Raw genomic sequence first — 115343 nt, forward strand, 5'->3', positions numbered from 1 at the left:
GTGATTTACATTCAAGAAGCCATTGTGAAAGATTAGAAAAACTTCTTTATCCAGTCATTAAATATATCCATTTAGAAGCATATCGAGCAGAAAATTTGATTTATGCAGCATGTTACCATGATGTTGGTAAAATAAAAAATGGCCAAATGAATGAACTGATTGACCACCCATCCCATGGAGCACAGTTAGTGCTTCCTTATTTAGGTGAAGATGTTGCACAAATTATTTTACAGCATCATGAAAATGTGGATGGTAGTGGTTTCCCAAATGGGCTTCAAGGAGATGAAATCATATTAGAGGCTAAGATATTAGCGGTTGTTAATAAATATGATCATCTTATCCATGATCATCAATTATCACAAATAGAGGCTATTGATTATTTAAAAGTGAATGTAGATAAACAATTTGATAAGAATGCTGTTGATGTATTTATTCAAAGCTTAGGAGTTAGATAATATGGAAGCTTTAGAAATTATTAGGAAAAATGATGGAATTGATAAATTTGAAACTTTTATTCAAGAAAATGATTCAACTTTGGTTGTTAGTGAAAATGGAATGGAAGTCATTATTTATCATATGCCAAAAGGTTTAATAGGTTGTTTTGCTCCTATTAGTGAAGAGACTATTGAATCTTATTCAATATTAGATGGAAAAATAAAATTAGATGATCAAATAGAAGATCAAATCTTAGAAATAGGGGATAGTTTTATTTTAAAAGGAATCCCTTTTGGAATTCCTTTTACAGTTATAGAAGATTTGACACTTGTTGTAAGTACGAATTCAATTATTTATTTAAGTGATAAAGAAAAGAATCAGAAACTATGCGAAATTATGAATAAGGTTCAAGCAAGTGATGGGGATACAAAAGATCACTGTGAAAGAGTTAAGGAATTGTGCTTATCCATGATACGTTATTTACCTTTTGATTATAGAAGAACAGATGAACTTTTATTAGCTGCTCGTTTTCATGACTGTGGTAAAATTATGGTACCTAGAGAAATCTTGATTAAACCAGCAAAACTTGATAATGCAGAATATGAGATTATGAAAACACATCCTTATGAATCTTACAAAATTGTGAAAACATATTTTAAAAATGATATTGCTGATATTGTTTTACAGCATCATGAGCGTATTGATGGCAAGGGATATCCATATGGCCTAGCTGGTGATGATATTCTTTTTGAAGCTAAAATTATAGCTGTTGCTGATGCATATGATGCCATGGTTACACCACGTCCTTATAATCGAGGAAAAAGTATTGAAGAAGCCATTGCAGAATTAAAGAGAAATGCTGGTACGCAGTTTGATGAACAATGTGTTGAAGCGTTATTACAACATTTACAAATGAGTGTAAAGCTATAGAATCTTTTTAAATAATAGATTTTATAGCTTTTTTCTAACGAATGCTAATGTGTTTTCTTGATCATAATCTGAATTATAAATAAATCCATCAATATTTAATGCTTTTAAATCTTCTAATGTCTTGATTTCATGTAAAATAAGTTGATTTAACATTTGACCTCTGGCTTTTTTGATAATCATAGCATTGCGCTTACATTTTTCATTTTGAAGTTCAATAAAATCAATGAAATAAATATAAGGATGATGTAACATATCAGTAAATTCCTTAGAAGCTAATGAAATGATATAATCTTCTTTTTCAAAATATTGATAAATAGGAGTATACCAATAGCTATAAAGATTGATATTTTCTGGTTTCATGGTCATATCTAAACGATATGGTGTTATTGCTGTATTGTATTGAAGAATACCATAATAAGCAGACATGATTCTGACATACTGATTTAAATAATCAGTATGCCAATGAAACTGGTCTAATTGAAGTTGTTGAAAGACAGTTCCCTGATATAGTGTAATAGCTGGAGCAGTCTCATAAGTTTGATGATAATAATCATAGACTTGCGTTGCCTGTTTATAGGATATTTTCATAAGTTGGCATAATCCTTCATCATTATATTGGTTTAATAATGAATGAAGATATTGTGTCTCATTTGGAAAAATGAGATCAGTTGTTGTGAACTGATGTTTTTTATATTTCATAGTTTTACTAGGGGCAATAATAATTTTCATAGAATTCTCCTTGCTTTTTGATATTATTCTAGCATGCTTTGAAAAAGTTATCTATGCTGATGCTTGGAAATTGCTTATAATGTGTTTGAAAGTATGATATAATCTTGGCGGTAGGTGAAAAAAATGAATACAATAATTATAAATAAAATATTAATGCATATGCTGGATTTTGAACATCGTAAGATTTATCATTCTTCAACATTTGTAGATTTAAATGAAACTTCTATAGATTATTATCGTAAAAAGGTAGAAAAGGCATTGAGTTCTCCAGTTATGAAGGAATTAACTGTAGGGAGTTTACATGAAATGATGTTGAGATGTGACAAAATGGTTGAAAGTGATGAAGAGTTTATAAAACAGGCACAGGAGATTACTGATAAATTGTTTGCTTTAGGTTCAGTCATTGAAGAAATGCCTAATAGTAATGTCTTGTTTGTAGACTGTTATAAAAATGGTGAGAGATTTATGGCTGTGCTTAAACTCAATTATCGTACGATTCCAATGAGTGTAGTTGAAGAAGGAATAGTACGTATTACTAAGCAGCAAGTGTTACCAATGATGGGATCTGCTGTTGATGAAGCAATTATTATGAATGCTGATCAAAAACAATTATTTTTAATTGAAAAGAAATTTACCATTGATGGTAAACCTGATTTTTATTTAAATACACAATGGATTAAAGGTGAAGAAAAATTAACTGATAAACAGAAGTTTTCAACAATGAAAAAAGTTGTCAAGAAAATGGATGATATTTATAATGTGAATGATGGTAAGGCTTTACCATTGATGAAACAGGAAATTCAAGAAAAAATGGAGACAAATCAACCTGTTAAGCCATTAGAAATCGTTAAAAAAGTTTTAGAAAGAGATTATCAGGCTCAAGAAGAAAGTGAGTTAATGATGAAAGATTTGGGAATTAATGAGGAAGATCAAATTTCTGTTTTAGCAGGAGCTATGGATACTTGTAAACTGGTATTAGATGATGAAATTGAAGTGAAATTACCAATTGAAGAATATCTTTCGGGGAGTCATCTAGAAAAAATAAAACAGCCTGATGGAACATATTCTATTGTGCTTAAGGATATTAATGAAGTGATTGTGAAATAAACTGGAATAAAGGAATTCCAGTTTTTTTTGTGAAATTTCAACCCTATATGTATACATTTTTCAGTATATTCAATAATTGAATAAAAAGCGATAATGTTTCTAAAGGGTGTGGTTTTAAGTGATAAGTTATGAACCATTGTATAAAACAATGAAAAAACAAAATGTAACAACTTATACATTAATTTATAAGCATGATATTAATGCAAGAACTATTCATAATATAAAAAATAATAAAGGTATTTCTACATATACGATTGAACGTTTATGTAAAATATTAAAGTGCACACCAAATGATATTTTTGAATTTATCGATGATGATAGTGAGTAACATGTCTTTTCATAAGAAGATGTGTTCTTTTTTTAGATAATTTATATTTTTTGAAATGATGAATGTTAATGCTTTTTAAACCCATTTCATGTATAATGGAGATATATGAAAGGGGTTAAATTATGGCAAAATTAGATAATTTTTTGATTCAACTTTTCCATGAAGGAAATTGTTTAGAAATGTATAAAGTATTTGGAGCACATTTAGAAGAAGATGATGGGCAAAAAGGTGTTAGATTTACAGTTTATGCACCAAATGCAAGAAGTATTCAAGTTGTAGGTGATTTTAATCAGTGGAATGGTGAAAATCATTATATGGAAAGATATACAGATGGGGGTATTTTTACACTCTTTATTCCAAAATTAAAACAATATGATACATACAAATATCGTATTGAGACACCAAATGGTTCTTGGGTAGATCGTGCTGACCCTTATGCATTCTTTAGTGAATTACGACCAGCGACAGCCTCTAAAGTTTATAAGATTGATGGCTATAAATGGGCGGATAAACGCTGGATGAATAAACGTACAAAGAACTTTGATAAAGTATTAAATATTTATGAAGCTAATATTGGTTCATGGAAGATGAAAAAAGATTTCACTGATGAAGAAGATGGGGAATACTATAGTTATGAGGAAATGATTGATGAAATTATTCCTTATGTTGTTGAAAATGGTTTTTCACATATTGAATTGATGCCTTTGATTGAGTTTCCATTTGATGGTTCTTGGGGATATCAGGCAACAGGATATTTTAGTGCAACAAGTCGATATGGTAATCCTAAACAGTTGATGGCATTTATTAATGCATGTCATAAAAATAATATTGGTGTGATTATGGATTTTGTTCCTGCACATTTTGTGAAAGATGGTCATGGATTACATCAGTTTGATGGTGGATTTGTTTATGAATATCCTGATATTAATTTAAGATATACAGAATGGGATAGTTGTTATTTTGATTTGGGTCGAGAAGAAGTGAGAAGTTTCTTAATGTCTTCTGTACACTTTTGGGCAAATTATTTCCATGTTGATGGTATTCGTTTTGATGCTGTTAGTAATTTGATTTATTGGAAAGGGAATAAGGAAAGAGGCGTTAATGATGGCGCTATTGAATTTATGAAACGTATGAATTCACATATGAATGGATTATTCCCAGGTGTTATGTTAATTGCTGAAGATTCTACTGATTATCCTAATGTCACAAAAGCACCTCATGCTGGAGGACTTGGTTTTGATTATAAATGGGATCTTGGATGGATGAATGATACATTAGCGTATTTTAAAAAGGATCCTATTTATCGACAACATCCTGATAACCACAATAAATTGACTTTCTCTATGATGTATTTCTATCGTGAAAATTATATTTTACCATTGTCACATGATGAGGTTGTTCATAGCAAAGGAACTATCTTAGATAAGATGTGGGGTAATAATGATCAAAAATTTGCACAGTGTAAAGCTCTTTACCTATACATGATGACACATCCAGGTAAGAAATTAAACTTTATGGGAAATGAACTTGCAGAATATAAAGAATGGGATGAAAAGAAAGCTTTAGGATGGGTATTATTAAAATATCCACAACATGATTCATTCCACAAATATTTTAGTGATTTAAATCATCTTATTTTAAATCACCCAGCATTATATCAATATGATTATTATCCAGAAGGGTTTGAATGGCTTGTTGTGGATGATTGTCAACAGAGTGTATTTGCATATGCAAGATATGCACCTGATGGGGAAATATTGATTTGTATTATGAACTTTGTAGGGAATACACATAAGGGATATCATATTCCTGTACCAGTTGCAGGAACTTATAAAGAAATCATTAATACAGATACAGATTATTATACTGGTAGCAATTTTACGAACAAAAGAGCTATTAAATCTAAAAAAATACCTGCTGTAAACAAAGAAAATTCGATTTTGGTTGACATTGCGCCATTTTCGGGTATGATATTTGAATTGAAGAGAAAATAGTAGAGGGAGACATGATATGTTTAAAACAAAAGAAGAATTTAAGTATGAATTTTCAAGAAGAATTATTGAGTCTTATGGGAGAACTGTAGAAGAATCTCATATTACAGAGAAATTCATGGTTCTTGAAACAATGGTACGAGACTATGCTTCTGTCAATTGGGCCATGACAAAAATGGTCACAAAGACAAATTATCAAAAACAAATTCATTATTTCTCAATGGAGTTTTTGATTGGACGTTTGCTTGTCAATAACATGATGAACTTAGGAATATATGAAATCGCTAAGGATGGTTTAGAAGATTATGGAATTAATATTCATGATCTAGAAGAATTAGAGTCTGATGCAGGTCTTGGAAATGGTGGTTTAGGAAGATTAGCAGCTTGCTTTATGGATTCTTTAGCATCATTATCATATCCGGCTTTTGGAAATACAATTCGTTATGAATATGGTTTATTTAAACAAAAAATTGAAAATGGATACCAGGTAGAAGTGCCAGACCAATGGCTAAAATTGGGAAATATGTGGGAAGTTCGTAAACCAAAACACGCTGTAGATGTCAAATTCTGGGGTCGTGTTGTATGGAATGAAGAAACTGGTAAATGGGATCATGTTGATGCTGAGTGTGTTCGTGCAGTTCCTTATGATATGCCAATTGTAGGTAATGATACAACAGTTACCAATACACTACGTTTATGGCATGCTGAACCAAGTGATGAAATTCCATCTAACAAAGATTTTAGGCAATATGCTCAAGAAGTGAGAGATATTTGTCAAAACTTATATCCAGATGATTCTACTTTAGCAGGAAGAACACTTCGTTTGAAACAGCAATATTTCTTTGTTTCAGCAGGTATTCGTGCTATTGTCAAAAATCATTTAAGAGTATATCCATCATTAAGTAATTTCCATGAAAAGAATGTCATTCAGTTAAATGATACACATCCTGTTTTGGCAATTCCAGAATTGATGAGAATCTTTATTGATGAATATAACATGGAATGGGATGAAGCATGGCACATTACATCTCATACTTGTGCATATACAAACCATACAATTTTAGCTGAAGCATTAGAAAAATGGCCAGTTTCAACAATGGAATCTTTATTACCAAGAATTTATCAGATCATTGAAGAAATTAATAGAAGATTCATTGGATATGTGAAACAAGTGAGTGATCATGATGATGATTTATTAAATCGTGTTATGATTATTAAAGATGGTCAAGTGTTTATGGCTCATTTAGCAATTGCTGGAAGTTTTAGTGTTAATGGTGTTGCAAGATTGCATACTCAAATTTTAATGGAACAGGAAATGAAGGATTTCAATCTTTTATATCCAAATAAATTCAATAATAAAACAAATGGGATTACACATCGTAGATGGTTGGCTTATTCTAACCCAGAATTATCAACATTGTTGAATGAAACAATTGGAAATGATTGGATTAAACATCCTGAACAGTTAGAAAAACTAATGGAATATGCAAATGATTCTATTGTGCAAGGAAAATTCTTTAATGTAAAACAACAAAGAAAACAAGTTTTAGCAGATTATATTTATGAGCATAATGGTATTCACATTGATACAAATAGTATTTTTGATATTCAAGTGAAAAGATTACATGCTTATAAACGTCAATTATTAAATATTATGCATGTCATTTACTTATATCAGGAAATGAAAGCTAATCCAGAATTTAGAATTTATCCAAGAACATTTATTTTTGGAGCTAAGGCAGCCCCAGCATATTATTTTGCTAAAAAAGTTATTAAATTAATTAATAGTGTTGCAGATGTTGTGAATAATGATCCAGAAACAAATGAATATTTAAAAGTTGTCTTTATTGAAAACTATGGTGTTACAATTGCAGAAAAGATTATGCCTGCAGCTGATGTTTCAGAACAGATTTCAACTGCCGGTAAAGAAGCAAGTGGAACTGGAAATATGAAGTTTATGATGAACGGTGCAGTTACAATTGGAACATTGGATGGAGCTAATGTTGAAATTGCTGAACGTGTTGGAGATGACAATGTTATTATCTTTGGATTAAAAGATAATGAAGTCAATGCTCTTAGACAGCATGGCCAATATAATGCATGGGATTATTATAATAATGATCCACGTATTAAACGTGTTGTTGATTCATTAGTTGATGGAACTTTCCATGAATCAAGAGAAGAATTTAGAATGATTTTTGATGAATTAATGAATCGTAATGATGAATATTTCTTGTTTGCAGATTTTGAATCTTATATTGATGCACAGGCTAAGATTGATCAGTTATATCGTGATCGTGCTATTTGGTCTCAAATGTGCTTAATTAATATTGCACAATCTGGTTATTTCTCATCAGATCGTACAATTGAAGAATATGTATCTGATATCTGGAAATTAGATAGAGTGAAAAGATAACAAAAAACCACATTAAGTGGTTTTTTTGTTATCTTTATTGAGTGTTTGTAAAACTTCTTTGAAAACATTTTGACCATTCATTAAACCATAATCCCTAATAGAGACATCAATGACAGGAATAGGTGAGAATTGTTTTCTGATTTGTTTTTTAGCATATTGAACCTGTGGTGCCATTATGATAATATCAGCGTTATAAGCAATTTTTTCTATTTCTGTAAGTCCTGTCGCGTATACCTCAACAGGATAATTGATTTTGCTGGCAGCTTTCTTGATTTTTTCTACTAATAGACTGGTTGACATGGCAGCACTACAACATAAGACAATTTTTAACATAATGATCACCTCTTTATATATATTCTACCATATTTTTTTGTTTTCATAACATATTTACTCATATAGCAAGAATTATTGAAAGAGGGTAAATGGATTATGATAAAATGACATTCTTTGATAGTTTTTTAACAATGAGTATGTTATACTATGGTTAAAAGAGAAAAGCGTGCGCTTTATCTCACTTTTTTCATTTGCGAAAGGAAGAGACTATGGAGAAAACTGCAGTAAGAATGAAAGCCTATGCTGTTAATTTTAATGAAGTAAGAGTATATCTTTCAAAAAACTATTATAATGGGATAAGCAGTAAATTTTATTTAAAAAATTTAGAAACTGATGAATTGTTATTATTAAGTGGAGATGCTCTTGAAAGCACAAATTCAGATTTTCAAGAGTATGCTTTTCATGTAACTTTTAAAATGGGAAGGGTCTATAAAATTGTGGATGCATATGGATTAACATGTTTTTTAGATTTTTCGAAATTAGCTATGTGTAAAGAATTTGATGAATTGTATTTTTATGATGGAAATGATTTAGGAAGTCAGTATACAAAGGAAAAGACAACATTTAAAGTATGGGCGCCTTTATCAACAGGGGTTATTTTAAAGATTGTGAAAAATGGTCAAGATTATCTTTATCCAATGGAAAGAGGATTAAAAGGTGTTTATAGTGCAGAGGTTGAAGGTGATTTGGAATTAGCTCATTATTTTTATTTAGTGAAGCATGCTGGAAATTATGATATTGCAATGGATCCTTATGCTTATGCTTCTTCTTCAAATGGACGTACAAATATCATTGTTGATCTTCAAAAAGTGCCACTTAAAAAATATCCACTTCAGCCATTGGTTCATAAAACAGATGCAATTATTTATGAAACAAGTGTGCGTGATTTTTCAATGTCTTCAACAAGTGGTATGAAAAATAAGGGAAAATTTTTAGCTTTTACTGAACCTCATACATCTACTGATAGTGGAAATCCGACAGGACTAGATTATCTGTCATGTTTAGGTGTGACACATATTCAGTTAATGCCAATTAATGATTTTGCGACTGTTGATGAGAAAAATCCTTTAGAACTTTATAATTGGGGATATGATCCTGCTGCATATAATGTAACTGAGGGAAGTTATGTGAGTAATCCTGATGATGGCTATAAGCGTATTTTAGAGGCTCAGCAGATGATTGAAGCACTACATTCAAGAGGGTTAAGAGTTGTTTTGGATGTTGTTTATAATCATATGCATGATGTCAATATGAATGCTTTAGAGAAAACAGTTCCTCATTATTTCTTTAGAAGAAATAACGATGGGAGTTTATCAAATGGATCATGGTGTGGTAATGATTTAAATACAACTGCTAAGATGTGTCGAAAATATATTTTGGATATGTGTAAACGATGGCAAACTTTATATGGTATAGATGGTTATCGTTTTGATTTGATGGGCATTATTGATCAAGAGACAATGAAATTAATTGATGCTCAAGGGAAAGCATTAGATTCATCTTTTATGGTTTATGGTGAAGGATGGAATATGATGACAGCTTTAGCTGAAAACAAGAGAACAACAATTCAAAATAATCATCAAACACCACATATTGGATTCTTTAATGATTTCTTTAGAGATACATTAAGAGGAACAAATCAAATGGAATCAAAGGGATATTTTTCTGGTGATACCTATAAAACAAATGATGCGATGAAAGCTATTTGTAATTTAGATATGTTTGAAAATATTTCTCAATCTATTAATTATGTGGAATGCCATGATAATGCAACATGTTATGATAAATTACAGATATCTAACTATGATGAAGATGAAGAGACGAAGAAAAAAAGATTACGCTTGATGTTAGCGGCAGTTATTCTTTCACAAGGAATCCCATTTATTCATAGTGGACAGGAATTCTTTAGAACAAAGGGTGGACAATCAAACACTTATAATGCTGGTGATCAAGTCAATGCATTAGATTGGAATCGTAAGGATTGTGAAATTGATACAATTCAGTTTGTTCAGTTTTTAATTCATTTAAGAAAAAATAATCCTTGTTTTAGATATGATGATTATGATATGATACGTGAAAATATAAAGACAGAAAATATTGAACATCGTATGATTCAATATTCACTCCATCAAGATGAAGGTGAACATCAAGATTTTATTGTTTATTTTAATGCTTCATTAGATTCTATTGAGGTTGATGTTGAAGAAGGATATACAGTTCTTTGTCATAGTGAAAAAGGGAATATTGTTAATCATAAATTAACTGTGAATGGGATATGTTTTGTTGTACTTGCAAGATAGGAGTTTTTTATGAAATTGATTGTTGGTTTAGGAAATCCAGGAAAAGAATATGATAAGACGAGACATAATGTTGGTTTTATGGTTATGGATCGGTTGGCTGATGTTTTGAATGTTTCAATTGATATGAAAAAGTTTAAAGGCGAATACGCAAAGTTGAAGTATCAAGGTGAAGATGTTATTTTATTGAAGCCAATGACATATATGAATAATTCTGGTGAATCAGTTATTCAAGTGATGAATTATTTTAAAATAGATGTTGATGATTTATTGGTTATCTACGATGATATGGATATGCCAGTTGGTAAATTAAGATTAAGGGAAAGTGGAAGTGCTGGTGGGCATAATGGTGTTAAGAGCCTCATTGCGCATGTTGGAACACAGTCTTTTAAACGTATCCGTGTGGGAATTGATAAGCATCCTCATATTAAAGTTATTGATTATGTTTTAGGAAAATTCACAAAAGATGAACAGCCATTGATAGATGAAGGAATTGAAAATGCCGTCAAAGCAGTAGAAGTTTTTTTACAAAAAGATTTTGTTGCTGCTATGAATGGATTCAATTAAAAGGAGGCAAAGATGAAGAAGATTATTGAAATATTAAAGAATAATCCAGCTTATCTTGCTTTGATTAAAGAAAAAGGCGAGATTATTGTATCTCACGCTAGTGATGAGGCTATCCTCATTGCTAGTGCTTTTTTCAGTTCACCAAAGCAAATGCTGGTTGTAAAAGAAAATTTATATCAGGCTCAGCTTCTATATCAGGAGCTTTATCCAATTATGCAAAATAAAGTTTCTTTTTTTCCTTGTGATGAATCTTTAAGAGTAGAAGCTTTGGCTTCATCTCAGGAAATCATGGGAGAAAGAATTAATACATTAGCATCATTGTGTCGTAATGAACCACAAGTTGTGATTTGTCATATGCATAGTTATATTCGTTATATTCCTCATCAAAAGTTATTTATTGATCATACAATGGAATTACAAGTAGGAATGGTTATTGAACCATCTTTGCTTCGAGAAAAATTAATTCAAAGTGGTTACCAAATGATTCAACGTGTTGATGAACCATTCTATTATTCTAAGCGTGGTGGTGTTATTGATGTTTATTCTATTCAATATGATCATCCTATTCGTATAGAATTTTTTGATGATGAAATTGAAAGTTTAAGATTTTTTGATCAAAATACCCAAAGATCATTAGAGAAGGTTCAAGAAGTTACAATTTTGCCTGCAACTGATTTATTATATCCTGTTGATGAACTTAATGATGTCATTGGACAAATTGAGAATTTAAAAGATGAAACACCATGTGATGAACATATGGATAATCTTGAAGAAGAAATATCAATTGATATTGAATCATTAAAAGGGTATGGTTATTCAACACGTCTTTATCAATATATGGGATTATTTTCAACATCAACAACATTATTATCTTATTGTCCTGATGCTTTGTTTATATCTTCAAATATGGAAAGAATTCAGCAAGCATACAATCAATATGTTGATGAAACTTTCTTTTATACACATGAATTACAAGAAATTGGGAAAATGGTGAAAGGTCTTTCTTTATATCATGAATTAGATTCACTTTTTAAAAGAAAACAAATTCAGTTTTATGATTTTAGAACAAAAGATTCACAAATATCATTTGTAACAAGAGAAATTCAATTATCAATGTTGAATGAAAAACAATTAATTCAACAAATCAAGGATTATTTAATTCAAAATAAGATTTTAATGTGTTTAGATAATAGTCATCAAATTCAAATGATGATTGAATTATTAGAACAAAATTCTATAACTTATACAATGGTTGGAAATGATGAACATATTTATGATGGAGTTAATATTTATTTAGGAAATCTTAAAACAGGTATAGATTTTTATGAAGAACATGTTATTCTTTTGACAGAAACAGAGTTATTTAAAATCAATTCACAAAAGAAAAAAGGATATATTAAATATAAAGATGCAAAAGTTATTAATGATTATACAGAATTAAATATTGGTGACTATGTTGTTCATGATACACATGGGATAGGACAATACATGGGTATTAAAACTTTAGAGATGAAAGGAACAAAAAAAGATTATTTATATATTGCTTATAAAGGCAATGATACTTTATATATTCCAGTAGAAAACTTTAAATTAGTTAGAAAATATGCTTCTCGTGATGGCAAAGCACCAAAGATTCATGCTTTAAATAGTACTGAATGGCAAAAGACAAAACAGAGAGTTAAAAATAAAGTCAATGATTTAGCAGATCAGCTCATTGCTTTGTATGCAGCAAGAATGAAACAACCAGGTTTTGCTTTTCCTAAAGATGATGCTATGCAAATTCAATTTGAAGAATGTTTTGGTTATGATTTAACGCCTGATCAGGCAATGGCTGTTAAAGAAATTAAAGCAGATATGGAATTGCCAAGACCGATGGACAGACTGTTGTGCGGAGATGTTGGATTTGGGAAAACGGAAGTTGCTTTAAGAGCATGCTTTAAAGCAATATTAGCCAATAAGCAAGTTGCTTTTCTTTGCCCAACAACAATCCTTTCTTCTCAACATTATCATACAATGGTGAAACGTTTTGAAAATTTTCCTGTCAATGTTGCTTTATTAAATCGTTTTACAACAATCAAACAAAGAAAACAAATCTTATCTGATTTAAAGGAAGGAAAGATTGATTTGTTAGTTGGAACACATCGAATCTTATCCAAAGATGTTCTTTTTAAAGATTTAGGTTTATTATGTATTGATGAAGAACAACGTTTTGGAGTTAAACAAAAAGAAAAAATTAAAGAAATTCGTGAAACAATAGATGTCCTTACTTTAACAGCAACACCTATTCCAAGAACATTACAAATGTCATTAATGGGTATTAGAGGTTTATCACAAATTGAAACACCTCCACTTAATCGTTTGCCAGTACAAACATATGTAATGGAAAAAAGTGAACAATTAATTAAACAAGTGATTGAAAGAGAATTAGGGAGAAAAGGTCAAGTTTTTTATCTTTATAATAGAACATCACAAATTGAATCAGTTGCGAATCAAATTGCAAGAATGGTTCCTACTGCAAGAGTAGCAATTGGTCATGGTAAAATGTCAAAAGACCAGTTAGAAGATGTGATGCAGGCTTTTACGGATAAAGAATATGATATTTTAGTATGTACTACGATTATTGAAACAGGAATAGATATTCCTAATGCTAATACAATCATTATTGAGGATGCTGATAAATTTGGTTTATCTCAATTGTATCAAATTAAAGGAAGAGTAGGGAGAAGCGAAAGGATGGCTTATGCATATTTATTATATGCTAAGCATAAACAGATGAATGAAGAAGCGTCTAAACGTTTAAAAGCAATTAAAGAATTTGCTCAATTAGGAAGTGGTTATAAAATTGCTATGCGTGATTTATCAATTCGTGGATCTGGTGATATTTTAGGTGGAGAACAAGCTGGATTTATTGATAGTGTTGGATTTGATATGTATATGAAAATATTACAAGAGACAATTGATGAAAAAACAGGTGAAAGCAATAATGATCAAGAAGTACCGGTTCAAAATATTAATGTTGAAGGATATATTCCTGAAAATTATGTAGAAAGTGATATTGAAAAGTTGAATCTATATCAACGTATTTATAAAGCTCAACACCTTTCTCAGATGACTTCTTTAGAAAAAGAACTTAAAGATTTATATGGAACATTACCAAGAGAAGTAAGTAATATTGTTTTAAAACGTAAGTATGAAATATTATGCACAGAACCATTTATTGATTCAGTTAAAGAAGTTGGTGCAGCCGTTCAAATTATGCTTACACAAGAGTTTACGGAACATATTCAAGGAGATATCTTATTTGAACTTGTTAATCGTTTATTTGATAAACCACAATTAAAATATATGAAAAATGAAATTGTGATTTTAATTCCAACACAAGGTAATTGGCTTCCTTTAGCGATTGAATTATTAAATGAACTAAAAAAGATGTCAATATAAAAAGATGACCAATTATTAAAAAATAATGGCTCTGTGTCAAGAGTGGAGGATAAAGGAATAACTATTGAAAAATAGGGATTCCTTTTTTTCTGTCTTTATAAGTAAAAGTATAACTATATCCAAGATGTAAAAATATGCGTTTTCTTAAATTGTAGAAATATCTGAAACCATATGCATTCCTTTTGACAAGTTTGATTTTATTATTCATTCCTTCAATGAATCCATTATTAAAGCTCGTTCTATATGATCTGTTTCTTCTTTTGTATATGGTTGTATAGGATAATGAACATAAAAGAGGAATAAACCATCTCTTTCTAAAGTTTTTAGCAGTTATCTGATAATAACTATTTTGAGTATCAAAGATATAATCAAGCCATCTGTTTAATTCTTTTTTGTAGTCATTATGTTTTTCATGTATAAGTTTCAATAGATTCTGATAAATTTCATAGTTATCAAGCATTTCTAAAATGACAAGAGAATCGAACATAGTATTATCATCACAGTCTTTATCATTTCTTCTTTCACTAAGATCATAAAGATAATCAATATAGGAAGCACAGGTAAAGTATCTTTTCAGATGAAAATCATACCATGTCTTTTCATTATCCAGATCTTTTCTGAATTTATAGAATAATCGAAGCTGTCTTTTGATAGATTTAGCTAATGGCTGATAGTGAAGAGAAGAACAGGCATCGAGTCTTGACTGGATAAAATTCTGACCAGCAAGTCTGACGTAATGAAACCTGTCACATATAATCTGGGCATGAGGGAAAAGAGAATGCATAATACAGTAAAAAGGACCAGAAAGATCCATAATGATAAACTTAACCTTCTTTCTTTCAGAGAAGGGAAACCTAAGGAAATAGTTTTTCAGGAAGGAAGCTTTTCTATCTTCGATAATATCAAGAGTTTTACCAGTGATAGGATTGACTATATTAAAAGCATAAGTTCCCTTATCGCTGGTAGCCTTAAATTCATCAATAGAGATAACAGAGGAAAGATGATAGAATCTATCAGGAATATGGATATTTTCACTGAAGATGCGATACATAGTATTTTTACCAAGGCCATGCATTCTGGAGATGGAAGCCATAGAATGATTTTCATTCAATTCAAAAAGAGCGGACTGAACATTAGGAATAGTAGCCTTTCTATTGTAAAACTGAAAAGGAATATCTTCAACGAAATAGGAAGAACAGTCATGACAAATATATCTGTGATAGGAAACCACAAGAACGACAGGGAGAGAGCCAAAGGAGAAATGCTTAAGATTGATAGATCTTGTTCCTTTAGATATGTGATGATTATATGAACCGCAGTGAGGACAGACAAGAGGAGAGACTTGAGATTTAAGATGGATGAATAAAGTGAGAACACCGTTAGAATCAGGAACTTTTTTAAGACATGAAGAAGAATCATCAAAGGGAGCAGGAATAAAAAGATGAGAAAAATGATTAATTTGTAGAATTTCAAGAATAAGATTGATATAATCAGAAGTGGACATAATATATAACCTCCAAAGAATTTTAGTTAGCACATAAATTTTACAGTAAGGTTATAGTTATGTCTATTTTTATATAAAAAATAAAACTGAAAGATTTATTTAAATCCTCCAGTTAAATTATAGAGCCAAAATAATTGGTTCTTTTTAATATTTGACAATTGCTTTATGCAATTATATAATAAAGTTGTAAAATGTTTCCATTAAAAAAAGAAATTCCTCCTTTTTTTGCGTATATATATAATAGGAGGGTAAATAATGGAAGCAGATAAATTAGCACTTGATTATAAGGAAGACCTGTTTTTTAAGTACTACTGTGGCAGTGAGCATCATAATGCCTTTATATTCAGAAAGTTTCTGATAGAGAATATCACTCATCTGGATATGACGGATGCAAGAATCAGCAATACCGAACTGACAACTCTGTCCAAGACTGACAAGAGAATCATCATGGATACCTTAATCACTAAGGATGGCTATCAGGTAGATATGGAGATGCAGAATACAATATTGAATTCCTTTCTCAGCAAAAGGTTTCAGTATTATGCATGCAAGAGCATTGTGATACAGCTGGCTGACGGAGAGAAGGATTATGGTAAGCTCAAGGAGTTCTATCTGATTATCTTCATCAATGAGGATAATGTTCATCTCATCAATCATGGAACCCTGAGATATGAGGATGGAAAGCAGATGAGAGACTGTGTGATACATATCTATTATGTGAATCTTAAAGCGATAAACAAAATAGCGAGACAAAGGAAGCTAAGCGAGTTTGAAGCAGTGATCTATCTTATGGCAAACAATACAGTAGAAAACATTGAATATGAAGAAAAGGAAAGGATGGTCCAATATATGGAAAGAAGTTATGAAATGTTTAAAGCAGATGGTGCGTTAATCAAAGAGTTGCTGGAGGAAAGAGAAAAGGAGTTCTTTCATGCGATGGAGCTAAATGAAACAAGACAAGAAGGTAAAATAGAAGGAATTAAAGAAGGTGAAGAAAAAGGGAAAAAAGAAGGAATAATTTATAATGTACCCCTAAATGTGGACACAATAAGAAGAAGGCATCCTATAAGATGGACGAATAAAAAAGGGACAGATTCCTTAATTGTAGACACAGAAAAAAGGGTATTTTAATTTATTGACAACTTCCTAAGGTGTTAATATAGTTATGATACCAGAGGAGGAGTTATGAAAAAATATACTAAAAAACAGATTAAAGAATTAAAAGATAATCCATATACTTTTCAGGTTGATGAAAAAAGAATATTTTTTACTGCCGAGTTCAAGAAAGTATTCTGGCTTAAATATCAGGCTGGTATGAGTCCAAGAATGATTTTTAAAGATCTGGAATATAATCTTGAATATTTTGGTCAAAAACAAATAGACAGCATTGTGCAAAGAATAAAAAAAGAGGGTATGGCGGGTGAATTTACAGAAGGATATACTCGTCAAAAAAGAGTGGCTATCAAACAGCCTGAAGCAGAAGCATCACCACAGACAATCAAACAAATTCAGAACGAATTACAATATCTAAGACAGGAAGTAGATTTTTTAAAAAAAGTATCCAAACAGAAAGAGGATCCTTAAAAATAATAGAAGATACAGGCTATAAATTTGAAATAATTCATGGAATGATAAGCAAAGAAGAAAATGTATTGACAGTCACAGAACTGTGTAAAATAGCTAAGGTGTCACGATCGGGATACTATCGATGGATTCAGGCAGAAGGAAAAAGAGAGGAACGAGAGCAGCAGGATCGTGAAGATTTTGAAATCATTTTAGAGGCATATCAGTATCGGGGATACAGTAAAGGTGCAAGAAGCATCTATATGCGACTGCTGCACCTGAAAGAGCCAGTCATAATGAATGTAAAGAAAATACGAAGATTAATGAAGAAATATAATCTGTACTGTCCAATACGGCAAGCTAATCCATATAGAAGAATGGCAAAGGCATTAAAAACGAATAATGTAGCAGATAATTTATTAAAGAGGGAGTTTAAGAAATATGGAGCAAGAAAAGTTCTTCTAACAGATATAACATATATACCATATAATGGGGAGAGATGTTACCTTTCAACAATATTAGACGCCTTTACCAAAGAAATACTAGCATATGTGTTAAGTGAAACAATGGAGGTAGATTTTGTTTTAGAAACAGTAAATAAATTAATAGATAGACATGGAATATCACTAAGTGAAGAAACATTGGTGCATTCAGATCAGGGATGTCATTATACAAGTTATAGTTTTATTCAGATATTAAGGGATAGAAAATTAAGACAATCAATGTCGAGGAAAGGGAACTGTTGGGATAATGCACCACAGGAAAGTTTTTTTGGACATATGAAAGATGAAATAGACATAAGTGAGTGTAGAGAATATAAAGAAGTTAAATCAATTATTGATGACTGGATGGAATATTATAATAATGATAGATATCAATGGGGATTAGCAAAACTTTCCCCATGTGAATACTATAAGTATATAATGAGTGGTGAATATCCCTTAAAAATAGGGAAAAGTAACAATACATAAATCCCTTCTTCTTTACTTAAAAATGTCCTTGACAAAGGGTACAATTTAAATAATTTGATTATGATCAAGTATCATCAAGATGCTTCAAAGTGGTTGAGTCAATGTCAGGAAAATAGACTGATGAAAATTTTATCATTAATTAGTAATAATGCATCCTATGAAAGTTTAGTTGAACAGTTTAAGCAAGATAATTAAGCGATATGCTAAAGTTTAAATGAAAGGATAGGTGTATGGAAATAAGCTATGAGATGTTTAAGACAGATGTAACATTAATTAGAGAGTTGCTGGAAGAAAGAGAAAAGGAGTTCTTTCATGCGATGGAACTAAATGAAACTGAACAAAACGGTAAAAGAAAAGGCATGGTTAATTTACTAAATACACTTATTAAGATGAAATATCATGAAGATGCTGAAAAGTGGCTAAATAAATGTAATGAACAAGAATTCATACAGATACTAGCATTAGTTAATGATAATATACCTTATGAAAGGTTAGCTAAACAATATATGAAAGATTAAAAATGAAAAAACGATTAAATTCTTATATAAGAGTTTAATCGTTTTGATAATTATCAATGATTTCGTCAATATTAATATTCAATTGGAAACCTAGTGTGAAATAATCATCTATTGTATTTTGATATTCATCACTGGAATAATGACTTTGTACTTTTAAGATAGATTGATAAATTTTAAAGAATAAAGCATATATATCTGATGTATCAGGTATTTCTGTATAATTTTTAATGCTATCAATGCTGAGTTCATAACCTATGGACATTAACATTGTTAATCCTTCGATATAATGTTCTAATAGTTGTTGATGATCAATAGGTTCATCTTTTTCCCAAAATAAATAACATCTAGAATCTTGTGCAACTTCACTTAAATCATGTAAGAAAGAAAGGATCTTCTGATTGAGTCTTTCACTATTAAGGACTTCGTTTTTTGCAGTTTGTAGTTCTCTATTGATATAGACTTGATATAATTTAGAAACATCATTCATATTATTCACCTCTATTTCTATTATTGACTTTTAATGTGAATTGAATTTGAATTATAGAATGAAAATACCTAAATGTTCTAATAAAATTTTTAATCCCATTAAAATGAGAATAACGCCACCAGCTATCTCAGCTTTAGATTTATAACGTGAACCAAAGACATGTCCAATTTTAACGCCTGCCATGGATATAATGAGGGTTGTTATTGCAATAATAAGAACAGCAAAAAAGATATTGACGTTTAAAAAAGCAAATGTTACACCAATGGCTAAAGCATCAATAGATGTAGCAACAGCAAGTGGTAGCATAGCTTTAAAAGAAAAATCTGGATCACAGCATTCTTCATCACCAAATGCTTCCTTGATCATATTCAGACCAATAAGTGATAATAATATAAAAGCAATCCAATGATCAATACTTTCTATCTTGCTTTTAAACTGAATACCTAAAAAATAACCAATTAAAGGCATCAACCCTTGAAAAAGACCAAAATATCCTCCACATATAAAAGCATGTTTCAATTGCAATTTTCGAGTTGATAAACCTTTGCAAATACTCACTGCAAATGCATCCATCGCAAGACCAATACCAATAATAACAATTTCAATAAATCCCATTTTGCTTCCTCCTTACATAAAAAAAGACATGGCTGTGGTATCCACAGACAAGTCTCATTATTTAAAATCGTGCCAGATAGTTATATCGATGCGTTGACATGATTACACAAAACTGTGCTAACTACTCCCTTATCATGAGCCAATTATACCAATAGTGCCAAATAATGTCAAACATCTTTTTCTATGTAATCACAACCGATTTTTTTATATTGGAATTGATTATTTGTGAGTTCCTGAATCTGATCTAAGAAAGTATGATCTCTCAAATAACATAGATATGAGACTTGTTCATTATATTCTTGAGATATACATTTTATGTTTTGTTGTTTTAATAAATGTTCAAACTTTCTTGTATAAGTATAATCAATTGTTATTTTGTACAAGTCAACAAGTTCAGTCTCAACAATTTCTGCATTTTTTAAGGTCTCAGATACACTTTGACTATAGGCACGGGTTAAACCACCAGCACCTAATTTAATTCCACCAAAATATCTTGTAACCACAGCAATCACATGATTAAGTCCTTGCATTTTTAAAACATTTAACATTGGCATACCAGCTGTTCCAGAAGGTTCACCATCATCATATCCTCGTTCATGATTGTCAATAATATAAGCAACACAGTTATGATTGGCTTGGGGATCACTATATTGTTGAATCAATTGATTTGCTTTCGTGATATCACTACAAGGAATTAAATGACATATAAATTCAGATTTTTTAATAATAAGTGTATGAGTTGTGTATTCTTTAATGGAAAGCATATTGTCATTCCTTTCTTTTTCTTTATTATATCTGATTTCATGTTATTGTCAAAAGGTCTTGAATGATTTATAATATGACCATAAGTGAGAGTTTAAGAAAAGAGGGGTTATAATGAATAAGATAGCTATTTTATCAGACAGTGGATGTCAGATTGAATTAGGTCAATATGAGGAACAAGGCATTTTTATTGTTCCATTATGTATTACAATGAAAAATAAAACATATTTAGATCAAAAAGATATTTCTAGTGTTGAAGTTTTTGAAACAATGGAGAGAGAAAATATTATGGTTATGACTTCTCAGCCACCAACAGGAGAAATGGTTACAATTTTACAAAGAATCAAAGATGCAGGATACGATGAAGTCATTGGTTTACCAATTGCAACTGGTTTATCATCAACATTAAATGGGATGAAAGTTGCTGCTGATATGGTTGATATTCCTATAACTTTGGTTGATACAAAAGGAACAGCAGGAAATCATAAATATCTAACATTCACTGCATCAAAACTTGTAAAAGAGGGAAAAACAGTTAATGAAATACAGGCTATTTTAACAGAGATGGTTGAACATTCTGGAACAATTATTATGGCTCCAAATCTTGAGCATTTAAAGAAAGGTGGTCGTATTACACCCGCTGTAGCACTTTTAGCAGGTATGCTAAAAATTGTTCCTGTAATGGAATTAAATTATGATTTAGGCGGTAAAATAGATACTTTAGCTAAGGTCAGAACTTTATCTAAAGCAAGAGCGACTTTAGTCAATCGTATGATTGAATTAGGTGTGAATGATAAAGATTATAAAGTCACAATTGAACATGTTTTATGTGAAGAAAGTGCGCTTGAAGTTAAACAAATGGTTTTAGATAAAATCGGTAATATTGAAATTGAATTAAGAGAATTGCCTTCTGTTGTAGGTGCACATATGGGCGTTGGAGGTATTGGAGTTCAATATATCAAAAAATATGAAGGATAGGAGATGACAAGATGGCTTTATTTGACGATTTTACAAAAAAGGCTGCTAAGTTTACTGAGGAAGCGATTGACAAAACACAGGAATTAGCAGGGACTGCAAAGATTAAACTGAAGATTAAGAACTTAGAATCTGATCGTGATGATGTTTATCGTGATTTAGGAAAATATTATTTTCAATTGTTAGAAGATCAAAACTCTATTGATGAAGAAGTATCTGAAATGCGTAGACGCATCTATGATTATGATGCTGAAATAGATGAACTCAAAAAAGAAATAGATGAATAATAGAAAAGGTAGGCTTGGACCTACCTTTTTGTGTTTTCTATTGGAAAAATAAACTCATTAACGCTATACCATATTTTAAGAGGTATACCTTTTTCTTGAATAATAAATTCAATATTTTCAATTTCATCAATATGAACATCATGAAGCAAAAGACGACAGGCAAATTCATTTGCTTCTCTTTCTAAAGCATTTTTACGTGTCTTTAAAATAAAAGAAAAAGATATATTATCATCATAGTGAATAAGAAAATGACCAAATTCATGAGCAAGTAAAAAATTTTCATATAAAGGATTTAAATCAGTTTTTAAAGTTATATAAGCTTGCTTATTAATAACGATTAAACTAGAATCACAATTCTGATTAAGCGTATCGCAATATTGAATAGAAATATCATAGTAATCAATGAGTTCTCTAACATTATTGGTATGATATAAATGAATGACTTGCTCAACATAATCTGCAACCTTCATTTTATTTTCGCCTCTTTGCAATCATCTTAATAAATTGAGCAATATCATTGGCCATATCAACAATCTCTTCATCATTCATTGTTTCTAAATCATAACCACCAAATTTTGCAAACATCTCTTGTTTTAAAATAAATTGTAAAGCTTCTTCAGGTGATGTAAAAAAGTCACTATCTTTTTCACCAATCAATTGTGATTGAGAACAATTCAATATTTTTGCTAGTTTTTCAATCATATCCATTTTTGGTTCACTTCTTGCTTTTTCCCATGAAGAAATTGTTTTTCCACTCACATTCAATAGCTCACCTAATTCATCTTGTGTTAAATGTTTCATTTCCCGATATTTTTTTATATTAAAACTGAGCGTTGCCATAGACTCACCTCTTCAACTCCGATTTTATACCTTTCAATTTAAAAAATCAATCAAAACTCTAAGAAACTTAGAAATTGACTTGAATTTCTACAAATCGTAGAGTAATATTGGCTTATCAAAGGAAATATTTACCATAACTTAGAGAAAGGATGAGAATATGAAATATACCCCCCAACAACAAACAATCATTAAAGAGATGAAAGAATATCTAAAATCTATGCGTTCACTAAAAAGAGAAAGATTTCACTTATTAGAAGAATATAAGGAAGAGCCTGCCCCTCATTCTCCACGTTTTGATGAACCAAAAGGTCAAAGTATATCACAAATTACCCGTTTTAATGACTATATGCAAAAAAGAGAACTCTTACAAATGAGAATTCAATTATTTGATCAAATTCTTGATCAATTTATGCTGATTACTTTTTTATTGCCAGCACGTCAAAGATGCATTTTAGAAGTCTATATGGAAGCCATGACTTATGAAGAAATGTTAACTTTATTGAATGAAAAATATTTTATAAGTACAAGTACATATAAACGTGAATTACCTGAAATCTGTTTAGGATTATCTCAATATATTGATTATCATAAGAAACCATCTCTTGAGGAAATCAATAAGCAATATTTAAAAAATATTCAATCATTGAAAGATGATCGTTAATGAACCGATATTGAACCTAGTTATTCACCTTATACCAGTGGTAAGATGATAGTGTCAAGAAAAGGCAGAGAGATGCCTTACTTGATACGAATCAAATTGGCCAATAAGATTCAATGTCATATACACAAGAGGTAAGAACATTACAATATTCATCTCATACAGAGACATACATATGACATGACAATTGAATAAAGGAGGTGTCTAATCAATGATTAATCATGAAAGTCAAAATTATACATTGATAACACAAACATTAAAACAAGTCTTTGAAGAGATTCAATTGACTGATCAGAAATTAAGATTTTATCAAGGAACTTATCCTGTTGTATCTTTTGTTCAAACAAATAACTATGTTTTAAAAGATAGTTTAGGTTTTGATGATATTGAAACAATGAATTATGAAGAATATGAAATTGAAATTCAATCTGATAAAGATATGGATGAAATCAGAAATATTTTCAATCATATAGATAATGCAATGCATCAATTAGGATATATCAGAACATATTGTGGATTAGATACACAAGATAAAGAAACAAAATTAAAAAGATTAATGCAGTATCAAACTGCATTATAAGGAGGAAAACATTATGTCAAATATTGCTATGAGTACAGCTGGAGTTACAGTGAATTATGCAGTTGAAGCAACTGCTGGAACAAGACCAACAATGGGATATATTCAAATTCCTAATATTAAAAGTGTTCCAGAGATGAATCCATCTCCAGAAACATTAGAAACAACAGATTTAAGTCAAACAGAATTCAAAACATATGTTGAAGGTTTAAAAGATTTAGGTGGAGCATTGGCTTTCTTAGCAAACTTTACAACAGATTTAGAAACAGCATGGAATACTTTAGTAGACGCTTATAAAGCAGCGAAGGAAGAAGGAAAATCAGTTTGGTTTGAAATTAAACATCCAGGTTTAGATAAATCAGTTTATTTTACAGGACAACCAAGTGCAATGGGATTACCTGCAATGGCAGTGAATGCTGTGCTTGAAACAAACTTATATATTACACCAACAAATGCACCTGCATGGGAAGCAAAATCTACAGCAGCACCTGCTGAATAATTTATAGGAGGAATCAATCAATGTCTAAAACAATTCAATTTACATATAATGATGTAGATTACACATTAGAATACACAAGAAAAACATTAGAAAAGATGGAAGCTGATGGTATCGTATTAGCAGATATGAATAAAAAGCCTGTAACGATTTTACCAAAACTTTTCGAATATGCATTCTATGCTCATCATAAACGCATAAAAAAAGCGGAAGTTGAAGAAATCTTCCACTTATTCACAAACAAAAATGATATGTATAACAAGTTATCAGAAATGGCAACAGATACATTAAATACATTATTTGAAGAGGATAACTCAAAAAACGCAATAAGTTGGAAGGCGAGTTTTTAGACACTGAGGATTCTCTTTCCAACAAAACTTATACCGAAATATTTAAAGAAGTTCTTCCCTTTTATTTATCGATTGGTATGACTTATGATGAATTCTATCTCCAAGATGTAGAACTGGCTAAGTTCTATAGACAAGCTTATGAAATCAAAGAAGATCGACATAATTCACATATGTGGTTACAAGGTATGTATATCTATGATGCTATTTCTACATCACTATATAATGTATTTTGTCGAAAATCTGGGCAACAGGCATCGTCATATCCATCAAAGCCATATCCTATGACTAATGAACAAAAAGAGGAAGATAAACAATTAACAATTCAAGAGGAACAAGCCAAAGCGAAAGTTTGGATGAGTACTTTAGTCAATTGTTATCAATAAGTAAAACACCACATTTTGTGGTGTTTTCATTATAAATTTAACAACTCTTTCTTTTTCTTATCAAACTCTTCTTGAGATAAGATTCCCATATCTAGAAGTTCTTTTAGCTTTTTTACTTCTTCAATAGGATCGCTAGCATTGTTTTCCTGTTTAACAGATTCACTCTCTTTCTTGAGAATGATTTCTAGTTTCGCTAAATCCTCATCACACATTTTAATTAAATCTTTAGCCATTTGACTGTTAGATTTGATTTTACGTGTGATATAGTTAATATAAACGCAAGGTTTATCAAAATTATTAACATTTAATTTAATCTGTAGGTTAGTAATATATTCACCAGAGTTCATTGAAGAAAGAGCACCTATTAAAGCACCAACACCATCAGCAACATATTTACCTGAAGCAGTATTTTTAAGCATGTCATTATTAATAACTTGTTTATCACAAATAACTTCATAACTGTTAATGTCATCAAATGATAGGTAAGTATAAGGGTTTGAAACATTAACTTTATTAATTGGTTTTTCTACTGGATCGTCATTTCCTTTATTATAAATAGTAAGTTTTCTTTCCTCTTGATTAAATAATATTCTTTTTGTATATAAATGGAGGGTATTATACAATTCTTTAATTTTGTCATACTGATTACGTTTATAAACAATATGAAGTGGGGATTGAGCATCTGTAAAAATGGTCATTGTTCCTCTACCTTGAAAATTTACTTGGCCTAAATCAATCCACTCAATATGAGGTAAATAACAGTTTTCTTTACAAATATTTGATTTGATAAAAAAGGTATTGTTTGATTCATCTACAATAGCTTTATAACCGCTCACTCCAATATATTCTTTTTCCATAAATTCAGTCCTTTCTATATATATAAATTATAGTTAAATAAAATAGAAATAACGATAAAATTCATAAAGTACTATGTTTTAAGAGTCTAAGAAGATCATGTTTTTAGCTACCTTGGTTAGCATTTCTAAGATGTGAATCTTATGATGATACGCAGGCTTATAAATTTAACAACTCTTTCTTTTTCTTATCAAACTCTTCTTGAGATAAGATTCCCATATCTAGAAGTTCTTTTAGTTTTTTTACTTCTTCAATAGGATCGCTAGCATTGTTTTCCTGTTTAACAGATTCACTCTCTTTCTTGAGAATGATTTCTAGTTTCGCTAAATCCTCATCACACATTTTAATTAAATCTTTAGCCATTTGGCTATTAGATTTGATTTTACGTGTGATATAGTTAATATAAACGCAAGGGTTATCAAAATTATTAACATTTAATTTAATCTGTAGGTTAGTAATATATTCACCAGAGTTCATTGAAGAAAGAGCACCTATTAGAGCACCAACACCATCAGCAACATATTTACCTGAAGCAGTATTTTTAAGCATGTCATTATTGATAACTTGTTTATCGCAAATAACTTCATAACTGTTAATATCATCAAATGATAGGTAAGTATAAGGGTTTGAGACATTAACATTATTGATGGGTTTTTGTAAAGGATCATCGTTACCTTTATTGAGTATAGTTATTTTTTTTTCTGATTGATCAATAATCAATCTACTCATATATGGTAATAATATATTGTATAATTCTTTCATCTCGTCATATTGATCACGCTTAAAAACAATATCCATAGTTCCTTTTTTTAAGTCGGTAATTATATGCAAAATGCCACGACCTTGAAAATTAACTTCACCTAAACTGACCCATTCAATATGAGGTAAAAAACACTTTTCTTTAATTAATGCAGACTTTAAAAAGAGATTTTCTCCATTAATTATTGCTTTATCGCCACCAACACCTACAAATTTTTTTTCCATAAAATCAGTCCTTTCTTTATATATAAATTATAGCTAAATAAAATAGAAATAACAATAAAATTCATAAAATAGGAGGTGTTATCTTATGAATGAAATATTTTTAAGTAATACAAATATTGATAAATTAACAAGTAGTGTCAATGAATTAAATAATGCATTATCTAAAATAGCCAGATTTTCTAATTTAAAATTGGATTTAGATGTAAGTTCTATTGATGGAATTATGAATTCTGTATCATCTTTAGATGGAGTTTTAACAGGTGTTGTGAAAGGTTTTCAAGGATTGGGATCATTTAATGAAAATATAAATCAATTGGCAGATAGTGGATCTGTTTTAGCGAATGCATATAACTTTGTAAATAATGCATTGTTGGGTAATGTTGCAAATTTAAATTTGCAAACGATAGCAACAAATATAGCGACAGCCGCTTCTAGTGCCTTTGGGACAGTGTTACATTTTCTGGAAGCTAATCCTCTCATGGCGGTCATAGGTGGACTGGGGCTAGTAGTTGGAGCATTAGTTTTATTTGGTGATAGTGAAAGTGAAGCTGAAAAGGAAACACGATTGTTTATTGAAGCGCAGGAAGCTAAAAGAAATAAGCTTATTGAGACTTCAAAAGCTATTAATGAAAGTACTACTGCTTCAATACAAAAAGCTAAGGATGCTGAAGTACAATCAGATGTCCTAAAAAGTTTTGTCAGTAATTTAAAAGGTTTAGCTGATGAGAACGGATATGTTAAAAATTTTGAAGAAGCCCAATATTATATAGATAAACTTAATTCAGCTATGCCTGGAACTGTAGAATTAACAAAAGATGGACAATTGGCATGGTTAGGAAGTACAGAAGCAGTTGATGAGAATATCAAAAAAGTAGAAGAAAATATAAAGCAATTAGAACGTAAAGCAAAAGTGGAAGCATATTATGATGGTTATGTCGAAAGTTTAAAAAATGAAACCAAATTGCGAAGTGAATTAACATTAGCACAAAATAATTATAATGCTGAATTAGAAAAACAACAAAATTATCAGTCAAAAATAGATGAATTTATTGCAAAGTATAAAAAACAAGGTTATTTGAGCCCTGAGGACTGTGATTTAATGGCTTTATATAGTGAAAAATTGGGTGAATCTAAAGAACAGTTGTCTCAATATTCAGAAACGTTGGATAAAGCTAGGGGAACTTATGAAGCTAATGAAAAAGGTATTACTTTATATAAAGATGCTATTGGTGCATTAGATGGAAGTATAGAATCATCAGCACAATTACAATTAGAGGAATATACGGCTCTTGATGAAAATGGAAAAGTGGCATGGGATAGTTTGGCTGCAGCATCGGAAGATTGTAAAAATCGTATAACAACGGCTCAGGGAGATGAACTAGAAGTTGTGAAAATGACGTCTGGATTATTGCAAGAAGAAATGTTAAAGAAAGCCTATGAACAAGGGGCTTCTTATGATGAAATGGTTGCTAAACTCAAGGAAAGTGGAGCAATTATGAATGAAGAAGAGGAAAAGCAACTTAAAAAGAGTTATGGACTCTGGCAATTGAATAGTATAGAGATTCAATCGGCACAAGCTGTAGGATTAGATGCTTTAAAATTATCAAAAATGACTGCATTGAGTCAAATGAATGATAATGATAGAGAAAAATTATCAGAAAATGTTAAGTTATTTGCTGAAAAAGGTGATGCGAGTGGTATTGAATTATGTAATAAACTAGCAGCGAGTTTGGAAGCTAACAATGGAGAAATCACTGATGAAACAAAAGCTATTATGGCTGATATAGAAGCACAGGCAGAGGCAGCTGATCCAACAGCACAGGTTGATGTTAATGGACCAAGTGATAAAAATCTCGATGATGTGAAGAAAAAAGTAGATAAAGCAGCAGTAGATAGAAAGGCAAAAATGATACTTGAAGCTGAAGCAGATAAAAAATCCTTTACTTTATGGGGTATTAAATTACCATGGTTTGCAGAAGGTGGTTTCCCAGAAACAGGACAATTATTTGTTGCGCGTGAAGCTGGTCCGGAGTTAGTTGGTCGTATTAATGGGAAAACAGCTGTTGCTAATAATGATCAGATTGTGACTGGTATTAGTAGTGGGGTTTATAATGCTGTTAGAAGTGCAATGCAAGGAAATGGTGGTAATGGGAATATGAACATTCATGCAACATTTGTAATGGATGGAGAAGTTGTTGGAAAACAAGTGATTAAATATCATAATGGTGTTGTTAAACGTACTGGAACAACACCATTGATGATTTAGGAGGAGAATTATGGATATTTTAAAAATTAATGGTCAAGCTATTCAAAATCCTGTTGCATTGCAATGGGAAGAATCAGATTTAGATTCAAGTGAAGGAACTGGTCGAAATCAATTGGGTGATATGTTTAGAGATCGTATTACAATGAAAAGAAAAGTGTCTGTATCATTTCCACCAATGAAGGATGCAGAAATGTCTTCATTATTAGAAGCTATTTCTCCAATGTTTTTTGCATTGGAGTATCCAGATCCTAAACTTGGGAGACGTCATACGATGACTGTTTATGTGAGTGATAGAAGTGTTCCGGTATATATGTTTGATAAAACAATGAATCAATGGATATGGCAAGGGATGTCTATTGATTTTATTGAGAAGTAGGTGAGTTTATGATAACAACAACACAAGCATATAAAGATAAGATTTTAAGTGACCATCGAGAGATGAAAATGAAAGTAATATTAAATGGTCATCAAGAAATTGACGGCCATTATTTAAAGAATGTCACTATTCATGAAGTGAGTAATGGATTGGATACATTAACAATTGGAGGAATATGTTCAAATAGTATTAAGATTGATATGTTTGATCCTGGAAATATTCCTTTTGAAAATGGATTGATTGAAGCTTTTATTGGTGTTCAATTATCTACTGATATAGAATGGATTCCAATGGGGTCTTTTTTTATAAGTGAAATAACAAGACAAAATGAATATGAAGTGAGTCTTGAAGGATATGATGGCATTTCATTATTAAGTGAAGAATATAAGCCACATATTGAGTATCCAGCAACACTTCAAGATGTTGTCTTGGATGTGATAAATCAATGTGGTTTAACGCTTAAACAACAGGAGTTAGAGGATATCATTATTGAAGTGCCAATGGAAGTGACTTGTAAAGAAATGCTTGGGTATATGGCTTCTTTAATGGGGAAAAATGCAAGAATGAATCGCTTTGGTGAGTTAGAATTTTATTGGTATGAAAGTGGGCAATATACGATTCCATTAGAATTACAATATCAATTAGGATTTAAAAAGACGAATTCTGTTTTGACGATTTCTTCATTGACAAGTGGTGATGAAGAACATGTTCTAACTGTTGGAAGTGGGTATGGAATCACATTTGCGAATCCTTATATGACTCAAGAAAGATTAGAATCTCTTTTTAAAAAAATCAATGGTTTTACATATACACCAGCGACATTAAAATGGCGTGGTGATCCATGTCTTGAAGTCTGTGATATTGTTCATGTTCAAGAAAGTACAAAGGATATGTCACAAATTCTTATTATGGATCATACGATTTCTTTTGATGGTGGTATGAGCAGTGTTATAGAAAGTCATGGTCAAAATGAAAAAGAAGTTGTGATGAGTAAAAGTCCAACTGAAATAAAATTAAATAAATTTTATAATACTTTGATTGAATCTTATAAACAAACAACTGAAAAGATTCTTGGACAAAAAGGTGGTTATTATGTTATTGATGTAGATGAAAATGGTTATCCTAATGGATGGACAATTATGAATACACCAACATTAAGAGATGATACCCATTTATGGAGAATGTCTATGGGTGGTTTTGGTTATAGTCAAGATGGTGGTAAGACTTTTGAAAACATTGCCTTTGATTTAGATGGAAATTTTAGTGCAAATGCATTGACTTCAGGGCAATTGAGTGGAGATATGTTTGAATTAGACTTGGAAAATGGTACAGTTCAATTTGGTATGAGAGATCAAGAAGGACATATTATTGATCCTTTTTTAATATTAGATCAAAATGGATTAGAGATTAAACATATAACTGAAATTGAAGATAATGTTTCTCAAATCATGAGAAATTTCAATATTTATCTTGAAACCAATATTCTTGCTAGTCAGGTTTTTGATAGTAATGCAAATACTTATATTCCTGATTTCATGACAGATCATTTAACAATTACAGCTCATGCCTATGATTTAGAAGGCAAAGAAATATCTGATATGACATATACATGGAAGCGTAAGAGCGAAAATGGTGTTGAAGCATTGACTGTAGGTGAACATGCTGATGGGAATGTACTTACCATTAGTCATAATCTTGATCATTCCATCACATATGTTTGTACTGCCACTGCTGATCTTATTTCCAAAAAAGAAGAATTTACAGTTATTTCTACAAAGACAGGATTAAATGGTAACGATGGACAAACAGGTCCTCAAGGACCTCAAGGGTTACAAGGACCACAGGGACCTCAGGGGGTGCAAGGCCCTAAGGGAAACGATGGCAAGCAGTATTATACATGGTTAAAATATGCTGATACGCCAACGAGTGGTATGTCAGATACTCCAGAAGGAAAGGCTTATATTGGATTGGCATATAATAAGTCCTCATCTAGTGAAAGTAACAATTACAGTGATTATACTTGGTCACTGATTAAAGGCGAAAAAGGAGATCAAGGCGTTGCAGGCGGAAAAGGGGCAGATGGAAAGACCTTCTACACTTGGGTAAAATATGCAACATCTTCCTCTGGAGCAAACATGAGTGATGATCCTGCAGGTAAAACATATATTGGACTAGCCTATAACAAGACAACACAAACAGAATCAACAAATGCTGCTGATTATACATGGTCACTGATTAAAGGTGAGAAAGGTGATACAGGTCCAGCAGGGAAAGGGATAAAGTCCACAACCATAACATATCAGGCTGGAACATCAGGAACAGCAGCACCAACTGGAAGCTGGGCAACAAGCATTCCAAGTGTTACACAGGGACAGTATTTGTGGAGCAGAACAGTCATCACATATACAGATAGTACAACTTCCACAACATATAGTGTTGCCTATATTCCTAAAAACGGAACGACTGGTGCAACAGGAACAGGGGTTGGAAGTATTGCTCAGCAATATTATTTAAGTACATCTAAAACATCTCAAACAGGTGGAAATTGGGTTTCTGTTATGCCTACATGGTCTACAGGTAAATATCTATGGACAAGATATGCAATTACATATACAAATCCAGCAAGTACATCATATACAAGTCCAATTTGTGACAGTTCCTGGGAAGCTGTTAATGAAATAACTATTGGTGGAAGAAATCTTTTGCTTGATAGTGATGTAGAAGTAACAAATACAAGTTATCCTATACAGACATATAAGATGAGTGAAAAAATGATTGCCAATGAAACATATACATGTCGTTTATGGGGAACTTTAGGAACTGGCAAGAGTTACTTTGGATTATGGCTTGATGGTGGATCCATTTCGCTTGGAAACCTTGTTAATAAAGGTGATGGTACATTTGAATTGACATTTAAAGGCAAGACAGGAACTCTTGATACAAGTGTACTGCATGTTTATCCAGTTGCGTCCAGTGTAAGTGCTACAAGTACCATAACAAAAATAAAACTTGAAAAAGGGAATAAGGCAACCGACTGGAGTCCAGCACCAGAGGATGTAGATAATCGTTTCGACGAATCGGCAAAGGATTTTGCAGATCAGATTAATAATGCGAAGACAGAATTCACTTCACAAATTGATACGAGGGCCAACAGCATAATAGAGACAATATCAAAAACATATCTTTCTAAAGAGACAGGTGAAACATTGGCTGAAAGGACAGCTGAACTTGAAAAAAGTGCAGAGGGATGGGCATTTAATTTTAAAACTCTTACTAAGCAATATGATGAATTAAGTTCTGAACAGAAGGAAAATTATGCAAGAATACTTAAATATATCCGATTTATTGATGGAAATATTATACTTGGTGAAGAAAATAATGCTTTAACCTTAACTATCCAAAACGATAAGATTGTATTTAAGCAATCAAATAAAGAACTCGCTTATTTTACAAATGGAAAACTGTATGTTACGGATGGCGAGTTTACACAAAGCTTAAGAATTGGAAAATTTGCTTTTGTGCCAAGAAGCAATGGCAGTTTAGATTTTAAGAAAGTAGGTAATTAGATATGGCAAGTATTAGAAGTGGAACGTATAAAAGTCATTTATGGCTGACATTTGATTATTCCTATTCACAAAATGTTGCAAACAATAACAGTTCCGTCTCATGGAGCTTAGTTCTTCACTGGGATGCAAGTTTAAATTTTAGTGCCAGCAAGAGTTATTCAGTAACAGTCAATGGGACCAATTATTCAGGATCTTATACTGGTGGAGCAAGTGGAGGAAGTGGCTCAAAGACAATTCGTAGTGGAACAACGTCTGTTGGGCATAATGCCGATGGTACAAAATCAGTGAGTGTCAGTGCGAGTTTTGGAATTGAGGTTACTTATTCAGGAACAAAGATCAGTACTATGACACTGTCAGGAAGCTTTACACTTCCAACAATTCCTCGTGCAAGTTCGTTTGGTGCTATTAGTGGTAATACAATCGGTAGTGCTATGACAATTAATATCAATCGTGCAAGTACGGCTTTTACACATTCTCTTTGGTATAGTTTTGGAAATATTAGTTGGGCAGGAATAGGAAGTGGAATAGGGACTTCTACAACATGGACTGTGCCAATGGAACTATGTAATCAGATTGGCAATGCAACAAGTGGAACAGGAACACTTATTTTAAGAACATACAATGGTTCTACACAAATCGGTGAAGATAAGTATATCAATTTTACAGTTAATGTGCCTGCAAGTGTTGTTCCGTGGGTGTCAGCACCAACAGTTAGTGAAGCTATATCAGGATTAGCAGCGAAGTTTGGAGGATATGTCAAAGGCAAGTCACAGCTAGCAGTATCAATTAGTGCTGGTGGATCATATTCAAGCTGGATAACACAATATTCAACAAGTGTTAGTGGTATTGGAACATATGGTAGTGCTAGCTTTACAAGTGGAGTTTTATGGAATGCAGGAAATGTCACTATTACAACGACTGTCACAGATAGTCGTGGAAGAACGGCAAGTGCCAGTAAGACAGTTACTGTCCTAGATTACTATTCACCAAGTATTTCTAAATTTGCTGTTGTTCGTTGCAATAATGCTGGAACAGTTGATGAGAATGCAGGGGCCTACGCAAGGATAACCTATGCCTTTGCAATCGCTTCTGTTAGCTCTAAAAACACAAATAGCTTTGCTTTACAATACTTGAATGATAGTGGGAATTGGACAAATCTAATGACAGGAAGTGGTTATTCTAAAGATACGTACTATGTCTCAACAGTGACATTTGATGTTAATAAGGAACGACAGTTCAGGATAGCGGTTACAGATTATTTTGGAACATGGTATGCCTATGCAACAATGGCACCAACATTTACGCTTGTAAACTTTTCTAGTGGAGGTAATGGAATTGCAATTGGAACAACGGCAGAAGATAACAAGTTTAAAATAGCAATACCAGTATATTATAAAAATAATCTCATTGATTTAGGTAAGGTGATGATTTTTGATGGATATGAAAATGGAAAAATAAAATTCCACACAATTGATTAGGAGAAGAGAAATGAAAAGAAATAAAAATACTCCCAAAATAGTCGGAGCAAGGGTTACAAATATCTATTATTACAGGAAAGGAGAACGCTATCGTTTAGGATTAGTAAGTCCTATAGAAAGAGAGGTGAAAGCTTAATAGCTTTTGATTATGATAGACTTGACTAGTTTTTCTACAGTAAATGGTGATCAGTTTAACTACGTTAAACAAGAATCATACACTCATTTACACATAGTAATTAGAGTATGGAAAATGATATACGATAAAGGAGCTATATCAATTTATGGAAACATGAATGGATATGGATACTTTGGGATAATTAGATATGATAAATATGGTGGAATGAATATAGATACAATTTTTGGATCGGGAATGAGTTTAGCATATGGTGGATTAGAGGAAGATGGAGAAATTGTAAGAATTGTGCTTAATGTAAGACAATATTCAGTTTATTCTATGCAAGGAAATGATCCGTTTGAAGTTGCTCGTACAACCGGTTAATCTATCATAAAGCTATTGAGTTAAAATGATAAATTATATGACAATTGATGGTAGAAGAATATATGATATTCAATCATATGATAAAACATCAACAACTATAAGAGTAGGAAGATACGCTCTTGGTATACGTGCTTCAGTATTTGTCTTTGGGACATATGGAATTTGTGGAATCATCTATATTGATGATTCATCTAATGGTAAAGGGATTACATACTATCCCTTAAGTGGACAGGTGTTAACGATATCCGTTACTCGAAATGAACGTGAATACATAGAATTTAGTTTATATAACTTGGGAATATGGGGCACATATACTTTTATAGGATGTAACTGTTATTTTGTCTAATCTCTCTTTCAAGATAGCAAATAAAATTATGAATAGTTTTGAAACGCGTGGGTTCGTTGAACACACACACACACACACACACACACACACACACACACACACATTTTTACGAATGTTATCTTTTATGGAAGGAGGACATGTAGTCCTTCTTCTCAAGAAGGGTGGTGTCGGCTAGGTAAACATTCGACACATGATAGATTATGACAAGTTTTTGTACAGTGGATGGATATAAATTTGATTACTTAGCAAATGGGTCTAATACTCATCTTCATATAGTTATTTATTTTCCAAATATGATACGTGATAAAGGTAGTATGCTTATCTATGGAAATATGAATGGTAGTCTGTATTTAGGTATTATTGGATATAACAAAAATGGTTCAGCTAGTATTAGCCACATTGTTGGGACAGGATGCAGCATTAATAGTTCTGGACTTGAATCTGAGAATGGTGTGACATGGATAAGAATTATATTGAATATTAATCAATATAGTGCTTATGGAATATTATGCGTTGATCCATTTGAAACTGCACATACAGCATAATATATTACAATGTTTATCTAGAAAATTATGGAAAATTTTAATTTTAATGTAATAACAAAAGTTGAGTTTAACAATAACTATATTTTTAATATTTCTTTACCAAATGATACAAATTACAGAAATGTATTTTTGGTAGCAGTAGAAGGAAATGTTAATGTCTTCAATGTGTTTGATGTGGTTTTTGTTAATAATAGTGAAGTCAAACGAGTACTACATTTGGCAGATACTGCTAACTATATTACTTATTCTATAAGTGGACAAAATCTTGTTTTAAAATCCACAACACTATGGAGTTATGGATTTTGTATCAGAGCCGATTAAGACACCACACTACATAAATAATAATATGACAAATTTTGAATTTGATGTTGGCTTTATAAAAAGTCCGGGTTGTTTGAATACAACTGGTGATAAAATTCAAATTGAATTAAATTTTATAAATAGTGATAAAGCAACTGTTATTGTGTTTGGCGATCACAATGGATCACAATTTATAGTTATGATAACAGTCTGGTATATTGATATGCACTGTACAATTCAAAATATAATTGGATCATTAGGAGTTGCTTCAGTTAGTAAAACAGCTGATGGAAATATTGTGTTAAGATGTAACACAAATAAATATGGAACGTGTACAGTAATTGCAAGCGTTCCAATCAATTATGTTATTTTTGCAAATTAGTTCTCATGCTCTTAGTGGCTTTTTATATATAAAATAATGAAGGTGAGGAAAATGAAGAAAATGAATTATATGGATACATACAATGCAGTTACAGGAAGTATTATTGCATTATTGAGTTTGGTTTTTGGGGAACACTGGCTATTATTTGCCATGTTCCTTTTATTTAACATTATTGATTGGCTAACTGGGTGGATGAAGTCTGGTATTGCTAATAAGACGAATTCTACTGCGGGATGGAAAGGTATTCTTAAAAAATTAGGATATTGGCTTATGATTTTAGTATCTTTTGCAGCAGTAGCGGTCTTTATTGAAATAGGAAATACAATTGGTGTTGATTTGCGTATTACTGCGTTATTAGGATATTTCGTATTAGCATCATTACTGGTAAATGAAGTTAGATCCATCATTGAAAATTTTGTTGAAGCTGGATATAATGTACCATCTGTTTTAACAAAAGGATTAGAAGTTGCAGATAAAATTATTAATAGAGAAAATCAAGAGTAGTTTTTCAACTATTTTTAAATGGAGGAGAAATAAATTGACAAAAATGAAAGTACAAGATTTTATTAATAAAGCAATAGAAGTAGAAAAGTTACCAACATTATATAAATTAGGTAAGTTTATGAATACTAAAGATGGAAAGTATCTCTTATGTGATTGTAGTGGCTTAATTAAAGGTATCTTATGGGGATACCCTTCTGCTGGAAAATATGCAAGTAATAATGTTCGAGACATTAATGCGGATACGATGATTTCAAGATGCTCCAATGTAACAACAGACTTTACAAAGCTACAAGCAGGATGGCTTGTCTGGATGAAAGGGCATATCGGAATATATGTTGGTAATGGTGTGGTTATTGAATCAAGTCCTATTTGGGAAAATGGTATCCAACGAACATATCCTAAAGGATGTGGAAAAGCAAATGCTTATGGTTTAAAAGCCAGACAATGGCAAAAATGTGGTCAGTTAGACTGTTATATTGACTATACAAATGAAAAGCCTACACAATCAACAAGTCAAAAAAATGTCAATGTTTTCTATCGTGTAAGAACTCAGAAGCATGGGTGGCTAAGTGAAGTGAAAAATCTTGAAGACTATGCTGGTTATCAAGATAGCCCTATTACAGATGTTGCCATTAGAGTAGACAAGGGTAAGATAAAGTATCGTGTGCATGTTAAAGGTGGAAAGTGGCTTGGCTGGATTACGGAATGCGATATTAAAAATAGTTATAAATATGCTGGTAATGGCAAAGCAATTGATTTGGTACAAATTTATTATTATACACCTGATGATATAAGACCATATAAGAGAGCAAAGTATAAAACGAATTATGGTTGGCAATATGATACAGAAACAAGTAATAATCAAGATGGCTATGCTGGATTATATTCACATCCAGTAACAAAACTCAGTCTTTGTATAGAATAAAAAAAGATATTTTACAAAATGATTTGAAAACCGAAATATCGGTGTTAAAATAGGTATATAATCATCATCTTTTACATAAACTTAGTATAATGAAAATACAAGGAGATGAGATTATGAGACAAGATTATCAAACATTAAATCACATAACATTAGGAGAAAAGAAAGACTATATTCAAAAAATATGTCAAGATCAGCAATTATTACAACTTATCAATGAATGTATGACAATACAATCATTCGAAAATATGATGAATTATCAAGAGATCAATAAAAAGTTATTTATTTATGCATTACATGCACTTTATCAGTCATCAGATTATGATCAGCTTGAATATCATTTAATGATGATGAATGGATTATTTCAATATCAAAGCTATACAGATTTAAAAAAACAATTATTTACAAAAATATGTAAAAAGACAATCACAATTAATGAGTACTGTGTACTTAGACATTTGATAGATTTTCAAAATACATCATTCGCTCACTTTATACAAGTCTTACATGAAAACTATGAAGTAGAATTACAAGAATGTGCAAAAATGTGTTTATTAGAAGATCAATATCATCTTGCCTATCAATATTTAAAATTATTGCCAGATTGTTCTGACCAAAATTTATTAGACTTATTATGCAGTTATAGTTTTTATGATTATGTTTCATTAATGAGACATTATAATAAACAAAAAAGGAGCTATCAATTCGCAACAAGTCACTAGGAGGAAAATATGGGGAAAAGGATGTATTATGTTTTCAAATTCATTTTAGAAAATAAGGATAAAGGAATATCAGCAAAAGAAATTCAAGAGCGATTAGAAGATTATGAAATTTATTTAGATATTAAAACAGTTTATTCATGTATTCATCAAATTAATGATTTCTTTTATGAATGGCTTCATGAAAATATGATTACTTCGATCAAAAGAGTTGGTTTTAAAATTCAAACAGATTTTTTAGAAGATGGTGAACTGCAATTCCTTTTAGATAGTATCGTTTTTCATCAGGATTTAAAGAATGATGACAAACAGAATTTACAAAATAAATTATTATCTTTATCATCATATCATCAAAAACAGCGTCTTGTTCACTTCAAGCCATCCAAAAGAGATCTTCATTTCTCATTATTTCTTAACTTAACAACCATTATGAAAGCTATTGAAAACAAATCCGTCCTTTCTTTTCAATATATTAATTATGTCATTAAAAGAAATCATCTTACAGAAGTCCCCTCACTACATGGAAATAACCAAGATCAATACATTATTTCTCCTTATCAGATTGTTTCACAAAATAATCATTATTATGTTATAGGTTATAATGATAAATTTAAAAATGCACTTTCTACATATCGTGTTGATCGTATGCGTTTAATTCAAACAATTCGTGACTCATATATTGATATCAGAGAACAATTTGATTTAACAGATGAAATAGAAAAAACTACCAACATGTATATATCCCAAAATAGAGATACAATTCAATTAGAATGTGATCAAAAACTATTAAGAGAATTAGTTTCTCGTTTTGGAACAGATATAACTGCTCAAAAACTTTATCAGCAGCAATATCTTGTGACGATATTAGATACTCCTATTTCAGATGGGTTAATAGGATGGCTTATGATGTTGCAAGACCAAGTCAAGGTGATTGCTCCTGAATCATTACAAATAGAAATGAAAAAAAGAATTGAAAAGATGTTAACGTTATACAACCACGATAATGAAATATGATATTTTAAAAATATTTTTATATTGAAGAGAAGAATTTGTTAAGAATTCTTCTTTTTAATATGAAAATAAGTGATATAAAATGAAAAAATATGAATAAAAATAAGAATAAAATATGAAAAATAATGAAATAAAATGAAAAAATATGAAAATAAGTGTTGAAAACGGTTTCTTCGTGTGCTAGAATGAACTCGTAAAAAGGAAGGAGAAAAGAGATGAAACTAGCAGGAAGGATTAATTCTTTTTTAAGAATGAAGGATTATGATTTAGAAAAAACTTTATTAGATTTTAAAAAATTAGGATTAGGATATGTGGATTTGAATTATCCAGAACATATTAAAGGGTATGACCCACAAACAATGAAGACATTATTAGAAAAAAATGATTTAAAATTAAATGGAGTTGCATTAAGGTTTAGAGATGAATTTATAAATGGTGAACTTGGAAATAGTAACAATCAGATTGCTATGACTGCACTTCAATTATGTAAAGATGCCTCAGATTATTGTCGTAGTGTTGGAGGAAAGGTTGTTACAATTTGGTTAGGGTTTGATGGATTTGATTATAGTTTTCAAATTAATTATAAAAAAGTCTGGGATCAGTTAGTCAAATCCTATCAAGAAATTTGTGATTATGCACCAGATTTAAAAATAAGTATTGAATATAAACCGTTCCAACCAAGAGCATATGCTTTTATTGAAGGTATGGGTGTTACAGGAATGATGTTGAATGATGTTAATAGAGATAATTTAGGAGTTACTTTAGATTACTGTCACATGTTAATGAAACATGAGAATCCAGCATTTGCAGCTGATATTTTTGGAAGTCAGAAGAAATTATTTGGTATTCATTTAAATGATGGATATGGGTTAAATGATGATGGGCTTATTATAGGAACATCAACACCATTTAAGACATTAGAAATGATGTATTATTTAAAGAAACATAACTATAATGAAGTGATTTATTTTGATACTTTTCCTATAATAGAAGGGGCTAAAGAAGAGTGTGAACAAAACATTCAAATGATTACATATATGGATCAATTAATTGATGATTTGGGGTTAAGTTATATACAGTCAATTATTGATAAAAATGATGCAATTGCAGCAAGTCAATTAATGTATACATTTTTAAAGGGAGGAAAGTAATATGGATTTTAAAAAAACAGCAGCAGGGATTCTTGAAAATGTTGGTGGTGTGGAAAATATTTCTAATATGACACATTGCGCAACAAGACTTCGTTTGAATCTTAAGGATCAGTCAAAAGCAAATGATGAGGCTGTTAAAGAAGTTGATGGTGTTGTTAATGTTGTCAAAAAAGCAGGGCAATATCAAATTCTTATTGGAACAGAAGTACCACATGTCTATGATGAATTTGAGCAATTGGTAAAGGGAAATGGTCAAATTGTTTTAGATGATGAAGCAGCTAGCGATGAAAGTTTAATGAGTAAAATTTTCTCATCTATTTCAGCTATTTTTGCACCATTATTACCAGCTTTGGCCGGTTCAGGGATTTTAAGAGGATTACTTATTTTAGCAGTACAATTGGGTATTATCAATGAAGGTAGTGGAACATATGTTATCTTATTTTCTGCATCTATGGCTGTGTTTTATTTTTTACCTGTATTGTTGGCATTTACAGCAGCAAGAAGATTTGGTGCGAGTCCTTATATTTCTGCATTAATTGGGGCAGCACTATTACATCCGGATTTTCTATCACTAATGGGAAGTACAGGAAATGGAGCAATGACTTCATTTATGGGTATTCCTACAGTGCTGATGAATTATAATTCAACAGTAGTTCCTATTATTTTATCTATCTGGGCATTTTCTTATCTATATAAATGGTTAGATAAACATGTTCCTGAAACATTAAAGTTAGTTATTGTTCCTTTGGTATCATTGATTATTATGGTGCCAATTACTGTGATTGTTATTGGTCCTATTGGTGTATATACAGGAGAGGCAATCGCAAATTTAGTGAATTGGTTAATTGAACGTAGTGGTCTTTTAACAGGTATTCTTGTTGGTGGAGGATGGAGTGTCTTAGTCAGTTTCGGGGTACATTGGGCAGTGAATCCAATTATGATTAATAATATATCTCAATATGGTTTTGATTATATTTGTCCATTGACATTTGCTTGTAATTTTGCAGTTATTGGAACAGCAATTGGAGTCTATTTAAAAGCACGTGATAGTAAACTTAAAAGTTTTGCGATGACTGGTGTTGTAACGATTGCTTTATCTGCAATTATTGAACCAACATTATTTGGAATGCTTGTTAAAAATAAAAAATTATTTTTAGCACAAATTATTGCAGGAGCAGTAGGTGGTGCATATTTAGGATTGATGAAAGTTGTGACAAATGCATTTGTATTTGGAAGTGTAACAACCTTCCCTTCATTTATTGTGAATAATGCTAATATTATTAATGGAATTATTGGTTTAGGAATATCAGTTATTGTTGGTGCTGTATTAGGATATGTTTTTACAAATAAAGAAGATAAACTTGCTTAATTTAATGAGAAAAAATAATGAGAAAGTTGTGCAAATATGGTATCATTATTAATAAATGAAGGTGATAATGATGATTCCATATGAAAGACAACAAAAACTTCTAGATATTATTGAAAATAAAGAGTTAGTTAAAATTGATGAACTACAAGAAGAATTTCCAAAAATTTCTTCTTCAACATTAAGAAGAGATTTGAAAGAACTAGAGAAAAACAGAAAAATTGAACTTCTCTCTGGTGGAGCAGTTAAGCTTATTTCTACCAAAGGAGAAATACCTATTTCAACAAGAAGTACTTTATATAGTCAAGAAAAAGAGAAGGTTGCTGAAATAGCAGCTAACTTAATAGAAGATGGTGATACAATCTATTTAGATTCTGGTTCAACAGCTTCAATGTTATTCCAAAAAATTATAGGTAAAAAGATTACTATTTATACTTCTAATACTGATGTGTTTTCCATTAGGGAACATATTGAAGCAGATATAATTATATTAGGTGGCAGATATAGTCCGGTTAATTCTTCTTTGCATGGATCTTTAACAGAAAGTGTATTAAAAAATTTATACTTTAATAAATCTTTTTTAGGAGCTAATGGAATTGATGAAAAATTAGGTGTTACAACACCAACTATTGAAGAAGCAAATAAAAAGAGATTAGTTAAAGAACATTCAGATCAAGTTTATTTGATTTGTGATAGTTCTAAATTTCATAATTTATCTAACGTTAAAGCTTTTGATTTAGAAGATGTTATCATTATTTCTGATAAAGAAGATGATAAACTCAGTGATAATGTTTCATTAATTGTTAAATAGTTCAGATTTTAAAGCGAGTTCTGTGATGAACTCGCTTTTTGTAAAGGAGTGAACCATGAATAAAATATTATGTCCAAGCATGATGTGTGCGGATTGGTAATCTAAAATAACTTGGGATTTCGTGAATCTCATCTATCAAATAAAGTGGGGCTTAACTGACCCCACTTTTTTGTATAGACTTTTTTAATTAGAATCGTTCATTGGATTTTTCTAAAATCTTATCTACTTTTGAAGATATTATCATGATTCTTCTATACATATTACTTATGTCTTCCAGTATTTCTTCCAGAACTTCATCTTCTTCAAGAATCCTATTCTCATCGTCCTCCAGAATAAGCTTGTATGTCTTTATCATTATTATTTGTCCTCCTTTTTTATAATATTGAGATAATAGGTTGTATCACTGTTAAGTGAAAATAAGATTTTGTTTCTGAAACGTTCCCAGTTCAGGTATCCATTTGATGCATGTTTGATCAGCTTGATGCTTTTATTGCGGTTCTCTACAATCGCAGTATTCATCTTTCTGTTTTTCTCCCTGTCTACAATCATAAAGGAATTGATGATTTCCTGCTTCCATCTTGTCAGAGTGTTGGCGAACTGGCTCATCTCTTCTATAGGACAGCACCTGAAGTCGATAATGATTTCTTCCAGTTTTTTCTTTGCGTCTTCATAATGACACTGTCTGTAGAAACGGGTAACACTGTCCTTAAGGTCATAGGCGATATCAAGTTCTCTGTCATACTTCACCATATAATCAAACAGATCATAATAGTTGTAGTATCCTTCCAGTCTTCTGTTGTATCTCTTTTCCTCATTGGGATCAAATATTCTGTTGTCAGTTGAGATGAACATCCAGTTAAATTTTTTAAGCACATAGTAGTGTCTGGATGCTTCCTCGTATATATATTCCTCTTCTTTTGTAAGGCCGATATTCTTCTTTTTTTGTTGAAGTTCCCTGATCTGTGTCATGTACTTTTTCTGAGCTGATATTCTGACTTTATCCATTCTTCGCCCCAGTTCCTGAACAACATGAAACTTGTCGATACAGCAGCTTGCATTGGGAAAGACGTGTCTGGCAACAATCCTGTAGGTTTCCCACATGTCAAACGAACAGTACAGCACCTTTTCACGCTCTTCTCTGGGAATAAGCATAAAGTAGCTGATCAGGTCATCCTTTTTACGTGTTGGCAGGACATCAACAATCTTCTGGTCAGTACAGTCAACCAGCACACAGACAAATTTGCTTTTATAAGTCTTGAATGCATAAACCTCATCAATACCCAGACATGCAGGAAGAGGTCTCCTGGAAATACGGACATGATCATCAAAGATATTGATGACGGAGGTTACTGAAACATGATAACGCCTGGCAACAGATGTGAATGTTTCATTGGGAAGCTTAAGATCTCTGAGGATATTGGATACAGTCGCTACAGAGATTCTGGAACTTCCAAATACAAAGGGATTGTGTTCAAAGAATGTTTTGTGACAGTGAGGACAGCGATATCTTCTGGCTTCGTATATGATAAAGCACTGGGAATAATTAAGAACGGAATGAATAATCTTTTTTTGAGAATAATCCTTAATTTTATCAGTCATCTGACCACATACAGGACACTGATGATATTTGACATTCAGTCTGATGCAGATGTAAATTCCATCTGACTGATGGGTGATTCTGAATTCCTGAATATCATCTTTTTCAAGATTGAAGAACTTGAGAATATCATTTTCGGAAATAATAGGCATAATGGTAGTATTGAGCAGTTCACCATCTTCCAAAAGAGGTGGTGCATCGATAGCCTTCATATAAAAATCTCCTTTCATCTTGTTTCTAAGACAAAAGTAACATAGAAAAAGGGAAAGGCATACAAAAGTCATGTGGGAAAATAGAAAAGACAAGGATGATTTCTGCGGTTCATCCAGCATAAGGTTATGTATCTAAGGGGGATATCGTGATATTTATGGATGAGAAAAAAGCGATGAGAGGAATAAGTGAACTGAGAATAATTGACAGATGAACAGATAACAGAGAAATCGGCAATTGAATAGGGAATCATTTCCTGAATAAGAACTGCATGAGTCACACCGCAATCAGTGCATTGAACTCTCAGTATTCTGATAACAATATCTCTATTGAAGAAATCAGTATGACGATCATAGTAGGCATGAAAAGTCCAGCTGTGGGAATGACAACTGGAGCACTCAATTTTATTGAAGTTGATGCTTCTAATCAATCTGTCATAAACAAACTGATTGAAAGGCTTGATTTTTTTGTGAGTTTGAATTATTATCATAGTGTTCTTCAATAGGACAGGATAAATAATCAAACTTTGGTCGGGGCGATTGTTTATCCATTTTCTTTCTGTAAATTTTATAAAATAATCATATAATGATTTAGAGAAAATATAAAGAGAAAGAACCCCATAGAAATGAAAAGAAGAAACAATATAAAAAGAAAAGGCACCCCAATAAATTTGAGTGCCAGTAAAAACCCCAGAGATATTTAATTACTCGGTTATTTAAAAAAAGAAGTGGAAGAGTTAGATCGAGCAGGAATTGATATCTTTCATTGTGATATTATGGATGGGAGCTTTGTTCCTAATATGACAATGGGCACTGTAGAAATACAAAAAATCAGAAAATATACAAATAAAATGATTGATTGTCATTTAATGATTGAAAATCCAGGAAATAAAGTTGATTGGTTTATTGATGCTGGTGCAGATTTGATATATATTCATCCTGAAAGTGAAAGATATGTTGTTAAAACTTTAGCTCACATTAAACAAAGAAATAAATTAGCTGGGATTGTCATCAATCCAGATACAACAATTGCAACTATTGAGGAAATGCTTAATCTTTGTGATTATGTAATGGTTATGACGGTTAATCCAGGATTTGCTGGTCAGCAATTTCTTGATTTTACAAGAGAAAAGATTAAAAAGTTAATACTGTTAAAATCAAAATATCAGTTTAAAATTATAGTAGATGGTGCATGTAGCCCGCACATTATTAAAGAATTAAATACTTTAGGATGTGATGGTTTTGTACTAGGAACCAGTGCGTTATTTCATAAAGATAAAAAATATATAAAAATTTTAAAAGAACTGAGGAACTTATAAGATGAAATTATTTAATAAAAAGAAAAGAGAAGATGATTTAGCATTTAGTATTGGAGCACCTGTAAAAGGGAAAGTTATTGATATTAAAGAAACAAATGATGAAATGTTTAAAATCGAAGCTTTAGGGAAAGGAGTCGGTATTATTGCTCAAAGTCATACAATCACTGCTCCCATATCAGGGACTATTACATCGTTTTTTCCAACAAAACATGCTATTGGTATCACTAATTCTAAAGGAGTAGAGTTATTAATTCATATTGGAATTGATACAGTGGAATTGAATGGGCAATATTTTCATGCAAAGAAAAAACAAGGTGATTTTGTGACTAGAGGAGAAGTATTATTAGATGTTGAATTTGAGAATATACTTCAGGCTGGTTATGATAATACAGTTTTAATGGTTATAACAAATACGGCACAATATAAAGATGTTATCACTTTCTCAGGTGATAAGGAAGCTAATGAAATTGTTATTGAAATTGAGGAAAAATAAATATGAGAATAGGAATAGGAAATGATCATGTGGCTGTTGAATATAAAAAAGAAATAACAAATTATATTCAAGAAAAATATGGCTATGAAGTGATCAATTATGGAACAGATAGTACAGATAGATTTAATTATCCGGTAGCTGGTGAGGCAGTTGCCAATGCTGTTATTGCAGGTGTTGTAGATAAAGGAATTGTGATTTGTGGAACAGGTGTTGGTATTTCATTAGCAGCTAATAAGGTCAATGGTATTCGTTGTGTGACGTGTAGTGAACCTTATTCAGCTAAACTTTCAAGAGAACATAATAATACCAATATGTTGGCTTTTGGAGCCAGAGTTGTGGGGATAGAACTTGCGAAAATGATAGTTGATGCATGGCTAACTGGTGAATATGAAGGTGGTCGACATCAAGTCAGAATTGATATGTTGAAAGATATTGAAGAAAGACAAAAATAGTTTTATTAAAATAAGTATGAATACCATATCTTTAAGGTTTTGTTTTCCTTGAACAACCAAAGTTTATTCTTATATTTTATAAAAAATTGATGATATCTATGCTATAATAGTTACCGAGGTGAAACTGATATGCAAAAGATTATGATTGTTGAAGATGATGAAATCATTTCATCAACTTTAAAGAAACATTTAGAAAAATGGAACTATGAAGTCAATGTTGTAGAAGACTTTGAGAATATCATGAATATTTTTATACAAGAGCAGCCTGCTCTCGTTTTATTAGATATTTCTTTACCTTATTATAATGGTTATCATTGGTGTCAGGAAATACGCAAAGTCTCTGAAGTTCCTATTATTTTTATTTCATCAACAAATGAAAATATGAATATTGTGATGGCTATGAATATGGGGGCAGATGATTTTATTAATAAACCATTTGATTTAAATGTCTTAACTGCTAAAATTCAGGCTATTTTAAGAAGAACATATTCTTTTTCAAAACAGTTTCATATTTTGACTTATAAAGATTTGCTTTTAAATATATTAGAAGCAACAATATCTTATCAAAGTCAAACAATTGATTTAACAAAGAATGAATTAAAAATTATGCAGATGTTATTTGAAAAAGCAGAAACATTTGTATCAAGAGATGATTTAATGATTGCTTTATGGCAAAGTGATCAATTTGTTGATGATAATACATTAAGTGTTAATATGAATAGATTAAGAAAGAAACTAGATGATTTTGGAATTGAAAATTTGATTCAAACAAAGAAAGGTTTAGGATATAAATTATTTTATGAATAAACTATGGGATTATTTGTGTTATCGTAAACAGTTTTATATTTATACATTCTTAATCATAGGTATATTCTATTTTATATTGTTTTTATATGGTGCATTGGTAGATGCCATTAACTATGCAATGATCCTTTGTCTCACTGTACTTATCATATATACAATTATAGATTTTTATCATTTTTATAAACAAAGTCATCAACTTCAATATATCTTATCACTTCAAGATGTCTATATGTCTGATCTTCCATTACCAAGAACAGCGATTGAAGAATATTATCATGAACTCTTAACAAAAGTTGATATTTTACATAAAAACTTAGAAAACAAAAATGATGAACAGTATCATGAAATGCTTGATTATTTTACACTATGGGTTCATCAAATCAAGACACCTATATCAGCTCTGCGTTTATTAATCCAATCTCAAGATAATGCTCAAAATGAACTCTTTATACAAGTTCTTAAGATTGAACAATATGTTGATATGGTTTTGAATTATATTAAGATCAGTCATATGTCATCTGATTTGAGTATTAAAGAATATGATTTAGATGTGATTGTTAATGAAGTGATTAAGAAACAAGCAACATTTTTTATTCAGAAGAAAATCAAACTGAATAAAGAATCAATTCAAAGAACAATCTTAACAGATGAAAAATGGATTTCTTTTGTTATTGAACAAATTCTTTCCAATGCTTTAAAATATACGAAAGAAGGTTCTATTCATATTTATGAAAAAGATGAAGTGCTTTATATAGAAGATACAGGTATTGGCATTAAACCAGAAGATTTACCACGTGTGTTTGAAAAAGGTTTTACGGGTTATAATGGAAGAGTAGATAAAAAAGCCAGTGGGTTAGGTTTGTATTTATGTCAACAGATTATTCATAACCTTGGTTATAAAATAAAAATAGAATCGCACCTAGGAAAAGGAACCATTGTTTCTATTGATTTTCATGTGGATAAGCTACAAGTTGAATAAACTTACATGAATGTAAGGATAAAAGAAAGAATTGTAAGGATAATCTATGGTACGGATTTCCTTTTTTTCATAAACTAAAGGTGTACAAAGGAGGACGATTGATATGTCATTATTAGAAGTTAAAAATTTAAAGAAAGTTTATACAACACGTTTTTCTAATCAGCAAGTTCAAGCTTTATCCAATGTCTCTTTTAGTGTTGAAGAAGGAGAGTATGTTGCGATTATGGGTGAATCAGGAAGTGGGAAAACAACTTTATTAAATATCCTAGCTTCTCTTGATAAACCAACAAGCGGAGAAGTTTTATTAAATGGTAAAGATATTACACGTATTAAAGAAAAAGAAATTTCTCAATTTAGAAGAAAGAATCTTGGGTTTGTTTTTCAGGATTTTAACTTATTAGATACATTTTCAATTAAAGATAATATCTTTTTACCATTAGTCTTATCTAAAGAATCATATCCAGTTATGAAGCAAAAACTCAAAGTTTTAGCACCAAAACTTGGTATTCAGCAATTACTTGAGAAATATCCTTATGAAATCTCTGGTGGACAAAAACAAAGAGTTGCAGTAGCCAGAGCATTAATTACCCATCCTCAAATCATATTGGCAGATGAACCAACAGGTGCTCTCGATTCCAAATCAACAGATCAATTGTTAGATATTTTTGATCAAATCAATGATGAAGGACAAACAATTGTTATGGTTACTCATAGTACCAAAGCAGCAAGTTATGCCAAAAGAGTTTTATTTATTAGAGATGGTGAAGTTTTCCATCAAATCTATAGAGGAAATCAAACAAATGAACAGATGTATCAAAGTATTTCAGATACACTAACATTACTTGCGACAGGAGGAAAATAAAATGAAGAAATTCTTTTATCCTCGTTTAGCATTATCAAATATTAGAAAGAATGCAAAAGTTTATCTCCCTTATTTATTAACAAGTACATTTACAGTTATGATGTGCTATGTGATTCATAGTTTAGCAGTTAATCAAAGTTTAAGAGAAACCAGTTCAACAGCACCAGCAGTATTAATGCTAGGAACATGGGTTGTGATCATATTCTCAGTTATTTTCTTATTTTATGTAAACAGTTTCTTAATCAAGAGAAGAAAAAAAGAAATTGCTTTATATAATATTTTGGGAATGGAAAAGAAACATGTCATGATCATGATGGCTTATGAAACGATTTTTACAACTCTTATCTCTTTAATTTTAGGAATTTTGTTTGGAGCACTCTTTAGTAAATTGATGTTCTTATTGTTAGTGAATTTATCACAAATACAAACAGCTATTATTTTTGAAATTCCTCAATCAACAATCTTTTTAACACTAACAGTTTATGGAATTATCTTCTTTACTGCTTACTTATTTAATGTGATTCAAATTAAATTAGCCAATCCAATCGAATTATTACGTGGTGGGGAACATGGTGAAAGGGAACCAAAAACAAAATGGCTCTTTACATTAGTTGGTATTTTGACATTAGGTGGAGGATACTATCTTGCACAAACAATTGAAGATCCAATGGATGCTTTAACATTGTTCTTTGTTGCGGTTGTCTTGGTTATTATTGGAACATATTGTTTATTTACAGCTGGTTCTATTGTGATTTTAAAGATGTTAAAGAAAAATAAACGTTTCTATTATCAAACAAGACACTTTACATCTGTTTCACAAATGATTTATCGTATGAAACAAAACGCAGTTGGTTTAGCAAGTATTTGTGTATTATGTACATGTATTCTTGTTATGATATCTTCTACTGTTACATTATATTTAGGTGTGAAAGATACTGTTCAAATTATGCAAGAAGAAGATTTTTTAGCCAAAATTTTCACTCTTTCCGAAGGACAATTACCTTCAAGAAAAGAATTAGATGAACTCCATGCAAAAATTGAGGATGGTTTAAAAGCGAAAGATATTGAGACATCTACAATTGTTATGCGTAGTGTTTATGAAGTTGCTTACAATGTTAAAGACAATGAATATGTAACTGGAGAAGGTAGCAATGGAAGAGATTTTAAAAGTTTCTCTGCTATGACCTTAGAGGAATATAATCGTGCTTATCACAAGAATGAAACTTTAAAGGATAATGAAGTTCTTGTTCATTCTAACTTTGAAAAGTTAGCGAGCCAAATGAAAATTAATGGCAAAACAGTTCAAGTCAAATCAGAAGTTCATGATCAATATTTCTTAGAAACAGAGCTTTCTGAAAATTCTCAATTAACTGGAATTGTTTTTAAAGATGAAAAAACTTTAAAAGATGTTTTGTTTACTTTAGAAGATCAAGTTCGACCAAATGTTTATATTTCAATTGATTATCAGGATAAATCAGATATGAAAGAGGCTGATAATATTGTTCCAAATATTATTAATGATTTACAGAATACAGGAGAATATTCTGTATATACATCATCACAATACAGTATGGAAAAAATGTTTAATGATTCATATGGAAGTTTATTCTTCTTAGGATTATTCTTAGGCTTATTATTCTTGATGGCTGCTATATTGATTATGTATTATAAACAGTTATCAGAAGGATACGAAGATCAAAAACGATTTGAAATTATGCAAAATGTGGGTATGAGTAAAAAAGAAGTCAAACAAACAATTCGTTCACAAGTGCTGATATTCTTCTTCCTGCCACTTGTTGTCGCAGTCATTCATATGGCATTCGCATTTAAAATGATTATGAAAATGTTTGGATACTTAATTGCTTCTGGAGAAGGATTATTTATTACTTGTACAATCATTTCAGTTATTATTCTAGCTATTATTTATAGTATTGTTTACTTTTTAACCGCAAAGACTTATTACAAAATTGTTAGACATTAAAGAGACAAAAAACAGTAATCATGAAAAGAATGGATTACTGTTTTTTTTGCTATTTTATGTTTATTGTCATTGTGAGTCATAAAAAATTATAGTAAGATTGGATAAAGAAATGATGTGAGGGAGATATGATGAAAGTTATTCAAAGAGAAGAAAGAACACCAAATCTTATAGAACAGTTAGTTTCTGTTTGGGAAGAGTCAGTAAAAGCAACACATTTATTTTTATCTGAGGAAGAGATTGAAAATATCAAGACCTATGTACCAGATGCCTTAAAACAAATTCCCCATTTGGTAATTGAAACTGATGAACAAGGATTACCTATAGCATTTATGGGAATAGACAATCATAAACTTGAAATGTTATTTATATTACCGCAACAAAGAGGGAAAGGGTTAGGAAGAAAATTGATTGAATATGCTGATGAAATTGATGAAATTCATGAATTGACTGTGAATGAACAAAATCCAGCTGCACGAGGGTTTTATGAACATATGGGCTTTAAGGTTTATAAAAGAACATCATTAGATGAACAAGGAAATCCTTACCCGATTTTGTATATGAAACGTAATTAATAACAAGTTCAGTTGTTATTTTGTGGTGTTTTTGATAAGAAAGATAAGAGGGTAAGAACTGACTATAAAATAATGAGATATCTATGATATGAAGGCATAATCATTGAGATTATGTCTTTTATAAAAGTGTTCATCACAATATGTAATTAATCACCAGTGGACTTTTCTGGTTGTTTATAGTTTTGACATGTTTCTATAAATGCTCTTAGTTTATGTGTCATATTTTTATTTTTATGATAACAAATACTAAAATCTCTTTCTAATGAAATAGCATCTATAGAGATAATTCTTAAATGTTTTTGCATTAATTCTTTTTCAATCAATTTAATAGGGATAAGTGCAATACCGTGATTATTTAAAATAGCTAATTTAACAGAATCCCAGCTATGGCATTCCCATGCTGAATTCAGTACAGTTTGATGAACTTTAAGATACTCATCTAATTGTTCACGTGTACCACTGCCATATTCACGATTAATAAAAGGATAGTTTTTAAGTTCAGTCAGATGCAAAGAAGTTGGAACAGGGTAATCAGTTGCACAGGCAAAAACAAGTTGATCATGAATGACGGGTGTCACAATTAAGTCGGGATGGAATATTTTTCCTTCTACCAAAGCAATATCCAAATCATTATTGAGAAGTTTTTCCTCAATAATATGTGTATTATCAACATAGACCTGAATGGCGATATCTGCATATTCTTGTTTGAGCTGTTTTAATATAGGGGCTATAACTGTACTTCCAACAGTCAAAGTAGATCCAACTTTTAAAGCAACACGATTATCCTTAGAAAATATATGATCAATATCATCATAAAGACTTAAAATACGATTAGCCAGTTCCAATAATATTTTTCCCTCTTCAGTAATAAATAATTTTTTAGAATAACGTTCAAAAAGCTTAATTTGATAATAATTTTCAATTTCCTGAATTTTTTGAGAGATTGTTGGCTGAGAAATATAGAGTATTTGAGCAGCTTTAGACATAGATTGTGTTTGTGCAACAGTTTTAAAAATATAAAGATGTTTGTTAGTAATCATAGCGGACTCCTTTTTCTAATTATTGGAAAATCCAATAGATATCATTGTTTATTGATATTTTTATAATAACACAAATAATGATATAATTTAAACATAAAGTGACTAAGGAGGAAGAATAATGGGGTACAAAGTAAGTTTTGAACAGATGAATGATATTTTCAATGCATTATCCACAGAATATGACATATATGCACCAAAACGTTTTGTGAATCAAGGACGTTATTCTGAAACGGATATTATCCGTTATGATCAAATTCATAATGTTGAAGATATCGTTTTCCATGAAAAATCTGATTATCCAGCAAAAGAAGTTTTGAGTCCAATTACGCAATCGCTATTCTATTTTACTGAAGATGAATATCGTGAAAGCAAAGTAACTGACAAGAAAATTCTTATTTTTATGCGTCCATGTGATGTCAATGCAATGGAACATCAAAATCGTATTTATTTACAAAATGGTGGATATGAAGATTTATATTACAAACGCTTAGAAGAGAAAGTCAAGATTGTTTTAATGGAGTGTACAGAAGGTTGGGATACTTGTTTTTGTGTAAGTATGAATGCTAATATAACTGATCATTATAGTTTGGCAGTTCGTTGTCTTGAAAATGAACTATTGGTTGAAATCAAAGATCAAGATTTTGTTGATTATTTTGAGAATCAAGAAACAGATGATTTTAAGGTTCAATTTATTGAAAAAAATCAAATAGAAGTTGAGATTCCTGAAATCAAAAATAAAGAAGTTCTAGCAAAATTAAAAGCCCATCCAATGTGGCAAACATTTAATAAACGTTGTATTTCATGTGGGGCTTGTACAATTGCATGTTCAACATGTACATGTTTTACCACAACTGATATTATTTATAATGAAAATGCTCATATTGGTGAACGTAAAAGAACATCTGCTTCTTGTCAAGTTGATGGATTCTCTGATATGGCAGGTGGACATTCATTTAGACCAACAGCTGGTGATCGTATGCGTTATAAAATTCTTCATAAATTCCATGATTACAAAGCGCGTTTCAAAGATTATCATATGTGTGTAGGATGTGGACGTTGTACATCAAGATGTCCAGAATATATTTCAGTCACTGCAACAGTTGGAAAGATGGCAAAAGCTATTGCTGAAATTGAAAGTGAGGGTGAATAAATATGAATAATCCAATCAGACCAATTCCTTGTCCTATTCTTGATATTAAAAAAGAAAGTTTATTAGAATATACTTTTAAGGTTCAAACAGATATTCAACCTGATCATGGACAATTTTTACAGTTATCAATTCCAAAAGTTGGTGAAGCACCCATATCAGTATCAGCTCAAGGTGATGGCTGGCTAGATTTTACTATTCGCTCAGTTGGAAAAGTTACTGATGAAATTTTTAATAAAAAAGTTGGCGAGACTTTATTCTTGCGTGGCCCTTATGGACATGGCTGGCCATTAGAAGAAAAATTCAAGGGAAAGCATCTTGTTGTGATTACAGGTGGAACAGGCTTAGCGCCAGTAAGAAGTATGTTAAATACGTGTTTTGAAAATGATGGTTATGTTGAAAGTGTCACTTTGATTTCTGGCTTTAAAAATGAAGAAGGTATTATTTTTAAACCTGAATTGAAAAAATGGCAAGAAAAATTTAAGACTTATTATACTTTAGATAGAGATAAAATTGATGGATGGAATGTTGGTTTTGTCACTGACTTTGTAAAAGAAATTCCTTTTGAGAGTTATCAGGGGAATTATGAAGTTATCATTGTAGGTCCACCAATTATGATGAAATTAACTGCTGAAAAGGTGATGTCTTTAGGTGTTCCTGATGAAAAAATCTGGGTTTCTTTTGAAAGAAAAATGTCTTGTGCAATTGGGAAATGTGGACATTGTCGTATTGATGAAACATATGTCTGTTTAGATGGACCGGTGTTTAATTATAGCAAGGCTAAATATCTGGTAGACTAGGAGGATGCATTATGAATCATGATATTGATATAAAAAAATTAAGAATTAATTGTTTTAGACAATCAAAAGTTGCTGGTGAATTCATGTTGCAGATGAGAGTTCCTGGTTCTTTGATTGAAGCCAAATATTTACAGATTGTTCAAGATATTGCTCAATACTGGGGGAATGGAACATTTCATATTGGAATGCGTCAAACTTTAAATATTCCAGGCATTAAGTATGAAAATATTGATGAAGTGAATAAATATATTAAGCAGTATATTCAAGATATAGAAGTTGATTTATGTGATGTTGATATGGATGCGGATGATTATGGTTATCCAACGATTGGAGCCCGTAATATTATGAGCTGTATTGGAAATGCACATTGTATTAAAGCCAATGCTAACACATATCAATTAGCAAGAAAGATTGAGAAAATTATCTTCCCAAGTCATTATCATATTAAAATCTCTATTGCTGGATGTCCAAACGATTGTGCCAAAGGTCATTTTAATGATTTTGGAATTATGGGGATTGCTAAAATGGAGTATCATCAAGAAAGATGTATTGGTTGTGGAGCTTGCGTTCGTGCTTGTGAACACCATGCGACAAGAGTACTTTCTTTAAACAAAGATGGTAAGATTGATAAAGATACATGTTGTTGTGTAGGCTGTGGAGAATGTGTTTTGGCATGTCCGACAAGTGCCTGGACAAGACAGAATAAGACTTTCTATCGTGTCACATTAGGAGGACGTAGTGGAAAGCAATATCCAAGAATGGGAAAAATGTTTTTAAACTGGATCAGCGAAGATGCTTTGTTGCAAGTATTTGGGAATTGGCAAAAATTCTCAGCTTGGGTTATGGATAACAAACCAGAATATATTCATGGCGGTCATTTAATTGATATTTCAGGTTATCCAAAATTTAAAGAATTAATATTAGATGGTGTTGAATTGAATCCTGAATGTCAGGTGGCAGAAGAAATCTATTGGTCAGAAAATGAACAACGTGCAAATATTCATTTAAAACCTTTATCTCAACACAAAAAAGCAGGACCTCAAGAATAAAACCACGTTAGCGTGGTTTTTTTAGAGATAATGAAATTAGCAGTTATTGGTATTAGTCATAAAGAATTGGCGATAGATGCACGTTCTTCCTTTAGTTTTACAGATAGTCAAAAGCTAGAGTTTGCCAGTTTATTATTAGAACATCATATTGAACAATGTATTATTTTATCAACATGTAATCGTAGTGAAGTTTATATCATGAGCGATGATGATACACATTTATTAAAAGGGCTTTATCAAGATTTTTGTGATGAATCCTCATTCATTTATGTATATCAAGGTGAAGAAGCTATTCTTCATTTGTTGCGAGTGACAAGTGGTCTTGAATCAATGTTAATACGGGAAGACCAGATCTTAGGACAAGTCAAGAATGCATATGATTTTGCTAGAGACATGCATATTGGTGGAAAAGAAATTTATATGATTTTTCAAGAAGTGATTCACTTTGTTAAAAATTTAAAGACACAGTTTGCACAGCCATCACTTTCTTTAAGTCATATTGCCATTGAACATCTTAAACATCTCACAACCCTTACTCAAAAAAGGATCATGATTGTTGGAGCAGGAGAAGTGGCTTTATCTTGCCTTCCTTATCTCTATCCACAAAATCAAATCTATTTAATGAATAGAACATCTGCCCATACTCAAGATATTCAACAAAAATATCCCCTTATTCAATGCTTACCATTTGAACAGCGTATACCATTATTAAAAGAAATGGATATTTTAATCAGTGCCACAGCAAGTCCGCATCTTATCTTTCATACAAATGATTTTATTGATACTCATCTTATTGCAGTTGACTTAGCAATCCCAAGAGATATTGAGAAAAATAATTATATAGAATGCATTGATTTAGAAAGTCTCAATCAAGAAATTGAATTCAATAATCAGCAAAGATTAGAAGATCAGCAACATATATCAGAATTGATTAATCATGAGGTGAGTGTTATTCAAGGGAAGTTAAGTAGTATTGAAAATGATTATATGATACAATCATTACAGGAAAAAAGTTTAGAAATAGCCAATCAGACTTATCAATTGTTAATAAAGAAATTAAATCTTTCTCAAAAAGAACAATATATTTTACAAAAAACATTAAAAGCTTCTTTTTTACAAATGATAAGAGAACCTATTCATTGTATGAAAACAAATCAAATTGATGATTTAAGTATCATTCATCAAATATTTGGTATGAAAGAGGAGAAGAAATGAACATTATTATCGGCAGTCGAGGTTCAAAACTCGCTTTAAAACAAACAGAGTATGTAAGAGATATGTTACAAAATACATATCCAATGCATACCTATGAAATCAAAATTATTCACACAATGGGTGATAGAAATCAGAATATGCCATTAGATCAAATGGATGCTAAAGGTATCTTTGTTAATGAAATTGAAAATGAACTTCTTCATCATACCATTGACTTAGCTGTGCATAGTTTAAAAGATATGCCTAGTACTATGAGTGATGGATTGACATATGCAAAGACATTAAAACCAAGTGATTATCGTGATTGTCTGGTTTTAAAAAATAATCAAAGATTAGCTGATTTGCCATTAGGAAGCATTATCGCAACAGGAAGTAAACGAAGAAAATATCAGCTTTTAAAAATGCGTCCTGATTTACAAATTGTAGGTATTCGTGGAAATGTGAATACACGTATTGAAAAAATGCAAAATCAAAATATTGATGGGCTCGTTTTGGCAAGTGCTGGACTCAAGCGTTTAGGATTAACCCATATGATCAGTGAATATTTAAGTGAAGATGAGATGATTCCGGCTTGTGGACAAGGTATTTTGGCTTTGCAGGTGTGTCAGGATAGTCCATTGTTAGAGATGTTTGATCATATTGGTGATGATGAAGCACAATTACGTTTAGAATTAGAATGTCTGTATTTAGCTACTGTCAATGGAGGATGTCATATTCCAGTTGGAAGTTATGCAAAAATTGAAGATCAGTCAGTTCATTTTTATGCCCTATTAGGTGATGAAGAAGGTCAGCATCTTGTAAAAACTGATGCAGTTTTTGCACTTGATGAAGCCAAACAAAAAGTGATTGAGATAGCGAATCAGTTAAAGGAGCAAGTGTATGAACGGTAAAGTTTATCTTGTTGGTGGGGGACCTGGAGCGATTGAACTTTATACATTAAAAGCCATTGACTGTATTCAAAAGGCAGATTGTTTGCTTTATGATCGTTTAATTGATCCGCAAATTTTAGAATATACAAAACCAGAATGTGAGTGTATATATGTTGGTAAAAAATCAAGTCAACATACTTTACCTCAAGATAAGATCAATCAATTATTGGTTGAAAAAGCTCACCAATATCAGTATGTTGTACGTTTAAAGGGTGGCGATGTTTATGTCTTTGGTAGAGGTGGTGAGGAAGCACTGGCACTTTATGAAAATCATATTGAGTTTGAAGTTGTTCCAGGACTCTCTTCATCGATTGCTGGTTTAAGTTATGGGGGAGTGCCAATCACACACAGAGGATTATCTTCAGGATTTATGGTTGTGACTGCTCATCATCAAAATGAAAAAGAATGGGATTATCAACGCTTTTTAAATGATGATTTAACATATGTCTTTATGATGGGGTTATCAGAATTACCAACAATTGTAGAGAATCTTTTAAAAGTTGGTAAAAAATCAGAGACACCAATTGCATTGATAAGTCATGCAACATTGAAGAATCAAAAAACTCTTTATGGTGAGTTAGCCAATATATTAGATAAAGTGAAAAAACAGCCAATGGTATCACCTATGTTGATTGTGGTGGGGGCAGTTGTATCATTGCACAATCAGTTAAATTTTTATGAAAGAAAGCCATTCTTTCGTAAAAAAGTTTTGGTGACAACAGTTACAAATCAAAGAATTTCTTTAACGAAGTATTTTGATGAACAGGGGGCTTTTGTGAAACAACTTCAGTTAGGGGAAATCAGTTATCAATTGCCTCATAGACCAGTCAATTTTAAACAAAGTGTGATTGTGTTTACGAGTCAAAATGGGATAAAAGGATTTTTTAATTGGTTAAAAGAGACAAAATGTGATTATCGGCAGTTATCTGATACACGTTTTGCTTGTATTGGAGAAAAGACTGCAAAATTGTTATATCAATATGGTTTTATGAGTGATTTGATTGCGCATGAGGCTAATAGTGAGGCTTTCAATGAAGATTTAAAAACATTTCTTAAAGCAGATGAAAGAATGATTGTTGTGAGTCATAAAGAAGAGTCATCAATTGAAAGAAAAACAGATCGTGATTTGTTCTTATCGGTTTATGATAATCAAGAAAGACAAGTGGATGAGAATGATTCTTATGATTTGGTTTGTTTTACATGTGCTTCATCAGTTGAAAGATTATCAAAACAGAATTGTCTCATCAAGAAAGCTTTATCAATTGGACCTATGACTTCAAAAGCCATTAGAAAATATTATCCCAATGTTAAAATTATTGAAGCTGATGAAAATAGTTATCAGGGAATGATTAAGAAAATCGAGGTGTATAAAGATGTTTTATAGAGGGCGAAGATTAAGAGAAAATCAGGTCACACGTTCATTAATGTGTGAAACACATTTACATGTTGAACAGTTGATTTATCCAATATTTGTTGTAGAAGGAACAAATATAAAACAGGAAATTTCATCATTACCAGGTGTTTATCATTATTCTATAGATTGTTTAAAAGATGTCATTGCTCAAATGAATGAAGTTGGCTTGAAGGCTTGTATTTTATTTGGAATACCTGAACATAAAGATAGTGTTGCAAGTGAAGCATACGCAGAATCCGGAATTTTACAACAGGCTATTCGTGAAATCAAAAGAATTGATCCTGATATGTTTGTGATTGGTGATGTATGTATGTGTGAGTATACTGATCATGGTCACTGTGGGATAATAGATGAACATGGACATATCGATAATGATCAAACATTACCTTATCTACAAAAGATTACTCTTAGTTATGCAATGAGTGGTGTTGATATGGTTGCTCCTAGTGCGATGATGGATGGACAAATATTAGCTATGCGTCAAATTTTAGATGAAAATGGCTATTATCAATTGCCTATCATGGGATATAGTGCAAAATTTGCTTCAGCATATTATGGACCATTTAGAGAAGCTGCGCATAGTGCTCCGGCTTTTGGAGACCGAAGTGCTTATCAGATGGATGTTGCGAATGGACAAGAGGCATTAAGAGAAATTGCAGCAGATATTGATGAAGGTGCAGATATTATTATGGTGAAGCCAGCTTTGGCATTTTTAGATGTCATTAAAGAAACAAAATTAAATTTTAATGTTCCGATTTGCGCTTATAATGTAAGTGGTGAATATGCTATGTTAAAAATGGCAGTTGAACAAGGATTAATGAAGGAATCAGTTATCGAGGAATCTTTATTAGCCATCAAAAGGGCTGGTGCAGATATGATTATTACTTATTTTGCATTAGATATTGCAAGAAAGATGAGGAATTTATAAAATGACGAATGAAGAGATTTATGAAATGGCTTGTCAATATATTCCTGGTGGTGTTAATTCACCAGTTCGGGCTTTTCAATCTGTTCATACTTCTCCTATATTTGTAAAAAGTGCACAGGGTGCACACTTGATTGATGAAGAAGGACATGAATATATTGATTATATATGTTCTTGGGGACCATTGATTTTAGGACATAATCATCCAGTTGTCACGGATGCTATTCAAAAAGCAAGTCAATATGGAACAAGTTTTGGATTGCCTTCAAAAGTTGAAGTTGATATGGCTCGATTGATTGTGGAGAGTTATGAAGGTATTGATATGGTAAGAATGGTTAATTCTGGAACAGAGGCAACTATGAGTGCATTGCGTGCTGCAAGGGGATATACACATAAAAATAAGATTATTAAATTTGAAGGAAATTATCATGGGCATAGTGATGGTTTATTGGTGAAAGCAGGATCAGGGGCCATGACATTCCAAACTCCAACCAGTTTAGGAATACCTGAATCAGTCATTTCTCAAACAATTGTTTGTCAATATAATGATTTACAATCAGTGGAAGAGGCTATTTGTCATTATCCCCAAGATATAGCTGCGATTATCTTGGAACCAGTTGCGGCAAATATGGGGATAGTTCAGGGGCAATCGCATTTTTTAAAGGGGTTAAGAAGATTATGTGATGAACATCATATCGTTTTGATTTTTGATGAAGTGATTACTGGCTTTAGAGTTTCTTACAATAGTTGTCCTCAATATTTAGGGATTGTTCCTGATATGGTTTGTTTTGGAAAAATTATTGGTGGGGGATTGCCAGTTGGTGCTTATGGCGGAAAAAAAGAAATCATGCAGTTGATTTCTCCATTGGGACCTATTTATCAGGCTGGAACGCTTTCTGGTAATCCATTAGCAATGAGTGTTGGAATAGCTCAATTGACTTATCTGAAAGAACATCCAGAAGTTTATACGCATATCAATCATTCAGCACAATATTTAGCAAAAGGTATTCAAGACATTTTAGCCAATCTTCATTTGCCTTTTCAAGTTCATTGCGTTGAAAGTTTATTGACACTTTTCTTCACTGATCAGGAAGTTCATAATTATAAAGATTCACAAACTTGTCAAACGGAATTATATGCAATCTTTTTTCAAGAGATGTTACATCAGGGTATTTTGATTGCTCCTAGTCAATTTGAAGCATGGTTTATTAGTGATAGTCATACCCAAGATGATCTTGATAAAACTTTAAAAGCGATTTGTCAGGCTTTGGTGAAAGTTTATGATGCCATGGCTGATTGATTTTCAAGATGAAAAGGTTATTATCATTGGTGGAGGTAAAGTTGCATTTCGTAAGGCTGAGCAGTTTTTAAAACATCAAGCTCAAGTTATCGTCATCGCCAGAGACTTTATTGATGATTTTCAATTATTAGATTGCCAGCAAATTCAAGATCAGTATTCTTGTCATTATTTAAATGAGGCATTCTTTGTTTATAGTGCAACTGATGATAAAGAAATTAATCAGCAAATTGTCAATGATGCCAAAAGGATGCATATTATGTGTGCAAGTGCTACAGCAAGCAATGCTCAATTCATGAGTATGTCAGAAATTCAAACTGAAAACATGACATTAGGCATTTCTACAAATGGCACATACCCAGCATTTTCTAAAAAGTTAAAAACAGATTTATTAAAATATGATGAATATATTGGAGTGCTTGCAAAGATACGGAGTGAAGTCTTGCAAAAAGAGATAGTAAGTTCAAAATATCGTCAACGCTTTTTCAATCAGCTCATGTTATTTGAAAAAGAGGAACTTGAATTGATTTGGGATTTTATAAAACATGCAAGGGGTCTGGTTTTGATTTTTCATCGTTCATTAGATGAAACAGCATATGCATTTGCAAAATCATGTCAGGGATATCCAATCGCTTTTTCAGATCATCAATTTCAATTAAAAATAGAAACATTACAAATGTTAGAAATAGAATTGATCATTCAGCCAATGGTCATTGCATATGGAAAGATTTACGATCGTATTCAGGCAAGTTTATCTATTCAATGTCAAGAACCTTTATTTGTAGATAAATATGTGTTAAAAGATATTTATTCTCCATTGAAAAAACGTCTGTTTTTAATTCATCCTAGACAAACAAGAGAGTTATATGACTTATTGTCATCTTATGGTGATGTTTATACTTTTAATGATACTGAATATTTTGATTATGATTATGATATAATTATCCCTTTTCTTTTACAAAAAGGGTATCATTATCAAAAAGATATTTTAAGAATTCGAGATATGATGAATGGAAAATATCATGAGTTTCGATCTGTTTTATTAGAAGATGATCAAGTAAAGGATAAATTAATTCAAAAAATAAAAAGTCTTTAAATTTTTATCAAATTCATTGATAGAATAACTAAAAAAATGTACTTATGATTGTACATTTTTTTAGTTATTGTCTTTATGAATAAGAGATACATGTGTGAGATGAGAATAATAATCAAACCACATTTTTGTTGATGAAAAGAATGAAAGAATAAATTGACATAATGTTAAGAAAAAGATAATTAATAATATAATAATACCACTATAACAAAGAATCGGATTGATCTGTTTTGTTAAAAGAAGAAGCTGATAGAAATAATATGGTGTAGGTAATATGAAGAGATAAAGCGGAATATAGTGGATGAGATATTGATATTTTTTGGTTCCTGCTGGATCTTCTAAAGCTATACGGGTAAGTAATTTACCAATTGTTTGACCATGCTTACAAAATGGCAGCAGAATATAAAAGATGCAAATAATGATAAAATAACTGATATGATAAGGAATATTGATGAAATGAAGCATCAACATAATAATCACTATAAATAATGCATCAATAATAAAAGCAAAAAATTTTCTTGGTTTAGAAACTTTCTGTCCCTTTTCATAAGCAATTGCATCTAACTTTTCTCGAGAGGGTAAGAATTTTGCAAATAATGGACAGATTGCATAACCTAATGTTCCTCCCAGTGTATTTGTAATTAAATCATCGACTTCAAATAAACGATAGGGTCTTGGATAAATACCAAATAATGCACTTAATTGAATGAGTTCGAATGATAAAGAAAGTAAAAAGCTAAAAAGAATTGTTTTCTTGAGACTACATTGAAAATAATATCTTAAATAAACTCCAAATGGGAAAGTGAGTAAGATATTAAAGAGAGTCACCATCATGGCAGGTTGTTTTAATGTAGGAATATAAGTAGAGGGCTGATTCCAGATAAATGGAGTTGTTTGAATAATTTCTCCTACAGAATGAAAAGGTCTAAGTTCCATAATTGGTGAAGTCATTTTGGCAACTGATTCAATAGATGGTAAAGGCAACATTGTCATAAAGTAGGCATTGATCATATAATAAATAAATGAAAAGATAATCAAACTTCTTAAGATTGGGATGGAACCATATTTATGGTACTGATAAATTGCATATGGTAGAGTTAAACAAAAAGCGATGAATGGAAAAACAATCATCGCTACTTGAATAGGAATTAAATAAACTGACATTATAATAATCCCATCTCTATCATTTTTAAACCAATATCTACTGAATTATAAGCAGCACCTTTCATTAATTGATCAGAGACAACCCACAAACTTAAAGCATGATCATTATCTAAATCTTTTCTTACACGCCCAACATGAACAAGTTCATCACCAATAAATAATGTAGCCATAGGATAAATTTGATTTTCAATATCATCATATAATTCAACCCCATGAGAATTTGATAAAAGTTCAAAAACTTTATCTATATCAATTGGTTTTTTTGTTTCAATATAAACAGATTCACTATGTCCTCTTAAAACCGGAACACGGACACAAGTTGCATTCACCTTTATATCTTTATTAAAGATTTTTTTTGTTTCATTAACCATTTTCATTTCTTCTTTAGTGAAATGATTATCTAAATCAAATTTATCAACTTGAGGAATACAGTTAAAAGCAATTGGGAAATGTTTCTTATCTCCTGCACAAGGAAGTGTTTTAGCCACGGGTTCTTTTCCATCTAATACTTCTTGAGATTGTCTATAAAGTTCTTCCATACCAGCAACTCCTGCACCAGAAACAGCTTGATATGTAGAAACAATAATTCTTTCAATATCAAAATATTCATTTAAACGATTTAAGGCACTCACCATTTGAATCGTTGTACAATTTGGATTGGCAATAATACCTTTATGATTTTTCAACGCTTCAGCGTTGACTTCAGGTACCACCAAAGGAACATCTGGATCCATTCTAAAATGTGATGTATTATCAATATTAATACATCCTGCTTTCACTGCATAAGGCATATATTTTTCAGAAATGCTTCCACCAGCACTCCAAAATGCAACATCAATACCTTCAAAAGAATTTTCAGTTAATTCTTCAATAACAAACTCCTGTCCTTCATATTCAATAACTTTTCCTGCACTTCTAGCAGAAGCTAATAATTTTAAATTTTCAAAAGGAAATTTGAATTGAAAGATACATCTTAACATTTCTCTTCCAACCGCCCCTGTAGCACCAACAATCGCAACTTTATATGTTTTCATTTTTATATGTCCTCCCTAACCTAAGAATGCCTCGTGTAATAACACTTGCGCTTTTTTGACATCATCTCTATCTATATAACATGAAATATTAATTTCACTACAAGATGTCATTTCAACATTAATATCATTACTCATTAATGTATTGTAAACTTTTTGGAACATGCCTTTATTGTTTTTAATACCAACACCTATAACAGCAACTTTTCCAATATTGCCTCTAACAATTGTTTTTTGTGGTTTTAATATTTCTTTTAAGTCATTAATAACTTCCACAACACCTGGAACATCTTTATCATTGATGATTAAAGAAATATCCATTTTACCTCCACCTACTAAAGCTTGATTAAAAACATTGACATTGACATTTGCTTCAGCAATTTTTTCAAAAAGTTGTCCAGCTCCATTGACTTTGGCATCAACACCAACTAGGGTAATACGAGCTTCGTTTTGTGAACCGGTAATTCCTGATATAATTAATTGATTTAAATGGTCTTTCATGATTTTCTCATCTCCTAACACATATGTTCCTTTACTCTCATCAAATGAACTTCTTGCATGAATAACGATATCATGTTTGGCAGCTAACTGCACACAACGATGATTAAGCACCTTGGCTCCATTTTTAGATAATTCTAACATTTCAGCATAACTGATATAGTCCAATTTGATTGCATCTGGAACAATTCTTGGATCAGCAGTATAAATGCCGTTTACATCACTATAAATTTCAACTTCACTGGCATCAATCGCAACCCCTATTGCAACAGCAGAAAGATCACTGCCACCACGTCCTAAAGTTGTCACTTTTCCATTTTGTGAATAACCTTGAAAACCAGGACAGATAATGATATCTGCAGATTCTAGTTTTTCTTGAATATGATGACCTTCAACAGTTGTAATAGTTGCATTCATATGATGTGAATCTGTTTGAATACCTAATTCAGCATTTGTGACTGTTTCAACAGTGTAACCCATTTGAGCTAATTCACTTTTCACAACCAAAGTTGAAATCGTTTCACCAATACTTGTTAAACGATCAATTTCTTCATCTGTTAATTTATCAGTATTCACAATGGATAAAAGCGTATCTGTAGCATATGGATCGTCATAACGCCCCATAGCACTCACTACAGCAACAACCTTATTTCCATTATTTAATTCACGAATAATGTTTCTATACATATGTTCACGTGTTTCTTTGCTACGTGTTGAGGTACCACCAAATTTTTGGACAATAATTTTCATCTTAACCCCTCACTTTAAATAAGTTATATGTTTCACCCTGTAATTGATTTTCTAAATCAGCAAGTTCAATCTTGTTTGTAATATAGATATGGTCTTTATCTTGAGAGAAATAAGTTTCATAGTCAATATCTAAAGGATGATCACATCTTACATAATATTTAGATTCAGTTATTGGATAAACATTTTCAATATATTGGTATTCATGTTTCCACATATCTTGTTTATGTGTTTTCATAATATCACTAACAACGGCACTAGCAGTTACATAACGACCTGCTCCTTTACCATAGAAAATAACATTTTCTAAATAGTTACATGTTATCTCTACTACATTATATGCCTGATTCACATTTGCAACAATGTCTTTTATACCAATTAAAGTAGGAGAAACATCAATTCCATAACCATCTTGTAATTTTTTTGCCTGAGCAATTAATTTAATACGATAACCAAGTTTTTTGGCATAATCCATATCCTTTTTTGTTACATTTCTAATACCAGTTGCCTGAATTTTATTGAAATCAAAGAATATTTCAAAAGCATTCATCGCAAGTATCTGAATTTTATGTGCTGCATCTATTCCATCTAAGTCTAAACTGGCATCAGCTTCAACAAAACCTAAACCATCAGCAATCGTTAATGCTTCATCAAAATCAAGATTATCTGTTTCCATTAATGTTAAGATAAAATTTGTTGTTCCATTTAAGATCCCTTCAATTTTTTCAATTTCATTGGCAATTAAATCTTCTTTAGCTGGTACAACTACAGGAATTCCTCCACCAACAGATGCTTCATAATAAATCTTTGCATTATGCTGTGAAGCAGTTTCAAAGATTTCCTGACCATCATGAGCAATCAATGCTTTATTGGCAGTAACAACATGTTTCCCTTTCTTTAAAGCCTCTAAAATAATTGTTTTAGCAATTGTTGTTCCACCAATTAATTCAACAATCACATCAACTTCATCATCATTAATGACTTCATGAAAATCTTGAGTATAAATAATTCCATCTGGTAAAGTGACTTCATCTAAAGAACATCCATATTTAATTGTGACTTCTTCACCAATTTGTTTCTCTAATCTTGCTTTTTGCTCAGTTAAGATTTCAACAACTCCAAATCCAACTGTTCCAAGACCAATAACACCTATTTTCATACGACTCCCCCTCTAATAAAAAAAGCCTCATTATTTTAATGAGGCTTTCTTGATTTTCAAAATATACAAATAAAGACAGTCTCTTATTAACAATTCAAAAAACACATTATGGTTTTGGAAATGTTAATAGTTATCATCATTAAGACGTCCTCCTTCGTTATTGCATTGATAATAGCATTTTTGTATACATTTGTCAATTTTTTAATAAATAATTTTTGATATAATCAAAAACAAAGGATAAACTTTTGGAAAATAACAAAAATATATTTATTTTTATAAAAATATTTCGATATACAAATAATAATCTATCCTTATTATATCTAAAAGTCTATTGACTCTCAATGTCTTTTATACAATCAGCAAGTGTTTCAACAATTGTTTTGGCATGTTTTTGGACTTGAGAAGGGGCATATGTAAATGAATAACCATTTTCAATGACATCTAACATTGGTAAATCATTCCATGAATCTCCAATTCCATAAATATCTTTGATATCCAATTGAAAATAATCTTGAATAATCTTTATGCCATTTCCTTTAGAACATCCTTTCGCAACTAAATCTATATGTTGATTATTTTGATAAGCTTCAATAACATCTCCATATTTTTGATGAATCAATTCTGTAGCAACTTTAGCTTTGTCTAATTCATCATATGCATAATGAAATGAAAATGCACTGACTGTTTTGGTGTTGAGTTCATCTATGGAATCAAGATAAACACCATGAAAATCATGCTTTTTTGTTTTATAAACTTTATACATGACATCCTGATAGACAATTGTCATATCTTTTTTGTTGAGAAATTGATAAATTTCCTTTACGAGTGATAAAGGAATTTGTTTTTCAAAAATCACTTCTCTATCCTTATTTAATATAAGACCACCACTTAAGAGAATATAAAAATCATGTTCGAGTGCATATGGTTGGCTAGGAGCAATAATGCCATGTAAACACCTTCCTGTACAAACACCAAAGTAATTTCCTTGCTGTTGAAATTCTTTGATTGCTGTCACATCTTTATCTTTCATATGATCATCAAACCATAATGTATTATCAAAATCACTTGCTAATAATTTCATACTTTTCACCTCTATCGTTTATTATAAACAAATTCATATCAAAAGAACAATCATTTCTTATTTAGAAAATGAAAAGATATGTTATAATATCTCAAATATAGAAGGAGGGGAAACGATGAAAGCAACGATTGAAACAAAACGTTTGGTACTGAGAAATTTTCAATTATCAGATGCTAAGAGTATGTTTGATTCTTATTGCCATAGTGAAAGGATTACACGTTATTTAACTTGGTATCCTCATGGAAATGTAGAAGCAACAAAAGAATTTATTACGACTATCCAATTGCCTCACATTGAAATGGATAATGCTCTTGATTTAGCAATCACTTTAAAAGGTGAAGATCAAGTGATTGGGAGTATTGGTACAGTCAATGATTTTTTGCAAGACGATTATGCTGAGATTGGATATGTGATTGGGGAAAAATATTGGAATCAAGGATATATGAGTGAGGCGTTTGAAGCAGTGATTGCATTTTTATTTACACACACACCTGTCACAAGAATAAAAGCTATTCATCATCTAGAAAATCAGGCATCAGGAAGAGTTATGCAAAAGTGTGGAATGAAATATACAGGTGAGGTTTTTGTAAAACAGAAAATCGATAAAGAAGATCTGGTCAAATGTGCATGTTATACTCTTGAAAAAGCAGATTGGTTAAAACAAAATGCATAAGTTAGATTATATTAATGATATAGATATGTTAGAGCCGATGAGATTAAATCAAGCTCAAATTCTTTATCAGGATGAGGATGGGATTATTTTCCATGAGTTAAGAAGTGGTGTATGTATGATTTCTATGACCAATGTTTTGAAATTTAAGACACTTTATAAGCAATTGAGGTTGGAGCAGTATCAACTATTTGATGTGAAACAAAAGGAAATTGTTGATATTTTGATAAATGATTATCATCGGACATTTCTCTTTGCATGTTATCAAGCTGTTTATCAACAACAAGTTCATATACCTATCACATATCCACCTTATGTATCTATTGATTTATTAACGCCTGAACATTCGCAGATTATAAAGGAAACTTATGAGCATAGCGATGAATCAGCATATATTGATGAACTTATAGAAAAGAAGCATTTATGGGGACTCTTTGAAAAGAATGAGTTAGCAGGTTTTATTGGTATTCATAGTGAAGGAAGTATGGGGCTGTTAGAAGTGCTTCCAGCCTATCAAAGAAAAGGCTATGCAACAATGTTAGAAAGTTATCTTATCAATTATTTTTTAGATCAGGGATGGGTTGCTTATTGTCAAGTTATTGAAAATAATCAAGCTTCTTTACAACTACAAAAGAAGCTTGGATTGACAATATCTCAAAATGTTTCTTTTTGGATGTTTTAAAAAAATCAACTTTTGGAATACTTGAAATATCATCCTATCTATGCTAAGATATGGATGAAAGATATAAGTATCGAGAACATTGTTCTCAAACGAAAAGTCAAGGAAGGCGATCCTTGACTTTTCTGTGCTTATTATCAGTCATGTAAACTATCAAGCCACTTGCAAATATAATATGTTATGATACCTGCTACGATAGATACACTCAAAGATATAAATATCTCAATGAACATTGTTCTCACCTCCCTTAACAGGAAAATGACAACAATGTCATTATATCATGCAAAAGACTGTATAAAGTCTCAAATTTGTCTCAAAATTAGTTACCTACACCAAAATCAGTTGGATCATATAGAAAATCATAACCTGTATCTTCAATAAGATAATGATATTTATGCATAAACCAGTTAATCAATGCATCATCTCTTTTGACAGATGTAGAATTGTTACGATAAATACTAATTGTTCCATGTTCAAAAAAGTGTGTCAGTATATCCATATCTTTTATAATCATTTCTTTGGTTTGTCCTTGAATACCGACCATTAAACATGGTGAATCAAAGTATTGCTTTAATTCCTGAATTGATTGAAATGTTGCATTTTTATTTAAATAACCATTTCTAAATTCATCATCAAAAGTTTCAACCCCAATTTTAACAATTGTTTTGATTCCAAAAAAATCTCTTATTTCCTGAATGCGTTTATGATAAATCCAATGACTTTCAATGAATAAAGTATGAATATGTTTCTTATCAATAATTTCTTTGATTTTTAATAATGTATCTTTAGGTAATTCAAAAATACTTGCTGAATCAATAACTTCTAAAACACCATATTCACCTGTTATTAAATCCAGGACTTGATTGTTGATATCAATCATTTCTTTTGTACAGGTTGAGTTATCTTCAATATAATCACAAAATGTACATTTTGACCAAAGACATGGTCTTGCTTTTAAGAGAACGATTTCTCTTTTTGTTTTGTTTGTAATGTGGCTGTATCTTTCCATGCTATCCCCCATTTCTCCATTAAGTTTCCTCTTTCAATAATCAAACGTGTCAAATACACAGCAAGCAGTTTATCTGTATAGTCAGTTAATATTTGAACAACAAATATACTCACAACAAGATTTAATCCAAGGTTATGAAATAAAAAGACAAAGGCACTGCTACTGCCAGCAGTCAATCCGCCAAAAAGATAAGCTGTTATCATGGCACTTGCGATTGAGGTTGGAATACCAACGAGTAGACTTCCAATTGGTGTCTTTTTCCCTTGTAACCAAGCGGTGTGATAAAGGATGCCTGCAAAAAATCCCGTCAGCAATTGGACAGGAGCATAATAAAAGGAATAGATGTCGAAAGTGAAACCACTTGTCAAACTTCCTAAAACACCTGTTAACATGGCATATTTTGGACCAAGTAATCCAGCAACCAAAATCGTGCCAATAGAATCCATATAAAATGGAATAGAGAATGTCATGGCTATCAATGCGCCAATCACATTCAAAGTGATTCCAATGGTCATAACCATTTGAATCTTTGTTTTCTTTTTCATATTCAGTTTTCCTTTCTTCTAAAGTACAGTTAGAAGCCAGACAAAAAAAGATGGACGAGCCATCTTTTTTATGTCCTTAGTTTTTTATACTGGGTTTGGCTCTCGAACCAGTGTATCAATAGAATAACATACATTTTTACGAATCGCAATTCTTTTTCTGTTAACTATAACTATGAGATATGAGAATTGCATTGCACTAGGTTAGTGCAAATTAATGTTTTGAGAGTATACAAACAAGATGTTATGATATATGTAGTTAAATTATAAAAAATATGTCGAAAGGAGGAAGAAGAGTGTTATTACCGCGTGAAAAAAAGATTCTTGAATTTCTTTATACTGGGCAAAAAGAATATACAGCAGTCCAGCTTGCTAATCTCTTACAAGTCAGTTCACGAACAATTAAAGCAGATATCAAAAGAATTAAAGATGAATTAGAACCAACTGGTTGTATTCTTAATACAAAGACAGGGAAGGGTATTTGGCTAGAATATACACCTGATGGAAAGAAATATTTAGATAATCTTTTGTTAAAAGATGAAAATGCATCTTCTTTCTTGCCTGAGACTAGAAAATATTATATTGCTTTAGAATTATTACGAGCAAATGATTATATATCTATGGAAAGTATTTCTGAAAAATTATTTGTGAGTAAAGGAACGATAATGAATGATGTCAATAAACTCTTAACATTTTTTGAAAATTTTGACCTGAAATTAGAAAAATCAGTCAAGTATGGAATGATTTTAAAAGGTACAGAATTGAAATGTCGGATTGCGGAAGCATATGTTTTAAGAAAAATCGTTGTTTATAGAGGTGATCAGGTATTAGAAAAACTTCAACCTTTTTTTGAACATGTATCTTTAAAAACAATAGGACTTTTACTACAAAATACTGAACAGAAATATGATTTGGTTATTGCTGATAATTCATATATTCATTTTATTCTGCAAGTCGCAATTATGATTGAACATCTTTATCAAGGGAAAAAATGTGATGGGATTCAAGAAATGAATTATACTCAGGGGTTAGAGTGGCAAATGAGTCAATATATTATAGAAGGGTTAAAAAATATATTTCAAATTGATATTCCACATGGTGATGAACTTTATGTTTATATGAATGTTGTCGGTTTAAAGTATCAAAACAAACGCATCTATCAAGATAGAAATGTTGAAAGTATTCGAGCCATTTCACCTCAAACATATGATGGAATTGTAGAAATTATACGTGAGGTTGATGCTTTATATGGAGAGGATTTAAGCACTGATGAAGAATTTATGATATCACTCTTTATACATTTAAATGCTTTATTCATTCGTTTAATGAATTCGATATATATTGAAAATCCATTAAAAAAGACAATTAAAAGTGATTTGCCATATGAGTATGAAATCGCAACATATATATCAAGACTATTAACACGTGAGCATTACTGTTTGTTAAAGGAAGATGATATTTGTGATTTGGCTTTATATGTAGGGGCTTCTTTAAAACGAAAAAAAGCTTACACAATTAGAAAGAATCCAACAGTTGTGATTGTGTGTGGAAGTGGAATGTCTACATCTCAGTTTATTGAAGCAAAGATTCATTTGTCTTTTCCACATGTCATTATCAAAGATATTGTTCCTCTTTTTAAAGCTCAGGAATTGCACAAGGATGATCAGGATTTTGTTATTTCTACTGTCCCTTTGTCATTAGAAGGAATGGATGTTTTGGTTGTTTCACCAATGCTGAATAAAGATGATATGCATCATTTATCAGATATGTTCCAATCAACCATGAATCAAAAAACTTTAGAAATAAGTCAATATGGAAAACTGACTTCTAAAATTAAAGAAAATATTTGTTTTTTTCAATGTGATTGTCGCAGTAAAGAAGAAGTCATGACATTGATGGGAACCAGACTGATGAATCAAAAATATGTTGATGAAGGTTTTATTGAATCTGTTTTAAAAAGAGAAAATCTTGCCCCTACATCTATTGGGGATGGATTTGCGATTCCTCATTCGTTTAGAGGACATATATTGAAACCAGGTATTGGTTTTATGACTTTGAAGAAACCGATTCTTTGGGGTGAAGAAAAGGTTCAAATCATTTTAATGATTGCTTTAGATCCAGATGATAAAGATTCATTTAGAGTTATTTTTGGTCAATTAGCAGAACTTACAAAGGATACAGAAAAGATTCAAAAAATATTAGATGCAAAAAATTATAAGGAATTTAGTCAAGTTTTAAAATAGAGGGGAATTTATGAGTCAAAAAAGATGGGGTTATTTAATTTGTGCAGTTATTATATTATTGTTTATGGGAATTGGGTATGCATTTTCTTTATTTGTTGTGCCAATTGAAAATGATTTAGGATTAACACGTTCTCAAACATCTTTGGCATTTACTCTATGTTTTATTTGTTTTTCAATAGGCAGTTTTACAGGTGGCTTTTTAGTCAGGAAAATAGCACCACAACTGATTATGAGAATCATTGCATTTGTCATTGGAACTGGATTTCTCACAACAACTTTTGCAAGTCAGGCATGGCATCTGTATATCAGTTATAGCATCTTTTGTGGAATTTCTATAGGAATGATTTATAATGTGTGTGTGAGCGTAATACCATTGTATTTTCAAGATAAATTAGGATTAACAACAGGAGTTTTGTTGATGGGCTATGCAATGAGTACAACTGCATTTGGTCAACTTTGTGAATATGGAGTGAAAATGATTTCATGGAAAGGGGTCTTTGCGGTTTTAGGAATATCCTCATTTCTTATCTTGCTGTTAGGGAGTTTTATTTTGCATTATCCAACACCTGATGAAAAAATGCAATTACCACAAGTAGAATTAACGATTGAGAAAATAAGTTATCAGCCACAACAAGTTTTGAAAACGAAGACATTTTATATTTTTGTGCTCTTTTATATATTAATAGGTGGAATTGGTATGTCTTTAATTAATCATATGGCTCCAACATTTCAGGAAGATTTGCAAGTCACAGCAACCACAACAGCGACATTGGTTAGCCTTGTATCCTTATTCAATGGGTTAGGAAGAGTCTTTTGGGGATTGATTTTTGATAAGAAAGGAACTTCTTTTATCTTAAAGGTGTTAGGTATTTTGGTGTCATTATCTTTATTATTAATGGTTTCTGCTCTTTGGATTCATCATGTTGTTCTGTTTGCAGCTGGGGCGGCTTGTGTATTGTTTTGTTATGGTGGAAGTTCAAGTTTAGCACCAATTGTCATGAGATATTTGTATGGAAATGAGTATTTTTCTATTAACTTTTCTATTACAAATATTGGGACATTGATTTTATCAACTTTTCCCACATTTATTGGAACAATTCAAATCATGACACATCATTATTTTATAGCGTATATTTTATTGATGTTATGTGGTGTCGTTACAATTTTATTGTCTTTTCTTTATCATCCTATCGCATCAAAAGAACTTTCAAGGTATTGAAATGATGACTTCTTAAGAAGTCTTTTTTGTTTGTGAGTATCTCAATCAATATGTAAAGAGATTTTTTGTGTCAAAGCTTCACTAAAAAAAGTGATCATCTTTTGACAAGATGAGTCACCTTTGTTTGAAAGTTATATTTACCCTTTAGCTGCCTGATAGATTTTTATAATATCTTCTTTTTCTAATTTCATAAATCCACCAATAACACCATTTCCTGTATCAGCAGCTTTTTGTGCCATTTCAATGACTTGTTCATCTGTTGGATTAATTCCTAATTCTTTAAGTGAAGTAGGCATCCCAATTTGATGACACCATTGATCCCAAGCTTCAATACCTTTTAGAGCAGTCTCTTCTAAGTTATGAAAATTAGGTTCAACTGCAAAGACCTTAACTGCAAACTGAGCAAATCTTGGAATGTTTGTCTTATAAACATAATGAGCCCAACTTGACCAAACTGCTGTTAAGCTGGCACCATGAGTTGCATCAAACATGGCACTTAATTCATGCCCAATTTTATGTGTTGCAAAATCACCAATACGTCCTGTTCCCGTTAACCCATTATGAGACAAACTTCCAGCCCACATGAGATTGGCACGAACTTCATAATTGGTTGGATCTTGAATAACTTTTAATGCTTCATCTCTTACAGTGACAAGCAACCCTTCTGATATACGATCAATCAATTGAACATCTTCTACATTTGTAAAATAACGTTCCATAGTATGCATCATAATATCTGCGGCACCACTGCATGTTTGATAAATTGGTAATGTATAAGTTAATTCAGGATTCATAATAGCAAATAAAGGTCTTGCACAATCATGATTGTAAGATCTTTTTAAAATACCTTGATCTTCTGTTTCAATATCGATAACAGTAGAATTACTTGTTTCAGAACCAGTTGCTGCAATGGTTGATATACATCCAATTGGTGCAATCTTAGTTGTTGTGACTTTTCCTAAAAACAAGTCTTCTAAATCAAAATCATTGGCTAAACCATAGGCAATCGTTTTAGCAGAATCAATAGCTGAACCACCACCAATAGCCAAAATAAAATCAACCCCTTCTTTTTTACAAAGCTCAACACCTTCTTGTGCTCTTTTAAGTCTTGGGTTAGGAACAACACCATCAAAATCAATATAAGCAATACCTGCATCACTTAAACTTTTATGAACAGTATCTAAAACTCCATTTTCTTCTAAAAAAGTACCTCCATAATGGATTAAGACTTTGTGATATCCTCTGACTTTAATTTCTTTACCCACTTCACCATGGGTTCCTTTACCAAATATAATCTTGGTAGGTGTAGAAAATTCAAAATTTAACATTGTATCCCTCGCTTTCTTGAATAGTCTTTCACTATTTTCATCTTTATTATAATAGGAGAACTTCAACACGTAAATTGATTTTATATCACTAACTTAGTGAAAAAAGTTTATAAATATAAATAAACAATACATTTTTTCTACAAAAAAGCTGATGAAAATGCTTGTTTTAAGTCATCAAAATGATGTTTGCACTATATTGGTGCAATTTGTTGATTTGTATAAGTGAATAATGCTTGATAAGATATGAGTGTAAAGAAAAAACGACTCTATGAAAGGAGGAGCAATATGTTATTGAGGGATATGCTTGATGAACGACTGATTCAGTTTCATATGGATGTTAAAAATAAAGAAGATGCGATTTATAAAATATCTGAATTAATGTTTCAGGCTGGAAAAGTGACAAATCAAGAACAATATAGACAAGCAGTTTTTGAAAGAGAAAAAGAATTTGCAACAGGGATTGGAAATGGTATTGCGATTCCACATTGTCAAAGTGATTGTGTAAAAGAAGCAGCTTTTACTTTAATAAAACTTGATCAATCTATTGAATGGGGATCTCTTGATGATTTACCTGTCAATTATATTATTATGTTGGCTGCCCCAAATTCGTCTGATAATGTTCATTTAAAAATGTTATCGACACTTGCTATGAATTTAATGGATGAAGATTTTAGGTCCGGACTCATAAATGCTTCATCTGTTGAAGAAATAAAAAAAATATTTGCTACGAAGGGAGAATAGAATTATGTACATTGTTTGTGTAACAGCTTGTCCAGTTGGAATTGCTCATACTTATATGGCAGCTGCCAATCTTGAAAAAGCAGTCAAAGCTGCTGGGCATGAAGTGAAAGTCGAAACGCAAGGTGCGCAAGGCTTAGAAAATGAAATTACAAGTGAGGATCTTGCAAGATGTGATGCTGCCATTATTGCAAGTGATATCAGAATTAAAAATCATGAACGTTTTGATGATGTTCCGACTATGACAGTTGCTGTTCAAGAAGCTGTGAAAGATGCTGATGGAATTGTCAAAGAATTACTGGAGGCGTTAGAGTAGTATGGCTGAGATTAAGAGAAAGAATGCCCAAAAGAAAAGTCAGGGTGCGATTTTAAAAGACTCAATTATGACTGGTATTTCTTATATGATTCCAGTTATCGTTGGTGGTGGTGTTTTACAGGCGATTGCAAAAATGTTAGGTGGTTATGACATTGCAAGTCATATGGATCAAATTGATACTTTTGCAAAAGTTATTATGTTAATTGGAACAAGTTTATGGAATTTCACAGTTCCTGCAGTTGCAGCTTTTACAGCTTATGCTTTGGCTGATAAGCCAGGGATTGCGCCTGGACTTGCAATGGGAACATTAGCAAACTCTATTAACGCTGGATTTGTTGGTGGTCTTGTTGGTGGAGTTATGGTTGGATATGTTGTTTTATGGATGAAGAAAATTCCTATTCCAAAGAACTTGCAAGGTGTTATGCCTATCCTGGTGATTCCAACTGTGACAACTCTGGTTTGTGGATTGATGATGTATTATGTTGTAGGGAATCCAATTGCCTGGTGTATGACTGCTATGCAAAATTGGTTATTAAGTTTAAATACAGGTTCTAAGTTTGTATTTGGTGCTGCTGTTGGAGCGATGATGTGTGTTGATATGGGTGGTCCTGTAAGCAAAGCAGCTGCAATGGTAACAAATGGTTTAAATGCTGATGGGTTCTTTATTCCAACATCTGCTAAGATGTGTTCTGGTATGACAGCACCTCTTGGTATTGCGATTGCAACTTTTATTGGTGGAAAGAAAAAATTTGATGCTGTTGATCGTGAGAATGCAAAATCTGCTGTGATGTTATCTTGTGTTTATATTGAAGAAGCTGTTATTCCTTTCTTAATAAAGGATCCTGTGAGAGTTGTTGTTTCTTGTATGATTGGTGGCGGTATTACTGGAGGGCTTTGTATGGTGACTTCATTAGCTTCACCAGCCGTTCATGGTGGGATCTTTGTTATTCCAATGACATCTAATCCATTATTATTTATTGGATTATGGTTACTTGGAAGTTGTATTACAGGTGTTATCTATGCTTTATGGAAGAAACCATTGGCAGTAGAAGTGAAATAAAGGAGAGGGATGCATCATGCATCCCCACTCTTTCAATGGAGGAAAAAATTATGTATGTATCAATGAAAGAAATGTTATGGCATGCGCATACCCATCGTTATGCAGTTATGGCTATTAACTGTGTGAATATGGAGCAAGCCAAAGCCATTATTGAAAGTGCTGAGGAAGAACATTCTCCAGTCATTATTAATATTTCACCAAGACAGTTAAAAGCACATGGTTATGGATATATTATGGTTCCTATGATTCAGGCGCTTGCTAAACGGGCAAGTGTACCAATTGCTTTTAATTTGGATCATGGTGCTAATTTTGAAGATATTACACAAGCTTTACAGTGGGATTTTTCAAGTGTCATGATTGATGCATCTTCATATGAATTTGAAGAAAATATCAGAAGAACATCTATGATTGCATCACTTGCGCATGGCATGGGAAAATCTTGTGAAGCTGAATTAGGACATGTTGGTTTGGCTGCAAATGCGGATGGACAAAATGTTGATTATTTTACAAATGTTGCACAAGCACAGGAATTTGTAGAAAGAACGCATTGTGATTGTTTGGCAGTTGCGATTGGGACAGCACATGGCGCTTACCCAAAAGGAATGATTCCTCAACTTGATTTTGAAAGATTGAAGCAATTAAAAGAGGCTTTAAATATGCCACTTGTTTTACATGGTGGTTCTGGAGCAGGCGAAGAAAATATTCGTAAAGCTGTTGCTTGTGGAATTAATAAGATTAATGTGTGTACAGATTTAATGAAGCATGCTAAAGAAGCTTTAATCAAAACATTAGCAGATGAACCAGATATAGAATATATGGAATTAAATATGGCAGTTGAAGAAGCTATGAAAGATTTTATTAAAGATTATATGCGTATGATTGGTTCTAGTCAGCAATACATCTTTGAACAACATGATGGACCAGAACTAGATTAGGAGGATATAACCATGAATGATAATCAATCTTTATTGACTGTGTTTATTGGCTTCTTATGTATTTTTCTCATTGGTTTCATGATCAAGACAATTCGTCAATATTATATATTTAAGGCAAGTTTTTATACAGAAATCTATTCAGGATTTTTTGAATATATGGTGAAACATGGGAATCTGAGAAGAATGTCAAAGAGTTATTGGTTAGAAAATGAATTAGGTGAACATCGTCTTATGTTTCAAATCACAAAGAGTCAAACAGATGATATTATTCAACCTTATATCCTTATTTTATTAAGCAGTGGATTATATGTTATTCAAACCTATAATGAATCTGCTCATTATGTTTGTAATAAGCAAAAAATGAAGAAAATAACTGAAAATGAGAATCATGAGAAAATCGTCCAAAACCTTCCTTTTCCAATATCTCAGTTTGAAAGTTTTCAAAATCATTTTCAGGATTTAATAGGAGAAAAGGACATTCCTATGAAATATATGATGCTTTTTACTGACTTAAGTCAATTGGATTTATCAAGTCAAACGATTCCTTTTGTTCAAAAACATCAATTTATAAGCACACTCAAATTGCAACACACAACATCAAAATGCATTTTTGAACAAGGAGATATTGAAAGAATTTATCATTTATTTCAACAAAAAGTGTTATCATTATAATAATGATAAAATGTATTGACTAGTCTGACATATAATTTATAGTGATCACTATCTATATTTTAATTGAGATAGTGATTTTTTTATTGACAATTTTATGAAAAAACTTTGCCTTTTAAAGCCCTATCCTATATAATAACAGTGGCTTTAAGGGGGATATTATGATTAGTGATATTGATGTGTTGTGTAAATTAGGAAATATTAAATATAATTTAATGAAAAATGATCCTTTTCGATTTTTTATAAGAGCTTTTATGGCAGGAGCATATTTAGGAATTGCAGCAATTTTATCATATACTTTAGGGGCATTATTAAATGATCATAGTGTTGTAGGGAAAATTGCTGTAGCAGGAACATTTGGTATTGGTTTGGTTGCTATTGTGTATTTAGGTGCAGAACTTTTTACAGGTAATTGTTTTGTGACGATTATGCCAGTTTTAAAAGGTGAATTAAAGTTTAGAAGTATTATACCGATGTGGGTGACTTGCTATCTTGGCAATATGGTAGGAATTGCTTTGATTTGTTTTTTATTTATTAAAAGCGGATCTCAAGAAACTATCATGATTCCTTATTTAGAAGGGGTTATGCAGGCAAAGTTGAATTTTAATGTAGTGGAACTACTGATTCGAGGGGTGCTGTGTAACTTTATTGTATGTGTCGCAGCTTATTCTGGTGTGAAAATCAAAGATGAAACAGCAAAACTCATCGTTATTATGATATTAGTTATGACGTTTGTTTTACCAGGGTTTGAACACTGCATTGCAAATGGTGGTATTTTTGCAATGGGAATGACACAGCTAGGAAGTGCTATTGACTGGACATTGATGCCATTACATATGCTTATTTCATCATTAGGTAATATTTTAGGTGGTAGTGTATTGTTGGCAGTACCTATCTATATTATGTTTAGAACACCTCAGGAAAAAAAGAAATAATCATACATATGTACTCTTTGATGGGTACATTTTTTTTAAAGTTTTTTGTCACAAATGAGTATTTTGGTTGTCAAATGAATAAGGAGGAGTAAAAAATGGATAAAGAAGAATTATTTCATGAAATTGATAAGGCTATTGCAGGTAATGAAGAAGCCTTAGAAACATTAATTTTAAGTGTTCAAGATCTTGTTTTTAATTTATCATTAAGAATGTTAGGAACGTTTCACGATGCTCAGGATGCAACTCAAGAAATTTTATTAAAAGTCATTACACATCTTTCATCATTTCGTAAAGAAAGTGCTTTTTCAACATGGGTTTTTCGAATAGCAGTCAATCATCTTAAAAACTATAAGAAAAGTATGTTTGCATTACAGCCACTCAGTTTTGAATTTTATGCACAGGATATAGAACATCCCCAAGCTCATGATATTCCAGATTTGTCACAAGATATAGAAAAAGCATTACTAGCTGATGAGTTAAAAATGTCTTGTACAAATGTCTTATTGCAATGTTTAGATACAGAAAGTCGATGTATCTTTATTTTAGGAACAATGTTTAAGCTAGATAGTCGGATTGCTGGTGAAATTTTAGAAATGACACCTGCTGCTTATCGCCAAAAATTATCACGAACAAGAAAAAAAGTTTCTCAATTTTTAAAAGAATATTGTGGTGCTTATGGTCATGGCAATTGTTGTTGTGAAAGTCGCATTGATTATGCAATTCTTACTCAACGCTTAAATCCACAAAATCTTGAATACACAACAGCTCTTGCTAATAATCAAACATTATTAGATGTTAAAAATGCTATGGAAGAAGTTGATGATTTGGCAACAGACTTTCGTTTCCTTAAAATTTATCAATCGCCTGAAAAAACAAAAGATTTTATTCAAAAATTACTAAAATCAGATTCATTATCAACAATTCAGAATTCAAAAATGGAGGAATAAACATGACAACAGACAACATATTACAATACTTAATTAATTTAAGAGAAAATAATGAAAGAGAGTGGTATCATAGCCACAAAAAAGAATATCAACAGGCTCAAAAAGATTTTGAAGAACTTTTGCAGGAATTTATTTTAAGGATTAGTGAATTTGATAATAGTGTCGCTGATAAAAATCCTCATGATTTAACTTTTAAAATTGTGAGAGATACACGTTTTAGTCATGATAAATCTCCTTATAACCCCTCATTTCGTGCACATATTGGACCACTTGGGAAGCAACCTATTCCAGTAGGGTATTATATTATGATTAAGCCTGGTTCTTCTTTTTTAGGGGCAGGATTGTTTGCTGATATGTTTAAAGAGGCAACGACTTTAGTAAGAGATTATATTGTTGAGCATTCAGATGAATGGCAAGAAGTCATAAAATCATTAAATAATGAGTTCATTGTTGCAGGCAGTGCTTTAAAAAATGTTCCTAAAGGATATGATAAAGAACATCCTTGTGCTCAATATCTTCAATATAAATCATGGTATATTGAATATCCAATAGATGATGCTTTACTTAAAGATCCACAAGCATTTTTAGATTTAGCAATCGAAAAATTTAAACAAATGAAAAGATTAAATGATTTTTTAAATCAAGCTTTGATTGATTTTCAAATGCCTGAAAGAAAATAAAAAAAAGACTTACATCAATGAAAAATATATGATACATTAATGCGGTAATAAAAAAGTGTAAAAATACATTGGTGGAATTGGAAACGGTACATGTGCGCTCTCATGGTTATGAACAACACACATGTTTTTTTGCGCCCAAAATGAGGAGGATTTATGAAAAAATCAAAATTACATCAATTTATATTCACATGTGCAATGGCACTTGTCATGGTTTATGCAATGATTTGTTATAATATTGCTTTAAATATAGGGCATATGACAAATCAAATCTTTGTATTAGCTTTAGAGGAACTGGTTATCATGTGGCCCATTGCGATTGTCTTAGAATGGTTCTTTGTTGAAAAATTAGCTGTTTCCTTAGCAATGAAAAAAGTTGATCATCAAAAAGACAGTCAGCAATATATTAAACTGACAATTTGTTCAATGATTGTTTGCATCATGTGTCCAATTATGAGTTTTATCGCTACTTTGCTTTTTAAAGATGCTGGAATACAAATCATTGCTGTCTGGATAGAAACAACAGTTTTTAATTTTCCGATGGCTTTTGTTTGGCAAATCTTTTTTGGTGGGGCTTTCGTCCGTAAAATGGAGAGTTATTTTATTAGACAAATCGCTTGATTTGTCTAATTTTAGGATAGATATCATGAATTGTATATTGGCAAATATTTGATTTTATTCTATCGTTGCAATGGCCTATTGAATAGATGAAAATAACAATTAATGGAGAGTCATTAATAAGAGAGATAAGGACATATTTTATTCTTTTTCTCAAAGTGTTATTTTTCTTGAAATGTCAAAAAAATAGGAGTACACTATGAAAGAATAAAGGATAAAGTGAGGAGGGATTATTTTGGACAAAATTATTCAGGATATTGTTGCTGTAGATTTGGAGTATTCACAAAAGGTTGAAGAAGCGCGTAAGAAGAAACAAGATGTTCAAAGCAATATGAGCGCTAAGAAAAAAGAAATCTACGATTCTTTTGTAAAAGAGTATCAAGTAAAAATTGATGCCCATAAAAAAGAATTAGAAACAGAGATACAGGAAACAAAGGCCAAAAATGAACAAGAGTACAAAGAATCACTAAATCAGCTCTCTAGTCTTTACGAAAAGAATAAAGATGAGTGGGTATCTACCATTGTTAATCGTTGTAAAGAAATTTAGAGAAGAGGTGATCGTATGAGTTCTTTTTCATCAAATGCGATTCTTGCGAAAGCACGATCTATGTATTCACGTAGATTAACTGAGCAGAATTATGAAGAACTATTAAAAAGAAGAAGCATTAATGATTTGGTTGCCTATCTAAAAAGTGAAACGGCATACAGTGATATTCTTTCTGAATTAAAAGAAGTGAATGTTCACCGTGGTCAGTTAGAATCCTTATTAAATAAGGAAATATTCTTAAGATTAGATAGATTAATGAGATTTGCTTCTAAAAAAGAGTTGGAATTCTATCGATTAGGTGTTACAGAATTAGAGATACAATTAATTTTAACGAAAACCAGATTAATTGTTTCTGATTATTACACAGGGTATGAATTAGAAATTCCAGATTATTTAAGTAAATATGCAAGCTTTGATTTGTATGGTTTATTGGCTATTAATGATTATGATAGTTTATTAGTCGTTTTACGAGGAACAAAGTATTATAATGCATTATTAAAATATAAACCAGTTGATGATAAGCCACTGGATTCTAATATGTTAGAGTTAGAACTGAAACATATTTATTATGCAGAGTATGTTGATACAGTCAATAAATTATTTAAAGGAAAGAAACGTAAAGATTTATTAACAATGATCAATACCTCTATAGAGTTACAGAATATTACAAAAATATATCGTCTTAAAAAATATTTCAATGCAACACCTGAACAAATCAGAGAAACATTATATATGGAATATAGTCGTATTCCACGTAGTGTTATGTATGAATTGATTGAAACTAAGGATGCGAGTGAATTTTTAAAGAAATTAGCTGAGTCACCTTATAAATTATTTGTTGATGATAATGAATTTGTTTATATTGAGTATTATACTGAAAAAATTCAATATCATTTGGCTAAACGTTTTATGCGTTTTTCAACAGATAGTGCATTGGTATATATGACATATAGAATTGTATATCAGGTAGAAATTGATAATCTTAAACATATTATTGAAGGTTTAAGATATGGAGAAGCACCGAGTCAAATCGAATCGATGTTAATCTATTAGGGGGAAATGTTATGGCTATAGAAGAAATGGTATTATTGAATATGACTTTTGATCGTCATGATTTAGATCAAGTTTTATTTAAGTTAAAAGATTCAAAATACTTTTATCCTCAGTCTGCTTCAAAGATTGTCAATAACGTCAAAGGTGTACATGCTTTACAAGAAGATAATGTTTATACAATGATGTTAGATCGTTTGATTCAGATAGGATCTGATATGAAGTTAGATTTAAATCGTGATTTGGCTCCTGAATATACTTTAGATCATGGGAAAACAGATGAATATCTAAAGGGATTAGAAGAAGAAATCAAAAAGATAAAAGATATTCAAGATCAGTTAATAACTGAAAAACAGGAAAATGAAGTGACATTAGAAATGTTAAATCATTTATCTTTATCTGAAGTGAATTTAGATCAGTTAATGGAATGTCAGTATATGAAAGCAAGATTTGGTCGTTTTAAAAGACAAAATCTTGATAAGATTAAGTATTATGATGCTCGCCCATTTATATTTAATAAATTAGGTGAAGATCGTCATTATGTCTGGTGTTGTTATATTGTAACAAATAACTTACAGTTAGAAGTTGATAACATCTTCCAGGCGTTAGGGTTTGAAGAAATTTCTATTCCACCATTTGTACATGGAAAATTAGATGATGCAAAGAAGGAATTAGAACAAGAGATTCATGCAATGGAAGAATATATTTTACGTATGGATCAAAAAATGACAATTTTAAGAGAAACACATAAAGTCGATTTGTTGAAAGTTTATTCAACAGCTTACTTCTTACAAAGAATTGAAGCTTACAAAGTCTTTGTTGTGGATTATCAGAGTAAATGTGCAATTTATGGATTTATTCCAACACGTCAGCTTGAAGAATTTAAAAAGCATCTTTCAAGTATTACAAGTATGGAATATCAGAATTTGCCTGCTGATATCTTAGATCATCAGGAAGTTGTGGCACCAACAGTTGTGCATAATGCAAAAATTGTCAAACCATTTGAAGTCGTGAGTAAAGTAAAACAATCTGATGTTATTGATACAACGATAGCATTTGCATTTCTTTATTATGCAGTCTTCATTATCTTTTTGGGGGATTTAGGAGTTGGAGCAGTGCTCGTCTTGCTTGGACTTCTTACAAGAAAGAAGAAAATGGGATCATTACTTCTTTCACTTGGTATAGCAACCGCAATTGGTGGATTGATTTATGGTGATGTTTTCTATACAATCAATCTTTATCCAGCAATAGCGTTACCACTATCAGTTGTTTATAAACTACTTGATGGTTTTGTTCTTTTAATTGCAGGAACATATACGATAAATGCATTTAAGAAAATGTATTTACAGAATTCTACAGTTGAAAGAGTTCTCTCAATGAAGGGAATTTGTGGTTTGATTGTTGTTTATGCATTGCTTGTTTATTTGGGATGTGCATTTGAAGCACACTTAAACTTGCCGATCATGCCATTCGCTATTGTGATCGTTGCTTGCCTTGTATTGGTTTTGGTTAAATCAATCATGAAAAAAAGATCAGCACATTAAGGAAGGGAGAAACATATGGCAATAGCAAAATTGAAGCTACTAGAAATTGAGTTTCCAGCAGAACAATATGATGCCGTATTGATGAAACTTATCAATACTAAGGATTTTCATCCAGAGTTAGCTTCGAAATTTGCAGATTCTGTACAAGGGTTATCAGTCTTAAATCGGGAAAATCCGTATGCTGATTTGATCGCACGTATGGAAGAAGCAAGAGACAATTATCATTTAGAATTAAAAAATATAAATGTTGATAGTACAAGAATTAATATCATTCAGGCTGATACATTCTTTTGTAATGTATTAGAACAAGTATCTAAGATTGAGAAGGTGAAAGAAGATCTTCAAAATATGATTGAAGAAAATGAAGCAACAATTTCTCAATTAGAGCATATGATTGATGCAAAACTTGATTTTGATAAATTATTTAGTTGTAAATATCTACAAATTCGTTTTGGTAGAATTCCAACTGTTAATTTAGATAAATTACAATATTATGGAGCCCAAGAATTCTTATTTATGACTCTTCATAAAGGGACAAAAGAAACATATTGTGGTTATATTACAACCCAAAGTAAAGCTCCTGAAATTGATAACATCTTCTCTTCATTGTATTTTGAAAGAATTCATATTCCAGAGTTTGTTCATGGAACACCTCAGGAAGCGTTACAGGTTTTAAAAGAAGAAGATGAAACAGCAAGAGAATATTTGAAAGTTCTTAATGAAAGAATTCAAAAATTATTTGCTGATAACGTAGATGAAATGAATCATATTTATTCTGTTTCAAAGAAATTGAATGAAACATATGATGCTCAAAAATACGTTGTTGTTTTTGGAAAAAATGCTGCTGTTTATGGCTTTGCTGAAGAAAAAACAGCGAAAGAGATAAAAGCAGATTTTGAAACATTGGAAGATGTTCATGTTGAATTAAAACCAGCAATGGGAGATTCACGTTTAACACCACCTACAAAATTAAAGAATAATTGGTTCTCAAGACCATTTAAGATGTTTGTGGAAATGTATGGTGTTCCATCTTATACAGATTTTGATCCGACTAATTTAGTAGCCATTAGTTATACTTTCTTATTTGGTATGATGTTTGGAGATATTGGACAAGGAATTGTTTTATCATTAGTTGGTTATTTCTTCTATAAGTGGAAAGGTATGCAATTAGGTGCTGTTGGAATGCGTTTGGGTATTTCAAGTACTTTGTTTGGAATTGTTTTTGGATCATTCTTTGGAAGTGAAGAAATTTTCCATCCAATATTTGTGCCAATGGAATCTGAAAATACAATGCCATTATTAATGGTTGCGATTGCAACAGGAGTTATTCTGATTATTATTTCGATTGTATTTAATATCGTTTTAAACTTTAAGAAGAAACGCTGGGGAGATTTATTATTCTCTCAAAATGGTGTGGCTGGACTTGTTTTCTATGTATCTGTTCTACTGATGGTGGCTAATATGTTAGTTGGTTTAGATTTACCATTAGGTGGACCAGTATATATTGTCTTACTGATTGCAATGCCAGTGGTGATGATATTCTTAAAAGAACCATTGACACATAAATTAGAAGGTGAAAAGATGTTCCCACATGGTTTTGGAGCATTCTTTACTGAAGCTTTCTTTGAATTGTTTGAAGTTATGTTGACATTTATTGCCAATACAATGTCATTCTTGCGTGTTGGAGGATTTGTTTTATCACATGCTGGGATGATGATGGTTGTTTATACATTAGCTAAGATGGTTAATGGTGGTGTAGAGTCATTAACACTTGCTTATTTGTTAGTTGTTATCATCGGTAATATCTTCGTTATGTGTTTGGAAGGTATGATTGTTGGTATCCAAGTTTTACGTCTTGAGTTCTACGAAATGTTCTCACGTTATTATGAAGGAAAAGGGAAACCTTTTGTATCTATTAAATAAAAAAATAAAAATTATATTTGGAGGAATTATATTATGAATTTATTAATGTTTATTTTACCTGCTATTGCTGTTGTTTTATTGTCATTACCTTTAGTGAAGATGTTCACTACTAAAGTGAGTAAAGAAAGTGCAAAATGGCGTTTATTAACTCATGTTGGTGGATTCTTTGGAGCTGTTGCTTTAACTTTCTGTTTATCAATGAGTTCAGCATTTGCTGCTGATGCTGCAATCGCTGGAACATTAGCTCAAGGTTTAGGATTTATTGCTGCTGCTTTATCAACTGGATGTTCTGCATTAGGTGCTGGTATTGCCGTAGCTGCTGCTGCACCTGCTGCAATTGGAGCATTCTCTGAAAATGATAACAACTTTGGTAAAGCATTAATCTTCGTTGCCTTAGGTGAAGGGGTTGCCATTTACGGATTATTAATTTCTATCTTAATTATTAACGGTTTATAATACGAAAAGAAAGGTCTGATTATATGAAATTTTTCTTAATCAGCGATAATATTGATACATTGATGGGGCTAAGATTGGTTGGTATTGAAGGGGTTGTTGTTCATACCAGAAGAGATTTTCTGGAAGTTCTTCAAACAAAAATGAAAGATTCTTCAATAGCGATTATCTTAGTCACGACAAAGTTAGTCGATATGTGTCCAGATATTATATCTGAAATTAAATTAAAACAACAAAAACCTTTGATTACGGAAATACCTGACCGTCATGGAAATTCTAAGATTGGTGAAACAATTGATGGTTATGTATCAGAAGCAATCGGAGTGAAACTATAGGAGAGAAAGATTATGCAGAATATTGATCAAGTATTTCTCTATATGAAAGATGAAATTGAAAGACAAGCAAAGAATGAAGAGAAATCTATTCTTGATGAAGTCAAATCACTAGAAGATGAAGCTTATGAATCTATGAGAGCTGAAGCGAAAAGAGATGCTGATTTGAAATTAAAACAAGAAGAAGAGGAAATGAGTTCTAATGCTTCTGCTGAAATTTCTGAAAGTCATATTGAAAGAACTAAGAAATTAATTGAAAAAAGAGATGAGTATGTCAAAACAATTTTTGATGAAGCAAAAAAGAAATTATTAGCTTTTGCAGATAGTCAAGACTATGCATCTTTTATGGAAGCAAAAATAAAGAAAGTTGCACCTAACTTTGAAGGGACGCATGCAGTTATGTATGTCGCTAAAAAAGATTTATCTATGGAAAAAGCTTTAACAAAAGCTTTTGGACATGAGATTAAAGTTGAAGCAAGTGATGAAATTGTCATTGGTGGATTTATGATTGAAGATAAAGAATCTTCATTAGTCGTTGATGAAACTTTGGATTTTGCTTTAAATAATCAAAAAGAATGGTTCAATAAAAATTCTGGATTAATTATAAAATAAAAACATGGGGGATTTGAAAATGAATGAAAATGTAATCTATTCAATCAATGGTCCCGTTGTTACAGTGAAAGATACTGATGCCTTTTCGATGTTAGAAATGGTTTATGTTGGAAATGCTAGATTGATAGGGGAAGTTATCTCTATCAAAAAAGAATTTACAACAATCCAAGTCTATGAAACGACAACAGGATTAAAACCAGGAGAACCTGTTTATGCAACAGGACAACCTATTTCTGTAACTCTTGGACCTGGTATTTTAAGAAATATTTTTGATGGGATTGAAAGACCCCTAGAAGAAATAGCAAAGGAATCTGGATCATTTATTCCAACAGGTAGTCATGTTGACCCTCTTGATAAGAATAAATTATGGGATGTCACAATGGTTGCTAAAGTCGGTGATCAAGTGAAAGGTGGAGATATTTATGCCACTATTCCTGAAACTGATTTAATTACTCATAAATGTATGGTTTCACCATATACAAAAGGGAAAGTTATTGAAGTTGCACCAAATGGTCAATATAAGATTGATGATGTTGTGATGAAGATTGAGGATGAAGAAGGAAAGATTATTGAATGTACTTTAACTCAAAAATGGCCAATTAAACAATCTCGTCCAGTTACAAAACGTTTACCTATTTCAATGCCACTTGTGACTGGGCAACGTGTTATTGATACATTGTTCCCAATTGCAAAAGGTGGAACAGCAGCTATTCCTGGTGGATTTGGAACTGGGAAAACAATGACTCAGCACCAGTTAGCAAAATGGTGTGATGCTGATATTATCGTTTATGTTGGTTGTGGAGAACGTGGAAATGAAATGACACAAGTTCTTGAAGAGTTTAGAGAATTGATTGACCCTAAGTCAAACAAACCTTTAACAGATAGAACTGTCTTAATTGCCAACACTTCTAACATGCCAGTTGCAGCTCGTGAAGCTTCTATTTATACAGGTGTTACACTTGCTGAATATTATCGTGATATGGGATATCATGTTGCGATTATGGCTGACTCAACTTCTCGTTGGGCAGAAGCATTACGTGAAATCTCTGGACGTTTGGAAGAAATGCCTGCCGAAGAAGGTTTCCCTGCATATCTCCCTTCACGTTTATCTCAATTCTATGAACGTGCTGGATATATGGATAATTTAAATGGTACAAAAGGTTCTGTAACAATTATCGGAGCTGTTTCTCCTCAAGGGGCAGACTTCTCTGAACCAGTTACTCAAAATACAAAACGTTTCGTTCGTACATTCTGGGCATTAGATAAAGCATTAGCTTATGCACGTCACTATTTTGCGATTAACTGGAATCAAAGTTACAGTGAATATATTCCTGATCTAGAAAGATGGTTCAATAAAAATGTTGATCCTAAGTTCTTAAGAGATCGTCAGGAATTAGCAAGTATTCTTGCTGAAGAAACAAAATTAATGGAAATCGTTAAGTTAATGGGGTCTGATGTTTTACCTGATGATCAAAAATTAATTATCGAGGTAGCTAAACTTGTTCGTGTTGGTTATTTACAACAAAATGCTTTCCATCCTGATGATACTTATGTTCCACTTGAAAAACAGTTAAAAATGATGGAAGTTATTTTATATATGTATAAACGTGGAAAAGAAGTTGTTAATGCTGGAAAACCAATTCGTTTGATTTTGGAAACAGGTATTTTTGATAAGGTTGTTAAAATGAAATATGATGTTCCAAATAATAATTTAGCTTTGTTTGATGATTATTATAAGGAAATTGATGAAGCAGTTGCATCTATAGACTAAAGGAGGAAAAAGTTATGAGTCTTCAATATGTAGGTTTGAATGAAATTAACGGTCCATTAGTCGTATTAGATCATGTCAAAGATGCTTCATACGACGAAATGGTTGAATTACAATGTAAAGATGGTTCTACTCGTTTAGGACGTATTGTTCAAATTGAAGGAGAAAGAGTTGTTGTTCAGGTATTTGAAGGAACAAACTCACTATCTTTAGCAAATACAAAAACAAGATTATTAGGTCATCCAATGGAGTTACCAGTTTCTAGAGAAATCTTAGGTCGTGTTTTCTCTGGGGCTGGAAAGCCAATTGATGGACTTGGTGAAATTTATGCTGAAAAATCAATGGATATTAATGGTTTGCCATTGAATCCAGTAGCACGTGTTTATCCACGTAACTATATCAATACAGGAATTTCGTCTATTGACTGTTTGACAACATTGATTCGTGGTCAAAAATTACCTATCTTCTCAGGTTCAGGTTTACCACATAATCAATTAGCTGTTCAAATTGTTAAGCAGGCAAAAGTTGCTGATGATGAAGGTAAAGGATTCGGGGTTGTTTTTGCCGCTATGGGTGTTACAAACGATGTTGCTGAATACTTTAGACGTTCATTTGAAGAAGCAGGGGTTATGCAAAGAGTTGTTATGTTCCTTAACTTATCAAATGACCCTATTATTGAACGTATCTTAACACCAAGATGTGCTTTAACAGCTGCTGAATATTTAGCATTTGAACATGATATGCATATCTTAGTTATTTATACTGACGTCACTTCTTATTGTGAAGCATTGCGTGAATTCTCTTCAAGTAAAGGAGAAATTCCTGGACGTAAAGGATATCCTGGATATCTTTATTCAGATTTAGCTTCTTTATATGAAAGAGCTGGAATTGCCAAATCAGCAAATGGTTCTGTTACACAAATTCCTATTTTGACAATGCCTAACAATGATATTACGCATCCAGTTCCTGACTTAACTGGATATATTACGGAAGGACAAATTACACTTGATTCTGAATTGAATGCAATGGGTATTTATCCACCAGTAAGTGTTTTACCATCATTATCACGTTTAATGAAAGACGGTATTGGTGAAGGATTTACAAGAGCTGATCATTCATCTGTTTCTAACCAATTATTTGCTGCTTATGCACATGTGCAAGATGTTAAATCATTAACATCAGTTATTGGTGAAGACGAATTATCTGCAGTTGATAAGAAGTATATGGAATTTGGTCGTTTGTTTGAAAAATTCTTTATTAATCAAGGATTTAATACAAATAGATCTATTGAAGAAACACTTGATTTAGGATGGACATTATTATCTGTACTTCCTAAAGGTGAATTAGACCGTATTGATAATGCTGTATTAGAACAATTCTATGATCATGAAAAAGCCGTAGCTCAATTTGGTCTTCTAGAAGATGGTCAAATCAAAGAGTTACAACAGGCAGTAGACAATGGCTAATCAAGTCTTTCCGACAAAGGGAAATCTGATTGCTACCAAAAAGTCATTGGAACTAGCATATCTAGGATATGACTTGATGGATAAAAAAAGAAATGTTCTAATCAAAGAAATGATGGGTTTATTAGATGATGTCAAGATGATTAGAGATGATATCACTGATTCTTATGAAAAAGCATATTATGCACTTCAAGAAGCAAATATGTCTTTAGGAATTATCAGTGATATTGTAGAAGCTGTTCCTATTGATGAAGGAATTAGTGTGACTTATCGAAGTGTTATGGGAGTAGAAATTCCTAAAGTCACTTATGAAAAGACACCTCTTCGTTTAGGTTATGGTTTTGAAAGAGCAAACTCGAAAGTAGATTATGCTTATCGTTGCTTCTACCATGTTAAAGAGCTTACTGTTAAACTTGCTGAAATAGAAAATGCTGTTTATCGTTTAGCAAATGCCATTCGTAAAACACAAAAAAGAGCCAATGCGCTAAAAAATATTTCTATTCCTGATTTTGAAGCGACAGTAAAATTTATTAGTGAAGCTTTAGATGAAAAAGACAGAGAAGAGTTCTCACGTCAAAAAGTCATTAAAACTCAAAAAGATAAACAAGAAAGTTTAAAGAAACAAGGTTCTGCTTAGAATCTTGTTTTTTTGTTTTATCACAAAAAAGTTATAACAAGATATATACAAAGTATCCTTGTTGCATTGTTTGTTTTAGTAATTATTTCATATAAGTTTAAATTATTTAGATTAATAATTTTATGATAACATCCTAAATTTAATGGATGAAATAAAACAAACAGTTAATTTTAAAACGGTGAAAACATGTTGAAAAACAAGGTAGTGAGTAAAAGTAAAATATGGAAGAGGATTAATTAAAGAGTTATTGATGATAGAAAATAATGAAGCCAAACAATTTTATAATCATGGATGTATTAAATCTAATTGGAATATATAGTTTTGTCTTCCGACAAAAAAGAATAATAATTGAAGATAATGATTTCTGTACAGATTTTTTATAATTATGTTTTGTAATTATAGATTTGAAAATAGGAAAAATTACACATCAGTATTTAGGATAAATGCAGATGTATTCATCATCAATTGAACTATTGGTAAAAGAACTCAATAAAAAATATTAGGAATTACTGACAAAAAGATAAGATAATTTTTCTTATCTTTTTTAGAAATTACTTTCAAAAATGAATAAAAATCAAGTAGTGACAAAGAAAAAGTGAAAGTAATTTCTAAAACCTCCTAAATACTTGTCAATCATTAAAATTGCCAGTAAATTGATATCAGAGGAGGAAAAAAGATGAAAGAATTTCAAAATAATCTTATTGTATCATGTCAAGCATTAGAGGATGAGCCATTGCATTCATCATTTATTATGTCCAAGATGGCACTAGCGGCTCAAATGGGTGGAGCTAAAGGAATACGTGCTAACACTGTAGCAGATATTCATGCAATTAAACAAGAAGTTAATCTCCCTATTATAGGTATCATTAAACAAGATTATAAAGGAACAGATATCTATATCACACCAACTATGAAGGAAGTCGACGCCTTGGTAGCGGAAGGAGTTAGTATTATTGCAATGGATGCAACGAAGCAGTTTCGTTTAAATCATCAAAGTCTAGATGAGTTTTTTAAAGAGGTTAAAGATAAATATCCTCATCAATTATTTATGGCTGATTGTTCTACAGTTGATGAAGCTATACATGCAGATGAACTAGGTTTTGATTTTATAGGAACTACGCTTGTGGGGTATACACCACAAAGTTATGGTCATAAAATCGAAGCTGATGATTTTAAGATTATCAAAGATATCATTTCTTCGGTTCAACACCCTGTTATTGGGGAGGGGAATATTGATACTCCTTTAAAAGTAAAAAGAGCTTTGGAATTAGGTTGTTATAGTGTGGTTGTTGGTTCAATGATTACAAGACCGCAAGTCATTACAAAAAGATTTGTAGATGAAATAAAGAAGGAGAGGTAAAAAATATGATGGATAAAATTTCAAATTTATTATTGCCAATTGCTGAAAAATTATCAAAAAATAGATATTTAGCAGCAATTAGAGATGGCTTCATTTCAATTATGCCATTAGTGATTACAGCATCGTTGTTTACACTTATTAATAGTGTATTTGTAGGAGAAGGGCATTATTTAGATAAATGGTTTGGGTTGCCATGTAGTGGCTTTGCTCAATTAGGAAGTGTCATTGGTTCAGCATCAATGTCAGTTATGGCTATATTATTGACATTTACAACTGCCAAAGCACTGGCAAAAAACTATAAAATGGATACATCTATTGCCGGAACAATGTCAGTTGTTTGTTTCTTATGTCTAACACCATTTGTTGCTGATGCAACAATAGGTGAATATGTGACAACTTATTATTTAGGAGCAGCAGGAATGTTTACAGCATTCTTATCAGCTTTATTATCAGTTGAAGTTCTTCGTTTCTTGATGGGATTTAAAACTTTGATTATCAAAATGCCCGAAAGTGTTCCAACAGGTATTGCCAGATCATTTAATTCAATTATTCCAGTTGCCTTGACAGTTATTATTTTTGCGATTGTAAGAATAGCGACTGATGCAATGGGAGCACCATTGAACGATTTGATTTTTACTTGGATACAAACACCATTTACAGCTATTGTTTCATCACCGATAGGATTGATTATTATCTATGTATTATATATGCTGTTATGGGGCTTTGGAATTCATTCAGCGTATATCTTCAATCCAATCTTAGAACCTATCTATTTAGCAAGCTTATCACTCAATATAAATGCAATTAATGCAAATGAAGCTGCTACACAGATGATTACAAAACCATTCTTAGATTCAGTTGCGTTTATGGGTGGAGCAGGTAATATGTTAGCACTTGTGATCGCGATATTCCTTGTTTCTAAAAGAGATGATTATAAAGTGATAGGAAAACTTGGACTTGTTCCAGCATTATTTAATATTTCTGAACCTTTAATGTTTGGATTACCTGTTGTTATGAATCCAATTCTTATTATTCCTATGATTGGAGCAACATTGGCAGGTCTTGGTATTGGTGCACTAGCGACTCAAATTGGTATTATGGCGCATACTTATGTTCTTATTCCATGGACAACCCCACCAGTTATTAGTGCCTTTCTAGCAACTGGCGGAGATATTATGTCAGGAGTTGTAGGGTTGGTTATTTTAATTGTTTCTGTGTTTATATACATCCCATTTGTCAAAGTTATGAATAAAGAAAGTGTTGAAAAGATTGAAGAATAAAGTTGTTGTTTTTGATCTAGATGGGACACTGTTAGATAGTCAAAATCAAATTATTGGAGGTATTGAGACATTAAATTGTCTTGATACACTTCAGCGAGCGGGATGTACACTTGCTATCTGTACAGGCAGATTAGATCATGACATTATTATGATTGATCAGAAATATCATTTAAATATTGAGGAAAGAATATCGCAAAATGGTGCAGTCATCAATACAAGGAATCATTGTGAAGCGACTCTTTTGGATAAGCAAGAAGCACTTCATATATATGATCATATTAAAAATTTAGAGATCCGCATTGAGTTAAATACGATCTCTAATCGTTACTGGAAAACCAAAAGAGATCCACTCTTTCCAAAGGAACTCTATGATTCACATATTCTTTATAGTGATTTTAAGAATATTATTTTATACCAGCCAGCTATTTTGTTTTTAATAGTTGGTGAAAAGGAAATCTTAAGTGATATTGCTGAATATATCAATTCTCATTATAAAATGACAAAAGCTGTTATGACATCTGAAACATCACTTGAAATTATGCATATTTCTGCTTCTAAAGGACATGCAGTTGAATGTCTTTATGCAGATCAATATGTATATGCTATTGGAGATTCTCCAAATGATTTTGATATGTTTTTAATTGCTGATAAAGGATATCTTGTATCAGATAAAGAATGTTCATATTCATGTATACGAAAAGCAAATATCTTAGAATCATTAAAAGAAATTATATCTCAAATAGAATAATGGGGGAAGATGTATGAAAACATTACTAATACCTTTAGATGAAAGACCATGCAATTATAATTTCCCACAAATGATAGTTTCTTCAAAAGCGGAAATAGAATTATGTATTCCTTCTCAAACTCTTTTAGGTGATAAAAAGAAACCAGCCAATACAAATATGATTTCTCGCTTTTTAAAAGAACATGCTAGTGGATGTGATAATGTAATTATTTCAATCGATATGCTTATTTATGGAGGATTGATCCCATCACGTTTACATCATTGTACAAAAGAAGATGCTATGCAAAGATTAAAGGTGATTCAAGATATAAAGAAAACATATCCAAATATCAAAATATATGCTTTTCATTGTATTATGAGAGCACCTAGTTATAACTCTAGTGAAGAAGAACCTGACTATTATGAAAAATATGGTTATGACTTGTTTAGAAGAGCATATCTCACCAATTATAAAGAAAGACATGGCTTAACAGATGAGCAACAAACAGAGTTAAATCAGATTTGTATTCCTCTAGATATTATAGAAGATTATGAAAAACGTAGAGATTTTAATACAATGATGAATTTAGAAGTTATTGAATACTTAGCAAAAGGGTATATAGATTTCTTAGTCATTCCTCAAGATGATTCATCACCATATGGATATACGGCTATTTCTCAAAAACGTGTTGTTGAGGAAGTGAAAGCAAAACATCTAGAACAAAAAGTTATGATTTATCCAGGGGCTGATGAAGTCGCTATGTCACTTTTAGCACGTGCTTATCATGAATATATCAATATTGAACCAAAAGTGTATCCATTTTATGCATCAGTTTTAGGTCCTACTTTAATTCCAAAATATGAAGATCGACCAATGTTAGAGAGTCTTAAATCACATATTCGTGTGTGTAAAGCAAAAATTGTTCAGAATGTCCAAGATGCAGATATTATACTTGCTATTAACGCGCCAGGAAAAGTGATGCAGGAAGCCTTTATTGATAAAAGTGAGCAAGATATAAGTTATACGAGCTATCGCCAATTGCTAGATTTTGCATATCAGATTCAAGATTATGTTCATTTGGGTTATCAAGTTGCTTTATGTGATAGTGCCTTTAGCAATGGTGGAGACTATGAGTTGATTCAATATCTAGATGATCTTGATGTTTTAGAAAAACTGATCAGCTATGCTGGGTGGAATACAAATTGTAATTCTCTAGGCACTTGTTTATCACAAGCGTTTCTTAGTCAAAAACAAAATTATTTTCATTTGTGTTATCGTCTTATTGAAGATGTATTCTATCAGTCTCTTGTTAGAAAAGAAGTTATAGATAAAGATTTGATAGAATTAGGATTATCTTATTATGATTTTAAAAATAAACAAAATGATGTAGAGGATATTATTAAAGAAAAACTTCAAACTTATTATAACTCCCTTAAAATAAGTCAAAAATATCCAACAACAATTGTAAAAATCAATATGCCTTGGCATAGAATGTTTGAAATAGGTATGGAAATAGTGGTGAATAAGAATGCGTGAGAAAATGTTATATAATCCTTGTTTTTATCAATTAAGAGAAGGACAATTAAAAAGAATGTTAACAATTATCAAACAAACTCAAAATGCTTATCAAAATGGTGTTGTTTTCTTTGGGGATTCAATTACTGAGATGTATGATTTAGAAAAATATTATTCTGATATAGAATTGAAATATAATTGTGGAATTGGTGGTGCGATTTCTGAAGAATTATTGTGGATAGTAGATGAAGCTGTTATCAAATATAATCCTAAAGTTGTTGTGCTTATGATTGGGATTAATGATTTAGGAAATACAGTTATGTTATCGCCTAAACAAATTGCAGTTAATGTGAAAAATATTATTGATGTTATTCGTGGAAATTGTCCTAATACACATATTGTATTATTATCTACATTACCTTGTCGAGAAGAATTGAGAAGTTATCATCAGGTCCCAGGTATTCGTTGCAATGATCTTGTTGAAATGATATATTCTCAATATTTAGAATTGATTACAGATTCTCAAACAACATTAGTCAATATATTTGATAATTTTGTAGATGAACGAAAGAATGCTATAATGCAATACTATAGTGATGGGTTACATTTGAATGATAAAGGGTATAAAAAGTTAACCGAACTTATTAAACCTATTATAGATAAATTGATTTAAGGAAACATCTGTTTCCTTTTTGTGATATAATGACAAAAAAAGATGAGGAGAAAGAAAATGTTATCATATAATAAAAGTGTCTTACCCATTATAGAATCAGCCTATGAAGAATTGACACATGTAGAAAAAAATATTGCTGATTATTTTATAGATTGTATACATGATGAAGATTTATCCTCAAAGGCTGTATCGCAAAGATTATTTGTTTCAGAAGCTTCTTTATCACGATTTGCTAAAAAATTAGGATTTAGTGGATATAGACAATTTTTATTTGCTTATCAGGATTCACATCCATCAGATAAACATCTAGATATTTTAACAAAGCAAGTTTTAAATTCTTATCAAAAAGTTTTAGAAAAAACATATTCCCTTGTTAATAATGAACAAATGATTAGAATTTCTAAAATGCTTGATGAGTATGAGCGTGTATATATTTATGGAATTGGATCATCCGCTGTCGTTGCAAGAGAATTTAAACTGAGGTTCATGAGATTAGGATTAGATGTTGATTATTTAGCTGAGGCTCATTCTATTAGAATGAATATTACACGTGTTCATGAAAAATCTTTAGTAATTGGAATCAGTGTCAGTGGGAAAACCGAAGAAGTTGTTGAAGGATTAAAAAATGCAAAAGAGAAAGGTGCTAAAACAATTATGTTATCGGCAGCGAAGGTTTATGAATATCGCTCTTATTACGATGAACTGGTACTCATTGGTGGATTAAAAAATTTAGCTATTTCAGATAAAATATCACCACAAATGCCAGCATTAATTATGATTGATATTCTCTATACACATTACTTACATTACAATAAAGCAAATAAAGATGAAAAATTAAAAATGACATTAGAACATATTCATTATGAATTAGAAGAATAATGATATTATCTTGCATAGAGTTGAAATCATTTGTGAATAAATATAATAGAAACAATTTTTATCATCTTAAATAAATATTCAGAATTTTTAAGCGTGTGTTACAAAAAAGTTCTATATAAAAAGAGTATATATTAAAATTCAGCGATTATGTCACCATGATTTTAATCCTCCTTTATAATGATTATGAAGGAGGTTTTTTTATTAGAAAAGAATAAATTTTATCACAAAAAAGTTATAACAAGATATATACAAAGTATCCTTGTTGAATTTTTCATTTATTTTAATAATTATTTCATATAATTTTAAATTTCTTTGATTTAAAAAAAGAAAAATGAACTTTTTTTGTGTATATATAAGTATAGGGATCTTTTGAATACGTATTTACTTTAAGCAAATATTATGGTATATTATTATTAGATTCCTTATATCAATATAAGGAGGTTATGTAATGAGTTTTTTGATTTGCGAAAACAGTACTGATTATCTTGATTCTATTGCCAGACTGAGACTGATGGATGATGACTTCATGAGGATTGTCTTTAAGGATGAGGATGTTGTCAGACAGTTTCTTGAAATTATCCTTGATAGGAAAGTTGATATCATTGAATGTCATGCTCAGTATGATATCAATAATATACTGGGAAGAGCAATCAGTATTGATGTGCTGGTTAAGGATGGTGATGACTATATCAACATTGAAGTGCAGAGAGATACGAAAGGAGCCCATCCCAAAAGAGCGAGGTTTCATGGAAGTCTGATAGATGCGAATACATCGTTTCCCAATGAACAATGGGATAAGCTGCCTAATGTCATCATTATCTTTATAACTGAGACAGATGTATTGGGATATGGATTGCCAATCTATCATAGTCATTGTAGAATTGATGAAAACAATCAGATGTTTGAAGAAGGAAGAGAAATTATCTATGTGAATGCAAGCATTCAGGAGGATACAGCATTAGGGAGATTAATGCATGATATGTTCTGTACTGATTCAAGAGATATACACTATGAGTTTCTAAGAAAGAGAGTAAACTATTACAAAGAAAATGAAGGAGGGAAACAAGAGATGTGTGAGATATGGGAAGAGATCAAAAATAAAGGAAAACTTGAAGGTTTACGTGAAGGCGAAGCCATTGGCAGGCAACAAGGGATAATTGTATCAATAAAAAAATTAATGAATAAAAATGGTTATACATTAGAAGAAGCATTAGATTTCTTAGATATTCCCAAAGAGGAACGTTCACTATACATAGGAATATTCAGTTCATAATGAGAAAGGACAAATTGATTTTGTCCTTTTTTTGATGAAGCTTATAATTTAAGGGAATAAAATTCTTATGATTGTTTTTGCGAGATATAAACATTTGATATTTGAATTGATATTATTGATTAATTATTTCTATTCTTGTAACATTGATGGTACTAAAAGGTACATATTTATAGAAGGAGGTATTATGATGATAGATGAATTATATCAACAATATCATAAAGATGTTTATTGTTACATATATAGTCTTTGCCATAATCAGACATTAAGTGAAGATTTAACATCAGAAACATTCTATCAAGTGATGTTATCATTACCTTCTTTTAAAGGAAAATCACATATCAAAACTTGGATTTTCTCTATTGCAAGACATACAACATATAAAGAATTAAAGAAAAGAAAAATAGAAGTTTCAACAGATATTCTTCCTGATATTCCTTTTATTCAAGATTATTCTTATCACTTTGAAGATATTATGGAACTTATAAAAGATCAGCCAGAGAAATATCAACAAGTTTTTCGGTTAAGAATAGAAGGATATGCATTTGAAGAAATTGCAGAAATATTAGAACTCAATGCGAATTCAGTAAGAGTGATTTATCATCGAATGAAAAAACATTTAAAGGACATATTGGAAAGAGGTGATTATTTTGAGTAAAGAATGTGGTATAGTGCAAGACTTAATTCCATTAGTGAATGATGGTGTAGCAAGTCAAGAGAGCCAAATATTTGTCAAAAAACATTGTGAAAGTTGTGAGGAATGTCGGACTTTATTAGAAAATCCACCTCATTATGATTCACAGAATTTAGATAAGAAATGGCGTAAGAAACTAAGAATAACATGGATTGGTTTTTTAATATTGATGATTTTAATTGCAACCTCATTTAGTGCGACACAGTATCAGTTTCAAAATTTTATATTGATACCGCTTATTGGTGGCATTGGTTATTGGCTATTGCGAAAAAAAGTCTATGTTTTATATATTCTTGTTTTTATATCTCAAATGGGAATTGCTTTGTTTCAGCAAGAATCTTTTAATGGAATGATGATGTATGTTGTCATTTACTGGTTTTTTATGACTATTGGAATAATTATAGGAGGATGCTACTGTTATGCATTTTCAAGGAGGAATTATAATGAAGATTAAACGATGGATAGCTTTTGGTATTGGGACACTACTCATAATCATGTTATTGTGGATATATGGCAGTTTTAATGGTCTGATAACTTCTAAACTTTGGGTTAAACATTGTGCAAATGGGTATATTCAAGAACATTATAAAGAATATGATTTTCAACTCAATGAAGTGAATTATAATTTTAAAGATGGTCTTTATAATGCAAAAATAGTATCACCAACAAGTGAGGATTCAACTTTTTCACTTGCTTATGATTGGACGGGCAAACTCATTTGGAATTCTTATGAAGAGAATGTTATTGAAAAATGGAATACTATGCAACGAATAGATATGCAATATCGAAAATATACTGATCAGGTAATTGTTTCAAAAGATTTCCCATTTTCTGATTCAGAAATATGTTTTGGGAGCATTCAATGGAAAGATGAAATAGAAACAATGAGAGATGGGACGCTTCTTTATGAGCCATTTGGATTAGATAAAACTCAAATTAAATTAGATCAGCAGTTTGATTCTAATGAATTAGGACGAGAAGCAGGATATCTTGTTATTTATGTTCAAGATGATGAAGTCAGTATTAAAAAAGCGGCAAGTCTATTACTGGAATTAAAAACATATATGGATCAAAGAAAAGTTTTATTTCACGCTGTTGATTTTCATTTGCAAAAGACATCATCAGGGCATCAGGAATCTTCTGAAAGAATTGATCTTATTAAATTTATGTATAAAGATATAAAAGCAGAGGAGATTGATAAAAAAATAGAGAAATGCCTAACAATAACAAAGCAATATTATGAAGAAAAAGATCATGAAAAAGCAGAGGAGATGTATTAAGAAAATCTTAAGATTTTTTTAAGTGATTATTAGATATTATTTAGTATTCTTTCTAGTATACTATGCCTATAGGAGGCTTGGTTATATGAAGAGAAAAATATTTTTGACAGTCCTTTTTATGATGAGTTTGGTGACTATTTCTTTACCATGGTTTGGTGGAAATCACATAGAGACAGTTTACGGCTGGGTTTTACTAGATAATCCCATAGCTTTAACATGTATTGTTCTAGCCTTTTTTGGTATTTGGACAGATTATGGGAAGAATAGTGAAATCATAGGCAGTATTGGGATGATTGGTATTATAGCAATGCAGATATATGAGTTTTTAACATGGCATATTATTAGTTTGAGTGGACATTTTGATTTGGGATTAAGTATAGATTTATGTTATCCAGAATTTTATTTTTCATTAGGTTGTGTTTTTGTGACTTATGTTGTTTTCAAATATATTTATAAAAAAATAAACTTGACACAGTCAAACTATGTTGTTTAAATAGATATAAGTTATAAGAGGAGTCTATTATGGAAAAGATAAAACAATTAAAGTATTATCAATTATTAAAAAATATTTTAAAGTTTGAAATCTTTTATAAAATAATTGTACTCCTTTTTGTAAGCCCAATTTTAAGAACAATATTAAAAGAATATTTAGATAGTGTGAGTTATGGTATTGCTTTTAATCAGGATATGATATTTCAGTTTTTATCAATCAAAGGAATTATTATTTTTCTTATTTTATTTATAAGTATTGTTTTGATTGTCTATTATGAACTTTATGTTGTTATTAATATTGTAACATTGGATTTAAAAGGTAGTCATTATTCTTTAAGACAAATTATGTTAAAAAGTTTTATAAATTTAAAATCATTACGATATGGAACTTTTTTAATTTGTGGTGTTTATTTGGTTTTATTGTTACCTTTGGTACATATTGGATATTTAAATAGTTATATTTTGAGATGGGATATTCCTCCTTTTGTTTTTGGAGAATTAAGATTAACAGTGATTGGGAATGTTTTAATTTGTCTTATTTATCTGATATATTATTCATTATTTATTTTTACATTTTTTGCTCCAATCTATATTGTATTAAAAAATCAGAGTATTATTGAGGCAGTAAAAAGCAGTTTTCATCTTATTAAAAAGTTACAAGCTATGGATAAGTTAAAGATATTAACGCTGATTATCACATGGTTAATTATTGAATCTTTTGTTATGAATATTTTACCATATCCTATTTTACATAATCGTGATTTTAATAGATATTTTCTTAAATATTTTATTAATTCAAGTGCTTTTCGTTATAGTGCAATGCAATATATTATCTTATCTTTAGGATTGGTTATTGTTATGACTTTCTTTATCAGATATATAGTTCACATAGTTATGAAAAATGAAAAAGAACTCATAACAATTAATGAGGTTTCTATAAAAACTGATCATTTAAATCAACGAATTATCCAATTTCAAAAGTTTTTATTAAGAATAATAGAAATGATGAAACAAAAAATAAATCAATTGTCTATATATCAAAATCATAAAAGATTTGTTAAAATTATTCTTATCATTATTCTAATGATTTTAGGTGATTTTTATTTGAGTGGTGATGCTTTTGTACATCGTCCATGGGTGATTGGACATAGAGGATCAGGGTATTATATAGAGAATACTTATGAAGCTATCAAGGATGCTAATGATAGTCAGGCTGATTATGCTGAAATAGATATTCAGTTATCAAAAGATGGAGTACCAATGGTTTTTCATGATTATAATTTATCTAGATTATCATCTTCTTCAGCAAATCTTTCTGATTTAACTGCTGCTGAATTAGAAAAAATAGAACTAAAACAAAATAATAAGACTGCACATATGATATCTTTAGAAAATCTTATTTTAAAAATGCGTGAAAATCAATTCCATATTGGATTGTTAATTGAGTTGAAACCAAGTCAGGGAAATGGTGAAGAAATGGCAAAAAAAATAGTTCAGATCATTGAAAAATATCAGTTTCATAAACAGGCTATTTTTATGTCATTAGATTATGATAGTGTTCAATACTTAACAAATTTGAAACCTGAATGGTGGGTTGGTTACTGTATTTATAGTAGTGTTGGAGATATTGATGATTCAATTTGGAATATGAATATAGATTTTTTAGCGATTGAAGAAAATCGGGCAAGTACATCATTTATCCAAAAGGCAGTCAAGCATATGTTGCCTATTTATATATGGACAGTTGATAATTCTAAAAAAATGAAACAATATTTAGATATGGGAGTGAGTGGATTGATTACAAACTATCCAGATTTAGGAAGAAATGTTGTAGATGAATATGAGAAAACGGATAATCACTATTACTATTATGATGGGAAAAACTATCCAAAACGAGCATGGTAGAATGGAAAAAAGACAAGCATTACTTGTCTTAAAATTCTAATTGGATGTGGTATATTTTACCCCATAAATAGATTTGATAAAAATAAGCCATGAGTTGTGGTCCCATCATTAATTGACCAAACCAAGGTGCTGTAAAGCTTTCGCCATGTGTATTAATAAATGTTTCAAGTTTTGATTTATCAAAAAAAGAATAGAGAATATTAGAAGGATCATTTAATGATTCTTTTAATTTTTCTTGAATTAATTGTTTATATATTGGTGAATGCGTTTTAGGATAAGGATTCTTTTTACGATGAGCGATATCAGCTGGTAATAAATCTTCAAAGGCCTGGCGAAGAATACCTTTCTCTTCATTATTCATAAACATATAAGCACGTGGCATATTGTATAAATACTGTAAAATTTTAACAGAAGCAAAGGGAACGCGAACTTCGATGGAAGAGTGCATTGTTTGACTATCAGCACGTGTGAGAAGTGTTTGCATAAACCATTGGGTATTAAGATAAATCATTTGTTTCTTTTGATCTGTTGTGTTAATTTCATTTAATGTGTCCTGATATTTTTGCATTATATAATCTTTTAGATTTAATGCTTTTACTTTTTCATTAAATAAATCTAATTTTAAGTCTAAATCTCTCATCCATGGAAAATAAGGCTGATTGTAAAGTTCTTCTTTATAAAACCATGGATAACCACCAAAGATTTCATCTGCACATTCTCCAGATAAAGCAACTTTATGATTTTTAGAAATTTCTTTAGAGAAAAGTAAGAAACTTGAATCAACATCTGCCATACCTGGCATATCTCTTGCGATTAATGACTCTTCTAAATTGTTCAAAAGATCTTCTTGTTTTAAAGTGATTTTATAATGATGGGTTGGATAACGTGATAACATTTCTTGAATATAATCATCATCCATAGTTGTTTGATAGTCATAAGCTTTAAAATATTTTTCTTGATCTTCATAAGTAATACTATAAGTTGTTAATGGTTGAATATACTGACTTGTTAAAGCAGTAATAATACTTGAATCTAAACCACCTGATAACATTGTTGAAAGTGGAACATCACTAATTAATTGTTGTTGAACACTTTCAATCACAAGTTCTCTTACTTTTGCAATTGTTTCTTGAAGATTATCAGTATGTGGTTCATCATGTAGCTTCCAATAACAGACAGGTTCACATGTTTTTTGAAAATACATATAATATCCTGGTCTTAATGAATAAATGTCTTTATAAATCGTATGTCCAGGTGTTAAGCTAGGACCTAGTCCAAGGAGTTCTTTAACCCCTTCACGATCAACAATGGCTGCACCTTTATAGTCAAGTATGCATTTGATTTCACTGGCAATGACAATTGTGCCATTTGGATCAATAAAATAATATAATGGTTTAACACCTAATTGATCTCTTGCAATAAAAAGTTTTTCACCATCATCAATAACAAAAGCAAAAATACCTTCAAATAAATCTAAACAATTTTCTTGATATTCAATATAACTTGCCAAAATTACTTCAGTATCACTCATTGTTTCAAAAGTATAACCAAGGCTTAATAAATGATTTTTAATCTTAATCATGTTATAAATTTCACCATTGTAAGTGATTCTATAAATCTTATCATTCCATGTATATAACATAGGCTGATTGCCATTCTTTAAATCAATAATAGATAATCTTCTATGAGCCATTAAACAATGAGGGGTCATGAAATAACCTTCATGATCAGGTCCTCTTTTTGTCATCAAACTCGCCATTCTCACTAATTTTTCTTCATATTCTAATAAATTTCTTGTGTAATTACAGATTGTAACGATACCACACATATATTTCACCCCATATATTGTATGAATACCTAAGAAAAATATGAGAACTTTTTGAAGCAAATTGATCACCAAGTTGAGACGCACACATTGATATTTCGTGATAAGATATTCGTGGGTGATGAAAATGCAATGTCCAAGATGTTATAATCAGAATGTAAAACAGTTATATAAATTGAATGGTCAATATTATTGTCGGCGCTGTATACAATTTCAGCGTGTCTTTATTGATGAATCAAGGCGAACAGTAATCAAAGATTTCCCACGTTTACAGGTGTCATACACCATTCCGTTCTTGCTTTCACAAACTCAAGAACAAATATCTAAACAGCTCGTAAAGAATTATCAAAATGGTTTGAATTCGTTAGTGTTGGCTGTTTGTGGTGCTGGTAAAACAGAAATTGTTTTTGAATTGATTCAATATGCATTACAACAAGGACATCGTGTTTGCTTTTGTATTCCTCGTAAAGAACTTGTTAAAGAGTTGTATGAACGGATTAAAAGAGCATTCTTAGGGATAGAAATCGGTTTATTATATGGGGGACATATAGAAAATCTTGATGCACAGTTAATTATTTGTACAATGCATCAATTGTATAGATTTGAAAATAATGTTGGATTTCAATTAATGATTGCTGATGAAGTCGATGCGTTTCCATTTTATCAAAATAAAGTTTTACAAGAAATTTTTGATCATTGTTGTTTAGGGTGCTATGTCAAATTAAGTGCAACTGTCTCTCAAAAAGACATACATGATGAACAACTTTTGATTATGAATCGTCGTTATCATGGGTATGATTTACCTGTTCCTAAAATGATACTTTGTCCTGAGTCATTCCAAAAATTCGTAACTTATCTATTAATTAGATATTTAAAAAAACGAATTATCGTCTATGTCCCAAGTCTTGATGATGTGCAATCAATGGAGGCTTATTTACGTGCTTTTCATATCAGAGTATCCGGTGTTTCATCTCAGCATTCACAAAATCAGGAAGTTATTCAATCGTTTAAACATAATGAAACTGATGTTATTGTTTCAACGACTCTTTTAGAAAGAGGGATAACTATTGAAAATGTTCAGGTCATTATATATCGAGGGCACCATGCTCTGTATGATGAAAGAACATTGATTCAAATTGCAGGACGTGTCGGAAGGAAACCTAAATATCCAACAGGAAAAGTTTATATTATAACAAGTGAAAGAACGCGAGGAATCAGTCAATGTATTCAAAGCATCAACAATCTCAATACGATGAATGTTTAGTATGTCAAACTCCTTTAGTCAAAAAAATATCATTGGTTCAACTGATTCATCCATTACCAGTTTGTATAGACTGTCTTGAACAATTTGAAATCATTGATTATCATATTGATTTTCATCATTACCCCTTACATATTCTTTATCGTTATAATGAATTCTTTAAAACGCTTCTGTTCCAATACAAAGGTTTATATGACCAAGCTTTGAAAGATGCTTTTTTATGTATATTTCAGTCAAAGATGATCCAAAAATATCGCGAACATATAGTCGTTGTAGCCCCTAGTACATCACTAGAGAATCAGATGAGAGGTTTTGCCCCTATGGAAATGATTGCTTCTACATTCTCATCTCACATTTTTACTGGTTTATATAAAAAAGAAAAGTATAAACAAAGTCAAATGACGTATGATAAAAGACAGCAGGCAGTGAATAAAATAGGAATTCATCATGGAGAAATGTTAAGAAATCAAAAAGTGCTGATTTTAGATGATGTTATCACTTCATCAGCGACTTTAAATGCTTGTTTATCGCTTGTCTTAGCTTATAATCCAAAATCAGTTGAATTATTGGTTTTATCAACTAAGAAATTAAAAGAAGAATTAAGGTTTGAAGAAGGAGGGTAATGCCCTCCTTTGACATATTTCCCAGGCAATAGATAAAAGATGACATGATTTGAAAGGTGAATTGAATAAAAATAAAAAATGCTTAATGAGTCGACAGATTATGATGAATTATTTAGAACATGTTTCATATAATAGATGTGACCATGAAGTAAAGGAGTTGTGAGTATGCAAGGAAAAGTAAAATGGTTTAATGCTGAAAAAGGATTTGGATTCATTGATAGAGGAGAAGGCAAAGATGTTTTTGTTCACTATAGTCAAATTATGCAAGATGGATATAAATCTTTAAATGAAGGGGAATTGGTAGAGTTTGAACTTTATCAAAGTGACCGTGGTTTACAAGCTAAAAATGTTGTAAAGGTTTAAAAAAGATATGTGAAAGCATATCTTTTTTTCTGGACTATAGATAATGATTTTACATGATATTTACTTTGTTTTATGGAAATATTATGCTATAATTGAAAATGTTTCAGTATGCATGAAAGGAGATTTATTCATGGCAAGTAAAAAACAAGAAATTAGAAAACAAATTAAGAAGAAAGAAGCAAAAGAAATTGAAGCAATGGGATTAAATCCTGATGTGGAGGTTGTTGATTTAAATGATGATCTTGGTGAAGAGATTGAAGTAGAAACATTTGATGATGTTGTTAAAAAAACAGCACAGCCTATTGAATTTAATACAACACCTCAAAAACAGAAAAAGGGTTTGTTTGGTTCTATTAAGAGTGCTTTTTCACAGGATAATAAAATATTAAAGAAACTAGAAAAGCAAGCTCAGCAAGTTTTGGATTTAGAACCAACATATCAGGCAATGAGTGATGAAGAGTTGGCTCATCAGACAGATGTTTTTAAAGAGAAAATCGCAGCTGGTTCAAGTTTAGATGATCTTTTGGTTGAAACATTTGCTACAGTGAGAGAAGCAGCTTTTAGAAAATTAGGATTAAAAGCATTTAAAGTTCAGATTATGGGTGCTATTTCATTGCATAATGGTGATATTGCGGAAATGAAAACAGGCGAAGGAAAAACATTGACTTCTATTTTTCCGGTTTATTTAAATGCATTAGAAGGTAAAGGTGTTCATGTTGTTACAGTCAATGATTATTTAGCTGAACGTGATAAGACTGATAATGGAAAAGTTTTAGAATTTTTAGGAATTACAGTAGGATTGAATAAACGTGAATTATCTAAAGAAGAAAAACGTGCTCAACATGCTTGTGATGTCACATATACAACAAATGCTGAATTAGGTTTTGATTATCTAAGAGATAATATGGTGACAAGAATGGAAGATAAGGTTTTAAGACCTTTGAATTATGCTTTAGTAGATGAGGTCGATTCTATCTTAGTTGATGAATCAAGAACACCTTTGATTATTTCTGGTGGTAAGAAAAATACTGCTGCTTTATATGTTCAAGCAGATAAGTTTGTTAAATCTTTAAGAGAAGAAAAAGATTATGAAGTGGATATTGAAAGTAAAACAGTGGCTTTGACTGCTGATGGAATTGCTAAAGCGGAGAAATCTTTTAAAATTAATAACTTATATGATCCTGAGCATACAGCTTTAGTTCATCATATTAATCAGGCTTTAAAAGCAAACTATACAATGCAACGTGATGTTGAATATATGATTGCTACAGAAGATGGTAGTCATGATATTCGTAATGCAAGCATTATGATTATTGATCAGTTTACTGGTCGTGTTATGCCAGGGCGTGCTTATAGTGATGGGTTACATCAGGCGATTGAAGCTAAAGAAGGTGTACCAATTAAAGAAGAGACAGTGACATTAGCAACAATCACTTATCAAAATTTCTTCCGTCTCTTTAATAAATTAGCTGGTATGACAGGAACAGCTAAGACAGAAGAAGAGGAATTTAGAACAATCTATAATATGCGTGTTATTGAAATTCCTACAAATAGACCTGTTATCCGTGATGATAAACCTGATTTGATTTTTGCGACACAGAAAGCAAAATTTAAGGCAATTTGTGATGAAGTGGAAAGAAGACATGCTTATGGACAGCCAATCTTATTAGGGACTGTTTCTGTGGAAACTTCTGAATTGTTAAGTCGTATGTTGAATAAACGTGGTATTCGTCATAATGTTTTAAATGCTAAGAACCATGCTAAGGAAGCTTTAATTATCGAAAAAGCTGGAGTTATGGGTGCTGTAACAATTGCCACAAATATGGCTGGTCGTGGAACTGACATTAAGTTAGGTGAAGGTGTACCAGAAATTGGTGGTTTGATGGTTATTGGTAGTGAAAGACATGAATCTAGACGTATTGATAATCAGTTAAGAGGTCGTTCTGGACGTCAGGGAGATCCTGGTTGTTCATTATTCTTTGTTTCATTTGAAGATGAATTGATGCAACGATTTGCAAGTGAAAAAATTCAACAGTTTACAGGTAATTTCTTAGAAGATGAAGCCATTGAAAGTAAAATGGTGACAAAATCTATTGAAGGTGCACAAAAACGTGTTGAAGGACAGAACTTTGATATTCGTAAACAATTATTACAATATGATGATGTTATGAGACAACAACGTGAAATTATGTATAAAGAACGTGATGATATTATGTCTCAGGAAGATTTAGGAGAGATTGTTAAAGGAATGTTTGAACAGGCTGTTGAACAAACTGTTCGTAGTTTTACAAAGAATGATGGTAAGAGTGAATTAATTGATGTTGATGGGGCATTGAATTATATTTCTAAAAATTATATGTTATTAGCAACTTTGAAAGCTCATAACAAAGAAAATGTAGAAAATGATTCTGCTAAACTTGCTAAGAGTTTATCAGAAGTTATCTATATGCAATATCAAAATCGTTTCAATAAAGACTTGCCAGCTGAAGTGAAATTAGATTATGAAAGAAGAGTTTTATTAGGTGTTATTGATCATACATGGATTAATCACATTGATGCTATGCAAAAATTAAGAAATGGTATTTATTTAAGAGCATATGCACAAAGAGATCCATTACAAGAATATACAGAAGAAGCCTTTTATATGTTTGAAGAAATGACAAAATCAATTTCTCAAGATATTACTAGAAATATTGTTCATATGGGAATTGCTCCTGGTAGTGAACAAGAAAAACAAATTCCAGCAGTTCAAATTGAATTAGAATTTAAGGCGGATTAATGGAGTTATATGAGATTAAGAATGGGCTTGAAAAAGCCCGTTCTTTACTAGCAGAGTTATTTGAATCTAGTGATATTATAGGATTGAAGAGAGAAATTGAAGGTTTAACTGTACAAACAATGGATGAACATTTTTGGGATGATCAAGATCATGCTAAAAAAATATATGATCAATTAAATGAAATGAAAAAGATCACAGATGCTTATGATCAGTTGAATGCATCATTGCACGAATTAGATGAAACATATGCTTATGTTAAAGAAACAGAAGATGCAGATTTTCAATTGGTATTAGAAGAAGATTATGAGAAGTTTTATAGTGATTTAGAAGCTTTTGAAAAAACTTTATTGTTTTCTGGTGAATATGATCATCATAATGCAATATTGGAAATACATCCTGGTGCAGGTGGAACTGAGTCACAGGACTGGGCAGCTATGCTGATGAGAATGTATCAAAGATATGGCGATAAAAAAGGCTTTAAAGTAGAAGTTTTAGATTATCTTGATGGTGAAGAAGCTGGTTTAAAATCAGTAAGTTTGCGTTTTATTGGCTATAATGCATATGGTCATCTTAAGGCTGAAAAAGGTGTACATCGTTTAGTTCGTATATCACCATTTGATTCTTCAAAAAGACGCCATACTTCTTTTGCTTCAGTAGATATTATGCCTGAGTTTGATAATGATATTGAAATTGAAATTGATCAAAATGATTTAAGAATTGATACATATCGTGCTTCAGGAGCTGGTGGACAGCATATTAATAAAACTGATTCGGCAATTCGTATTACACATATTCCAACGAATACAGTTGTGACATGTCAATCACAAAGATCACAAATTCAAAATAGAGAACAAGCAATGATTATGTTAAAATCAAAGTTATATCAGTTGATGTTAGAAGAACAGGCTTCTCAATTAAGTGAAATTAAAGGTGAACAAAAAGCAATTGAATGGGGAAGTCAAATTCGTTCTTATGTTTTACATCCTTATTCAATGGTTAAAGATAATCGTAGTGGATATGAGTCTAATAATCCTAAAGCTATATTAGATGGTGATTTAGATGATTGTATTTATGCGTATTTGAGATCTATTGTGAAGGAGGAAGAGAATGCATAATATGGCGAGATTGATAAGAGATACTTTACTGGTTGTCATTGGAAATGCCATTTTGGCATTTGGTGTTGCTGTTTTTGCTGTTCCTTCGCAATTGATTGTCGGAGGGGCAACTGGACTATCATTAATTATTGGTGAATTTATTCCGATGAATTATGCATCTATCGTTTTTGGAATTAATATGGTTATGTTAGTTCTAGGTTTCTTTGTATTAGGAAAGAAATTTGCTGCTGGAACAGTATTAAGTTCATTTATTTTTCCATTCTTTTTAAGTTTATTTGAATCTATTCCACAATTTCAACATATTACCAGTGATATCTTATTATCAGCTATTTATGCTGGAATTTTTACAGGTGTTGGTTTAGGGATTGTTTTTAGATTAGGTTATAGTACTGGGGGAATGGATGTTCCACCGATTATCTTAAATAAAAAGACAGGTATTTCAGTTGCTTTAGCAATTAATGTTTTAGATATTATGATTCTTATTGGACAGGTTTTCTTTTCTAGCTTTGAAGGTATTTTATATGGTATTATTACCGTCTTTGTTTCAACTTTTGTATTAGATCAGGTTATTGTGATGGGAGAAAAGAACTTACAGGTTTTTGTGATTTCTGCTCATCATGAGGAGATAGCAGATGCTATATTTAAAGAGATAGATCGTGGTTGTACATTTGTCAATGTTACAACTGGATATTTCCATGATCAACAAAAAGCAGTATTATGTGTTGCTAATAATCGTGAGTATGCTAAAATCAATGATTTGGTTATGAATATTGATCCAACTGCATTTATTATTGGTAGTGAAATACATAGTGTTAAGGGACGAGGATTTACTTTACCTAATGTCGATTTAGAAAAACAATTAAGAGATCATTTGTAAGATAGTGTTTTC

119 protein-coding genes and 1 riboswitch (1 of these 120 running past the window's edge) are annotated in these 115343 nt (G+C 31.2%); of the genes, 97 read left to right on the forward strand and 22 right to left on the reverse strand.

Features of this window, described 5'->3' with window-relative positions; all coding sequences use genetic code 11:
• Both BN1865_RS13860 and BN1865_RS13865 read left to right on the forward strand, forming a co-directional pair.
• Positions 1-455, forward strand: partial view of an HD-GYP domain-containing protein gene (locus tag BN1865_RS13860; protein ID WP_050637860.1) — the 3' portion only. 394 nt of this gene lie to the left of the window's left edge; 455 of the gene's 849 nt are visible here — the last part of the coding sequence; the start codon falls outside the window, past its left edge; it ends in the stop codon at positions 453-455.
• Position 456: 1 nt separating this feature from the next.
• Entirely contained in the window at positions 457-1365 is a 909-nt protein-coding gene (locus BN1865_RS13865; protein ID WP_050637861.1) for an HD-GYP domain-containing protein, read from the forward strand.
• Between the two features lie 21 nt (positions 1366-1386).
• On the opposite strand, the gene BN1865_RS13870 is transcribed toward BN1865_RS13865, so the two are convergent.
• Positions 1387-2094: a YaaA family protein gene (locus BN1865_RS13870; RefSeq protein ID WP_050637862.1), complete on the reverse strand. Its 708-nt coding sequence runs from the start codon at positions 2092-2094 to the stop codon at positions 1387-1389.
• A 123-nt stretch (positions 2095-2217) separates the two neighbouring features.
• Between BN1865_RS13870 and BN1865_RS13875 the strand changes: the two genes are divergently transcribed.
• The 4 genes from BN1865_RS13875 to BN1865_RS13890 all read left to right on the forward strand — a co-directional run bounded on the left by BN1865_RS13875 (position 2218) and on the right by BN1865_RS13890 (position 7936).
• Complete coding sequence (locus BN1865_RS13875; RefSeq protein WP_050637863.1) at positions 2218-3201, forward strand: nucleoid-associated protein; 984 nt, start codon at positions 2218-2220, stop codon at positions 3199-3201.
• 118 nt (positions 3202-3319) lie between these two features.
• The gene (locus tag BN1865_RS13880; RefSeq protein WP_050637864.1) at positions 3320-3529 is read left to right on the forward strand and encodes a helix-turn-helix domain-containing protein; all 210 of its coding nucleotides are present in this window, start codon (positions 3320-3322) and stop codon (positions 3527-3529) included.
• Between the two features lie 122 nt (positions 3530-3651).
• Positions 3652-5523, forward strand: a complete 1872-nt coding sequence (gene glgB, locus BN1865_RS13885) for a 1,4-alpha-glucan branching protein GlgB (protein ID WP_050637865.1) — start codon at positions 3652-3654, stop codon at positions 5521-5523.
• A 16-nt stretch (positions 5524-5539) separates the two neighbouring features.
• Entirely contained in the window at positions 5540-7936 is a 2397-nt protein-coding gene (locus tag BN1865_RS13890; RefSeq protein WP_050637866.1) for a glycogen/starch/alpha-glucan phosphorylase, read from the forward strand.
• A gap of 12 nt (positions 7937-7948) precedes the next feature.
• On the opposite strand, the gene BN1865_RS13895 is transcribed toward BN1865_RS13890, so the two are convergent.
• Positions 7949-8269, reverse strand: a complete 321-nt coding sequence (locus tag BN1865_RS13895) for a PTS sugar transporter subunit IIB (RefSeq protein ID WP_050637867.1) — start codon at positions 8267-8269, stop codon at positions 7949-7951.
• Positions 8270-8478: 209 nt separating this feature from the next.
• Here BN1865_RS13895 and pulA point away from each other — a divergent pair, with 209 nt between their 5' ends.
• From pulA to mfd, 3 genes are read left to right on the forward strand one after another with little or no spacing between them, the layout of a single operon-like run.
• The gene (pulA, locus tag BN1865_RS13900; RefSeq protein ID WP_050637868.1) at positions 8479-10569 is read left to right on the forward strand and encodes a type I pullulanase; all 2091 of its coding nucleotides are present in this window, start codon (positions 8479-8481) and stop codon (positions 10567-10569) included.
• 9 nt (positions 10570-10578) lie between these two features.
• Complete coding sequence (gene pth, locus BN1865_RS13905; protein ID WP_050637869.1) at positions 10579-11133, forward strand: aminoacyl-tRNA hydrolase; 555 nt, start codon at positions 10579-10581, stop codon at positions 11131-11133.
• Positions 11134-11145: 12 nt separating this feature from the next.
• Complete coding sequence (gene mfd, locus BN1865_RS13910; protein ID WP_050637870.1) at positions 11146-14574, forward strand: transcription-repair coupling factor; 3429 nt, start codon at positions 11146-11148, stop codon at positions 14572-14574.
• 61 nt (positions 14575-14635) lie between these two features.
• On the opposite strand, the gene BN1865_RS18095 is transcribed toward mfd, so the two are convergent.
• Positions 14636-16078, reverse strand: coding sequence for an ISL3 family transposase (locus tag BN1865_RS18095; RefSeq protein ID WP_050636206.1), 1443 nt, complete (start codon positions 16076-16078; stop codon positions 14636-14638).
• A gap of 255 nt (positions 16079-16333) precedes the next feature.
• Here BN1865_RS18095 and BN1865_RS13925 point away from each other — a divergent pair, with 255 nt between their 5' ends.
• Genes BN1865_RS13925 through BN1865_RS13940 form a run of 5 tightly spaced genes read left to right on the forward strand, consistent with a single transcriptional unit; the run spans position 16334 to position 19130 of the window.
• Positions 16334-17209 carry an Rpn family recombination-promoting nuclease/putative transposase gene (locus tag BN1865_RS13925; protein ID WP_050637871.1) on the forward strand — a complete coding sequence of 292 codons (876 nt, stop codon included), beginning with the start codon at positions 16334-16336 and terminating at the stop codon, positions 17207-17209.
• Positions 17210-17263: 54 nt separating this feature from the next.
• On the forward strand, positions 17264-17662 hold the full coding sequence (locus BN1865_RS13930; protein WP_050637192.1) for an HTH domain-containing protein: 399 nt from the start codon (positions 17264-17266) through the stop codon (positions 17660-17662).
• A 44-nt stretch (positions 17663-17706) separates the two neighbouring features.
• A complete protein-coding gene (locus tag BN1865_RS13935; RefSeq protein WP_082189971.1) occupies positions 17707-18612 on the forward strand; it encodes an IS3 family transposase in 906 nt (301 codons plus the stop codon).
• Between the two features lie 60 nt (positions 18613-18672).
• Positions 18673-18807: a hypothetical protein gene (locus tag BN1865_RS18980; RefSeq protein WP_255351767.1), complete on the forward strand. Its 135-nt coding sequence runs from the start codon at positions 18673-18675 to the stop codon at positions 18805-18807.
• A gap of 35 nt (positions 18808-18842) precedes the next feature.
• Positions 18843-19130 carry a hypothetical protein gene (locus BN1865_RS13940; RefSeq protein ID WP_050637872.1) on the forward strand — a complete coding sequence of 96 codons (288 nt, stop codon included), beginning with the start codon at positions 18843-18845 and terminating at the stop codon, positions 19128-19130.
• A gap of 34 nt (positions 19131-19164) precedes the next feature.
• On the opposite strand, the gene BN1865_RS13945 is transcribed toward BN1865_RS13940, so the two are convergent.
• From BN1865_RS13945 to BN1865_RS13955, 3 genes are all read right to left on the reverse strand, one after another.
• Positions 19165-19617: a dUTP diphosphatase gene (locus BN1865_RS13945; protein WP_050637873.1), complete on the reverse strand. Its 453-nt coding sequence runs from the start codon at positions 19615-19617 to the stop codon at positions 19165-19167.
• Positions 19618-19668: 51 nt separating this feature from the next.
• On the reverse strand, positions 19669-20232 hold the full coding sequence (locus BN1865_RS13950) for a manganese efflux pump MntP (protein ID WP_050637874.1): 564 nt from the start codon (positions 20230-20232) through the stop codon (positions 19669-19671).
• A 167-nt stretch (positions 20233-20399) separates the two neighbouring features.
• Positions 20400-20996: an IMPACT family protein gene (locus tag BN1865_RS13955; protein ID WP_050637875.1), complete on the reverse strand. Its 597-nt coding sequence runs from the start codon at positions 20994-20996 to the stop codon at positions 20400-20402.
• A gap of 112 nt (positions 20997-21108) precedes the next feature.
• On the opposite strand from BN1865_RS13955, the gene BN1865_RS13960 reads away from it, so the two are divergent.
• Both BN1865_RS13960 and BN1865_RS13965 read left to right on the forward strand, forming a co-directional pair.
• Positions 21109-21972 carry a DegV family protein gene (locus BN1865_RS13960; protein WP_050637876.1) on the forward strand — a complete coding sequence of 288 codons (864 nt, stop codon included), beginning with the start codon at positions 21109-21111 and terminating at the stop codon, positions 21970-21972.
• An 11-nt stretch (positions 21973-21983) separates the two neighbouring features.
• A complete protein-coding gene (locus BN1865_RS13965; protein WP_050637877.1) occupies positions 21984-22256 on the forward strand; it encodes a hypothetical protein in 273 nt (90 codons plus the stop codon).
• Positions 22257-22276: 20 nt separating this feature from the next.
• Here BN1865_RS13965 and BN1865_RS13970 read toward each other — a convergent pair whose 3' ends face one another.
• Both BN1865_RS13970 and BN1865_RS13975 read right to left on the reverse strand, forming a co-directional pair.
• Positions 22277-22726, reverse strand: coding sequence for an ImmA/IrrE family metallo-endopeptidase (locus BN1865_RS13970; protein WP_050637878.1), 450 nt, complete (start codon positions 22724-22726; stop codon positions 22277-22279).
• Position 22727: 1 nt separating this feature from the next.
• Positions 22728-23096: a helix-turn-helix domain-containing protein gene (locus tag BN1865_RS13975; RefSeq protein WP_050637879.1), complete on the reverse strand. Its 369-nt coding sequence runs from the start codon at positions 23094-23096 to the stop codon at positions 22728-22730.
• 157 nt (positions 23097-23253) lie between these two features.
• Here BN1865_RS13975 and BN1865_RS13980 point away from each other — a divergent pair, with 157 nt between their 5' ends.
• The 5 genes from BN1865_RS13980 (at position 23254) to BN1865_RS14000 (ending at position 25560) form a co-directional block, all read left to right on the forward strand.
• Positions 23254-23757: a hypothetical protein gene (locus BN1865_RS13980; RefSeq protein WP_050637880.1), complete on the forward strand. Its 504-nt coding sequence runs from the start codon at positions 23254-23256 to the stop codon at positions 23755-23757.
• A gap of 208 nt (positions 23758-23965) precedes the next feature.
• On the forward strand, positions 23966-24334 hold the full coding sequence (locus BN1865_RS13985; RefSeq protein ID WP_050637881.1) for a hypothetical protein: 369 nt from the start codon (positions 23966-23968) through the stop codon (positions 24332-24334).
• Between the two features lie 13 nt (positions 24335-24347).
• Positions 24348-24830 (forward strand): hypothetical protein, encoded by a 483-nt coding sequence (locus BN1865_RS13990; protein ID WP_050637882.1) that lies wholly within the window; start codon positions 24348-24350, stop codon positions 24828-24830.
• Between the two features lie 20 nt (positions 24831-24850).
• Positions 24851-25177, forward strand: coding sequence for a DUF5055 domain-containing protein (locus BN1865_RS13995; protein ID WP_050637883.1), 327 nt, complete (start codon positions 24851-24853; stop codon positions 25175-25177).
• 77 nt (positions 25178-25254) lie between these two features.
• Positions 25255-25560, forward strand: coding sequence for a hypothetical protein (locus BN1865_RS14000; protein ID WP_050637884.1), 306 nt, complete (start codon positions 25255-25257; stop codon positions 25558-25560).
• Between the two features lie 29 nt (positions 25561-25589).
• Here BN1865_RS14000 and BN1865_RS14005 read toward each other — a convergent pair whose 3' ends face one another.
• Together BN1865_RS14005 and BN1865_RS14010 are read right to left on the reverse strand one after the other, a co-directional pair.
• On the reverse strand, positions 25590-26417 hold the full coding sequence (locus BN1865_RS14005) for an SHOCT domain-containing protein (RefSeq protein ID WP_050637885.1): 828 nt from the start codon (positions 26415-26417) through the stop codon (positions 25590-25592).
• A gap of 157 nt (positions 26418-26574) precedes the next feature.
• Positions 26575-27399, reverse strand: a complete 825-nt coding sequence (locus BN1865_RS14010) for an SHOCT domain-containing protein (protein ID WP_050637886.1) — start codon at positions 27397-27399, stop codon at positions 26575-26577.
• An 85-nt stretch (positions 27400-27484) separates the two neighbouring features.
• Here BN1865_RS14010 and BN1865_RS14015 point away from each other — a divergent pair, with 85 nt between their 5' ends.
• The 17 genes from BN1865_RS14015 (at position 27485) to BN1865_RS14095 (ending at position 43641) form a co-directional block, all read left to right on the forward strand.
• Complete coding sequence (locus BN1865_RS14015) at positions 27485-29665, forward strand: synaptonemal complex protein 1 (protein WP_050637887.1); 2181 nt, start codon at positions 27485-27487, stop codon at positions 29663-29665.
• Positions 29666-29675: 10 nt separating this feature from the next.
• Positions 29676-30041 carry a DUF6711 family protein gene (locus BN1865_RS14020; protein WP_050637888.1) on the forward strand — a complete coding sequence of 122 codons (366 nt, stop codon included), beginning with the start codon at positions 29676-29678 and terminating at the stop codon, positions 30039-30041.
• 8 nt (positions 30042-30049) lie between these two features.
• Complete coding sequence (locus BN1865_RS18795; protein ID WP_232780406.1) at positions 30050-33607, forward strand: collagen-like domain-containing protein; 3558 nt, start codon at positions 30050-30052, stop codon at positions 33605-33607.
• A gap of 2 nt (positions 33608-33609) precedes the next feature.
• Entirely contained in the window at positions 33610-35085 is a 1476-nt protein-coding gene (locus BN1865_RS14035) for a DUF859 family phage minor structural protein (protein WP_050637890.1), read from the forward strand.
• A 10-nt stretch (positions 35086-35095) separates the two neighbouring features.
• On the forward strand, positions 35096-35221 hold the full coding sequence (locus tag BN1865_RS18985; protein ID WP_255351768.1) for a hypothetical protein: 126 nt from the start codon (positions 35096-35098) through the stop codon (positions 35219-35221).
• A 12-nt stretch (positions 35222-35233) separates the two neighbouring features.
• A complete protein-coding gene (locus BN1865_RS14040; RefSeq protein ID WP_157844134.1) occupies positions 35234-35584 on the forward strand; it encodes a hypothetical protein in 351 nt (116 codons plus the stop codon).
• 25 nt (positions 35585-35609) lie between these two features.
• Positions 35610-35930 (forward strand): hypothetical protein, encoded by a 321-nt coding sequence (locus BN1865_RS14045; protein WP_050637892.1) that lies wholly within the window; start codon positions 35610-35612, stop codon positions 35928-35930.
• A gap of 200 nt (positions 35931-36130) precedes the next feature.
• Positions 36131-36475, forward strand: coding sequence for a hypothetical protein (locus BN1865_RS14050; RefSeq protein ID WP_050637893.1), 345 nt, complete (start codon positions 36131-36133; stop codon positions 36473-36475).
• Positions 36476-36502: 27 nt separating this feature from the next.
• Positions 36503-36796: a hypothetical protein gene (locus tag BN1865_RS14055; RefSeq protein ID WP_050637894.1), complete on the forward strand. Its 294-nt coding sequence runs from the start codon at positions 36503-36505 to the stop codon at positions 36794-36796.
• Positions 36771-37157, forward strand: a complete 387-nt coding sequence (locus BN1865_RS14060; protein WP_050637895.1) for a hypothetical protein — start codon at positions 36771-36773, stop codon at positions 37155-37157. Before BN1865_RS14055 ends, BN1865_RS14060 begins: the two co-directional genes overlap by 26 nt.
• A 51-nt stretch (positions 37158-37208) precedes the next feature.
• Positions 37209-37661, forward strand: coding sequence for a phage holin family protein (locus tag BN1865_RS14065; RefSeq protein WP_050637896.1), 453 nt, complete (start codon positions 37209-37211; stop codon positions 37659-37661).
• Between the two features lie 43 nt (positions 37662-37704).
• Entirely contained in the window at positions 37705-38586 is an 882-nt protein-coding gene (locus BN1865_RS14070) for an NlpC/P60 family protein (RefSeq protein WP_157844136.1), read from the forward strand.
• Positions 38587-38699: 113 nt separating this feature from the next.
• Positions 38700-39305, forward strand: coding sequence for a hypothetical protein (locus BN1865_RS14075; RefSeq protein ID WP_050637898.1), 606 nt, complete (start codon positions 38700-38702; stop codon positions 39303-39305).
• A gap of 9 nt (positions 39306-39314) precedes the next feature.
• Complete coding sequence (locus BN1865_RS14080; RefSeq protein ID WP_050637899.1) at positions 39315-40316, forward strand: helix-turn-helix transcriptional regulator; 1002 nt, start codon at positions 39315-39317, stop codon at positions 40314-40316.
• Between the two features lie 212 nt (positions 40317-40528).
• Positions 40529-41464 carry a sugar phosphate isomerase/epimerase family protein gene (locus tag BN1865_RS14085; RefSeq protein ID WP_050637900.1) on the forward strand — a complete coding sequence of 312 codons (936 nt, stop codon included), beginning with the start codon at positions 40529-40531 and terminating at the stop codon, positions 41462-41464.
• Position 41465: 1 nt separating this feature from the next.
• Complete coding sequence (locus tag BN1865_RS14090) at positions 41466-42833, forward strand: PTS transporter subunit EIIC (RefSeq protein ID WP_050637901.1); 1368 nt, start codon at positions 41466-41468, stop codon at positions 42831-42833.
• Positions 42834-42888: 55 nt separating this feature from the next.
• Positions 42889-43641, forward strand: a complete 753-nt coding sequence (locus BN1865_RS14095) for a DeoR/GlpR family DNA-binding transcription regulator (RefSeq protein WP_198527291.1) — start codon at positions 42889-42891, stop codon at positions 43639-43641.
• Positions 43642-43828: 187 nt separating this feature from the next.
• Here the strand turns inward: BN1865_RS14095 and BN1865_RS18455 are convergent, their stop codons facing one another.
• Both BN1865_RS18455 and BN1865_RS14100 read right to left on the reverse strand, forming a co-directional pair.
• Positions 43829-43996, reverse strand: a complete 168-nt coding sequence (locus tag BN1865_RS18455; RefSeq protein ID WP_157844079.1) for a hypothetical protein — start codon at positions 43994-43996, stop codon at positions 43829-43831.
• Positions 43997-43998: 2 nt separating this feature from the next.
• Entirely contained in the window at positions 43999-45450 is a 1452-nt protein-coding gene (locus BN1865_RS14100; RefSeq protein ID WP_232780323.1) for an ISL3 family transposase, read from the reverse strand.
• A gap of 269 nt (positions 45451-45719) precedes the next feature.
• Between BN1865_RS14100 and BN1865_RS18460 the strand changes: the two genes are divergently transcribed.
• The 9 genes from BN1865_RS18460 (at position 45720) to BN1865_RS14140 (ending at position 52909) form a co-directional block, all read left to right on the forward strand.
• Positions 45720-45953, forward strand: a complete 234-nt coding sequence (locus BN1865_RS18460) for a hypothetical protein (protein ID WP_157844080.1) — start codon at positions 45720-45722, stop codon at positions 45951-45953.
• Between the two features lie 222 nt (positions 45954-46175).
• Positions 46176-46766, forward strand: a complete 591-nt coding sequence (locus BN1865_RS14105) for a ribulose-phosphate 3-epimerase (RefSeq protein ID WP_050637903.1) — start codon at positions 46176-46178, stop codon at positions 46764-46766.
• Between the two features lies 1 nt (position 46767).
• A complete protein-coding gene (locus tag BN1865_RS14110; protein ID WP_050637904.1) occupies positions 46768-47259 on the forward strand; it encodes a PTS sugar transporter subunit IIA in 492 nt (163 codons plus the stop codon).
• 2 nt (positions 47260-47261) lie between these two features.
• Positions 47262-47711: a ribose 5-phosphate isomerase B gene (gene rpiB, locus BN1865_RS14115; protein WP_050637905.1), complete on the forward strand. Its 450-nt coding sequence runs from the start codon at positions 47262-47264 to the stop codon at positions 47709-47711.
• A 129-nt stretch (positions 47712-47840) separates the two neighbouring features.
• Positions 47841-48518, forward strand: coding sequence for a response regulator transcription factor (locus tag BN1865_RS14120; protein WP_050637906.1), 678 nt, complete (start codon positions 47841-47843; stop codon positions 48516-48518).
• Positions 48511-49494 carry a sensor histidine kinase gene (locus BN1865_RS14125; protein WP_050637907.1) on the forward strand — a complete coding sequence of 328 codons (984 nt, stop codon included), beginning with the start codon at positions 48511-48513 and terminating at the stop codon, positions 49492-49494. Before BN1865_RS14120 ends, BN1865_RS14125 begins: the two co-directional genes overlap by 8 nt.
• A 103-nt stretch (positions 49495-49597) precedes the next feature.
• On the forward strand, positions 49598-50356 hold the full coding sequence (locus tag BN1865_RS14130) for an ABC transporter ATP-binding protein (protein ID WP_050637908.1): 759 nt from the start codon (positions 49598-49600) through the stop codon (positions 50354-50356).
• Between the two features lies 1 nt (position 50357).
• Positions 50358-52337, forward strand: a complete 1980-nt coding sequence (locus tag BN1865_RS14135) for an ABC transporter permease (protein WP_050637909.1) — start codon at positions 50358-50360, stop codon at positions 52335-52337.
• 128 nt (positions 52338-52465) lie between these two features.
• Positions 52466-52909, forward strand: coding sequence for a GNAT family N-acetyltransferase (locus BN1865_RS14140; RefSeq protein ID WP_050637910.1), 444 nt, complete (start codon positions 52466-52468; stop codon positions 52907-52909).
• A 146-nt stretch (positions 52910-53055) separates the two neighbouring features.
• On the opposite strand, the gene BN1865_RS14145 is transcribed toward BN1865_RS14140, so the two are convergent.
• Positions 53056-53949, reverse strand: coding sequence for a LysR family transcriptional regulator (locus BN1865_RS14145; protein WP_050637911.1), 894 nt, complete (start codon positions 53947-53949; stop codon positions 53056-53058).
• Between the two features lie 118 nt (positions 53950-54067).
• On the opposite strand from BN1865_RS14145, the gene asrA reads away from it, so the two are divergent.
• The 9 genes from asrA to BN1865_RS14190 are packed head-to-tail and all read left to right on the forward strand — an operon-like array spanning position 54068 to position 63821.
• Entirely contained in the window at positions 54068-55099 is a 1032-nt protein-coding gene (gene asrA, locus BN1865_RS14150) for an anaerobic sulfite reductase subunit AsrA (protein ID WP_050637912.1), read from the forward strand.
• Positions 55100-55101: 2 nt separating this feature from the next.
• On the forward strand, positions 55102-55896 hold the full coding sequence (gene asrB / locus BN1865_RS14155; RefSeq protein ID WP_050637913.1) for an anaerobic sulfite reductase subunit AsrB: 795 nt from the start codon (positions 55102-55104) through the stop codon (positions 55894-55896).
• 11 nt (positions 55897-55907) lie between these two features.
• Positions 55908-56945: a sulfite reductase subunit C gene (gene asrC / locus BN1865_RS14160; RefSeq protein ID WP_050637914.1), complete on the forward strand. Its 1038-nt coding sequence runs from the start codon at positions 55908-55910 to the stop codon at positions 56943-56945.
• A 30-nt stretch (positions 56946-56975) separates the two neighbouring features.
• Positions 56976-58160 carry a glutamyl-tRNA reductase gene (gene hemA / locus BN1865_RS14165; protein ID WP_050637915.1) on the forward strand — a complete coding sequence of 395 codons (1185 nt, stop codon included), beginning with the start codon at positions 56976-56978 and terminating at the stop codon, positions 58158-58160.
• Positions 58157-59050, forward strand: a complete 894-nt coding sequence (gene hemC, locus BN1865_RS14170) for a hydroxymethylbilane synthase (RefSeq protein WP_050637916.1) — start codon at positions 58157-58159, stop codon at positions 59048-59050. Before hemA ends, hemC begins: the two co-directional genes overlap by 4 nt.
• Positions 59040-60473: a uroporphyrinogen-III C-methyltransferase gene (gene cobA / locus BN1865_RS14175; protein ID WP_050637917.1), complete on the forward strand. Its 1434-nt coding sequence runs from the start codon at positions 59040-59042 to the stop codon at positions 60471-60473. The genes hemC and cobA overlap by 11 nt, the downstream gene beginning before the upstream one ends.
• Positions 60463-61431: a porphobilinogen synthase gene (gene hemB / locus BN1865_RS14180; RefSeq protein ID WP_050637918.1), complete on the forward strand. Its 969-nt coding sequence runs from the start codon at positions 60463-60465 to the stop codon at positions 61429-61431. The genes cobA and hemB overlap by 11 nt, the downstream gene beginning before the upstream one ends.
• A gap of 1 nt (position 61432) precedes the next feature.
• Complete coding sequence (gene hemL, locus BN1865_RS14185; RefSeq protein WP_050637919.1) at positions 61433-62728, forward strand: glutamate-1-semialdehyde 2,1-aminomutase; 1296 nt, start codon at positions 61433-61435, stop codon at positions 62726-62728.
• On the forward strand, positions 62709-63821 hold the full coding sequence (locus tag BN1865_RS14190; protein WP_050637920.1) for a precorrin-2 dehydrogenase/sirohydrochlorin ferrochelatase family protein: 1113 nt from the start codon (positions 62709-62711) through the stop codon (positions 63819-63821). Before hemL ends, BN1865_RS14190 begins: the two co-directional genes overlap by 20 nt.
• Before the next feature lie 60 nt (positions 63822-63881).
• Here the strand turns inward: BN1865_RS14190 and BN1865_RS14195 are convergent, their stop codons facing one another.
• The 5 genes from BN1865_RS14195 to BN1865_RS14215 all read right to left on the reverse strand — a co-directional run bounded on the left by BN1865_RS14195 (position 63882) and on the right by BN1865_RS14215 (position 69498).
• The gene (locus BN1865_RS14195; RefSeq protein WP_050637921.1) at positions 63882-64982 is read right to left on the reverse strand and encodes a VanZ family protein; all 1101 of its coding nucleotides are present in this window, start codon (positions 64980-64982) and stop codon (positions 63882-63884) included.
• On the reverse strand, positions 64982-66016 hold the full coding sequence (locus BN1865_RS14200; RefSeq protein WP_050637922.1) for an aspartate-semialdehyde dehydrogenase: 1035 nt from the start codon (positions 66014-66016) through the stop codon (positions 64982-64984). Before BN1865_RS14200 ends, BN1865_RS14195 begins: the two co-directional genes overlap by 1 nt.
• Positions 66017-66031: 15 nt before the next feature.
• Positions 66032-67261, reverse strand: a complete 1230-nt coding sequence (locus BN1865_RS14205; protein WP_050637923.1) for an aspartate kinase — start codon at positions 67259-67261, stop codon at positions 66032-66034.
• Position 67262: 1 nt separating this feature from the next.
• A complete protein-coding gene (locus tag BN1865_RS14210; protein ID WP_050637924.1) occupies positions 67263-68417 on the reverse strand; it encodes a homoserine dehydrogenase in 1155 nt (384 codons plus the stop codon).
• Positions 68418-68745: 328 nt separating this feature from the next.
• Entirely contained in the window at positions 68746-69498 is a 753-nt protein-coding gene (locus tag BN1865_RS14215) for an HAD-IIB family hydrolase (RefSeq protein ID WP_050637925.1), read from the reverse strand.
• Between the two features lie 115 nt (positions 69499-69613).
• Here BN1865_RS14215 and BN1865_RS14220 point away from each other — a divergent pair, with 115 nt between their 5' ends.
• The gene (locus BN1865_RS14220; RefSeq protein ID WP_050637926.1) at positions 69614-70171 is read left to right on the forward strand and encodes a GNAT family N-acetyltransferase; all 558 of its coding nucleotides are present in this window, start codon (positions 69614-69616) and stop codon (positions 70169-70171) included.
• Positions 70164-70850: a GNAT family N-acetyltransferase gene (locus BN1865_RS14225; protein ID WP_050637927.1), complete on the forward strand. Its 687-nt coding sequence runs from the start codon at positions 70164-70166 to the stop codon at positions 70848-70850. The genes BN1865_RS14220 and BN1865_RS14225 overlap by 8 nt, the downstream gene beginning before the upstream one ends.
• A gap of 316 nt (positions 70851-71166) precedes the next feature.
• On the opposite strand, the gene BN1865_RS14230 is transcribed toward BN1865_RS14225, so the two are convergent.
• Both BN1865_RS14230 and BN1865_RS14235 read right to left on the reverse strand, forming a co-directional pair.
• Positions 71167-71856 (reverse strand): radical SAM protein, encoded by a 690-nt coding sequence (locus BN1865_RS14230; protein WP_050637928.1) that lies wholly within the window; start codon positions 71854-71856, stop codon positions 71167-71169.
• Positions 71802-72401: an ECF transporter S component gene (locus tag BN1865_RS14235; protein ID WP_050637929.1), complete on the reverse strand. Its 600-nt coding sequence runs from the start codon at positions 72399-72401 to the stop codon at positions 71802-71804. The genes BN1865_RS14230 and BN1865_RS14235 overlap by 55 nt, the downstream gene beginning before the upstream one ends.
• A 70-nt stretch (positions 72402-72471) precedes the next feature.
• A riboswitch (PreQ1 riboswitch) is annotated at positions 72472-72518 on the reverse strand.
• A gap of 176 nt (positions 72519-72694) precedes the next feature.
• On the opposite strand from BN1865_RS14235, the gene BN1865_RS14240 reads away from it, so the two are divergent.
• Together BN1865_RS14240 and BN1865_RS14245 are read left to right on the forward strand one after the other, a co-directional pair.
• Positions 72695-74641: a BglG family transcription antiterminator gene (locus tag BN1865_RS14240; RefSeq protein WP_050637930.1), complete on the forward strand. Its 1947-nt coding sequence runs from the start codon at positions 72695-72697 to the stop codon at positions 74639-74641.
• A 10-nt stretch (positions 74642-74651) separates the two neighbouring features.
• Positions 74652-75860 (forward strand): MFS transporter, encoded by a 1209-nt coding sequence (locus tag BN1865_RS14245; RefSeq protein ID WP_050637931.1) that lies wholly within the window; start codon positions 74652-74654, stop codon positions 75858-75860.
• A 137-nt stretch (positions 75861-75997) separates the two neighbouring features.
• Here BN1865_RS14245 and BN1865_RS14250 read toward each other — a convergent pair whose 3' ends face one another.
• Positions 75998-77188, reverse strand: coding sequence for an iron-containing alcohol dehydrogenase (locus BN1865_RS14250; protein WP_050637932.1), 1191 nt, complete (start codon positions 77186-77188; stop codon positions 75998-76000).
• A gap of 285 nt (positions 77189-77473) precedes the next feature.
• Between BN1865_RS14250 and BN1865_RS14255 the strand changes: the two genes are divergently transcribed.
• The 31 genes from BN1865_RS14255 (at position 77474) to BN1865_RS14405 (ending at position 106488) form a co-directional block, all read left to right on the forward strand.
• Positions 77474-77929 carry a PTS sugar transporter subunit IIA gene (locus BN1865_RS14255; RefSeq protein WP_050637933.1) on the forward strand — a complete coding sequence of 152 codons (456 nt, stop codon included), beginning with the start codon at positions 77474-77476 and terminating at the stop codon, positions 77927-77929.
• Between the two features lie 4 nt (positions 77930-77933).
• Positions 77934-78242, forward strand: a complete 309-nt coding sequence (locus BN1865_RS14260) for a PTS fructose transporter subunit IIB (RefSeq protein ID WP_050637934.1) — start codon at positions 77934-77936, stop codon at positions 78240-78242.
• Position 78243: 1 nt separating this feature from the next.
• The gene (locus BN1865_RS14265) at positions 78244-79302 is read left to right on the forward strand and encodes a PTS fructose transporter subunit IIC (protein ID WP_050637935.1); all 1059 of its coding nucleotides are present in this window, start codon (positions 78244-78246) and stop codon (positions 79300-79302) included.
• A 35-nt stretch (positions 79303-79337) separates the two neighbouring features.
• A complete protein-coding gene (locus tag BN1865_RS14270) occupies positions 79338-80237 on the forward strand; it encodes a class II fructose-bisphosphate aldolase (protein WP_232780407.1) in 900 nt (299 codons plus the stop codon).
• Positions 80238-80249: 12 nt separating this feature from the next.
• Positions 80250-80909 carry a hypothetical protein gene (locus tag BN1865_RS14275; protein ID WP_050637937.1) on the forward strand — a complete coding sequence of 220 codons (660 nt, stop codon included), beginning with the start codon at positions 80250-80252 and terminating at the stop codon, positions 80907-80909.
• 158 nt (positions 80910-81067) lie between these two features.
• A complete protein-coding gene (locus BN1865_RS14280; RefSeq protein WP_050637938.1) occupies positions 81068-81841 on the forward strand; it encodes a formate/nitrite transporter family protein in 774 nt (257 codons plus the stop codon).
• A 95-nt stretch (positions 81842-81936) separates the two neighbouring features.
• Positions 81937-82788, forward strand: a complete 852-nt coding sequence (locus BN1865_RS14285; RefSeq protein WP_050637939.1) for an RNA polymerase sigma factor — start codon at positions 81937-81939, stop codon at positions 82786-82788.
• A gap of 2 nt (positions 82789-82790) precedes the next feature.
• Entirely contained in the window at positions 82791-83468 is a 678-nt protein-coding gene (locus tag BN1865_RS14290; protein WP_050637940.1) for a DUF2461 domain-containing protein, read from the forward strand.
• 153 nt (positions 83469-83621) lie between these two features.
• Entirely contained in the window at positions 83622-84086 is a 465-nt protein-coding gene (locus BN1865_RS14295; RefSeq protein WP_050637941.1) for a DUF2798 domain-containing protein, read from the forward strand.
• Between the two features lie 232 nt (positions 84087-84318).
• Complete coding sequence (locus BN1865_RS14300) at positions 84319-84630, forward strand: hypothetical protein (RefSeq protein WP_050637942.1); 312 nt, start codon at positions 84319-84321, stop codon at positions 84628-84630.
• A 15-nt stretch (positions 84631-84645) separates the two neighbouring features.
• Positions 84646-85683, forward strand: a complete 1038-nt coding sequence (locus BN1865_RS14305; protein ID WP_050637943.1) for a V0D/AC39 family V-type ATPase subunit — start codon at positions 84646-84648, stop codon at positions 85681-85683.
• A gap of 11 nt (positions 85684-85694) precedes the next feature.
• Positions 85695-87224, forward strand: a complete 1530-nt coding sequence (locus BN1865_RS14310) for a V-type ATP synthase subunit I (RefSeq protein ID WP_050637944.1) — start codon at positions 85695-85697, stop codon at positions 87222-87224.
• A 15-nt stretch (positions 87225-87239) separates the two neighbouring features.
• Positions 87240-89147, forward strand: a complete 1908-nt coding sequence (locus BN1865_RS14315; RefSeq protein ID WP_050637945.1) for a V-type ATP synthase subunit I — start codon at positions 87240-87242, stop codon at positions 89145-89147.
• A gap of 33 nt (positions 89148-89180) precedes the next feature.
• Entirely contained in the window at positions 89181-89603 is a 423-nt protein-coding gene (locus BN1865_RS14320; RefSeq protein WP_050637946.1) for an ATP synthase subunit C, read from the forward strand.
• Positions 89604-89626: 23 nt separating this feature from the next.
• A complete protein-coding gene (locus BN1865_RS14325) occupies positions 89627-89935 on the forward strand; it encodes a V-type ATP synthase subunit F (protein WP_050637947.1) in 309 nt (102 codons plus the stop codon).
• Between the two features lie 12 nt (positions 89936-89947).
• Entirely contained in the window at positions 89948-90544 is a 597-nt protein-coding gene (locus BN1865_RS14330; protein WP_050637948.1) for a V-type ATP synthase subunit E, read from the forward strand.
• Positions 90545-90563: 19 nt separating this feature from the next.
• A complete protein-coding gene (locus BN1865_RS14335) occupies positions 90564-92315 on the forward strand; it encodes a V-type ATP synthase subunit A (protein ID WP_050637949.1) in 1752 nt (583 codons plus the stop codon).
• A 14-nt stretch (positions 92316-92329) separates the two neighbouring features.
• Positions 92330-93778 carry a V-type ATP synthase subunit B gene (locus tag BN1865_RS14340; protein ID WP_050637950.1) on the forward strand — a complete coding sequence of 483 codons (1449 nt, stop codon included), beginning with the start codon at positions 92330-92332 and terminating at the stop codon, positions 93776-93778.
• Entirely contained in the window at positions 93771-94412 is a 642-nt protein-coding gene (locus tag BN1865_RS14345; RefSeq protein WP_050637951.1) for a V-type ATP synthase subunit D, read from the forward strand. Before BN1865_RS14340 ends, BN1865_RS14345 begins: the two co-directional genes overlap by 8 nt.
• Positions 94413-95088: 676 nt before the next feature.
• A complete protein-coding gene (locus BN1865_RS14350; protein ID WP_050637952.1) occupies positions 95089-95772 on the forward strand; it encodes an N-acetylmannosamine-6-phosphate 2-epimerase in 684 nt (227 codons plus the stop codon).
• A gap of 5 nt (positions 95773-95777) precedes the next feature.
• Positions 95778-97052, forward strand: a complete 1275-nt coding sequence (locus BN1865_RS14355) for a PTS sugar transporter subunit IIC (RefSeq protein WP_050637953.1) — start codon at positions 95778-95780, stop codon at positions 97050-97052.
• A complete protein-coding gene (locus tag BN1865_RS14360; RefSeq protein ID WP_050637954.1) occupies positions 97042-97800 on the forward strand; it encodes an HAD-IIB family hydrolase in 759 nt (252 codons plus the stop codon). Before BN1865_RS14355 ends, BN1865_RS14360 begins: the two co-directional genes overlap by 11 nt.
• 13 nt (positions 97801-97813) lie before the next feature.
• Entirely contained in the window at positions 97814-99316 is a 1503-nt protein-coding gene (locus BN1865_RS14365; RefSeq protein ID WP_050637955.1) for a DUF4127 family protein, read from the forward strand.
• Complete coding sequence (locus BN1865_RS14370; RefSeq protein ID WP_050637956.1) at positions 99309-99968, forward strand: SGNH/GDSL hydrolase family protein; 660 nt, start codon at positions 99309-99311, stop codon at positions 99966-99968. The genes BN1865_RS14365 and BN1865_RS14370 overlap by 8 nt, the downstream gene beginning before the upstream one ends.
• Positions 99969-100025: 57 nt before the next feature.
• Positions 100026-100847, forward strand: coding sequence for a MurR/RpiR family transcriptional regulator (locus BN1865_RS14375; protein ID WP_050637957.1), 822 nt, complete (start codon positions 100026-100028; stop codon positions 100845-100847).
• 448 nt (positions 100848-101295) lie between these two features.
• Complete coding sequence (locus tag BN1865_RS14380) at positions 101296-102120, forward strand: PD-(D/E)XK nuclease family transposase (protein WP_050637958.1); 825 nt, start codon at positions 101296-101298, stop codon at positions 102118-102120.
• A gap of 187 nt (positions 102121-102307) precedes the next feature.
• A complete protein-coding gene (locus tag BN1865_RS14385) occupies positions 102308-102775 on the forward strand; it encodes an RNA polymerase sigma factor (protein ID WP_050637959.1) in 468 nt (155 codons plus the stop codon).
• A complete protein-coding gene (locus BN1865_RS14390) occupies positions 102768-103265 on the forward strand; it encodes a zf-HC2 domain-containing protein (protein ID WP_050637960.1) in 498 nt (165 codons plus the stop codon). Before BN1865_RS14385 ends, BN1865_RS14390 begins: the two co-directional genes overlap by 8 nt.
• The gene (locus BN1865_RS14395; protein ID WP_157844137.1) at positions 103255-104091 is read left to right on the forward strand and encodes a YfjL-like protein; all 837 of its coding nucleotides are present in this window, start codon (positions 103255-103257) and stop codon (positions 104089-104091) included. The genes BN1865_RS14390 and BN1865_RS14395 overlap by 11 nt, the downstream gene beginning before the upstream one ends.
• A gap of 85 nt (positions 104092-104176) precedes the next feature.
• Positions 104177-104584 carry a hypothetical protein gene (locus BN1865_RS14400; RefSeq protein ID WP_050637962.1) on the forward strand — a complete coding sequence of 136 codons (408 nt, stop codon included), beginning with the start codon at positions 104177-104179 and terminating at the stop codon, positions 104582-104584.
• Positions 104585-104613: 29 nt separating this feature from the next.
• On the forward strand, positions 104614-106488 hold the full coding sequence (locus tag BN1865_RS14405) for a glycerophosphodiester phosphodiesterase family protein (protein ID WP_050637963.1): 1875 nt from the start codon (positions 104614-104616) through the stop codon (positions 106486-106488).
• Between the two features lie 28 nt (positions 106489-106516).
• On the opposite strand, the gene asnB is transcribed toward BN1865_RS14405, so the two are convergent.
• The gene (gene asnB / locus BN1865_RS14410; protein WP_050637964.1) at positions 106517-108316 is read right to left on the reverse strand and encodes an asparagine synthase (glutamine-hydrolyzing); all 1800 of its coding nucleotides are present in this window, start codon (positions 108314-108316) and stop codon (positions 106517-106519) included.
• A gap of 124 nt (positions 108317-108440) precedes the next feature.
• Between asnB and BN1865_RS14415 the strand changes: the two genes are divergently transcribed.
• From BN1865_RS14415 to BN1865_RS14440, 6 genes are all read left to right on the forward strand, one after another.
• Positions 108441-109577 carry a helicase-related protein gene (locus tag BN1865_RS14415; RefSeq protein ID WP_050637965.1) on the forward strand — a complete coding sequence of 379 codons (1137 nt, stop codon included), beginning with the start codon at positions 108441-108443 and terminating at the stop codon, positions 109575-109577.
• A complete protein-coding gene (locus BN1865_RS14420; protein ID WP_050637966.1) occupies positions 109535-110197 on the forward strand; it encodes a ComF family protein in 663 nt (220 codons plus the stop codon). Before BN1865_RS14415 ends, BN1865_RS14420 begins: the two co-directional genes overlap by 43 nt.
• Positions 110198-110362: 165 nt before the next feature.
• The gene (locus BN1865_RS14425; RefSeq protein ID WP_050637967.1) at positions 110363-110560 is read left to right on the forward strand and encodes a cold-shock protein; all 198 of its coding nucleotides are present in this window, start codon (positions 110363-110365) and stop codon (positions 110558-110560) included.
• Positions 110561-110690: 130 nt separating this feature from the next.
• Entirely contained in the window at positions 110691-113339 is a 2649-nt protein-coding gene (gene secA, locus BN1865_RS14430; protein WP_050637968.1) for a preprotein translocase subunit SecA, read from the forward strand.
• Positions 113339-114454 (forward strand): peptide chain release factor 2, encoded by a 1116-nt coding sequence (gene prfB / locus BN1865_RS14435; protein ID WP_050637969.1) that lies wholly within the window; start codon positions 113339-113341, stop codon positions 114452-114454. Before secA ends, prfB begins: the two co-directional genes overlap by 1 nt.
• On the forward strand, positions 114447-115331 hold the full coding sequence (locus BN1865_RS14440) for a YitT family protein (protein WP_050637970.1): 885 nt from the start codon (positions 114447-114449) through the stop codon (positions 115329-115331). Before prfB ends, BN1865_RS14440 begins: the two co-directional genes overlap by 8 nt.
• Positions 115332-115343: the final 12 nt, after the last annotated feature.

The organism is Candidatus Stoquefichus sp. SB1 (genome assembly GCF_001244545.1).
Taxonomy (GTDB): domain Bacteria; phylum Bacillota_I; class Bacilli_A; order Erysipelotrichales; family Coprobacillaceae; genus Stoquefichus.

Coding starts and splice junctions, on each gene's coding strand:
- BN1865_RS13865 (WP_050637861.1), top strand. CDS start 457: ATGGAAGCTTTAGAAATTATTAGGAAAAATGATGGAATTGATAAATTT.
- BN1865_RS13870 (WP_050637862.1), bottom strand. CDS start 2,094: ATGAAAATTATTATTGCCCCTAGTAAAACTATGAAATATAAAAAACAT.
- BN1865_RS13875 (WP_050637863.1), top strand. CDS start 2,218: ATGAATACAATAATTATAAATAAAATATTAATGCATATGCTGGATTTT.
- glgB (WP_050637865.1), top strand. CDS start 3,652: ATGGCAAAATTAGATAATTTTTTGATTCAACTTTTCCATGAAGGAAAT.
- BN1865_RS13890 (WP_050637866.1), top strand. CDS start 5,540: ATGTTTAAAACAAAAGAAGAATTTAAGTATGAATTTTCAAGAAGAATT.
- BN1865_RS13895 (WP_050637867.1), bottom strand. CDS start 8,269: ATGTTAAAAATTGTCTTATGTTGTAGTGCTGCCATGTCAACCAGTCTA.
- pulA (WP_050637868.1), top strand. CDS start 8,479: ATGGAGAAAACTGCAGTAAGAATGAAAGCCTATGCTGTTAATTTTAAT.
- pth (WP_050637869.1), top strand. CDS start 10,579: ATGAAATTGATTGTTGGTTTAGGAAATCCAGGAAAAGAATATGATAAG.
- mfd (WP_050637870.1), top strand. CDS start 11,146: ATGAAGAAGATTATTGAAATATTAAAGAATAATCCAGCTTATCTTGCT.
- BN1865_RS18095 (WP_050636206.1), bottom strand. CDS start 16,078: ATGTCCACTTCTGATTATATCAATCTTATTCTTGAAATTCTACAAATT.
- BN1865_RS13925 (WP_050637871.1), top strand. CDS start 16,334: ATGGAAGCAGATAAATTAGCACTTGATTATAAGGAAGACCTGTTTTTT.
- BN1865_RS13930 (WP_050637192.1), top strand. CDS start 17,264: ATGAAAAAATATACTAAAAAACAGATTAAAGAATTAAAAGATAATCCA.
- BN1865_RS13935 (WP_082189971.1), top strand. CDS start 17,707: ATGATAAGCAAAGAAGAAAATGTATTGACAGTCACAGAACTGTGTAAA.
- BN1865_RS18980 (WP_255351767.1), top strand. CDS start 18,673: ATGATCAAGTATCATCAAGATGCTTCAAAGTGGTTGAGTCAATGTCAG.
- BN1865_RS13940 (WP_050637872.1), top strand. CDS start 18,843: ATGGAAATAAGCTATGAGATGTTTAAGACAGATGTAACATTAATTAGA.
- BN1865_RS13945 (WP_050637873.1), bottom strand. CDS start 19,617: ATGAATGATGTTTCTAAATTATATCAAGTCTATATCAATAGAGAACTA.
- BN1865_RS13950 (WP_050637874.1), bottom strand. CDS start 20,232: ATGGGATTTATTGAAATTGTTATTATTGGTATTGGTCTTGCGATGGAT.
- BN1865_RS13955 (WP_050637875.1), bottom strand. CDS start 20,996: ATGCTTTCCATTAAAGAATACACAACTCATACACTTATTATTAAAAAA.
- BN1865_RS13960 (WP_050637876.1), top strand. CDS start 21,109: ATGAATAAGATAGCTATTTTATCAGACAGTGGATGTCAGATTGAATTA.
- BN1865_RS13965 (WP_050637877.1), top strand. CDS start 21,984: ATGGCTTTATTTGACGATTTTACAAAAAAGGCTGCTAAGTTTACTGAG.
- BN1865_RS13970 (WP_050637878.1), bottom strand. CDS start 22,726: ATGAAGGTTGCAGATTATGTTGAGCAAGTCATTCATTTATATCATACC.
- BN1865_RS13975 (WP_050637879.1), bottom strand. CDS start 23,096: ATGGCAACGCTCAGTTTTAATATAAAAAAATATCGGGAAATGAAACAT.
- BN1865_RS13980 (WP_050637880.1), top strand. CDS start 23,254: ATGAAATATACCCCCCAACAACAAACAATCATTAAAGAGATGAAAGAA.
- BN1865_RS13985 (WP_050637881.1), top strand. CDS start 23,966: ATGATTAATCATGAAAGTCAAAATTATACATTGATAACACAAACATTA.
- BN1865_RS13990 (WP_050637882.1), top strand. CDS start 24,348: ATGTCAAATATTGCTATGAGTACAGCTGGAGTTACAGTGAATTATGCA.
- BN1865_RS13995 (WP_050637883.1), top strand. CDS start 24,851: ATGTCTAAAACAATTCAATTTACATATAATGATGTAGATTACACATTA.
- BN1865_RS14000 (WP_050637884.1), top strand. CDS start 25,255: ATGACTTATGATGAATTCTATCTCCAAGATGTAGAACTGGCTAAGTTC.
- BN1865_RS14005 (WP_050637885.1), bottom strand. CDS start 26,417: ATGGAAAAAGAATATATTGGAGTGAGCGGTTATAAAGCTATTGTAGAT.
- BN1865_RS14010 (WP_050637886.1), bottom strand. CDS start 27,399: ATGGAAAAAAAATTTGTAGGTGTTGGTGGCGATAAAGCAATAATTAAT.
- BN1865_RS14015 (WP_050637887.1), top strand. CDS start 27,485: ATGAATGAAATATTTTTAAGTAATACAAATATTGATAAATTAACAAGT.
- BN1865_RS14020 (WP_050637888.1), top strand. CDS start 29,676: ATGGATATTTTAAAAATTAATGGTCAAGCTATTCAAAATCCTGTTGCA.
- BN1865_RS18795 (WP_232780406.1), top strand. CDS start 30,050: ATGATAACAACAACACAAGCATATAAAGATAAGATTTTAAGTGACCAT.
- BN1865_RS14035 (WP_050637890.1), top strand. CDS start 33,610: ATGGCAAGTATTAGAAGTGGAACGTATAAAAGTCATTTATGGCTGACA.
- BN1865_RS18985 (WP_255351768.1), top strand. CDS start 35,096: ATGAAAAGAAATAAAAATACTCCCAAAATAGTCGGAGCAAGGGTTACA.
- BN1865_RS14040 (WP_157844134.1), top strand. CDS start 35,234: ATGATAGACTTGACTAGTTTTTCTACAGTAAATGGTGATCAGTTTAAC.
- BN1865_RS14045 (WP_050637892.1), top strand. CDS start 35,610: ATGATAAATTATATGACAATTGATGGTAGAAGAATATATGATATTCAA.
- BN1865_RS14050 (WP_050637893.1), top strand. CDS start 36,131: ATGACAAGTTTTTGTACAGTGGATGGATATAAATTTGATTACTTAGCA.
- BN1865_RS14055 (WP_050637894.1), top strand. CDS start 36,503: ATGGAAAATTTTAATTTTAATGTAATAACAAAAGTTGAGTTTAACAAT.
- BN1865_RS14060 (WP_050637895.1), top strand. CDS start 36,771: ATGGATTTTGTATCAGAGCCGATTAAGACACCACACTACATAAATAAT.
- BN1865_RS14065 (WP_050637896.1), top strand. CDS start 37,209: ATGAAGAAAATGAATTATATGGATACATACAATGCAGTTACAGGAAGT.
- BN1865_RS14070 (WP_157844136.1), top strand. CDS start 37,705: ATGAAAGTACAAGATTTTATTAATAAAGCAATAGAAGTAGAAAAGTTA.
- BN1865_RS14075 (WP_050637898.1), top strand. CDS start 38,700: ATGAGACAAGATTATCAAACATTAAATCACATAACATTAGGAGAAAAG.
- BN1865_RS14080 (WP_050637899.1), top strand. CDS start 39,315: ATGGGGAAAAGGATGTATTATGTTTTCAAATTCATTTTAGAAAATAAG.
- BN1865_RS14085 (WP_050637900.1), top strand. CDS start 40,529: ATGAAACTAGCAGGAAGGATTAATTCTTTTTTAAGAATGAAGGATTAT.
- BN1865_RS14090 (WP_050637901.1), top strand. CDS start 41,466: ATGGATTTTAAAAAAACAGCAGCAGGGATTCTTGAAAATGTTGGTGGT.
- BN1865_RS14095 (WP_198527291.1), top strand. CDS start 42,889: ATGAAGGTGATAATGATGATTCCATATGAAAGACAACAAAAACTTCTA.
- BN1865_RS18455 (WP_157844079.1), bottom strand. CDS start 43,996: ATGATAAAGACATACAAGCTTATTCTGGAGGACGATGAGAATAGGATT.
- BN1865_RS14100 (WP_232780323.1), bottom strand. CDS start 45,450: ATGAAGGCTATCGATGCACCACCTCTTTTGGAAGATGGTGAACTGCTC.
- BN1865_RS18460 (WP_157844080.1), top strand. CDS start 45,720: ATGAGTCACACCGCAATCAGTGCATTGAACTCTCAGTATTCTGATAAC.
- BN1865_RS14110 (WP_050637904.1), top strand. CDS start 46,768: ATGAAATTATTTAATAAAAAGAAAAGAGAAGATGATTTAGCATTTAGT.
- rpiB (WP_050637905.1), top strand. CDS start 47,262: ATGAGAATAGGAATAGGAAATGATCATGTGGCTGTTGAATATAAAAAA.
- BN1865_RS14120 (WP_050637906.1), top strand. CDS start 47,841: ATGCAAAAGATTATGATTGTTGAAGATGATGAAATCATTTCATCAACT.
- BN1865_RS14125 (WP_050637907.1), top strand. CDS start 48,511: ATGAATAAACTATGGGATTATTTGTGTTATCGTAAACAGTTTTATATT.
- BN1865_RS14130 (WP_050637908.1), top strand. CDS start 49,598: ATGTCATTATTAGAAGTTAAAAATTTAAAGAAAGTTTATACAACACGT.
- BN1865_RS14135 (WP_050637909.1), top strand. CDS start 50,358: ATGAAGAAATTCTTTTATCCTCGTTTAGCATTATCAAATATTAGAAAG.
- BN1865_RS14140 (WP_050637910.1), top strand. CDS start 52,466: ATGAAAGTTATTCAAAGAGAAGAAAGAACACCAAATCTTATAGAACAG.
- BN1865_RS14145 (WP_050637911.1), bottom strand. CDS start 53,949: ATGATTACTAACAAACATCTTTATATTTTTAAAACTGTTGCACAAACA.
- asrA (WP_050637912.1), top strand. CDS start 54,068: ATGGGGTACAAAGTAAGTTTTGAACAGATGAATGATATTTTCAATGCA.
- asrB (WP_050637913.1), top strand. CDS start 55,102: ATGAATAATCCAATCAGACCAATTCCTTGTCCTATTCTTGATATTAAA.
- asrC (WP_050637914.1), top strand. CDS start 55,908: ATGAATCATGATATTGATATAAAAAAATTAAGAATTAATTGTTTTAGA.
- hemA (WP_050637915.1), top strand. CDS start 56,976: ATGAAATTAGCAGTTATTGGTATTAGTCATAAAGAATTGGCGATAGAT.
- hemC (WP_050637916.1), top strand. CDS start 58,157: ATGAACATTATTATCGGCAGTCGAGGTTCAAAACTCGCTTTAAAACAA.
- cobA (WP_050637917.1), top strand. CDS start 59,040: ATGAACGGTAAAGTTTATCTTGTTGGTGGGGGACCTGGAGCGATTGAA.
- hemB (WP_050637918.1), top strand. CDS start 60,463: ATGTTTTATAGAGGGCGAAGATTAAGAGAAAATCAGGTCACACGTTCA.
- hemL (WP_050637919.1), top strand. CDS start 61,433: ATGACGAATGAAGAGATTTATGAAATGGCTTGTCAATATATTCCTGGT.
- BN1865_RS14190 (WP_050637920.1), top strand. CDS start 62,709: ATGATGCCATGGCTGATTGATTTTCAAGATGAAAAGGTTATTATCATT.
- BN1865_RS14195 (WP_050637921.1), bottom strand. CDS start 64,982: ATGTCAGTTTATTTAATTCCTATTCAAGTAGCGATGATTGTTTTTCCA.
- BN1865_RS14200 (WP_050637922.1), bottom strand. CDS start 66,016: ATGAAAACATATAAAGTTGCGATTGTTGGTGCTACAGGGGCGGTTGGA.
- BN1865_RS14205 (WP_050637923.1), bottom strand. CDS start 67,261: ATGAAAATTATTGTCCAAAAATTTGGTGGTACCTCAACACGTAGCAAA.
- BN1865_RS14210 (WP_050637924.1), bottom strand. CDS start 68,417: ATGAAAATAGGTGTTATTGGTCTTGGAACAGTTGGATTTGGAGTTGTT.
- BN1865_RS14215 (WP_050637925.1), bottom strand. CDS start 69,498: ATGAAATTATTAGCAAGTGATTTTGATAATACATTATGGTTTGATGAT.
- BN1865_RS14220 (WP_050637926.1), top strand. CDS start 69,614: ATGAAAGCAACGATTGAAACAAAACGTTTGGTACTGAGAAATTTTCAA.
- BN1865_RS14225 (WP_050637927.1), top strand. CDS start 70,164: ATGCATAAGTTAGATTATATTAATGATATAGATATGTTAGAGCCGATG.
- BN1865_RS14230 (WP_050637928.1), bottom strand. CDS start 71,856: ATGGAAAGATACAGCCACATTACAAACAAAACAAAAAGAGAAATCGTT.
- BN1865_RS14235 (WP_050637929.1), bottom strand. CDS start 72,401: ATGAAAAAGAAAACAAAGATTCAAATGGTTATGACCATTGGAATCACT.
- BN1865_RS14245 (WP_050637931.1), top strand. CDS start 74,652: ATGAGTCAAAAAAGATGGGGTTATTTAATTTGTGCAGTTATTATATTA.
- BN1865_RS14250 (WP_050637932.1), bottom strand. CDS start 77,188: ATGTTAAATTTTGAATTTTCTACACCTACCAAGATTATATTTGGTAAA.
- BN1865_RS14255 (WP_050637933.1), top strand. CDS start 77,474: ATGTTATTGAGGGATATGCTTGATGAACGACTGATTCAGTTTCATATG.
- BN1865_RS14260 (WP_050637934.1), top strand. CDS start 77,934: ATGTACATTGTTTGTGTAACAGCTTGTCCAGTTGGAATTGCTCATACT.
- BN1865_RS14265 (WP_050637935.1), top strand. CDS start 78,244: ATGGCTGAGATTAAGAGAAAGAATGCCCAAAAGAAAAGTCAGGGTGCG.
- BN1865_RS14270 (WP_232780407.1), top strand. CDS start 79,338: ATGGAGGAAAAAATTATGTATGTATCAATGAAAGAAATGTTATGGCAT.
- BN1865_RS14275 (WP_050637937.1), top strand. CDS start 80,250: ATGAATGATAATCAATCTTTATTGACTGTGTTTATTGGCTTCTTATGT.
- BN1865_RS14280 (WP_050637938.1), top strand. CDS start 81,068: ATGATTAGTGATATTGATGTGTTGTGTAAATTAGGAAATATTAAATAT.
- BN1865_RS14285 (WP_050637939.1), top strand. CDS start 81,937: ATGGATAAAGAAGAATTATTTCATGAAATTGATAAGGCTATTGCAGGT.
- BN1865_RS14290 (WP_050637940.1), top strand. CDS start 82,791: ATGACAACAGACAACATATTACAATACTTAATTAATTTAAGAGAAAAT.
- BN1865_RS14295 (WP_050637941.1), top strand. CDS start 83,622: ATGAAAAAATCAAAATTACATCAATTTATATTCACATGTGCAATGGCA.
- BN1865_RS14305 (WP_050637943.1), top strand. CDS start 84,646: ATGAGTTCTTTTTCATCAAATGCGATTCTTGCGAAAGCACGATCTATG.
- BN1865_RS14310 (WP_050637944.1), top strand. CDS start 85,695: ATGGCTATAGAAGAAATGGTATTATTGAATATGACTTTTGATCGTCAT.
- BN1865_RS14315 (WP_050637945.1), top strand. CDS start 87,240: ATGGCAATAGCAAAATTGAAGCTACTAGAAATTGAGTTTCCAGCAGAA.
- BN1865_RS14320 (WP_050637946.1), top strand. CDS start 89,181: ATGAATTTATTAATGTTTATTTTACCTGCTATTGCTGTTGTTTTATTG.
- BN1865_RS14325 (WP_050637947.1), top strand. CDS start 89,627: ATGAAATTTTTCTTAATCAGCGATAATATTGATACATTGATGGGGCTA.
- BN1865_RS14330 (WP_050637948.1), top strand. CDS start 89,948: ATGCAGAATATTGATCAAGTATTTCTCTATATGAAAGATGAAATTGAA.
- BN1865_RS14335 (WP_050637949.1), top strand. CDS start 90,564: ATGAATGAAAATGTAATCTATTCAATCAATGGTCCCGTTGTTACAGTG.
- BN1865_RS14340 (WP_050637950.1), top strand. CDS start 92,330: ATGAGTCTTCAATATGTAGGTTTGAATGAAATTAACGGTCCATTAGTC.
- BN1865_RS14345 (WP_050637951.1), top strand. CDS start 93,771: ATGGCTAATCAAGTCTTTCCGACAAAGGGAAATCTGATTGCTACCAAA.
- BN1865_RS14350 (WP_050637952.1), top strand. CDS start 95,089: ATGAAAGAATTTCAAAATAATCTTATTGTATCATGTCAAGCATTAGAG.
- BN1865_RS14355 (WP_050637953.1), top strand. CDS start 95,778: ATGATGGATAAAATTTCAAATTTATTATTGCCAATTGCTGAAAAATTA.
- BN1865_RS14365 (WP_050637955.1), top strand. CDS start 97,814: ATGAAAACATTACTAATACCTTTAGATGAAAGACCATGCAATTATAAT.
- BN1865_RS14370 (WP_050637956.1), top strand. CDS start 99,309: ATGCGTGAGAAAATGTTATATAATCCTTGTTTTTATCAATTAAGAGAA.
- BN1865_RS14375 (WP_050637957.1), top strand. CDS start 100,026: ATGTTATCATATAATAAAAGTGTCTTACCCATTATAGAATCAGCCTAT.
- BN1865_RS14380 (WP_050637958.1), top strand. CDS start 101,296: ATGAGTTTTTTGATTTGCGAAAACAGTACTGATTATCTTGATTCTATT.
- BN1865_RS14385 (WP_050637959.1), top strand. CDS start 102,308: ATGATAGATGAATTATATCAACAATATCATAAAGATGTTTATTGTTAC.
- BN1865_RS14395 (WP_157844137.1), top strand. CDS start 103,255: ATGAAGATTAAACGATGGATAGCTTTTGGTATTGGGACACTACTCATA.
- BN1865_RS14400 (WP_050637962.1), top strand. CDS start 104,177: ATGAAGAGAAAAATATTTTTGACAGTCCTTTTTATGATGAGTTTGGTG.
- BN1865_RS14405 (WP_050637963.1), top strand. CDS start 104,614: ATGGAAAAGATAAAACAATTAAAGTATTATCAATTATTAAAAAATATT.
- asnB (WP_050637964.1), bottom strand. CDS start 108,316: ATGTGTGGTATCGTTACAATCTGTAATTACACAAGAAATTTATTAGAA.
- BN1865_RS14415 (WP_050637965.1), top strand. CDS start 108,441: ATGCAATGTCCAAGATGTTATAATCAGAATGTAAAACAGTTATATAAA.
- BN1865_RS14420 (WP_050637966.1), top strand. CDS start 109,535: ATGTATTCAAAGCATCAACAATCTCAATACGATGAATGTTTAGTATGT.
- BN1865_RS14425 (WP_050637967.1), top strand. CDS start 110,363: ATGCAAGGAAAAGTAAAATGGTTTAATGCTGAAAAAGGATTTGGATTC.
- secA (WP_050637968.1), top strand. CDS start 110,691: ATGGCAAGTAAAAAACAAGAAATTAGAAAACAAATTAAGAAGAAAGAA.
- prfB (WP_050637969.1), top strand. CDS start 113,339: ATGGAGTTATATGAGATTAAGAATGGGCTTGAAAAAGCCCGTTCTTTA.
- BN1865_RS14440 (WP_050637970.1), top strand. CDS start 114,447: ATGCATAATATGGCGAGATTGATAAGAGATACTTTACTGGTTGTCATT.